General features: G+C 72.2%; 104 protein-coding genes and 6 pseudogenes (1 of these 110 only partly in view). 48 read left to right on the top strand and 62 right to left on the bottom strand.

All coding sequences use genetic code 11. The annotated features are described in order from the left end of the window. Both ACKUB9_RS15970 and ACKUB9_RS15965 read left to right on the top strand, forming a co-directional pair. Positions 1-125 (top strand): annotated as a pseudogene (locus tag ACKUB9_RS15970) (electron transfer flavoprotein subunit alpha/FixB family protein); the annotation flags it as partial. A 168-nt stretch (positions 126-293) separates the two neighbouring features. After that, positions 294-1,175 (top strand): 3-hydroxybutyryl-CoA dehydrogenase, encoded by an 882-nt coding sequence (locus ACKUB9_RS15965; RefSeq protein ID WP_407523524.1) that lies wholly within the window; start codon positions 294-296, stop codon positions 1,173-1,175. Positions 1,176-1,221: 46 nt separating this feature from the next. Here ACKUB9_RS15965 and ACKUB9_RS15960 read toward each other — a convergent pair whose 3' ends face one another. The 8 genes and pseudogenes from ACKUB9_RS15960 to ACKUB9_RS15925 all read right to left on the bottom strand — a co-directional run bounded on the left by ACKUB9_RS15960 (position 1,222) and on the right by ACKUB9_RS15925 (position 7,376). Beyond that, entirely contained in the window at positions 1,222-1,545 is a 324-nt protein-coding gene (locus ACKUB9_RS15960; protein WP_407523148.1) for a hypothetical protein, read from the bottom strand. 98 nt (positions 1,546-1,643) lie between these two features. Next, on the bottom strand, positions 1,644-2,651 hold the full coding sequence (locus ACKUB9_RS15955; protein WP_407523151.1) for an NAD(P)H-quinone oxidoreductase: 1,008 nt from the start codon (positions 2,649-2,651) through the stop codon (positions 1,644-1,646). 177 nt (positions 2,652-2,828) lie between these two features. Further along, a complete protein-coding gene (locus tag ACKUB9_RS15950; RefSeq protein WP_407523154.1) occupies positions 2,829-3,149 on the bottom strand; it encodes a HigA family addiction module antitoxin in 321 nt (106 codons plus the stop codon). A gap of 27 nt (positions 3,150-3,176) precedes the next feature. Continuing rightward, a pseudogene (locus tag ACKUB9_RS15945) lies at positions 3,177-3,457 on the bottom strand (type II toxin-antitoxin system RelE/ParE family toxin). A gap of 125 nt (positions 3,458-3,582) precedes the next feature. Next, positions 3,583-4,245, bottom strand: coding sequence for a uracil phosphoribosyltransferase (upp, locus tag ACKUB9_RS15940; protein ID WP_407523157.1), 663 nt, complete (start codon positions 4,243-4,245; stop codon positions 3,583-3,585). Positions 4,246-4,297: 52 nt separating this feature from the next. Continuing rightward, positions 4,298-5,545: a URC4/urg3 family protein gene (locus ACKUB9_RS15935; protein ID WP_407523159.1), complete on the bottom strand. Its 1,248-nt coding sequence runs from the start codon at positions 5,543-5,545 to the stop codon at positions 4,298-4,300. Between the two features lie 11 nt (positions 5,546-5,556). Further along, positions 5,557-6,813 (bottom strand): GTP cyclohydrolase II, encoded by a 1,257-nt coding sequence (locus ACKUB9_RS15930; protein WP_407523162.1) that lies wholly within the window; start codon positions 6,811-6,813, stop codon positions 5,557-5,559. Between the two features lie 128 nt (positions 6,814-6,941). Then, positions 6,942-7,376: a DUF2852 domain-containing protein gene (locus tag ACKUB9_RS15925; RefSeq protein ID WP_407523165.1), complete on the bottom strand. Its 435-nt coding sequence runs from the start codon at positions 7,374-7,376 to the stop codon at positions 6,942-6,944. A 177-nt stretch (positions 7,377-7,553) separates the two neighbouring features. Between ACKUB9_RS15925 and ACKUB9_RS15920 the strand changes: the two genes are divergently transcribed. After that, positions 7,554-7,730 (top strand): hypothetical protein, encoded by a 177-nt coding sequence (locus ACKUB9_RS15920; RefSeq protein WP_407523168.1) that lies wholly within the window; start codon positions 7,554-7,556, stop codon positions 7,728-7,730. A 175-nt stretch (positions 7,731-7,905) separates the two neighbouring features. Here ACKUB9_RS15920 and ACKUB9_RS15915 read toward each other — a convergent pair whose 3' ends face one another. Both ACKUB9_RS15915 and ACKUB9_RS15910 read right to left on the bottom strand, forming a co-directional pair. Continuing rightward, positions 7,906-9,000: a zinc metalloprotease gene (locus ACKUB9_RS15915; RefSeq protein ID WP_407523170.1), complete on the bottom strand. Its 1,095-nt coding sequence runs from the start codon at positions 8,998-9,000 to the stop codon at positions 7,906-7,908. A 416-nt stretch (positions 9,001-9,416) separates the two neighbouring features. Beyond that, positions 9,417-9,668, bottom strand: coding sequence for a DUF3297 family protein (locus tag ACKUB9_RS15910; RefSeq protein ID WP_407523173.1), 252 nt, complete (start codon positions 9,666-9,668; stop codon positions 9,417-9,419). Between the two features lie 268 nt (positions 9,669-9,936). Here ACKUB9_RS15910 and ACKUB9_RS15905 point away from each other — a divergent pair, with 268 nt between their 5' ends. The 3 genes from ACKUB9_RS15905 to ACKUB9_RS15895 all read left to right on the top strand — a co-directional run bounded on the left by ACKUB9_RS15905 (position 9,937) and on the right by ACKUB9_RS15895 (position 11,293). Continuing rightward, positions 9,937-10,062, top strand: coding sequence for a hypothetical protein (locus ACKUB9_RS15905; protein ID WP_407523176.1), 126 nt, complete (start codon positions 9,937-9,939; stop codon positions 10,060-10,062). Then, positions 10,059-10,385, top strand: a complete 327-nt coding sequence (locus tag ACKUB9_RS15900; protein WP_407523178.1) for a hypothetical protein — start codon at positions 10,059-10,061, stop codon at positions 10,383-10,385. Before ACKUB9_RS15905 ends, ACKUB9_RS15900 begins: the two co-directional genes overlap by 4 nt. A 512-nt stretch (positions 10,386-10,897) precedes the next feature. Continuing rightward, complete coding sequence (locus ACKUB9_RS15895) at positions 10,898-11,293, top strand: hypothetical protein (RefSeq protein WP_410825838.1); 396 nt, start codon at positions 10,898-10,900, stop codon at positions 11,291-11,293. A 33-nt stretch (positions 11,294-11,326) separates the two neighbouring features. Here the strand turns inward: ACKUB9_RS15895 and ACKUB9_RS15890 are convergent, their stop codons facing one another. Continuing rightward, entirely contained in the window at positions 11,327-12,244 is a 918-nt protein-coding gene (locus ACKUB9_RS15890; protein ID WP_407523183.1) for a lytic transglycosylase domain-containing protein, read from the bottom strand. A gap of 125 nt (positions 12,245-12,369) precedes the next feature. Between ACKUB9_RS15890 and ACKUB9_RS15885 the strand changes: the two genes are divergently transcribed. After that, positions 12,370-13,467 carry an SPL family radical SAM protein gene (locus tag ACKUB9_RS15885; protein ID WP_407523186.1) on the top strand — a complete coding sequence of 366 codons (1,098 nt, stop codon included), beginning with the start codon at positions 12,370-12,372 and terminating at the stop codon, positions 13,465-13,467. A 3-nt stretch (positions 13,468-13,470) separates the two neighbouring features. Here ACKUB9_RS15885 and ACKUB9_RS15880 read toward each other — a convergent pair whose 3' ends face one another. Further along, complete coding sequence (locus tag ACKUB9_RS15880; protein WP_407523189.1) at positions 13,471-14,388, bottom strand: LysR family transcriptional regulator; 918 nt, start codon at positions 14,386-14,388, stop codon at positions 13,471-13,473. Between the two features lie 123 nt (positions 14,389-14,511). Here ACKUB9_RS15880 and ACKUB9_RS15875 point away from each other — a divergent pair, with 123 nt between their 5' ends. From ACKUB9_RS15875 to ACKUB9_RS15855, 5 genes are read left to right on the top strand one after another with little or no spacing between them, the layout of a single operon-like run. Further along, the gene (locus ACKUB9_RS15875) at positions 14,512-15,459 is read left to right on the top strand and encodes an ABC transporter substrate-binding protein (RefSeq protein ID WP_407523191.1); all 948 of its coding nucleotides are present in this window, start codon (positions 14,512-14,514) and stop codon (positions 15,457-15,459) included. Next, the gene (locus ACKUB9_RS15870) at positions 15,456-16,310 is read left to right on the top strand and encodes an ABC transporter permease (RefSeq protein WP_407523194.1); all 855 of its coding nucleotides are present in this window, start codon (positions 15,456-15,458) and stop codon (positions 16,308-16,310) included. Before ACKUB9_RS15875 ends, ACKUB9_RS15870 begins: the two co-directional genes overlap by 4 nt. Next, positions 16,303-17,082 (top strand): ABC transporter ATP-binding protein, encoded by a 780-nt coding sequence (locus ACKUB9_RS15865; protein WP_407523196.1) that lies wholly within the window; start codon positions 16,303-16,305, stop codon positions 17,080-17,082. Before ACKUB9_RS15870 ends, ACKUB9_RS15865 begins: the two co-directional genes overlap by 8 nt. Continuing rightward, complete coding sequence (locus ACKUB9_RS15860; RefSeq protein WP_407523199.1) at positions 17,079-17,984, top strand: polysaccharide deacetylase family protein; 906 nt, start codon at positions 17,079-17,081, stop codon at positions 17,982-17,984. The genes ACKUB9_RS15865 and ACKUB9_RS15860 overlap by 4 nt, the downstream gene beginning before the upstream one ends. Then, positions 17,977-18,807, top strand: a complete 831-nt coding sequence (locus tag ACKUB9_RS15855; RefSeq protein ID WP_407523202.1) for an alpha/beta hydrolase — start codon at positions 17,977-17,979, stop codon at positions 18,805-18,807. The genes ACKUB9_RS15860 and ACKUB9_RS15855 overlap by 8 nt, the downstream gene beginning before the upstream one ends. A gap of 166 nt (positions 18,808-18,973) precedes the next feature. Here ACKUB9_RS15855 and ACKUB9_RS15850 read toward each other — a convergent pair whose 3' ends face one another. Next, positions 18,974-20,050, bottom strand: a complete 1,077-nt coding sequence (locus ACKUB9_RS15850) for a malate/lactate/ureidoglycolate dehydrogenase (RefSeq protein ID WP_407523205.1) — start codon at positions 20,048-20,050, stop codon at positions 18,974-18,976. Between the two features lie 215 nt (positions 20,051-20,265). Between ACKUB9_RS15850 and ACKUB9_RS15845 the strand changes: the two genes are divergently transcribed. The 7 genes from ACKUB9_RS15845 to ACKUB9_RS15815 all read left to right on the top strand — a co-directional run bounded on the left by ACKUB9_RS15845 (position 20,266) and on the right by ACKUB9_RS15815 (position 28,923). Continuing rightward, positions 20,266-21,432: an ABC transporter substrate-binding protein gene (locus ACKUB9_RS15845; RefSeq protein ID WP_407523207.1), complete on the top strand. Its 1,167-nt coding sequence runs from the start codon at positions 20,266-20,268 to the stop codon at positions 21,430-21,432. A gap of 66 nt (positions 21,433-21,498) precedes the next feature. Further along, entirely contained in the window at positions 21,499-22,374 is an 876-nt protein-coding gene (locus ACKUB9_RS15840) for a branched-chain amino acid ABC transporter permease (RefSeq protein WP_238236122.1), read from the top strand. Further along, complete coding sequence (locus ACKUB9_RS15835) at positions 22,371-24,215, top strand: branched-chain amino acid ABC transporter ATP-binding protein/permease (RefSeq protein ID WP_407523211.1); 1,845 nt, start codon at positions 22,371-22,373, stop codon at positions 24,213-24,215. Before ACKUB9_RS15840 ends, ACKUB9_RS15835 begins: the two co-directional genes overlap by 4 nt. Before the next feature lie 9 nt (positions 24,216-24,224). Further along, a complete protein-coding gene (locus ACKUB9_RS15830; protein WP_407523214.1) occupies positions 24,225-24,956 on the top strand; it encodes an ABC transporter ATP-binding protein in 732 nt (243 codons plus the stop codon). Positions 24,957-25,006: 50 nt separating this feature from the next. Further along, positions 25,007-26,560 carry a UxaA family hydrolase gene (locus ACKUB9_RS15825; RefSeq protein ID WP_407523216.1) on the top strand — a complete coding sequence of 518 codons (1,554 nt, stop codon included), beginning with the start codon at positions 25,007-25,009 and terminating at the stop codon, positions 26,558-26,560. A 71-nt stretch (positions 26,561-26,631) separates the two neighbouring features. After that, positions 26,632-27,933, top strand: coding sequence for an MFS transporter (locus ACKUB9_RS15820; RefSeq protein WP_407523218.1), 1,302 nt, complete (start codon positions 26,632-26,634; stop codon positions 27,931-27,933). Positions 27,934-28,032: 99 nt separating this feature from the next. Further along, positions 28,033-28,923, top strand: a complete 891-nt coding sequence (locus ACKUB9_RS15815; protein ID WP_407523220.1) for a 3'-5' exonuclease — start codon at positions 28,033-28,035, stop codon at positions 28,921-28,923. Positions 28,924-28,966: 43 nt separating this feature from the next. On the opposite strand, the gene ACKUB9_RS15810 is transcribed toward ACKUB9_RS15815, so the two are convergent. Beyond that, complete coding sequence (locus ACKUB9_RS15810) at positions 28,967-29,278, bottom strand: GCG_CRPN prefix-to-repeats domain-containing protein (RefSeq protein ID WP_407523223.1); 312 nt, start codon at positions 29,276-29,278, stop codon at positions 28,967-28,969. A 161-nt stretch (positions 29,279-29,439) separates the two neighbouring features. Then, on the bottom strand, positions 29,440-29,955 hold the full coding sequence (locus tag ACKUB9_RS15805) for a Ros/MucR family transcriptional regulator (RefSeq protein WP_407523226.1): 516 nt from the start codon (positions 29,953-29,955) through the stop codon (positions 29,440-29,442). 136 nt (positions 29,956-30,091) lie between these two features. Between ACKUB9_RS15805 and ACKUB9_RS15800 the strand changes: the two genes are divergently transcribed. Beyond that, entirely contained in the window at positions 30,092-30,235 is a 144-nt protein-coding gene (locus ACKUB9_RS15800) for a hypothetical protein (RefSeq protein ID WP_407523229.1), read from the top strand. A gap of 2 nt (positions 30,236-30,237) precedes the next feature. Beyond that, complete coding sequence (locus ACKUB9_RS15795; RefSeq protein WP_407523232.1) at positions 30,238-31,056, top strand: L,D-transpeptidase; 819 nt, start codon at positions 30,238-30,240, stop codon at positions 31,054-31,056. Positions 31,057-31,122: 66 nt separating this feature from the next. On the opposite strand, the gene ACKUB9_RS15790 is transcribed toward ACKUB9_RS15795, so the two are convergent. The 10 genes and pseudogenes from ACKUB9_RS15790 to ACKUB9_RS15745 all read right to left on the bottom strand — a co-directional run bounded on the left by ACKUB9_RS15790 (position 31,123) and on the right by ACKUB9_RS15745 (position 40,155). Next, the gene (locus ACKUB9_RS15790; protein WP_407523235.1) at positions 31,123-31,704 is read right to left on the bottom strand and encodes a lysozyme; all 582 of its coding nucleotides are present in this window, start codon (positions 31,702-31,704) and stop codon (positions 31,123-31,125) included. Between the two features lie 93 nt (positions 31,705-31,797). Then, positions 31,798-32,682 (bottom strand): DUF2793 domain-containing protein, encoded by an 885-nt coding sequence (locus tag ACKUB9_RS15785; protein ID WP_407523238.1) that lies wholly within the window; start codon positions 32,680-32,682, stop codon positions 31,798-31,800. A 25-nt stretch (positions 32,683-32,707) separates the two neighbouring features. Further along, positions 32,708-34,101, bottom strand: a pseudogene (locus ACKUB9_RS15780) (phage tail protein); the annotation flags it as partial. Positions 34,102-34,202: 101 nt separating this feature from the next. Beyond that, complete coding sequence (locus tag ACKUB9_RS15775) at positions 34,203-34,640, bottom strand: structural cement protein Gp24 (protein WP_407523244.1); 438 nt, start codon at positions 34,638-34,640, stop codon at positions 34,203-34,205. Continuing rightward, positions 34,640-35,656: a DUF2213 domain-containing protein gene (locus tag ACKUB9_RS15770; RefSeq protein ID WP_407523247.1), complete on the bottom strand. Its 1,017-nt coding sequence runs from the start codon at positions 35,654-35,656 to the stop codon at positions 34,640-34,642. Before ACKUB9_RS15770 ends, ACKUB9_RS15775 begins: the two co-directional genes overlap by 1 nt. A 111-nt stretch (positions 35,657-35,767) precedes the next feature. After that, entirely contained in the window at positions 35,768-37,030 is a 1,263-nt protein-coding gene (locus tag ACKUB9_RS15765; RefSeq protein ID WP_407523250.1) for a DUF1073 domain-containing protein, read from the bottom strand. After that, positions 37,030-38,499 carry a phage terminase large subunit gene (gene terL / locus ACKUB9_RS15760; protein WP_407523253.1) on the bottom strand — a complete coding sequence of 490 codons (1,470 nt, stop codon included), beginning with the start codon at positions 38,497-38,499 and terminating at the stop codon, positions 37,030-37,032. The genes ACKUB9_RS15765 and terL overlap by 1 nt, the downstream gene beginning before the upstream one ends. Further along, the gene (locus ACKUB9_RS15755) at positions 38,432-39,043 is read right to left on the bottom strand and encodes a hypothetical protein (RefSeq protein WP_407523255.1); all 612 of its coding nucleotides are present in this window, start codon (positions 39,041-39,043) and stop codon (positions 38,432-38,434) included. Before ACKUB9_RS15755 ends, terL begins: the two co-directional genes overlap by 68 nt. Positions 39,044-39,224: 181 nt before the next feature. Continuing rightward, on the bottom strand, positions 39,225-39,908 hold the full coding sequence (nusG, locus tag ACKUB9_RS15750) for a transcription termination/antitermination protein NusG (RefSeq protein ID WP_407523257.1): 684 nt from the start codon (positions 39,906-39,908) through the stop codon (positions 39,225-39,227). Between the two features lie 70 nt (positions 39,909-39,978). Then, a complete protein-coding gene (locus ACKUB9_RS15745) occupies positions 39,979-40,155 on the bottom strand; it encodes a hypothetical protein (RefSeq protein ID WP_407523260.1) in 177 nt (58 codons plus the stop codon). 250 nt (positions 40,156-40,405) lie between these two features. Here ACKUB9_RS15745 and ACKUB9_RS15740 point away from each other — a divergent pair, with 250 nt between their 5' ends. Beyond that, positions 40,406-41,098, top strand: coding sequence for a LexA family transcriptional regulator (locus tag ACKUB9_RS15740; protein ID WP_407523263.1), 693 nt, complete (start codon positions 40,406-40,408; stop codon positions 41,096-41,098). 161 nt (positions 41,099-41,259) lie between these two features. Here the strand turns inward: ACKUB9_RS15740 and ACKUB9_RS15735 are convergent, their stop codons facing one another. The 4 genes from ACKUB9_RS15735 to ACKUB9_RS15720 form a co-directional block, all read right to left on the bottom strand. After that, positions 41,260-41,661 (bottom strand): hypothetical protein, encoded by a 402-nt coding sequence (locus ACKUB9_RS15735; protein ID WP_407523266.1) that lies wholly within the window; start codon positions 41,659-41,661, stop codon positions 41,260-41,262. A gap of 109 nt (positions 41,662-41,770) precedes the next feature. Continuing rightward, positions 41,771-41,908, bottom strand: coding sequence for a hypothetical protein (locus ACKUB9_RS15730; protein ID WP_407523269.1), 138 nt, complete (start codon positions 41,906-41,908; stop codon positions 41,771-41,773). Further along, complete coding sequence (locus tag ACKUB9_RS15725; RefSeq protein ID WP_407523272.1) at positions 41,909-42,820, bottom strand: aldo/keto reductase; 912 nt, start codon at positions 42,818-42,820, stop codon at positions 41,909-41,911. It lies immediately after the preceding gene. Then, positions 42,817-43,728, bottom strand: coding sequence for a helix-turn-helix domain-containing protein (locus ACKUB9_RS15720; RefSeq protein ID WP_407523275.1), 912 nt, complete (start codon positions 43,726-43,728; stop codon positions 42,817-42,819). Before ACKUB9_RS15720 ends, ACKUB9_RS15725 begins: the two co-directional genes overlap by 4 nt. Before the next feature lie 158 nt (positions 43,729-43,886). Between ACKUB9_RS15720 and pobA the strand changes: the two genes are divergently transcribed. Further along, positions 43,887-45,062 carry a 4-hydroxybenzoate 3-monooxygenase gene (gene pobA / locus ACKUB9_RS15715; protein ID WP_407523278.1) on the top strand — a complete coding sequence of 392 codons (1,176 nt, stop codon included), beginning with the start codon at positions 43,887-43,889 and terminating at the stop codon, positions 45,060-45,062. A gap of 51 nt (positions 45,063-45,113) precedes the next feature. Further along, positions 45,114-45,404: a HigA family addiction module antitoxin gene (locus ACKUB9_RS15710; protein ID WP_407523281.1), complete on the top strand. Its 291-nt coding sequence runs from the start codon at positions 45,114-45,116 to the stop codon at positions 45,402-45,404. 100 nt (positions 45,405-45,504) lie between these two features. Here ACKUB9_RS15710 and ACKUB9_RS15705 read toward each other — a convergent pair whose 3' ends face one another. From ACKUB9_RS15705 to ACKUB9_RS15685, 5 genes are all read right to left on the bottom strand, one after another. Continuing rightward, positions 45,505-45,774 (bottom strand): hypothetical protein, encoded by a 270-nt coding sequence (locus ACKUB9_RS15705; protein WP_407523283.1) that lies wholly within the window; start codon positions 45,772-45,774, stop codon positions 45,505-45,507. Between the two features lie 21 nt (positions 45,775-45,795). Continuing rightward, on the bottom strand, positions 45,796-46,875 hold the full coding sequence (locus ACKUB9_RS15700) for a chymotrypsin family serine protease (protein WP_407523286.1): 1,080 nt from the start codon (positions 46,873-46,875) through the stop codon (positions 45,796-45,798). Positions 46,876-47,135: 260 nt separating this feature from the next. Next, positions 47,136-48,146 (bottom strand): YcjF family protein, encoded by a 1,011-nt coding sequence (locus tag ACKUB9_RS15695; RefSeq protein WP_407523289.1) that lies wholly within the window; start codon positions 48,144-48,146, stop codon positions 47,136-47,138. Positions 48,147-48,156: 10 nt separating this feature from the next. Then, positions 48,157-49,602 (bottom strand): YcjX family GTP-binding protein, encoded by a 1,446-nt coding sequence (locus tag ACKUB9_RS15690; RefSeq protein WP_407523292.1) that lies wholly within the window; start codon positions 49,600-49,602, stop codon positions 48,157-48,159. 87 nt (positions 49,603-49,689) lie between these two features. Beyond that, a complete protein-coding gene (locus tag ACKUB9_RS15685; RefSeq protein ID WP_407523295.1) occupies positions 49,690-50,958 on the bottom strand; it encodes a hypothetical protein in 1,269 nt (422 codons plus the stop codon). 254 nt (positions 50,959-51,212) lie between these two features. Here ACKUB9_RS15685 and ACKUB9_RS15680 point away from each other — a divergent pair, with 254 nt between their 5' ends. From ACKUB9_RS15680 to cysG, 10 genes are all read left to right on the top strand, one after another. Continuing rightward, on the top strand, positions 51,213-51,800 hold the full coding sequence (locus ACKUB9_RS15680) for an ANTAR domain-containing response regulator (RefSeq protein ID WP_407523527.1): 588 nt from the start codon (positions 51,213-51,215) through the stop codon (positions 51,798-51,800). Next, positions 51,797-52,801, top strand: a complete 1,005-nt coding sequence (locus tag ACKUB9_RS15675; protein ID WP_407523298.1) for a CmpA/NrtA family ABC transporter substrate-binding protein — start codon at positions 51,797-51,799, stop codon at positions 52,799-52,801. Before ACKUB9_RS15680 ends, ACKUB9_RS15675 begins: the two co-directional genes overlap by 4 nt. A 325-nt stretch (positions 52,802-53,126) precedes the next feature. Beyond that, positions 53,127-54,446 (top strand): CmpA/NrtA family ABC transporter substrate-binding protein, encoded by a 1,320-nt coding sequence (locus ACKUB9_RS15670; RefSeq protein WP_407523530.1) that lies wholly within the window; start codon positions 53,127-53,129, stop codon positions 54,444-54,446. After that, positions 54,446-55,312 carry a nitrate ABC transporter permease gene (gene ntrB, locus ACKUB9_RS15665; RefSeq protein WP_407523301.1) on the top strand — a complete coding sequence of 289 codons (867 nt, stop codon included), beginning with the start codon at positions 54,446-54,448 and terminating at the stop codon, positions 55,310-55,312. The genes ACKUB9_RS15670 and ntrB overlap by 1 nt, the downstream gene beginning before the upstream one ends. 12 nt (positions 55,313-55,324) lie before the next feature. Beyond that, positions 55,325-56,119, top strand: coding sequence for an ABC transporter ATP-binding protein (locus ACKUB9_RS15660; protein WP_407523303.1), 795 nt, complete (start codon positions 55,325-55,327; stop codon positions 56,117-56,119). Between the two features lie 11 nt (positions 56,120-56,130). Beyond that, positions 56,131-57,360, top strand: a complete 1,230-nt coding sequence (locus ACKUB9_RS15655) for an NAD(P)/FAD-dependent oxidoreductase (protein WP_407523306.1) — start codon at positions 56,131-56,133, stop codon at positions 57,358-57,360. Between the two features lie 11 nt (positions 57,361-57,371). Continuing rightward, positions 57,372-59,162 (top strand): NirA family protein, encoded by a 1,791-nt coding sequence (locus tag ACKUB9_RS15650; RefSeq protein WP_407523309.1) that lies wholly within the window; start codon positions 57,372-57,374, stop codon positions 59,160-59,162. 118 nt (positions 59,163-59,280) lie between these two features. Next, positions 59,281-60,891 carry a sulfite reductase subunit alpha gene (locus ACKUB9_RS15645; protein WP_407523312.1) on the top strand — a complete coding sequence of 537 codons (1,611 nt, stop codon included), beginning with the start codon at positions 59,281-59,283 and terminating at the stop codon, positions 60,889-60,891. 115 nt (positions 60,892-61,006) lie between these two features. Then, positions 61,007-63,691 (top strand): molybdopterin-dependent oxidoreductase, encoded by a 2,685-nt coding sequence (locus tag ACKUB9_RS15640; protein ID WP_407523315.1) that lies wholly within the window; start codon positions 61,007-61,009, stop codon positions 63,689-63,691. Positions 63,692-63,729: 38 nt separating this feature from the next. Beyond that, positions 63,730-65,181 (top strand): siroheme synthase CysG, encoded by a 1,452-nt coding sequence (gene cysG / locus ACKUB9_RS15635; protein ID WP_407523533.1) that lies wholly within the window; start codon positions 63,730-63,732, stop codon positions 65,179-65,181. Between the two features lie 219 nt (positions 65,182-65,400). Here cysG and ACKUB9_RS15630 read toward each other — a convergent pair. From ACKUB9_RS15630 to ispH, 4 genes and pseudogenes are all read right to left on the bottom strand, one after another. Next, positions 65,401-65,739 (bottom strand): annotated as a pseudogene (locus tag ACKUB9_RS15630) (type II toxin-antitoxin system PemK/MazF family toxin); the annotation flags it as partial. Beyond that, entirely contained in the window at positions 65,693-65,938 is a 246-nt protein-coding gene (locus tag ACKUB9_RS15625; protein WP_407523318.1) for an AbrB/MazE/SpoVT family DNA-binding domain-containing protein, read from the bottom strand. The pseudogene ACKUB9_RS15630 and the gene ACKUB9_RS15625, both read right to left, overlap by 47 nt. A 79-nt stretch (positions 65,939-66,017) precedes the next feature. Then, positions 66,018-66,983, bottom strand: a complete 966-nt coding sequence (locus tag ACKUB9_RS15620) for a homoserine kinase (RefSeq protein ID WP_407523321.1) — start codon at positions 66,981-66,983, stop codon at positions 66,018-66,020. A 118-nt stretch (positions 66,984-67,101) separates the two neighbouring features. Further along, positions 67,102-68,103, bottom strand: coding sequence for a 4-hydroxy-3-methylbut-2-enyl diphosphate reductase (gene ispH / locus ACKUB9_RS15615; protein WP_407523323.1), 1,002 nt, complete (start codon positions 68,101-68,103; stop codon positions 67,102-67,104). 211 nt (positions 68,104-68,314) lie between these two features. On the opposite strand from ispH, the gene ACKUB9_RS15610 reads away from it, so the two are divergent. The 3 genes and pseudogenes from ACKUB9_RS15610 (at position 68,315) to ACKUB9_RS15595 (ending at position 72,921) form a co-directional block, all read left to right on the top strand. Then, positions 68,315-70,249 (top strand): monovalent cation:proton antiporter-2 (CPA2) family protein, encoded by a 1,935-nt coding sequence (locus ACKUB9_RS15610; protein ID WP_407523326.1) that lies wholly within the window; start codon positions 68,315-68,317, stop codon positions 70,247-70,249. After that, positions 70,242-71,651 (top strand): annotated as a pseudogene (locus ACKUB9_RS15605) (MATE family efflux transporter); the annotation flags it as partial. The gene ACKUB9_RS15610 and the pseudogene ACKUB9_RS15605, both read left to right, overlap by 8 nt. A 394-nt stretch (positions 71,652-72,045) precedes the next feature. Continuing rightward, positions 72,046-72,921, top strand: a complete 876-nt coding sequence (locus ACKUB9_RS15595) for a LysR substrate-binding domain-containing protein (RefSeq protein WP_407523329.1) — start codon at positions 72,046-72,048, stop codon at positions 72,919-72,921. Between the two features lie 15 nt (positions 72,922-72,936). On the opposite strand, the gene ACKUB9_RS15590 is transcribed toward ACKUB9_RS15595, so the two are convergent. The 3 genes from ACKUB9_RS15590 to ACKUB9_RS15580 form a co-directional block, all read right to left on the bottom strand. Then, a complete protein-coding gene (locus ACKUB9_RS15590; protein WP_407523332.1) occupies positions 72,937-73,137 on the bottom strand; it encodes a Flp family type IVb pilin in 201 nt (66 codons plus the stop codon). A gap of 167 nt (positions 73,138-73,304) precedes the next feature. After that, on the bottom strand, positions 73,305-73,547 hold the full coding sequence (locus tag ACKUB9_RS15585) for a DUF3072 domain-containing protein (protein WP_407523335.1): 243 nt from the start codon (positions 73,545-73,547) through the stop codon (positions 73,305-73,307). A 102-nt stretch (positions 73,548-73,649) separates the two neighbouring features. Beyond that, on the bottom strand, positions 73,650-74,537 hold the full coding sequence (locus ACKUB9_RS15580; protein WP_407523338.1) for a branched-chain amino acid aminotransferase: 888 nt from the start codon (positions 74,535-74,537) through the stop codon (positions 73,650-73,652). Positions 74,538-74,685: 148 nt separating this feature from the next. Here ACKUB9_RS15580 and ACKUB9_RS15575 point away from each other — a divergent pair, with 148 nt between their 5' ends. The 3 genes from ACKUB9_RS15575 to ACKUB9_RS15565 all read left to right on the top strand — a co-directional run bounded on the left by ACKUB9_RS15575 (position 74,686) and on the right by ACKUB9_RS15565 (position 77,447). Beyond that, positions 74,686-75,294 carry a MarR family winged helix-turn-helix transcriptional regulator gene (locus tag ACKUB9_RS15575; protein ID WP_407523341.1) on the top strand — a complete coding sequence of 203 codons (609 nt, stop codon included), beginning with the start codon at positions 74,686-74,688 and terminating at the stop codon, positions 75,292-75,294. Positions 75,295-75,298: 4 nt separating this feature from the next. Then, positions 75,299-76,024 carry a response regulator gene (locus ACKUB9_RS15570; protein ID WP_407523344.1) on the top strand — a complete coding sequence of 242 codons (726 nt, stop codon included), beginning with the start codon at positions 75,299-75,301 and terminating at the stop codon, positions 76,022-76,024. 97 nt (positions 76,025-76,121) lie between these two features. Continuing rightward, the gene (locus ACKUB9_RS15565) at positions 76,122-77,447 is read left to right on the top strand and encodes an ATP-binding protein (RefSeq protein WP_407523538.1); all 1,326 of its coding nucleotides are present in this window, start codon (positions 76,122-76,124) and stop codon (positions 77,445-77,447) included. A 34-nt stretch (positions 77,448-77,481) separates the two neighbouring features. Here the strand turns inward: ACKUB9_RS15565 and ACKUB9_RS15560 are convergent, their stop codons facing one another. The 17 genes and pseudogenes from ACKUB9_RS15560 to gap form a co-directional block, all read right to left on the bottom strand. Then, positions 77,482-77,631 (bottom strand): hypothetical protein, encoded by a 150-nt coding sequence (locus ACKUB9_RS15560; RefSeq protein ID WP_407523544.1) that lies wholly within the window; start codon positions 77,629-77,631, stop codon positions 77,482-77,484. 142 nt (positions 77,632-77,773) lie between these two features. Further along, positions 77,774-78,289 (bottom strand): annotated as a pseudogene (locus tag ACKUB9_RS15555) (class I SAM-dependent methyltransferase); the annotation flags it as partial. A 74-nt stretch (positions 78,290-78,363) separates the two neighbouring features. After that, entirely contained in the window at positions 78,364-79,176 is an 813-nt protein-coding gene (locus tag ACKUB9_RS15550) for an AraC family transcriptional regulator (RefSeq protein WP_407523346.1), read from the bottom strand. 23 nt (positions 79,177-79,199) lie between these two features. Next, positions 79,200-80,408, bottom strand: a complete 1,209-nt coding sequence (locus ACKUB9_RS15545; RefSeq protein ID WP_407523349.1) for an NAD(P)/FAD-dependent oxidoreductase — start codon at positions 80,406-80,408, stop codon at positions 79,200-79,202. 180 nt (positions 80,409-80,588) lie between these two features. Continuing rightward, positions 80,589-81,569 (bottom strand): D-erythronate dehydrogenase, encoded by a 981-nt coding sequence (gene denD / locus ACKUB9_RS15540; protein WP_407523351.1) that lies wholly within the window; start codon positions 81,567-81,569, stop codon positions 80,589-80,591. Positions 81,570-81,591: 22 nt separating this feature from the next. Continuing rightward, a complete protein-coding gene (locus tag ACKUB9_RS15535) occupies positions 81,592-82,338 on the bottom strand; it encodes an SDR family oxidoreductase (protein WP_407523354.1) in 747 nt (248 codons plus the stop codon). A gap of 24 nt (positions 82,339-82,362) precedes the next feature. Then, on the bottom strand, positions 82,363-83,529 hold the full coding sequence (locus ACKUB9_RS15530) for a GNAT family N-acetyltransferase (protein WP_407523357.1): 1,167 nt from the start codon (positions 83,527-83,529) through the stop codon (positions 82,363-82,365). Then, complete coding sequence (locus ACKUB9_RS15525) at positions 83,526-84,398, bottom strand: isocitrate lyase/PEP mutase family protein (protein WP_407523360.1); 873 nt, start codon at positions 84,396-84,398, stop codon at positions 83,526-83,528. The genes ACKUB9_RS15530 and ACKUB9_RS15525 overlap by 4 nt, the downstream gene beginning before the upstream one ends. A 46-nt stretch (positions 84,399-84,444) precedes the next feature. Then, positions 84,445-84,990: an adenine phosphoribosyltransferase gene (locus ACKUB9_RS15520; protein WP_407523363.1), complete on the bottom strand. Its 546-nt coding sequence runs from the start codon at positions 84,988-84,990 to the stop codon at positions 84,445-84,447. A 177-nt stretch (positions 84,991-85,167) separates the two neighbouring features. Then, complete coding sequence (locus ACKUB9_RS15515; RefSeq protein WP_407523365.1) at positions 85,168-85,962, bottom strand: inositol monophosphatase family protein; 795 nt, start codon at positions 85,960-85,962, stop codon at positions 85,168-85,170. Positions 85,963-86,055: 93 nt separating this feature from the next. Then, positions 86,056-87,033: a tetratricopeptide repeat protein gene (locus tag ACKUB9_RS15510; protein WP_407523368.1), complete on the bottom strand. Its 978-nt coding sequence runs from the start codon at positions 87,031-87,033 to the stop codon at positions 86,056-86,058. Next, positions 87,030-87,713 carry a class I SAM-dependent methyltransferase gene (locus ACKUB9_RS15505; protein ID WP_407523370.1) on the bottom strand — a complete coding sequence of 228 codons (684 nt, stop codon included), beginning with the start codon at positions 87,711-87,713 and terminating at the stop codon, positions 87,030-87,032. The genes ACKUB9_RS15510 and ACKUB9_RS15505 overlap by 4 nt, the downstream gene beginning before the upstream one ends. 13 nt (positions 87,714-87,726) lie before the next feature. Beyond that, positions 87,727-88,359, bottom strand: a complete 633-nt coding sequence (locus ACKUB9_RS15500; RefSeq protein WP_407523373.1) for a thiamine phosphate synthase — start codon at positions 88,357-88,359, stop codon at positions 87,727-87,729. A gap of 121 nt (positions 88,360-88,480) precedes the next feature. Continuing rightward, positions 88,481-89,566 carry a class II fructose-bisphosphate aldolase gene (fba, locus tag ACKUB9_RS15495; RefSeq protein ID WP_407523375.1) on the bottom strand — a complete coding sequence of 362 codons (1,086 nt, stop codon included), beginning with the start codon at positions 89,564-89,566 and terminating at the stop codon, positions 88,481-88,483. Between the two features lie 75 nt (positions 89,567-89,641). Further along, complete coding sequence (locus ACKUB9_RS15490) at positions 89,642-90,844, bottom strand: phosphoglycerate kinase (RefSeq protein ID WP_407523378.1); 1,203 nt, start codon at positions 90,842-90,844, stop codon at positions 89,642-89,644. Positions 90,845-90,869: 25 nt separating this feature from the next. Next, positions 90,870-91,355, bottom strand: coding sequence for a hypothetical protein (locus ACKUB9_RS15485; protein ID WP_407523381.1), 486 nt, complete (start codon positions 91,353-91,355; stop codon positions 90,870-90,872). 118 nt (positions 91,356-91,473) lie between these two features. Beyond that, positions 91,474-92,481 (bottom strand): type I glyceraldehyde-3-phosphate dehydrogenase, encoded by a 1,008-nt coding sequence (gap, locus tag ACKUB9_RS15480; RefSeq protein ID WP_407523384.1) that lies wholly within the window; start codon positions 92,479-92,481, stop codon positions 91,474-91,476. 357 nt (positions 92,482-92,838) lie between these two features. Between gap and ACKUB9_RS15475 the strand changes: the two genes are divergently transcribed. The 3 genes from ACKUB9_RS15475 to ACKUB9_RS15465 all read left to right on the top strand — a co-directional run bounded on the left by ACKUB9_RS15475 (position 92,839) and on the right by ACKUB9_RS15465 (position 94,469). Continuing rightward, on the top strand, positions 92,839-93,132 hold the full coding sequence (locus ACKUB9_RS15475) for a DUF4164 family protein (protein ID WP_407523387.1): 294 nt from the start codon (positions 92,839-92,841) through the stop codon (positions 93,130-93,132). Between the two features lie 133 nt (positions 93,133-93,265). After that, positions 93,266-93,640, top strand: coding sequence for a cell division protein ZapA (locus ACKUB9_RS15470; protein WP_407523389.1), 375 nt, complete (start codon positions 93,266-93,268; stop codon positions 93,638-93,640). Positions 93,641-93,839: 199 nt separating this feature from the next. After that, positions 93,840-94,469 (top strand): L,D-transpeptidase, encoded by a 630-nt coding sequence (locus ACKUB9_RS15465; RefSeq protein ID WP_407523392.1) that lies wholly within the window; start codon positions 93,840-93,842, stop codon positions 94,467-94,469. A gap of 89 nt (positions 94,470-94,558) precedes the next feature. Here the strand turns inward: ACKUB9_RS15465 and ACKUB9_RS15460 are convergent, their stop codons facing one another. Next, on the bottom strand, positions 94,559-94,930 hold the full coding sequence (locus ACKUB9_RS15460) for a gamma-butyrobetaine hydroxylase family protein (RefSeq protein ID WP_407523395.1): 372 nt from the start codon (positions 94,928-94,930) through the stop codon (positions 94,559-94,561). 139 nt (positions 94,931-95,069) lie between these two features. Here ACKUB9_RS15460 and moaA point away from each other — a divergent pair, with 139 nt between their 5' ends. Both moaA and ACKUB9_RS15450 read left to right on the top strand, forming a co-directional pair. Then, positions 95,070-96,110 carry a GTP 3',8-cyclase MoaA gene (gene moaA, locus ACKUB9_RS15455; RefSeq protein ID WP_407523398.1) on the top strand — a complete coding sequence of 347 codons (1,041 nt, stop codon included), beginning with the start codon at positions 95,070-95,072 and terminating at the stop codon, positions 96,108-96,110. Between the two features lie 164 nt (positions 96,111-96,274). Next, positions 96,275-96,928 carry a transglutaminase-like cysteine peptidase gene (locus tag ACKUB9_RS15450; protein ID WP_407523401.1) on the top strand — a complete coding sequence of 218 codons (654 nt, stop codon included), beginning with the start codon at positions 96,275-96,277 and terminating at the stop codon, positions 96,926-96,928. Here the strand turns inward: ACKUB9_RS15450 and ACKUB9_RS15445 are convergent. Both ACKUB9_RS15445 and arfB read right to left on the bottom strand, forming a co-directional pair. Then, a complete protein-coding gene (locus ACKUB9_RS15445) occupies positions 96,912-97,208 on the bottom strand; it encodes a hypothetical protein (protein ID WP_407523403.1) in 297 nt (98 codons plus the stop codon). The genes ACKUB9_RS15450 and ACKUB9_RS15445 overlap by 17 nt on opposite strands. A 171-nt stretch (positions 97,209-97,379) precedes the next feature. Continuing rightward, positions 97,380-97,805, bottom strand: coding sequence for an alternative ribosome rescue aminoacyl-tRNA hydrolase ArfB (arfB, locus tag ACKUB9_RS15440; protein ID WP_407523406.1), 426 nt, complete (start codon positions 97,803-97,805; stop codon positions 97,380-97,382). Positions 97,806-97,958: 153 nt separating this feature from the next. Here arfB and ACKUB9_RS15435 point away from each other — a divergent pair, with 153 nt between their 5' ends. Further along, complete coding sequence (locus ACKUB9_RS15435) at positions 97,959-100,460, top strand: ligase-associated DNA damage response DEXH box helicase (RefSeq protein ID WP_407523409.1); 2,502 nt, start codon at positions 97,959-97,961, stop codon at positions 100,458-100,460. Between the two features lie 46 nt (positions 100,461-100,506). Next, entirely contained in the window at positions 100,507-101,220 is a 714-nt protein-coding gene (gene pdeM / locus ACKUB9_RS15430; protein WP_407523411.1) for a ligase-associated DNA damage response endonuclease PdeM, read from the top strand. Here the strand turns inward: pdeM and nth are convergent. Further along, positions 101,217-101,972: an endonuclease III gene (gene nth, locus ACKUB9_RS15425; protein WP_407523413.1), complete on the bottom strand. Its 756-nt coding sequence runs from the start codon at positions 101,970-101,972 to the stop codon at positions 101,217-101,219. The two genes, pdeM and nth, sit on opposite strands and share 4 nt — an antisense overlap. A 20-nt stretch (positions 101,973-101,992) precedes the next feature. Here nth and ACKUB9_RS15420 point away from each other — a divergent pair, with 20 nt between their 5' ends. Then, a protein-coding gene (locus ACKUB9_RS15420) for a DUF2244 domain-containing protein (RefSeq protein WP_407523416.1) crosses the window boundary here: on the top strand, positions 101,993-102,128 show its 5' portion. 401 nt of this gene lie beyond the right edge of the window; the window shows 136 of its 537 coding nt (coding positions 1-136); the start codon lies at positions 101,993-101,995; its stop codon lies beyond the right edge, outside the window.

Here is a 102,128-nt window from a genome sequence, read left to right as displayed (position 1 = left end):
TGATCGTGGCGATCAACAAGGACGAGGAGGCGCCGATCTTCCAGGTGGCCGATTACGGCCTCGTCGGCGACCTGTTTCAGATCGTGCCGGAGCTGCAGGCCGAGATCACCAAGGCCAAGGGCTGAGGCAAGGGCTGAGGCCGAGCCGCATCCGGCCCGTCATCGGGCATTCGGGGCCGCCCTGCGTCTCTTCTGAGACGGTGCGGCCCCCGCGATGCGGTATAGACTGGTGGAACGACGAGAGGGACCCCGCGGCGGGCCGGGTCCGAGTGCGAGGTGCGGGGCGACAGCGGCATGGGCATCGAGATCAAGACCATCGGGATCATCGGCGCCGGCCAGATGGGCAGTGGCATCGCGCATGTCTGCGCCGTGGCGGGGCTCGACGTCCGGCTCAACGACCGTGACGCGGACCGGCTGAAGAACGGCCTCGCCACCGTCAACGGCAACCTGCAGCGCCAGGTCGCCAAGGGGACCCTCTCCGAGGACGCCCGGCGGGCTGCCATCGCCCACATCGTGCCGGTCGAGAGCTTCGACGATTTCGGCCCCTGCGACCTCGTCATCGAGGCGGCCACCGAGGACGAGGCGATCAAGCGCGACATCTTCGCGGCTTTGTGCCCGTCCCTGCGCCCCGAGACGATGGTGGCGACCAACACCTCGTCGATCTCGATCACGCGCCTTGCCTCCTCGACCGACCGGCCGGAGCGGTTCATCGGCATCCACTTCATGAACCCGGTGCCGGTGATGCAGCTCGTCGAGCTGATCCGCGGCATCGCCACCGAGGATCCGACCTACGAATCCGCCCGCGCCTTCGTGAGCCGGCTCGGCAAGACCGTGACGGTGTCGGAGGATTTCCCGGCCTTCATCGTCAACCGCATCCTGCTGCCGATGATCAACGAGGCGATCTACACGCTCTACGAGGGCGTGGGCTCGGTCGATTCGATCGACACCGCCATGCGGCTCGGCGCCAACCACCCGATGGGACCGCTCCAGCTCGCCGACTTCATCGGCCTCGACACCTGCCTGTCGATCATGCAGGTGCTCTACGAGGGCCTGGCGGATTCGAAGTACCGCCCCTGCCCGCTCCTCGTGAAGTACGTCGAGGCGGGCTGGCTCGGCCGCAAGAGCAAGCGCGGCTTCTACGATTACCGCGGGCCGGAGCCGGTCCCGACCCGGTGACGCCCGACTCCCCTCCCGGGCGGGAGAGGAGCCTGCTGCGGGTCGGTCAGCGCTGGTTCGTCGAACCGGTGGTGGCCGGCGAAGAGGGCTGCGGATAGGCCGGGTTGCCGGCCGGGACGCCGCCGCTGTTGGTCGACGGGTTGCTGCCATTGCCCTTGCCGTCGGCCGAGCCGGTAATCTGGCTGCGCGAGGCGTCCTGGCTCTGGCTGGCGTAGTCCTTCGGCGCGTTGGCGCCGTTCCAACTCAGCAGCGCCACCATCGCGATGGCGAGCAGGGCGAGGCTGCCGAGCAGCACGTACAGGACGGGCTTGCCCTTGGCCCCCTGGCGGGCTTCGGTCGGGGTCTCGATCGGGGCGCGGTGGTCGGCCATGCGGGTTCCTCCGAGTGGGTCCGGCGGCGTCCGCCGCCCGGGTCGTCTGCCCGGGCAACGGCCGCCGGCCGGCTACGGTTCCTCCGCGGAGCCCCCGCCTACCGGCCCGTCACCAGCATGATCTTGCCGAGATGCGCGCTCGACTCCATCAGCGCGTGGGCCTCCCGCGCCTCCTCCAGCGGGAAGGTCGCGTGGATCACGGTCTTGAGCGTGCCGGATTCGAGCAGCGGCCAGACCTCCCGGCGCAGGCCCTCGGCGATGGCCGCCTTCTGCGCCACGGTACGCGGGCGCAGGGTCGACCCGGTGAGGGTGAGCCGCCGGATCATCACCGGGGTCATGTTGAAGGATTCGGCCTTGAAGCCCTGCATGAAGGCGATGACCACGAGCCGGCCTTCGAGCGCCAGGGAGGCGAGGTTGCGCTCCAGATAGGGCGCCCCGACCATGTCGAGGACCACATCGACACCCGCCCCGTCGGTCAGCCGCTTCACTTCCGCGGAAAAATCCGCCTCGCGATAGTTGATGGCCGCGTCCGCCCCCATCTTCTCGCAGAAGGCGCACTTTTCCGCCGAGCCCGCGGTGGCGTAGACGGTGGCGCCGAACTGCTTGGCGAGCTGGATCGCCGTGTAGCCGATGCCGCTCGATCCCCCGTGTATCAGGATGCGCTCACCCTGGCGCAGGCGCCCGCGCTCGAACACGTTGGTCCACACGGTGTAATAGTTCTCGGGCAGCCCCGCGGCCTCGACGAGGGAGAGGGGCTTGGGCTTGGGCAGGCAGAGCGCCGCGTCGGCGACGCTGTACTCGGCGTAGCCGCCGCTGATCACCAGGGCGCAGACCTCGTCGCCCACGGACAATCCGGTGACGCCCTCGCCGAGCGCCGCGATGCGGCCGGCCACTTCGAGACCGGGCACCTCGGTGGCGCCGGGCGGCGGCGGGTACTTGCCGGCGCGCTGCTGGCAGTCGGGCCGGTTCACGCCCGCGGCCACGACCTCGATCAGCACCTGCCCCGGCCCGGGCGTCGGCACGGGCGCGGTCTCGATCCCGATCACCTCCGGACCGCCGGCCCCGTTGAAGCGAACCTGACGCATGGTGGTGGGGATCGACGGCATGGGCTCGGCTCCTGTGGCGTGTCGCGGGCTCTACCTGACGTGTTCCGCCGGCTTTGCAAGTCCCGAGGCGGCCCGGCGGTGGTCCATATCGATGGTGTCCGTCCGCGGCTCGCGCGATCCGGGTTAAAGTCGCCGCCGCGGTGCCGGACTGGCCGGGCTCGGCTTCCCGTGGCAGCGCTAGGCGGCCTCTCGCTCCAAGGGCTTGATGCGCTCGACCTCGGCGCCGATCGCCCGTTGCGCGATCAGCATATCGTACCGGGTCTGCAAGTTGAGCCATACCTGTGGATCGATACCGAAATAGCGCCCGAGCCGCAGCGCCGTGTCCGCCGAGATGCCCATCTCCTCACGCGCGATGCGCTCGATCCGGGTGCGGGGCACGCGGCATTCGCGTGCGATCACGTAGGCGCTCAGGCCGAGCGGCACCATGAACTCCTCCCGCAGGATCTCGCCCGGGTGCACGGGCGGCAGCACGTCGTCCGTCTCTGGTTCGACCGCCACGGCTGACCTCCTCGTCCGCGCCATCCGTCAGTGATAATCGGTGATCTCGACGTCCTCCGGTCCAGCCGCCGTCCAGCGAAAGCAGATGCGCCATTGGTCGTTGATCCGGATCGCGTGCTGCCCGGCCCGATCCTTCAGCAGCGCGTGCAGCTTGTTACCGGGTGGCACCGCCGCGCGTTCAACGAGGTCGCAGCATCCAAGAAACCCAGCTTGCGCTGAGCGACCCTGACGATCTCCGCGGGCAGCCCTTTGGGGCGGCGGCCCTCGAACACGGCCCGGGTCCGCTCGTCAGCGAATGATCGAATCACGGCTGTCCCGGATTGCTTGTTCGGTATCTCTGGATGATACGTTCATGTCAAGTTCGCGTATCGCCCAGGGATATGTGCCGTCGATCGTGGCTGGGCATGAACGGGCCCGAACCGGCAGCCGACCCCTACCGCGTGCCGTACATCCGGTCGCCCGCGTCGCCCAGCCCCGGCACGATGTAGCCGTGGTCGTTGAGGTGGCTGTCGATCGAAGCGGTCCAGACCGGCACGTCGGGATGCGCGCCCTGGAACTTGGCGAGGCCCTCGGGGGCGGCGAGCAGGCAGACGAAGCGCAGGTCGCGCGCGCCGCGCTCCTTCAGCCGGTCCACCGCCGCGATGGCCGAGTTCGCGGTGGCGAGCATGGGATCGAGGATCAGCACCGTGCGGTCGGCGAGGTCGGACGGCGCCTTGAAGTAGTATTCCACCGCTTCGAGCGAGTCCGGGTCGCGGTAGAGGCCGACATGCGCGACGCGGGCCGAGGGCAGCAGCGACAGCATCCCGTCGAGGAAGCCGATGCCGGCCCGCAGGATCGGCGCGAGCACCAGCTTCTTGCCGGCGATCTGCACCCCCTGCATGGTCACGAGCGGCGTCTCGATCTCGACGGGCTCCAGCGGCAGGTCGCGCGTCACCTCGTAGGCGAGCAGCGTGCCGATCTCGTTCAGGAGCTGCCGGAAGCCCTTGGTGGAGCGGGCCTTGTCGCGCATCAGCGTCAGCTTGTGCTGCACCAGCGGGTGATCCACCACCGTGACCGCCGCGGTCCCGACCCCGTCCCGCGTGCTCGCCGCCTGCATGCCGTCCCCCCATCCCCGTATGGCCCGCCCGCATCGTAGCCCGGACCGGTCCTCAGAACACCGTGCCGTCGCTCTCGATCGTCAGGGGCGGCGTGCCGTCCGGGCGCAGACCCTTCGCGAGACGCCGGCCCGTCGCCCAGGTCCCGCCCTCCAGCACCTTGGCGAGCGGCAGCGCGGCCGGGTCCCGCAGGCCGAGGCGCTCGCGCACCAGCGGTGCCAGCCGGTCGAGGAGCGCCACGGTGAGCGCCCGCCACTCGACCACCAGTTCCGAGCCAACCGCGTGCGGCCGGCCCGCCTCCTCCGGGCGCTTGAGCGCCAGCACGCCGGTGTCGAGGAAGAGCCCGCCGTTGCGGTATTCCGGCAGGCCGGTGAGCGCGTCGAGCCCGGTGACCGTCAGGCCGGCCTCCTCCAGCGGCTCCAGGAGCGAGTAGGCGAGCCATTGCGAGAGCTTGTGGAAGGGCACGAGGCTGGCCGTCTCGCCCTCCCCGCCCGCCCGCGGATGGCGCCACGTGTCGCCGAGGTCGATCCCGTCGAGGGCGATGCGTCCCGGCCAGATCGGCCCGAGATGGGTCAGCAGGGCGGCGAGGATCGCGGTCGCCGGCAGCGCGCCGTCCCGCGCCTGCCCGGCGAGGCGGTCGTAGAGGCCGCCCGGGCGCACCTGCGGCCCGAACCCGTCCGGATCCGCGGCGACCACCCGGCCCAGCCGGTTGAGGAGGGCCGTGCGCCCGGCAAGCCCCACCAGCGGGTTGGTGGGCGAGACCTGGAAGCCCTGCGCGAGGTCGGCCTCGGTGAGGCTCGCCAGCGCCCGCGCGTCGACCCGGAACGGATCCTCCGGCACCTCCGAGAAGAGGCCGGAGACGAACAGGTCGAAGCTCGCGACCGCCAGCCCCTCCGAGCGCGCGTAGGTCTCGCCGGTGCGGCCCTCCTCGTAGCGCCAGGTCGGCCCGGCGCCGGCATCGAGCAGAACGCTGACGATGACGAGGTCGAAGGCCGCCCGCGCCCGTGCACCGACGTCCTCCCAGGGGGCGGCGTGCACCAGCGAGCCCCAGCGCTCGAACCCGCCCACGGCGAAGTGGCGCCAGCGCGCATGGTACGGGATGGCGAGGTCCGGATAGGCCTCGCGGATCGTCTCCACCACGGCGTCGGCGCAGGCCCCGAGCCGGTCCGGCTCGACCGTGAAGTGATCGAGCCCGCCGTCCAGGCCGAGGGCGAGCAGCCCCGCGGCCCGCTCGCGCACCGCCTCCGTGGTGAGGAGCCAGCGCGCGTCCCGCGTCCCGGCCCCGCTCGTGCCCTGCGCCACCCGCGCCTCCCTCAGAACCGTTCGAGGTCGCGGCCCTTGACGGCGTCGAGATCCGCCGCATCCGGCGCCTCGCCCGGGGCGTAGTAGCCCGCCGCCTTCTTGGCCTCGATCTCCACCGCCGCGTCGGGCGGGATCAGTTCGGGCGGGATCGGCACGCGCTCGCCGACCTCGATGCCGGACCCCACGATCGCGTCGTACTTCATGTTGGACATCGACATCAGCCGGTCGATGCGCCGGATGCCGAGCCAGTGCAGCACGTCGGGCATGAGCTGCTGGAAGCGCGCGTCCTGCACCCCCGCCACGCACTCGGTGCGCTCGAAGTAGGTGGCGGCGGAATCGCCCCCCTCCTGGCGCTTGCGGGCGTTGTAGACGAGGAACTTCGTCACCTCGCCGAGCGCCCGCCCCTCCTTGCGGTTGTACACGATCACGCCGACGCCCCCTCCTTGAGCCTCGCGCACGCATTCCTCGATGCCGTGGGTGAGGTAGGGCCGGCAGGTGCAGATGTCGGAGCCGAACACGTCCGAGCCGTTGCACTCGTCGTGGACGCGGCAGGCGATGCGAGTGCCGGGCGCGCCGATGCGGGCGGCCTCGCCCATGATGTAGACCGTGCAGCCGCCGATCGGCGGCAGGAAGACCTGGAGATCGGGCCGGGTAACGAGTTCCGGGAACATGCCGCCGGTCTGCTCGAACAGCGTGCGGCGCAGGGCGGTCTCGCTGGTGCCGAAACGGGCCGCCACGCCCGGCAGGTGCCAGACCGGATCGACCGCGATCTTGGTGACCGAGATGTCGCCGCTGTGGTGCAGGATGGTGCCGTCCGCCGCGAGGCGGTGCGCGCCGATCGCCGCCAGGATCTCCGGCAGGCCGAGCCGCGCCTTGGTGATCGCGATGGTCGGGCGGATGTCGGTGCCCGTCGCGATCTCGGGCGCGAAGACCTCGCCCGGCACGTGGCCCCAGGGGTCGAGGGAGACGATGCGGTCCGGTTCGCCCCATTGCGGGTGCGGGCCGATCGGCACCACCGGATGGGTGTTGGTGAGGTCCGGCCGGGCCAGGGGGTTGAGGGCGCGCCCCGCGATGGCGAGCGCCCGGTAGAGCGAGTAGGCGCCGCCATTCGCCCCGATCACGTTGCGGTCGGCCGGGTTCGTCACCGTGCCGATCACCGGGCCGCGCTCGCGCGGGTCGGCGGCACCCCAGCGGATCGGCCACCGGGCCGCACCCGGGGTCGGGTGCGAGGTCAGCCGGATATGCGTCGAGCGGTTGGACGTGGTCATGGCTCGGCCTTCTCCGAACGGAGAAGGCTCCCCGGATTGTCCGTCCGGGGAGCCTCGTTGGCTTGACCTTGGCGACGATGGCCGAACCCGGCCGGAGCGTCAAGTTCCCGGCGAGGTTCCTCCGGCCCTCAGAAGTTCGTGCCGGCGCGGCGCTTGGCCATGAAGGCGTCGAACTGCTCGCGGTCGCGGGCGCGCTTCAGCTCCTCCACGAACTCCGTGAAGGCCCGGCTCTCCTCTTCGAGACGGCGGCGCTCCTGCTCCAGGCGCTCGATCTCGCCGCGGCGGTATTCTTCGAAGGCCCAGTTGCCGGTGCCCTGCCGGAAGCCGGCCGCGGTGGCGCCGAACCCGCCGCGCAGGCCCCGCTCGGCGAAGGATTTCAGTTCGTTGAGGGCCGGGTATCCCATGAGCTTCCACACCACGTAGGCGGCCGCCAGCGGCCAGACATAGATGAAACCGAGGACGATCGCGCCGATCTCCAGGGACCGGCGCGGGAACGGGCCGGCACCGCGGCACGTCTGTCCGCTCGTGCGTCCGCTCGACCAGGGGGCAGAAGAGAAGGTCACGTCGTGTCTCCCAGGGAGATGTGAATGTGAACGACATTTACATGCGGGGTCGCCACGACGCTTTCAAGGGGGGCCGAGCGCGATCGTGCGTGTGCGCTGCCGCACACGGATCGGACGGGCTCGCGGCACTCATGGACCATGGCGGCGGGCACCGGCCCGGCCGCGAAGGAGGTTCCGATGACCGCACTGACCCATTCGTCCGGCCAGCCCGTCTCCGGCCTTGCCGGTATCGCGACCGGCAGTCTCGCGCTCCTGGCGCTCTCGCTGCTCCTCGGCCGCTCGCCCCATGGCGTCCTCGCGGCGCTCCCGGGCGGCCCGGGGCAGGCCGATCTCGGTTTCGGGCTCGGCCGCTGAATGAATTAAGCATGACATCATATCAGATCTAAATCTTGCAAGCGCATCTGCTTGTTGGGGTGATTCTTGAGGCCGTTCCAAAATTCCATAAATGTGTAAATTTCGGCAGGGCCTGGCTTATGTTGTTGCATATCAAATAGAGGATGATACAACGTATTATTTCTGAGCATTTCTCTCACGTTATCAAAAGACTAATGCCATCTGGAGCAGAGGAGAAATTTGTGCGAACCCCTATAATATAGGTTCTGCCAGAAATGAGCTTGGTTTCAATTAGATTATTGTGCTCAAAGCCGGAGTCGTCCGACGACTTGTGATGGCGAGGCTCATTGTTGCGTTCTTCAAAGATAACGAGCCTGGTGTCAGATAGGCCCACTGTTTGAATTTTGAATTTGCGCGTTGATTTCGGTGAAAATGTAAAACTTGTCTGTGAGCCGGGCTCTGTTGGGAGAGGCTCCAACTGCATCACGGCGATCGCCCTCCGGCCAGTCTCCGGTGGATAATCTTCGAGGATGGTTAGTTTGTCCAAGCGTGACAAGCCATAATTTTCACCAATTCCGTCTAAATCATACGGCTTTGGAGAAACTATCAGCCCAGGACGTACCGGATAATGCATGTTCGACTCGGCGTCCCATTTTGAACCGCGAACTCGTGAAGATGGAATCTTGCTAAGAACGTTGTGCCTAATATCATCATCCTCCCAGTAGTTTGGGTGTCCGCGGTAGTATTCGAATACAGCAGGCTCATTCCAGATGATGCCGGAATTTGGATTTTGATGTTCATGCTCAAGACCGAGCGCATGGCCGATCTCGTGAAGTGCTGTTGCGTGTCCCCAGGGTGTCCGCAGATCCCAACCAAAGTTCATGGTCCTGCCAAGGTCATCATATTCGAGACAATCGGTACCGACATATGACCAGCTTCGATTGTTTTGCTCACATCCTATCTTGATCTCGGCCTCGCTTACATCGTCAACTTCCGTGAATTGTAGGCCGATGCCGACGTCTTTCCATATCTGAAAGGCATCGCGCACGACCTTCTTCTGTTCATCTGTCCAGAACCAAGAGGGATCCGAAATTCGATCAATAAAGCAATAATGTAGCACTGTCACACTGAGCCACTTTTTATGATTTTGCCAGATTGCTAAGGCGCGATCACGACTGATTGTCGGTGGCAGGACAACCAGTGACGTTCGGGGTTGCGAGCACATCGCGAATTGGTGATCAGCTTTTTTACCTTCTTTTGGGGATTTTTCAGAATTTTTGCTGTTTGCCATTTCTTGGCTCCACCTGACGAATAAACAGCGAGCGAATCACCCTGATGCTCGATTATATCAATATAATATTCGTGGGAGTATTGATATATATTAATAGCGCACGACGGCTGGAGGATTTGACTGTTTATAGATGATTATGAATAGAATGATGCAAGCGCGCCTTTGTTGTGCGCCTGAGAAAATATAATTCCAGTATATTTCTTTAGTCATAACATACCTTCAGATTAAATTCTTAATTTTATTAAGAATATGAAGGCGCAAATCTTTCTGCGTGTGCGTGGTAAGTTCGAATTGATTTTGGAAATCTGCCAGAATAGAACCTGCCCGCCTAGGCTGGCAGGTCGAAAAAGTGGGTGAATCTACGAGGCGATCGGTTCGAAGGCGATGAGCTTCGGACGACCCTTGAGGCTGATGCTTCAGCCCTCTTTCGCGGGACCGCGGAAATAGGGCTCGACCGGCCCCTTCAGCTTGATCGTCATCGGGTTGCCGGCCCGGTCGCGGGCGTTGCCCGCCACGAGCCGCACCCAGCCCTCGCTCACGCAGTACTCCTCGACGTTCGTCTTCTCGGCGCCCTTGAAGCGGACGCCGACCCCGCGCTCCAGCGCCGCGGCATCGTGAAAGGGGCTGTTCGGGTCGGTGCAGAGGCGGTCGGGAGGGGTGTCGCTCATCGGAATCCTGCCGGTTCATCGCGGTCGGGCGCTCCCCTACCCGCTCGGAAGGGTCCTGCCAATCGTGCCGCGCGGCTCCGGCCGTCGCGGTGCCGATTGGAATCATCATAATGAACGATAAGAACAGTCGTGGCACTGTATAGTATTGAACTGCTCCAATCTTCACGACGACACTTGCACTGTTGCGAGAATCCTTGCATTCGTCAGGATGACGGAGCGCTCGGGCCTCGGGCGCTCCTGAGATGTCCGATTTGCGATGGAGCCCGCGATGGCGCGTGCCTTGACCCTGATCCACGGCTGCGTGGGCCTCCTCGGCGAGGGATGGCCAGTGCGGGGCCTGAGCGTCGCCCGCCTCGAAAAACTGCTCGGCGGCGTCGGGAGGGGGCGGCGGTGAGCGGGCATCGCGAGGCGCGCCTGCGCGCGGAAGCCGAGGCCCGGGCGCAGGCCGCCCTCGGCCACGCCCTGACCCTGGCGTTCTGGCAGGCGCTGGAGCGCTGCCCGATGGCGCCGATGGCGGCCCTCGAAGCGGCGGCCCGCGCGGTCGGCGACCTCTACCGGCAGGCTGCGTCTCTGCACGGCGACAACCCGCAATGCGCCTGCGGCTGGCAGCCGGACCCCGAGGACGACCTCCTGCGCCTGGAGGCCATGATGGCCGCGGCGCTCGCCGAGACGCCGGCGCAGGGCCTCGCCGCGATGCCGGCGGCCGGCACGGCCTGAGAAGCCTGACCGGAGGACTCGCCGCCGCCGCGAAACCCTGTAAGCTTCCGGTCGAGCATCCGGAGGCCCCATGCGCGGTGCGTTCGATCACATCCTGAACTGGCGGCTGCTGCCGGGCTCCCACCCGTTTCCGGGTCCGGACGGCGGCACCTGCATCAACGAGGCGGCGGTGGTGGCGGCCGGCCTGCCCTACCGCGCGATCCGCTCCTCGGCGGATTGCCCGCCCTGCTTCTCGCCCCCGCTCGCGGCCTACGCGCTCGGCCTCAACGACGCGATGCCGGATGCCGAGCGCCCGCGCCTGATGGCCTTCGTGCTGCGCCTCTCGGGCTCGGCCGACGGCACCGAGGTCGAGGCGACGCGCACCGCCTACCTGACGCTCCAGACCGTGCGCCGCATCCTGCCGCCGGTGCTCGACGGCATCGGCCTCTCCGGCGAGGCCGAGGCCTGCCGGCAGGCCGAAACGCCGGCGGACGCGATGGCGGCGGCACGCCGGGCNCCTGACGCTCCAGACCGTGCGCCGCATCCTGCCGCCGGTGCTCGACGGCATCGGCCTCTCCGGCGAGGCCGAGGCCTGCCGGCAGGCCGAAACGCCGGCGGACGCGATGGCGGCGGCACGCCGGGCCGCCTGGGCGGCGGGCACGGTGGCGGATGCGGCCGCCCGCGGCGCGGTCTGGGTGAGGGGCGCACGGGCCGCGGCGGCGGCCCGCGCCGCCACCTTCGCGGCCGAACCCGACGCCCGCACGGCCGCGGACGCCGCGGAGGCCGCGTCCCTGTTCTCGCCCGCCGCGTGGCGCGAGGCGGCGGCGATCCTCGACGAGGCCCTGGACCTCGGCCGGCAGGCGCCGCCGCTCACCCCGGAGGCGGCCGGCGCCCGCCTGGCGGCGGCCCGGACGGGCGCGACGGCCTGACCGCGGCTCACCGGCCCGCGGCGCCGCGGGCCGTCAGGTCTTCAGCACGAGGCAGGCCCCGCCCACGCCGCGGATGCGGTTGCACAGGGTCTCGGCGGCGCCGCGGGTCTCGGCCGGCACGCGGATGCGGTAGAAGGCGCGGGTGCCGCGGCTGCGGAACCGGGTGCCGATGACCATCGGCCGCACGTCGCCGAGCACGGCCGCGTAGCGGTCGCGGGCGCGCCCGAAGGCGGCGAGGGCCGCCGCCTTGGAAAAATTGCCCGCGAGCTGGATGCCCCAGGGCGCCAGCGAAGGCGTGCTGTCGGCGAAGTAGGTCTCGTTGCGGCCCCGCACGCGCAGCGCCGCCGTGACCTGCAGGCAGCGGGTGCCGGGGGGCTCGGTGAGGTCGCCGCGCTCGCCCTTGGCCTCGGCCGCCCAATCCTCGGCGCTGCGCCCGGTGATCGCCGTCACGTAGGCCCGCGTCTCGCCCGGCAGGCCGCCGGTGCCGGCGAGCCAGGCCGAGACCCGCCCCGGACCGCCGTTATAGGCCGCCGCCGCGAGGCCGAGATTGCCGAAGCGCTTGCGCAGGTCCGTGAGCAGCCGCGCAGCGTGCGGGATCGCCTGCTCGGGATCGAAGGGATCGGCGAGGCCCCGTTCGGCCGCCGTGCCGGGCATGAACTGCGCCACGCCCTGGGCGCCCGCCGGGCTCACCACACCGGGCCGGAAGCTGCTCTCGCGCCAGATCAGGCGCGTCAGGAAGGCCACCGGCAGGGATTGCCCCTGCGCGGCGCCCTCGATCAGGCGGCAGAGCGCCTGCTCGATGGTCTCGGTGGCGCCGGCCGCCGGGCCGGCCGGCGCGGCTGCGGCGGCAGGAGGCGCCGCGGCGGCCGGGCGGGGAGGCGCCGCGAGCACGAGGAGCGCGAGGCAGGGCGCGAGCCAGGGCGAGAGAAAGGGAAGGAGCGTTCGGATCACGCCATGCCTATAGCGCGCTGCACGCATTGCGCGCGAGCCCGGTTAAGATCCCGCGGCCGGGTTGTGGCGCCCGGCCCCGGTGCGGCCCGGATGAGAACCGGCTAGGTCGCCGCGCGTTCACCGGCATGAACGTCCACGCCCCCGTCCCGCTCGCCGCGCCCCGGCCCGCTCGCCTGTGGCGCCCGCGCCAGGTGCTGGTGACGCCCGCCTCCCTCGACCACGCGCATGGCCGCGCCATGGTGGCGCGGGTCGAGGCGCTGGGCCTGCCCGTCGAGCGCCTCGCCGGCAACCGGCTCACCGGCCTGCGCCATGCCGATCCGCGCCGGGCTTACGCCGAGGCCAAGAACACCCTGGCGATCGTCGTCGCGCCGCCGACCAAGCTGAAGCTCCAGCCGATCCCGCCGAGCGCCGACTGGCGCGTCGACCTCGCCGAGGGCTGCCCCGCCCATTGCCAGTACTGCTACCTCGCGGGCTCGCTCTCGGGACCGCCGGTGACGCGCGCCTACGCCAATCTCGACGAGATCCTGGACACTCTCGCCTCCTACGCGGGCTCCGGGCAGATCACCTCGGTGCAGGAGGCGCGGGCGCAGGAGGGCACCACCTTCGAGGCCTCCTGCTACACCGACCCGCTCGGCATCGAGCACCTGACCGGCTCGCTCTCCGCCGCGATCCGCCATTTCGGCGCGTGGTCCGCCCCCGTCTCGCTGCGCTTCACCACCAAGTTCGCGGCGGTCGAGCCGCTGCTCGCCCTGCCGCACGGACGGCGCACGCGCATCCGGTTCTCGCTCAACGCCCGCGCGGCGGCGCGCTACGAGGGCGGCACCGCATCGCTCTCCGCCCGCCTGGAGGCCCTGCGGGCGGTGGCACGCGCCGGCTACCCGGTCGGGCTGACCGTCGCCCCGATCCTGCCGGTGCCGGGCTGGGCCGAGGCCTATGACGGTCTCCTGGCCGAGGCCGCACAAGCGCTCGACGGCGTGCCCGCCCTCGATCTGACCGCCGAACTCATCACCCACCGCTTCACGCCCGGCTCCAAGACGGTGCTGGAGGGCTGGTATCCGGGTTCGGACCTGCCGATGCGGGAGGAGGAGCGCAGCCGCAAGCTCACCAAGTTCGGCTCGGTGAAGTACGTTTTCCCGAAGGACCTGATGGCCGAGATGCGCGGCCGGCTCACCGCGTCGCTCGCCGCGCGGCTGCCGGCGGCGCGCCTGCTCTACTGGACCTGATCTCTACTGGACCTGATCCTGCGCCTGCCCGTAGCGGCGGTTGAGGCTGCTGGCGAGCTGGTCGGCGAACTTGGCGGCGGCGACGGGCAGCATCCGGCCGCGCAACTGGCCGAGGATCATCGCCATCGTGTCGAGGTCGCGGGCATCGATCGGGCGCGCGCACAGGTCCGGATCGTCCGGGATGCCGCTCGGCACCTGGAAGGTGATCAGTTCCTCCCGCAGCACGAGGTTGCGCAGGAGTTCGAGCGAGCCGGATTCCACCGCCGGGCGCGCGGGCGGACCGGAGCGCACGAGGGCCCGGTCGATGTGCTGGCGCAGGGCCAGCGAGCGGTCGGGCAGCGCCAGCGCGTGCCCGAGGCAGTCGCGCAGCCGCACCGGGCCGGGCTCGCGCGCCAGCGGGTGCGCCCGCCGCATCAGGGCGCAGACCGGCTGGCGGCAGGCGAACAGCACCTGCAGGTCGCCCGAGGGCGGCGGCTGCAGCACCAGCGCGATGTCGGCCTCGAAGGCGGTGACGGCCGCCACCGCCTGGGCGTGGTCGCGCACCTGCACGGTGAAGGAGACTTGCGGGAAGCGCCTCCGGTAGGCCTCCACCTCGTCGGGCACGACGTGGTTCACGAAGGCCTGGCTGCAGGCGACCGCCACGTGGCCGCGCCGCACGCCCGAGAGATCGGCGATCTGCGAGCGCACCCGTTCGAGGTCGGCGAACTGATCGCGGATGTGGCGCACCAGCAATTCGCCCGCCGCGTTGAGGCGCATGCCCTGTGCGATCCGCTCGAAGATCGGCGTGCCCAGTTCGTATTCGAGGTCCTGCACCTGCCGGGTGAGGGCCGAGGGCGTGATGTTGAGCGCCTCCGCGGCGCGCCGGATCGACCCGCTGCGGGCGATCTCGGCCACGTAGGAGAGCGTGCGCAGGTGCTTCATCGATGAGGTTCCCCGCCCCGCAAGGTGTTGCTTTTCGGGCAACGGGGCAATCGAAAACGAGCACTCGCCTGCAACACGTGCGGTGCGTAGCGTGCGATCGTTCTTCCTCGTCGGGACGCCGCCATGATCCGCCGCCGTGACCTCCTGACCGGCCTGGGTGCCGGCCTCGCGCTGGGCCCGCTGCCGGTGCGCGCCCAGTCGCCCACCGTCATCCGCATGGGCTCGCTCAAGCTCATCCACTCGATCGCGCCGCACTTCTACGACCAGTTCACGCCGGCCGGCGTCCGGGTCGAGGTCGTGCCCTTCGAGAGCCCCACCGAGTGCAAGAACGCCGTCGTCACGAAGTCGGTCGATTTCGGCACCTTCGGCATCGCGGCAGCCACGCTGGGCGCGGCGGCGGGCGAGCCGATCGTGGTCATCGCCACCACCTGCAACCGCGGCATGGCGGTGATCGCCAAGAAGGATGCGGGGATCGCCAGCCTCAAGGACCTCAAGGGCCGGCGCGTCGCCATCTGGCCGGGCTCGACCCAGGAGGTGTTCGTGCTCGAACGCCTGCGGATGGAGGGGCTGAGCGTGAAGGACATCACGCCCGTGCGGGTGTCCTTCAGCGAGATGCACATCGCGCTCGCGCGCGGCGACGTCGACGCCTACGTGGGCGCCGAGCCCGGGCCGGGCGTGAGCCTGTCGACCGGCATCGGCAGCCTCGTCGAGTATCCCTACGGCACCGAGATGGGCGCGCTCAACATGGTGTTCGGCGCCCACCGCGACACGCTGGCCGAGAAGCCGGAGCTGGTGCGCACCATGCTCGACATCCACCGCAAGGGCACCGAGCACGCGGCGAAGAACCGCGACGCGATGGTGGCGATGGCGGTGGCCAAGCTCGGGCAGAAGCGCGAGGCGATCGAGATGTCGGCCCCGAACGTGGAGCTGACCTGGCGCCTCGGCGAGACCGAGATCAGGCAGGCCAAGGCCTACGCGGACCACATGCTGGCGCTGCGGCAGATCAAGCGCGTGCCCGACTTCGCGAGCTTCATCGACACCCGCTTCGTCGACGCGATGAGGGCGGCGTGAGCGGCACCAGCCTCTCCCCCGCGGTGGCGGCTGTCTCGGCCGCGCCCGCCCCGAGGCGGCCCGGCCTCGCGCTCGGGCGCCTGCGCGAGATCCTGCTCGCGCTCGCCTTCCCGCTCGCGCTCTGCGTGGTCTGGCACCTCGCCACGGTGGACCGGCCCTACAGCCTGATCCCGCCGCCGGCCGAGGTCTGGACGGCGTTGCGCGACCTCGCGGTGGGGGGCATCAACGACGACGCCTTCAGCGCGACGCTGCTCACGCATCTCGGCGCCTCGCTCGCCCGCGTCTTCGGCGGCTTCGGCCTCGCGGTCGCCGCCGCCCTGCCGCTCGGCCTCCTGATCGGCCGGGTGCCGCTGGTGCGCCAGCTCCTCGACCCGACCTTCCAGATCCTGCGCCCGGTGCCCGTCACCGCGTGGCTGCCGCTGGCCATGATCCTGTTCGGCCTCGGGCCGCGCTCGGCCTACTTCCTGGTCTTCCTCGGCGCCTTCTACCCGATCCTCGTCAACACGGTGTTCGGCGTGCGCTCGGTGGAGCCGCGGCTGTTCGAGGCAGCCTCGATGCTCGGCTGCCGCGGCTCGGCGCAGTTCGCCCGCGTCGTGCTGCCGGCCGCCCTGCCGTCGATCTTCACCGGGCTGCGGCTGGGCCTCGGCTTCGCCTGGGTGGTGATCGTGGTGGGCGAGATGACGGGCGTGCCCACGGGGCTGGGCGCCATGATCATGGAGGCCCGCCAGCTCTCGCGCACCGAGATCGTGATCTGCGGCATGGTGGTGATCGGGCTCGCCGGATTCGTCTCCGACCGGATCGTCACCCTGATCGGCCGCCGCCTGCTGGCCTGGAGCCCCACTCATGTCTGAGCCGACCTTGCCGATCCTCGACATCCGGGGCGTCTCGAAGACCTTTGCGGTGAACGGCGCCCGGATCGATGCCCTGCGCGGCGCGAACCTCACGGTGCGCCGGGGCGAGTTCATCTGCCTGCTCGGCGCCTCGGGCTGCGGCAAGTCCACGCTGCTTCGCATCGTGGCGGGGTTCGAATCCGCCAGCGAGGGCGAGACGCTGATGTGGGGCAAGCCCATCGCCGGCCCGGACCCGAGCCGCGGCATGGTCTTCCAGGATTACGGCCTGTTTCCCTGGCTCACCGTGCGCGACAACATCGGCTTCGGGCCGAAATCCCGCGGCCGGCCGGCCGCGGAGGTGCGCGAGACCGCCGCGCGCTACATCGACGTCGTCGGCCTCCAGCGCTTCGCCGACGCCTACCCGCACCAGCTCTCGGGCGGCATGAAGCAGCGCGTCGCCATCGCGCGGGTGCTCGCCAACGACGCCGAGGTGGTGCTGATGGACGAGCCGTTCGGGGCGCTCGACGCCATGACCCGCGAGCGGCTGCAGGACGAGCTCCTGGACCTGTGGCGCCGCACCGGCCTCACCGTGCTGTTCGTGACCCATGCCATCGAGGAGGCGGTCTTCCTCGCCGACCGGGTGGTGGTGATGTCGCCGAGCCCCGGGCGGATCGAGGCGGTGCACGACATCACCCTGCCGCGCCGCCGGGACGTGTCGAGCCCCGCCTTCAACGACGTGCGCCGCATGCTCGCGGGCCAACTCCACAGCCACCACGCCCGCAAGGCCGCATGATTTCCGATCCCCGCCGCCCCGAGCACCGCCTCCCCTACCGGGCGGCGGTCGACCGTCCGCGCCTGAGCCTGCCCGGCGGCAAGGCCGTGGCGATCTGGCCGGTCGTCAACGTCGAGCACTGGCTGATCGACAACCCGATGCCCCGGCAGGTGCTGGTGGCGCCCACCGCCGCCGTGCTGCTGCCGGACGTGCCGAACTGGGCCTGGCACGAGTACGGCATGCGCGTCGGCTTCTGGCGCTTCCTCGACGCCTTTGCGCGCCGCGGCATCCGCCCGACCCTGTCGATCAACGGCTCGGTCTGCGAGGCCTATCCGCGGGTCGCCGCGGCGGCGCGCGACGCGGGCTGGGAGTTCATGGGCCACGGCTTCCATCAGGTGCCGACGCACCGGATCGAGGACGAGCCCGCGATGATCGCCCGCACGGTCGAGACGATCGCGCGCTTCACCGGAGCGGCCCCCCTCGGCTGGCTCGGTCCCGGGCTCACCGAGACGCTCGACACCCCCGACCACCTCGCGGCGGCCGGCCTGCGCTACGTCGGCGACTGGGTGATGGACGATCGCCCCTCCCGGCTTGCCACGCGGCACGGCCCGCTCGTCACCCTGCCCTACTCGGTGGAACTCAACGACATCCCGATCCTGGCGATCCAGCATCACCGGGCGGACGAGTTCGTGGAGCGGGCGCTCGCCCAGGTCGAGCGCCTCGCCGCCGAGGCGAGGAGCGAGGGACCGCTCGGCGGCGCCAAGGTGATGGGTTTCGCGATCCATCCCTACATCACCGGCGTGCCCCACCGGATCGGCGTGGTAGAGCGGCTCCTCGACGCCTTGCAGGCGCGCACGGACGTGCTCTTCTGGCAGGGAGGCGACCTTCTCGACTGGTATCTCGGAACGGGTGACGATGGCTGAGGCTGACTGGCGGGCGATGGACCGGGCTACCTTAAGCGCGGCCTACGACAATTCGGGCGCGGTCGCGGGCAGCGCCGCCATCGTCGCGGGCTGGCGCGAGCGCAGCGCCGGATTCCGGGCCGCCCATCCGGGCGAACTCGACCTGCCCTACGGGCCGCAGGCGCGCCAGCGCATCGACATCTTCCGCTGCGGCACGGCCGACGCGCCGATGCTGGCCTTCCTGCACGGCGGCTACTGGCAGCGGAACGCCAAGGAGGGGTTCGCCTGCATGGCCGAGGGGCCGCTCGCCCGCGGGCTCGACGTGGCGCTGATCGGCTACACGCTCGCTCCCGACGCCACGATGACGGCGATCGGCGGGGAGGTGCGGACCGCGCTCTCCTTCCTGCGCTCCTACGAGGGAGAGCGCGGACGAAAACCCCGCCTCGTCGTGGCCGGCTGGTCGGCGGGCGGGCACCTCGCGGCCCTGGCGCTCTCCGCGGGGGCGGCCGATGCGGGTCTGGCCGTGAGCGGCATCTTCGACCTCGCGCCGATCCGCGGCACGGTCCTCAACGACGCGCTGCACCTCACCGAGGCCGAGACCGACACGCTCTCGCCGATTCGCCACCTCCCGCAGACGTCCGGTCCGCTGACCGTCGCGTACGGCGCCGGCGAATTGCCGGAACTGCGTCGCCAATCCTGCGCCTACCACACCGCGTGGCGCGCGGCGGGCCTGCCCGGCGACCTCCTTGCGCTCGCGGGCCACGACCACTTCTCGGTCCTCGACGAGATCATCCGCCCGGACGGCGCGCTGACGGACGTGGCGGTGGGGCTGGCGCGGGGATAGCGCCTTTCGTCCCACTCCGCTCGCTCGGGCGGTGTCTCACGGTGCCGAACGGAGCGCGGGAACCCCTTCCCGTGCGGGAGAGGGGATCCCCGCGCTGCCCGCGCTTTACTCGGAGAGGGGTTCCCCGCGATTCACGCGGATGGGTGCCGTGAGACCCGTGCACGCCTCAGCCCCGGTAGGTCTCCCCGTCGAGGCCGTGCGGCCGGCCCGCCGCGATCAGCGTCGCCCAGACCGGGTCGGGGAGCGGCACCCCCTCGGACAGGCGCTGCGCGCGGGTGCGCCGCTCGGGCTCGCCCGGCAGCAGAACCTCGCCGTCCGGCGTCGCCGCACGGGCGCCCTTGAAGAAGTCGAGGTAGGTGCGGGTCTCGGCCGCCACCGCGTCCTGCGAGCCGAACGCCTCGGGCGTGAGATAGACCGACAGCATCCCGTTGCAGAACCGCTTCGGCCCCGGGCCGGAGGTGCCCGAACCCGTGAGCGCGCCCGCGAGCAATTCGCACATCAGGGCGAGCCCCGAGCCCTTGTGCTCGCCGAAGGCCCGGATCGCGCCCGCGCCCTTCCGGCTGTCGCGCTCGGGCGTGCCCGCGATCGGGCCGAACAGGGTCGCCGGGTCCCGGCTCAGGCGCCCGTCGGGCTCGATCAGCACGCCCTCCGGCAGCGGCTTGCCGCCCTGCGAGGCCACCAGCACTTTGCCCTCCGCCACCGCCGAGGTCGCGAAGTCGAGGATGATCGGCTCGGCCCCCGCGACCGGGAAGCCCGCCGCGAAGGGCGCGGTGGAGAAGCGGCGGTCGACCGAGCCGTAGGGGGCGACGAGGAGGCTGCCCGCCACGTTGACGAAGTGCACCGAGACGAGGCCCTCGGCGGCGGCCTGCTCGGCCCACTCGCCGATCCGCCCGAGATGCCCGGCATGGCGCAGGGCCACGATCGCCACGCCGTTCGCCCGCGCCTTGGCGATGCCGAGCTGCGTCGCGAAGGGGCCGGCGGTCTGGCCGAAGCCGTAATGCGCGTCGATGAGCGCGAAGGACGGGCTGTCGCTCACCACCTCCGGAGACTGCCCGGCCACCACCTCGCCCTCGCGCAGCCACGCCACGTAGCGCGGCACCCGGATCACCCCGTGGCTGTCGTGGCCGGTGAGGTTGGCGGCCACGAGATAGCGTCCGATCCGCTCCGCCTCCTCGGGCGTGCAGCCCTCCCCGACGAAGATGTCCCGGACGAAGGCCGTGAGCGAGGCTGCGGCGATCTGCATGGATTCCTCCCGATTCTTCTGGCGCATGGCGAATAGCGAATGGCGATGGGCGATCCAAGCCGTGCCGACGCGCCCGCCCCTTGCGCGCAGCGAGGCCTGCTCTCGCCATTCGCCACTCCCGACTCGTCTCCGGGGGGTAGACATGGCAGCGCTGCCGGTGTCCTATTCGCCCCAACAACCGGGCCTCGACACCGGACGATGGGAGGAAGGACCTCATGAGGACGACGCGTCGCGTTTTCCTGGGCGGAGCTGCATCCGCGGTGATCGGCGGCATCGCGGCCCCGGGCGTGATCCGCTCCGCCCGCGCGCAGGGCGCGGGCTCCACCGTGCGGATCGGCATGGTGCTGCCCGTCACCGGGCCGGGCGCGGATGCCGGGCGCTTCGCCCTCAACGGCGCCAAGCTCGCGCTGGAGCAGGTCAACAAGGCCGGCGGCGTGCTCGGCAAGCCCCTGGAGATCGTCACCGAGGACGACCTGACCACCAATCCGGGCGCGGTGCTCGCCTTCTCGAAGCTCGCCTCGCAGAGCGACCTCGTGGGATTCTTAGGCTCGATCCGCTCGACCCAGAACCACGCCATGGCCCCCGACATCCTCAAGACGGGCAAGCCCGTCTGCTTCGGCGGCACCGATCCGGTGCTGACGCAGATGGGCAATCCCTGGATGTTCCGCTTCCGCCCGAACGACAGCTACTCGGCCCGGGTCATCGCGGATTTCGGCGTCACCACGCTCGCCAAGAAGAAGTGGGCGATCATCCACTCCACCGACGCCTTCGGCACCAGCGGCGCCAAGGCGCTCACCGAGGCGCTCGGCAAGGCCGGCGCCACCATCGCCCTCGACCAGGGCTACACGAACCAGAGCCAGGACTTCACGCCGGTGGTGCTGGCGATCCGCCAGTCGGGCGCGGACGTGATCGGCTCCTACTTCACCTTCGAGAACGACCTCGGCATCTTCGCGCGGCAACTGCGCCAGCTCGGCGTCACGGTGCCGTGGGTGGGCTCGCCCTCGATCGTCAACGTGACGGCGCTCAAGCTCGCCGGTCCCTCGCTCTTCGGCACCTACGGGGTCGCGGACTACGCCGAGGAATCGAGCGACGCGGCGCGGAACTTCGGCAAGGCCTACCGGGCCGCCACCAAGATCGCGCCCGACAACCAGTCCTCCTGGACCTTCGATGCCGTCACCGTGCTGGCGCTCGCCATCAACAAGGCCGGCAAGACCGACCCGCAGGCGATCCGCGAGGCGCTGCTCGCCGTGCGCGGCCACGAGGGGGCCGAGGGCACCTACAACTTCGACAAGAACGGCGACGGCCTGCACGGCTACAACGTCGTGAAGAACGACAAGGGCAACATCGTCTTCGACAAGCGCATCGACTTCTACCAGGGCTGATCCCCGCCGAATCCGGTCCGCCCCGCCGGGGCGGGCCCCTCCTCCAGGCCAGCCGGGGCGGACAGCATGGATCTCGTGCTCCAACTCCTCTTCACCGGGATCGGCATCGGCGCCGTCTACGCGCTCGTGGCGCTCGGCTTCGTGCTGATCTTCCGCGCCACCAACGTGGTGAACTTCGCCCAGGGCGAGTTCTCGATGGTGGCGGCGTTCCTGATGGTCGTCTTCGCGGTCGACCTCGAATGGCCCTACTGGCTGTCGTTCCTGATCGCCATCGGCGGCATGGCGCTGCTCGGCGCCCTGTTCAACCTCGGCGTCTACTACCCCCTGCGCCACCGCACCTACCTGCCGGTGATCATCTCGACCATCGGCGCCTCGATCTTCCTCGCCAACTCGACGCTCGCGCTCTACGGGCCGCAGCCGCAGGTGCTCTCGCCGGTCTTCGAGACGCAGGGGTTCCTCGTCGGGCCGGTCTTCCTCGACAGCCAGTACCTCCTGATCATCGCCGTGACGGCGGTGCTCGTCGCCTTCCAGTACTGGTTCTTCGAGCACACCTTGATCGGCAAGAAGCTGCAGGCCACCTCGCAGGACAAGGAGATGGCCGCGCTGCTGGGCATTCCGGTCGCCGGGATGATCATGCTGACCTTCGTGTACAGCGCCGTGCTGGGCGGCATCGCCGGCATCCTGGTGGCGCCGGTGCTGTTCGTGTCGATCCAGATGGGCGCCACGATCGCGCTCAAGGCCTTCGCGGCCACCATCATCGGCGGCTTCGGCGACGTCACGGGGGCGATCATCGGCGGGCTCGCGCTCGGCATCATCGAGACCTTCGGGGCGGCCTACGTGTCGGTGCCCTACAAGGACGCCTTCGCGTTCATCGTGCTCGTCGCCTTCCTGGTCCTGCGGCCCCAGGGGCTGTTCGGCGAACGCATCGCGGAGAAGGCATGACCGGCTCCCCCCTTCCTCAGGCCGGCGTGGCGGCGCCCGCCTCCCCCGCCCCTCGCCGCCTGCCGGTGGGATCCCTGATCTACGCGGTGCTGGTGGCCGGCGTGGTGTTCGTCGCGGTGTCGACGCCGCTCAACGGCTACCTCCTCAACATCCTGATGCAGGCCGCGACCTACGCGATCGCGGTGATCGGGCTCACCGTCGTGCTGGGGCTGTGCGGGCAGATCAACCTCGCGCAGGCGGCCTTCTTCGGCATCGGCGCCTACGCGGTGGGCCTCGGCACGGTCGATCTCGGGGTCAATTTCTGGATCTGCCTCGTCGCCGGCCTCGCGGCGGCGCTCGTGATGGGCGCCTTCCTGGGCGCCTCGACGCTGCGGCTCGGCGGCCACTACCTCGCCATGGTGACGATCAGCTTCCAGCAGATCCTCACCCTCGTGCTCGTCAACTGGATCCCGGTCACGCACGGGCCGGACGGGGTGCCGCGCATCCAGCGCCCCGCCCTGTTCACGGACGGGCAGGTCTATCTGGGTCTGTGCCTCGCGGTGCTGGCGGTGGTGGCCTGGGTGGTCTGGCACATGCCCCGCACCCGGCTCGGCCGCGCCATGCGGGCGGTGCGCGACAACGAGCTCGCGGCCGGCGTCACCGGCATCGACGTCTACCGCACCAAGGTCACGGCCTTCGCCATCGGGGCGCTGCTGGCCGGGCTCGGCGGCGGGCTGTTCGCGGGCGGCTTCACCTATGTCAGCCCCGACCAGTTCGCCTTCGCGGAATCGATCGTCTTCCTGACGATGGCGCTGCTCGGCGGCGTCGGCTCGCCCGCGGGCGCGGTGATCGGCACCGGCCTCCTCATCCTGATCCCCGAGTGGCTGCGCTTCCTCAAGGAGATCCCGGGCCTCTACCTCGCGATCTACGGGCTCGCGGTGATCCTGATCGTGGTGTTCATGCCCGAGGGCATCTGGGGCTTCCTCGGCGATCAGGTGAAGCGCCTGCGCCCCCGCCGCCCGGCCCCGCCGCGCGCCGGGGACCTCGTGCTGACGCAGGGACCCGCCAGCGAGGCGCCGGTGCTGGAGGTCGAGGCGCTCTCGAAGCACTTCGGCGGCCTCAAGGCCGTGGACGAGGTGTCCTTCACGGTGACGCGCGGGGGCATCCACGCGCTCATCGGCCCCAACGGCTCGGGCAAGACCACGACCCTCAACGTGCTCTCGGGCCTCTACAAGCCGACCGCGGGCCGGGTGCGGCTCGACGGGCGCGACATCACCCACCTGCCGCCCCACGCCCGGGCGGCGGCGGGCCTGGGGCGCACCTTCCAGAACATCCGGCTCTTCCGCTCCATGAGCGCGCTGGAGAACGTGGTGATCGGCGCCGAGCGGCCGGGCAACGAGTATGCGGGAGCCGACCGCGCCACGCTCCAGGCCCGCGCCCAGGCGGCGCTCGCCTTCGTGGGGCTGGAGGCACGGGCCGAGGAGCCGGTCTCGGCCTTCTCCTACGGCCACCAGCGCCTGATCGAGATCGCCCGGGCGCTCGCCGGCAACCCGGTGCTGCTGCTCCTCGACGAGCCGGCGGCGGGCCTCAACACCAGCGAGAAGAATGCGCTCACCGGCCTCCTGCGCCGGGTGGCCGCCAAGGGGGTGACGATCCTCATCATCGACCACGACATGACGCTGGTGAGCGACGTCGCCAACCACATCACGGTGCTCAATTTCGGCCGGCGCATCGCCGACGGCGTGACCGCCACGGTGCTGCGCGAGCCCGCCGTGATCGAGGCCTATCTCGGCCAGGACAGCGCGGAGCCGGGCGCGGGCCGCCGCGACCCGGGCCTGCGCACCGACCTCCACCCGACCTGAGGCGGGATCATGGCGCTCCTCGAGATCCGCGACCTGACCGTGCGCTACGGCGAGATCGAGGCCGTGCGCGGCGTCTCCTTCTCGGTGGAGGCCGGCGAGGTCGTGACGCTGCTCGGCTCCAACGGGGCGGGCAAATCCACCACGCTGAAGACCATCTCGGGTCTGGTGAAGCCGGCCGGCGGCGAGATCCTGTTCGAGGGGGAGTCGCTCGTCGGCCTCAAGGCCGAGGAGATCGTGCGCCGGGGCGTCGCCCATGTGCCGGAGGGGCGCCGGGTCTTCCCCGGGCTGACCGTGCGCGAGAACATCATGCTCGGCGCCTCGAACCGCACCGGGCTGTCTTCGCGCCAGATCCGCGACGAGGCGGACGCGATGTTCGACCTCTTCCCCGACATCCGCCGCTTCGCCGACGCGCTCGGCTGGACGCTCTCGGGCGGCCAGCTCCAGATGGTGGCGCTCGCCCGCGGCCTGATGGCCAAGCCCCGCATCCTCCTCCTCGACGAGCCCTCGCTCGGCCTCGCCCCGGTGATCGTCCAGGCGGTTTTTTCCATCATCGCCGAGGTGCGCCGCCGCGGCACCACCGTGCTCCTCGTCGAGCAGAACGCCCGCATGGGCCTCTCGGTCGCCGATCGCGGCTACGTGCTGGAGACCGGCCAGCTCGTGCTCAGCGGCTCGCCGGAATCGCTCTGGGCCAACGACGACATCCGGGCGGCGTATCTCGGCGGGCGCAAGGCGGCGGTGTGAGGCAACGCCGCGGTGCCGGCGCGTTACCCTGGAGATCAGTGGAGTCGATCATGTCCGCCGCAACAATCCTGCCCCAGGCCGCCCCCCGCACCGTGCGCCTCAGCCCCGACGACAACGTCGTGGTGGCGGTGGACGCGATCATGCCGGGCGCCGCGGTCGAGGGCGTGGCGGCCGCAGCCCGCGTGCCCAAGGGACACAAGATCGCGACGGCGGCGATTCCCGAGGGCACCCCGATCCGCAAGTTCGGGCAGATCATCGGCTTCGCGAGCCGGGCCATCGCGCCGGGCGAGTGGGTGCACGAGCACAATGTGGGCCTGGGCGAAGCCAAGGGTGACTTCGCCCGCGACTACCGCTTCGCCGAGGAGGCCCGCGAGACGGCCATGATCCCGGAGGCCGAGCGCGCGACCTTCCAGGGCTACCGCCGGGCGGACGGGCGGGTCGGCACCCGCAACTACATCGGGGTGCTCACCTCGGTGAACTGCTCGGCCTCCGCGGCGCGCTTCATCGCCGAGGCGGTGCGGGGCTCCCGAATGCTCGACGACTATCCCGGCATCGACGGCATCATCCCGCTCGTCCACGGCACGGGCTGCGGCTACGACATCCAGGGCGAGGGCAGCGAGATCCTCAAGCGTACCCAGTGGGGCTACGCGGCCAACCCCAACATGGGCGGCGTCATCATGGTGGGCCTCGGCTGCGAGGGCTTCCAGATCGACCGCTGGAAGCGCGCCTACGGGATCGCTGAGAGCGACACCTTCCGCAGCTTCACCATCCAGGAGACCGGCGGTACCCGGCGCAGCGTCGAGGCGGGCGTGGCGGCGATCCGCGAGATGCTGCCGGCCGTCGCGAAGGTGCGGCGCGAGACCGTTTCGGCCTCCGAACTGATGCTCGCGCTCCAGTGCGGCGGCTCGGACGGGTATTCGGGCATCACCGCCAACCCGGCGCTGGGCGCCGCCGTCGACCGGCTGGTCGCCGAGGGCGGCACCGCCATCCTGTCCGAGACGCCCGAGATCTACGGGGCCGAGCACCTGCTCACCCGCCGCGCGGTCGACCGCGCCACCGGCGAGGCCCTCGTGGAGATGATCCGCTGGTGGGAGGGCTACACCGCCCGCAACGGCGGCGAGATGAACAACAACCCCTCCCCCGGCAACAAGGCGGGCGGGCTCACCACCATCCTGGAAAAGTCGCTCGGGGCGGCGGCCAAGGGCGGCACGACGCGGCTCAACGGCGTCTTCCGCTACGCCGAGCCCGTCACCGCCAGGGGCTTCGTCTACATGGACACGCCCGGCTTCGATCCGGTCTCGGCCACCGGCCAGGTGGCGGGCGGGGCCAACATCCTGTGCTTCACGACGGGACGCGGCTCGGCCTACGGCTGCAAGCCCACGCCCTCGATCAAGCTCGCGACCAACAGCGAGATCTACCGCCGGATGGAAGAGGACATGGACATCGATTGCGGCGATGTCCTCGACGGCGTCTCGATCCGCGCCAAGGGCGACGAGATCTTCGCCAAGATCCTCGCCGTGGCCTCGGGCGAGCGCTCGAAGTCGGAGGCGCTCGGCTACGGCGACGCCGAGTTCGTGCCCTGGCAGATCGGCGCCGTGATGTAGGCGGGCGGCCCGATCCGGGGTAAGGGCGCGGCCGGAGCCGGATCGAGGGCTCCGGACGCGGACACCTGATCATGACAGCCGATGCAGCCGGCGCCCCCGACCTGACCCGCCGCCAATGGACCATGACGGTGCTGGCGAGCCTCGGCGGCGGGCTCGAATACTATGACTTCATCGTCTACGGCATCTTCGCCCAGTACATCGCCGCGGCGTTCTTCCCGGCGAGCGATCCGGTGGCCGCCCTCACGCTGTCGCTCGCGGTCTTCGCGGTGGGCTACCTCGCGCGGCCCCTCGGCGGCGTGGTCCTGAGCCATTTCGGCGACCGCTACGGGCGCAAGACGGTGTTCGTGGTCACGGTCTTCACCATGTCGGCCTGCACGCTCGGCATGGGGCTGGTCCCGTCCTACGCCTCCTGGGGCGTGGCGGCGACGCTCCTGCTCGTCGCCCTGCGCTTCGTGCAGGGCCTGTGCATCGGCGGCGAGTTGCCCGGCGCCATCACCTTCGTGGTCGAGACCGCCTCGCGCCGGCCGGGCTTCGCCTGCGGCATCGTCTTCTGCTTCGTCAACAGCGGCGTGATCCTGGCGGCCCTGGTCTACCTCGCCCTGCAGACGTGGCTGCCGCCCGCGGCCATGGCCGAGTACGGCTGGCGCATCGCCTTCCTGTTCGGCGGCGTGCTCGGCCTCGTGAGTTTCTGGCTGCGCCGCTCGCTGGAGGAGACGCCGGAATTCCTGCGCCTGCAGCACGCGGCCTCGCGCAGCCCGGTCGGCGAGGTGCTGCGCCACCACCGCCGGGCCGTCGTCACCGGCATCGGCATCGTCGCACTCACGGCCGCCTTCAACGGCATCCTGTTCGCGCACATGCCCGCCTATCTGAGCCAGGTGCTCCGCTACGACCGGCAGACGGTCGCGCTCGCCATCAACGTGGCGCTCCTGGCGATGTCGGTCGCGCTGCTCGCCGCCTCGTGGTTCGCGGACCGCATCCCGCCCCGGCGGCTCCTCCAGGCCTCGACGCTGCTCCTCCTCGTCGGTGCCGTGCCGGCCTACAGCGTGCTGGCGCGCGGCGACGCGAACCTCTTCGTGGTCCTGCCGCTCCTCACCGTGGCAATGGCGGGAGCGAACGGCAGCTTCGCCTACCTGCTGGCGATCCTCTTCCCGACCCGCGTGCGCTTCAGCGGGGTGGCGCTGTCGCTCAACCTCGGCTTCACGCTGCTCAGCGGCCTCGGGCCGCTCGCCGCCAACGCGCTGATCGGCGCCACCGGCTGGCCCGCCGCGCCGGGCCTGATCATCGCGGGCGTCGCCCTGATCGGCCTTCTCACGGCCCTGCGCCTCGGCGATGGCCGGCTGCGGGTCGGCGAGGTGGCGCGGGCGTCGGGTTGAAATCAGCGGTGGACGTCGCCCGGCCCGCCCTGGTGCCGTCGTCCGGCCCGGGCTATCGAGAGCGTGGCCGAACAGGGATGCGCTCAGGCTGGGTGACGCGTGACGGACGCGCTCGACGACATCGCCGGAATCCTCGAACGGACCGGGGAGTACAGGGTGCTTCGGCGCCTCAGGCCCTTCGCGGCGTCCGAGGAGCCGGCGGGTGAACCGACCTATCTCGGGCTGATCCTCGACACCGAGACCACCGGCCTCGACCCCGCGACCGACGAGGTGATCGAACTCGGGATCATCGCCTTCTCGTACGGGGCGAGCGGGCGCATCTACCGGGTGCGCCAGCGCTTCAACCAGCTCCACGAGCCCGGCCGGCCGATCCCCGAGACGGTGACGCGCCTCACCGGCATCACCGACGCGGACGTGGCCGGGCAGCGCATCGACGACGCGGCCGTGGAGGCGCTGGCGAGTCGTGCCCGGGTGATCATCGCCCACAACGCGCGGTTCGACCGCCGGATGTGCGAGACGCGCTGGCCGGTCTTCGCCACGCGCAACTGGGCCTGTTCCTGCCACCAGATTCCCTGGCGCGAGGAGGGGCACGAGGCGGCCCGGCTCGGCGGGCTGCTCGCCGATCACGGCTATTTCCACAACGGCCACCGGGCGATCGACGATTGCGAGGCGCTGCTCGCCCTGCTGGCGTGGCCGCTGCGGCGCTCCGGCCGCCTCGGGCTCGCCGCGCTGCTCGAGGCGGCGCGCCGGCCCACCGTGCGCCTCTGGGCCTCGGACGCGCCCTTCGCGCTCAAGGACCGGCTGAAGGACCGCAACTACCGTTGGTCGAGCCGGCGGCGCTGCTGGTACATCGACCTCGACGAGGAGCAGATCGAGATCGAGCGCTCGTTCCTGTCGCGCGAGATCTACGGTGGAGCCCTGCCCGGCCTGCCCTCGGACCGCTTCACGGCCCGCGACCGCTTCTCGGCGCGCAGCGACCCCGAGACATGAAAAACCCGGCGCCGGGGCGCCGGGCCGGGTGGATCAGTGTCGATCAATAGCCGTAGTAGAACCGGCGTCCGTAATAGGGACGCGGGCCGTAGAACGGGCGCGGCCCGTAGAAGCGCCGCGGGCCGTAATAGTAGGGGCGAGGACCGTAGAAGGGGCGCGGGCCGTAGAACGGCCGGCAGATGCCGAACCGGTTGGGGAAGAAGCCGGGGCCGCAGCCGCCCGCGACGGGCGTCGCCGCCGCGCCCGCGAGGGGGGTGGCCGCGCCGAGGCCGATCGGTGCGGCGCTCGCCGCCGAGGCGAGTCCGAGGCTGCCCGCCACCAGGGCCGCGAGCCCCAGCACCTTGACGTGCGTCATCGTGCGATCTCTCCTGACGTTGGCCGGACGGCCTCACGGCCGCCGGGTCGGCGGAGAGATAAGCGCCCGTGACCTGAACGCCCGATGAGCGCGGGGCCGCGCTCCGGCGCGCGCCGGCATCGCTCGGCCGGTGGCTCCACCGTCGGGCGGATGCCCTTGCGTCAGGCCGACGCCTTGCCCGCCCGGCCCTTGCCCGCCCGGGCCTTGGGCTCGCCCGCATCGGGACCCGACACCACGGCGTCGGGCGTCGCGCTGCGGGCGGCGGTGCGGCTGCGGCGGCTCTGGCCGAGCCCGCTCGTCTTGGCGAGTTCGGAGCGCTGGGCGGCGTAGTTGGCCGCCACCATCGGGTAGTCGGACGGCAGGCCCCACTTCTGGCGGTACTGGTCGGGCGTCAGGCCGCGCCCCGACAGGTGCCGCTTGAGGGTCTTGTAGGGTTTGCCGTCCTCCAGGCTGATGATGTGGTCCGGCGTCACCGTTCTCTTGATCGGGACGGGCGGCGTCAGCTTCTCCGGCTCGGGCGCCGACGGCGTGCCGAGCTGGGTCAGGGAGGAGTGGATGGCTCCGATCAGTCCCGGCACTTCCGACGCCGGAACCGAATTGTTCGAGACATAGGCCGACACGATGTCGGCAGCGAGACCGATGAGGTCGGCTGGAAGGTTCGGATCGTCGTTCGTCATGCTGCACCAATGCGGCTTGGTGCAGCAGCATGGGCACGTATTTGAAGAGACGTCAACTTACATAGTCATAAAGTCACTCGACAACATCGGTACAGTGGGGAACAAGCGGATGCATCGTGCACGATTGTCTTCCGGGATGAACGAAGTCGCCCATGCACGCGACCGGAGGGCCGATCGGATGGGGACGGCGGCCCCCGATCGTCTCATTTCGGCCGCCAAGCCGTTGCAGATCCTTGAGGAAGGGGCCAAGTTCGCCCTCCTGTCGCGTTTTCACGATTGACCATGACCGATCTGCACCGCCGCTTTCTCGTCAACGGCGCCCTCGCGGGCTTGGCTGCGGCAGCTCTGCCCGGCTCCGCGCGGGCCTGGACCGCGCGCGCCCCGGCTCCGCGCTACCGCCAGGAGGAGAGCGAGGACTGGCTCTTCGGCCCGCGCCGTCCTGAGGTCGAGCCGGAGGAGGAATCCTTCTGGGGCGGGCCCGTCCGGCGCCAGCCCGCACCGCCCGCGGAGGCCCCGGCCGTCGCCGTCGACGACGGCCCGATCGACTACGCGCGCGCCTATGCGGCGCTCGGGGGCGAGCCCTTCCCGATCCCGGCCTTCCGCTGGCAGCGGGCGAACCCGACCTTCCTGCGCCAGGAGGTCGCCTATGGCGGCCGCTACGAGCCCGGCACGGTGGTGATCGATCCGCGGGCGCGCCTGCTCTACCTCGTCGAGGGCGGCGGCCGGGCGCGGCGCTACGGCGTCGGTGTCGGGCGTCAGGGCTTCGCGTGGTCGGGCGTCGCCACGATCAACTCCAAGCAGGCCTGGCCGGACTGGTACCCGCCCAAGGAGATGATCGCCCGCCAGCCCGACCTCGCCCGGCAGGTGAGCCAGCTCCAGAGCGGGCTGGGCGTCCCGGGCGGCCCGCGCAACCCGCTGGGCGCCCGGGCCCTCTACCTGTGGCAGAACAACAAGGACACGCTCTACCGCATCCACGGCACGACCGAGCCGGAGAGCATCGGACGCAGCGTTTCCTCGGGCTGCATCCGGATGATCAATCAAGACGTGATCGATCTCTACGCCCGCGTGGCGGTGGGCGCGCAGGTGGTGGTGCTGAGCTGACGCGCCGCTGCTCCTGCCGGGGGCATCGCGCGACGGCATCGCGCCCCTCGCCGCCGCCGAAGCGGGTCAGGTAGCGAGCCATCCGAGCGCGCGGCGCCACCACGGTGCGGGTGCCCGCGCGTCCGGCGAACGGCTGCCTGAGGCCGGCGCGCGCGTGGCGTCGCGCGGCACGCGGATCGGCTTGGCGTCGGTGCTGCGCGCCTTCGGCAGGGCCACCGCGTAGGGCGTGAGGAACTGCTCGCGCTCGGCCCGCCGCCGCGGCAGGAGCTCCGCCGGCCTGTTCCAGGCCAGGATCGCCTCGGCGCAACCGGCCACGTCGCCCGCGTTGAACCGGCGCAGGAAGGTCGACCGCGCGAACGCCGCCGGGCCGATGTTGAAGCAGATCGACACCAGGGCGTCGAACTGCTCCTGCGTGCAGGGGCGGGTGAGCGCCCGCCGCACCGCCGCCGCGTAGCACTCCACCGCCCGGGCGAACAGCGCGTCGGATTGCGCCGCCGTGATCGTCAGTCCGGGCGTGACGGCGATCAGGCCCGAGGCGCTGGTGAGGCCGACCCCGATGGTCCAGATGCCGGCCGAGTCCTGGTAGGCGCTCAGCCGTTCGCCTTCGCGCGCCCGGAGGGCCGCGCGGCCGATGGGGGACAGGTCCATGGTGCTCTCCCGGGAAGCGGGCAGGAAAAAGCCGCCCGGAGGCGGCGGACGGAACACGCGAAGGTGAGGCTGCGACGGGGCGGTCGAGACGCCTCACGCCACGATCGGAGTGTCATCCAGCCGGCGCCAGCGGCCGTTGCTGTAGCAGGCCAGCGCTCCCGTTCCGGCCCCCGCCGCCTCGCCGGACTTGCGGGCGTTGCTGACGTAGATGACCAGGCCATCCGCGCCGGCCGGCAGGGTCGCCACCGTGCAGATCCCCAGCCGCAGGCCGGCGCCGAGCGTCACCGGTCCGGCCACCGCCACGCTGCCGCCGATGGCAAGGGCGCCGCTGGCGCGCGCCACCCGCAGCGCCTCGCGCCACGTCCCGCCGTCGGCCGAGACCTTGAGGCTGAGGTCGTCGTCGCCGATCAGGCCGAGCTCGGCCCGGCCCGACCAGCCGGATTGCAGCAGCAGCGAGAGGACGCGGCCGGGGCCTTCCTTGTTGAGGGTGTAGCGCAGGTCGCCGCTGCCGCCCTCGCCGGTGCCGCGGGCGGTCCAGAGGGCGGCGTTGAGCTTGGCGGCGAAGGGATTGGCGGCATCCGCCGTGGTGCCGATGCCGAGCCGGGCGAGGTTCTGCAGGGCCGTGAGGGTGGCGCGGAAGCCCATCCAGCCGCCCGCGCCCGTGTAGGTGTAGAGGTCGGCCTCGTCGGCGACGAAGGCGAACCAGCCGGGCTGGGGGACGAAGGAGCGCCACGCGCCGTCCTGGTAGCGCACGACGCGCCCGGCCCATCCGGCCCAGGCGCCGGAGGGGGCGGCCGCCGCGATGAGGTAGCGGTCGCCCTCGGCGGGGCTGGCCGGGGGCGCGGCGAGATCCTTGTCGAGGACGGCGAGCTGGACGAGGGAGTCCAGGGCGATGAGGGCCTCGTTGTGGGTGACGTGCTTCTGGGCCTGGGCGGCGGCGAGCAGCGGCAGGGCGAGGAGCGGGGTTGCGTCAGGCATGGCGGGCCTCGGACATGGGTGATCTTCAGAGCTGGAGCGTGGTCCGCAGGGCGGGGCCGCGGCCGTAGGCGGCGGAGAGCTGGTGGATGGCGACCGACAGGCGGGTGACCGGCGCGCCGAAGTCGGTGGCCTGTTCGGCTGCCGTGTAGGTGAGGCGCGGCTCGGTGACCTCGCGGCTGCGCTGGAGGGCGCTGCCGTTCAGGATCTCGACCGCGTAGGCCTCGCGCTCCTCGGCGAGCGGCACCTCGTCCTGCTCCCAGGCGTCGCCGTTGAGGCGGGTGCGCCGGATCCAGGTGAGCAGGAGGTCGCCGTTGTCCTGCCGGAGCAGGCGGGCCTGCACCGGCGCGTAGGGCCGCAGGCCCACGCCCCGAACCACGAGATCGGCGCCCGTGTAGGACGGGGCGTCCGGCGGCTCCCCGAGCGGCCCCCACCGGAACGACACGGGCAGGCCGCGCTCGGCCAGCGGCAGCCGGGACTGCACCAGCGCCTCGGTGAGCACCACGAACGGCGCGCCCGCAGGCGTCGGGCTGCCGCGGGCGAACTCCGTGCCGAGCTGGCCGCGCAGGAGGCCCGTCAGCCGGTAGCGTCCGGGCGCCAGCAGGGCGGCGCTCGCCCATTGCAGCACCTCCCACTCCCCCGAGGGCGTCAGCACCGCCGCGGCGTTGGCGCCGTCGAGCACCGCGCGCTCCGGCGCCGACGCCAGTTCGGCCCCCGGCGGCACCTCGACGTGGAGCGCGGTCACGCGGTCCCAGCGCCCGCAGGGGCCGCTGTGGAGATCGGCGGCGAGGCGGCCGATCACCGAGCGGGCGCCCAGCACCGCGTCCTCCTCGACCGGGCCGCCCGCCCGCCCGCGCAGCACCGCCACCGGCGACCAGGGCTGCGTGTAGGCCGCGAGATAGGGCGCGTGCGCGGTGGCCTCGGGCGCCAGCAGCGGCAGGTCGAGGATCTGGAGCAGTCCCACGCCCGCGGTCGTCGGCGGCGAGGGCGCCCGCGCGCTCCCGGCGCCGTCCCGGTAGGCGAACACGCCGCTGTCGGCGCGCAGGCCGCTCGCCGGCCGGCCCGCCTCCAGGCCGAGCCGGGTCAGCCGGTAGTCGGTGGCGCGCCCGTCGAGCGACAGGCTGATCACGTCGCCGGGATCGAGGGCGAGCGCCGAGGGCGGCAGCACCATCGCGACCTGCTCGCGTTCGGCCACCGCCTGGTACAGCAGCGCCTGGGCGAGGCCGCGCGCCGCCCCCTCGTCCAGGCACAGCGGCAGCGACACGCGGCTGACCGCCCCTGGGCACGTCGTCGGCGGCGCCGTGCACCCAGGCCGCCTGACCGACGCGGTCGGAGGAAAAATAGGTGACGGTGGGCACCCAGTCGGGGGCGTCGGTGTCGACGGGCACGAGCCGCGGATAGCGGATCGCCGGGTACTGCGTGCGGTAGACGGTGGGCTCGATGTAGGCCTGCTGGCTCACCAGGAAGGCGAGCGCGCGCGGCGCGTCGGTGACGAGCGTGCGGGTGGTCATGGCGGATGGTCCCTAGTTGAGGCGCAGGCGCGCGAGCCCGCCGGCGGAGGCGGAGGTGTCGAAGAGGGCGTTGGGAAGGGCGGTGGTGCCGGCGCCCGCGGCCGAAAAGCCGCCGGAGGCGGTCAGGTGGGCGGGCGCGCCGGCCGTGACGGCCCCCGCGACCGCGACCCAGACGACGCCCTTGACCAGCACCGGGGCGGTGTCGCCCTTGGCGAAGAGGTCGCCGCCGGTCTCCGGGCGGGCGCCGCGGTCCGCCAGGACGACGCCCCGGAAGATCGACCCCGTCGCGGCGATGCCGTCGTCGCGCGTGCCCTGGAAGGCGGGCTTGCCGAAGGCGATCCCGGCGGGCGTCTCGACGGTGCGGCTGAGGGTGAGGCTCGGCTCCTCGGCGGCGACCATGCCCTCGTAGGCGGGCGCGGCGCGGCCGGCATAGGTGTTCTGGGTCGGCATCAGCGGGCTCCTTGGGGTTGGGCCTTCCAGGCGGTGCGGAGGGACTCGACCATCGCGGCATGGGCCGCGTCGGGGGTGAGGGCATCGGGCGTGAGGGCGTCCGGCGGGCGGCGCAGGGCGGCGCGCAGCGGGTCGGCGGCGGCCGCGAGCGCTCGGAAGGCGCCCTCGATCCCGGCCGCGTCGAGGCCGGCGGCGGCCTCGCCCAGCGCGTGGGCGACGGCGGCGCGTCGGATCGCGCCGGCCTCAAGGCCAGCCGGGTCGAACGCGTCGCCGAGGATGCGTCGCGCCCCCGCCACCAGCTCGGCCCGGGTCGCCGCCAGGGCGTCGAGGGCGCCCGGCGCGCGCAGGGCCGCGATCTCGCGCTCGCGCTCCGCCAGCGCGGCGGCGTGCTCGGTGCGGAGCCGGGTGGCCTCGGCCTCCGCCGTGAGCGCGCGGGCGACCGCGTCCGCGAGGTCGCGGCGCAGGGCGGTCGCGTCGTCGATCCGGCATTCCGGCCCGGCGCGGCCCTGCTCGACGATGGCGACGTGGTCGACGACCACGGCGGTCTGGCGGGCGTCGTAGGGCGTGCCGTCCGGGGCGGTGCCGGGGGTCCAGTCGAGGTCGCAGGTGTAGCCGACCGAGATCTCGCGCCGCCCGGCGCGCACCGCCGCGATCGCCTCCGCGTCGGCGAGCAGCAGCGGGATGCGCACGAACTCGCCGTCCCGCAGCACCTCGTCGCCGACATGGCCCCGGGCGACGCCGCGCCACGTCTCGGGCGTGACCGCCTCGGGCGGATGGTCGAGGGTGACGGGCTTGTGGCCGAAGCTCGCCAGGGATTCCGCCCGAAACACCTCTTCCGGGTCGCGGTAGACCCGGATGGCCGCCCGGTCGGGCCGCGCCAGTTCCGCGCCGCCATACACCTGGACGTTGCCGGCGCGGGCCGCCCGGGCCTGCACCACCAGCGCCCCGCCGCGCAGCGGGCGCGCGTCCGCGATCTCGGCCGGGGGGCCGAGGCTGAGCCTGTCGAAGATCTGCATGGGTCTCTCTCTGCCGGGGTCTGTCCGGGGTCCGGGGCCTTGAGGCCCCGGCGGGTCGCGGGCGGCGCCCGCGTGGGTGTCAGGGCGAAGCCTCGCCGGGCCTGGCCCCGATCAGCGCGTTCGCTGGTAGGCGGCCTCGATGCCGGGGAAGAGGTCGGCGTTGACGAGCCAGCCCTCGACGCCCGCGGCCAGCACCTCGCGGGGGCTCAGGGCCTCGCGCGCGAGGGTGGCGGCGGTCTCGGCGCGCAGCCGGCCGATCTCGGCCTTGTCGCGCTCGGAGGTCTGCAGGAGCGGGCGCCACGCGTACCAGATCTCGGGCGCCGGGCGGCCCAGCGCGTGGCGGACGAGAAGCGCGTCGAGGCGGGCGAGCGCGGGGGTGAGTTCCACCGCCTGGCGGGCGGCGATGTGGTCGTAGTAGTTGCGCAGGTCGGCATCGCCCGTGGCGTTGAGGCCGGCGGGCGACTGGCCGAGGAGGCGCGTCACCGGGATGTCGGCGGCGCCCGCCGCGGTCTGGAGGAAGAGGCGCGCCACCTCGGGCAGCCCCGAGAAATCAAGCTGCTTCTGCTGGTAGCGCTCGCCCTCGGGGGAGCGGCCGTCGCCTTCGAGGAGCAGCATCCCGAACATCGACTTCATCCGCGCCGCGTAGCCGAAGCGCTCGGTGAGGCGGCGCGTGCCCTCCTCCGTGGAGAGGGCCTGGGAGAGGCCCGGCACCGAGATCACGTCCTGCTTGGCCTCTGGCAGCATCGCGGCGATGTGGGCGGCGGCCGCGGTGGCGTGATCGATGGCTTCGAGCAGCGCCTGCAGCACGCTGTCGCCGAAGGCGTCGCCCCCGGCCTCCTCGGGCACCGGGGCGCCGACGAGGCGCAGGATCCGCGACGGGTGCACCGGCTGGCCGCCCGCGATCACGTAGGAGGTCGGCTCCCCGAACCAGGGCGAGAGCGGGTCGCGCTCGATCTCGCCGGCCTGGATGGCGTGGCGGCCCAGCACGTGGAGGTAGCGCAGGCCCCCCTGCCCGACGGTCTCGGGGCGCAGCGGTGCGGCCGGATCGGGGCTGGCGTCGCCGATCAGGATCGCCGCCCCGCCGTGGAGCCGTGCGAGGCGCAGGGCGCGCAGCAGCACCTCGCGCAGGCGCAGGGCCGTCTCGGCGGCCTCGATCGCCGCCACCTCGGCGGGGGGCGCCTGCCAGCCGCGCCACTCGCGCAGCATGTCGAAGGGCACGACGTCCACGATCTTGCGGGCGAGCCAGTTGTCCCGGTAGGCGGCGTCGAGTTCCGCCTTGGCGCGCGGCACGTGGACGTGGAGGGCGCCGGCGCTCTTGTCGCGCGGCCCGCCAAGGCCGGTAACGAGGTTGGCGAGGCGGTCGGCGAGCCACATCAGAGAACTCCCAGCATGCCGTAGCGCGCCTCGCTCAAGGTGCCGAAGGCGCGCGAGAGGGCGTCGACTTGGTCGAGGAAGGCGCCGTTGGGGAAGGACGCGACCTCGTCGAGGAAGGCCTCGTTCCAGGGGCCTTCGAGGAGGTGCAGGTTGCCGGCCTCGGCCTGAGCCGAGACCGGCGCGGCGCGGGTGGCCTTGTCGCCGCTCTCGGGCGTCGCGCGGGCGTCGTAGCCGGCCAGCCGCCGGATCAGGTCCTGGGCCTGGGCCTTGCCGGCCTGTCCGGGATCCTGCGGCAGGGCGATGCGGCAATCGGGGCCGTCCTCGGCGGCGGTGGCGAGGATCATCCGCACCACGCCGCCCGGGGAGAGCCGGTCGCGCCGGACATCGGCCACGTAGAGGTGCCCATCTGGGGCGCGGCCGAGCTTGAGGCCTGCCGTGTAGGCGGGCGCCCTGCCGGCCCGCTCGACGCTGGCCGCGAGGTCCCAGGCGCGGACGAAGCGGCAGCCGGCGGGCAGCGCGCGGACCACGCCGAACCAGTGGCGCTTGAACAGCCCGCCCTCGCGCGGGGCCGGGCGCTGCTGGAACTGGCCGGCCGCCGCGTAGGCGCCCATCACGGCCTTGTCGCGCTCCACCACCGCGCGGGGGAAGCGGGCCGGAAACAGGAGGTCGCCCTCCCGGCGCCGGGGATCGGAAAAGCCGATGCCGGTGACGCAGCGCCGGGCGGGCTCGAACTCCATCGGCAGCATCAGGTGCTCGTAGCCGAGGTCGCGCGCCAGGATCAGGCCGGAGACGTCGCGGGCGTGCAGGCGCTGCATGATCACCACGATGGCCGAGCGGGCGGGGTCGTTGAGGCGGGTGGGCACGGCTTCGAGAAACCAGCGGTTGACCGTCTCGCGCACCCGCTCGGAATTCGCGCCGTCGACCGAGAGCGGGTCGTCGAGGATCACCCGGTCGCCGCGCGCCCCGGTGATCGAGCCCGCGGCGAGCGCCTCGCGCAGGCCGGTCGGGGTGGTCTCGAAGCGCTGCCGGCGGTTCTGGTCGCGGGCGAGGCGCACGCGCGTGCCCCAGAGGGCGCGGTACCAGTCCGAGGTGACGAGGCGGCGGGTGCGCAGGTTGTCGCGGATGGCGAGCGCCCGGGTGTGGGAGACCGCGATGGTGCGCAGGTCGGGGCGGTCGCGTGGCCCCCATTCCCAGGCCGGCCAGAAGACGCCGGCGAGGAGGCTCTTCATACTGCCTGGGGGGACATTGATCAGGAGCCTGGTGATCCGCCCGGCGGTGATCGCCTCCAAGTGCTCGGCCACCGCGTCGATGTGCCAGCCGTGGATGTAGGGGGCGCCCGGCTCCACCGTCGGCCAGGCCCGCCGCACGAAGCCTGCGAGGCTCTGCTCGCTCTCGACCCGGTCAAGCGCCCGCAGCAGGATCGCGGGCGCCGACAGCCAGGACCTCGGCGATGCGGCGCAGTTGCTCACGCTGCTCGGGGTCGAGGAGCCGGAGGGCGGCGTCGAGGTCGAAGCCCGGCCTGCCCGCGTCCGTATCGGCATCGCGCCCCTTGCCATCGAGACCCCAGGCCTGCCGTTCGAGAGCGATCCAGAGCCGCGCCGCGGTGGCGAGGTCGCGCAGGGCCGCGCTGCGCTTCGGGAGCGAGGCCAGCCGTTCCAGGGCGCTTCTGCGCTCCGGGTCATCGTTCGATGCTTCGGCGAGCAGGGCCTCAGCGGCACCGGCCTGCCCGGAGGCGGCGAGCGCCTCGCCGAGGAGGCGCAGGGTCAGCGCCTGTCCCTGCTCGATGACGGTCCGGTGCCCGTCGACCACCCGGCCGCCCCCGGCACGCGGCTGCGGCGGCGTGGGCGCGAGCCGGCGCGCGGCGTCGGGCACCGCCCGCTCCCAGCGCCCGGCCCCGGCGCGCCTTCGCACCGTGCCGGGATGAAGGCCGAAGGTTCGGGCGAGCTCCGCCGCGGAGCGGCCCTCCCGCCACGCGGCCTCGATCGCCGCCCAGTCGATGTTCGTACGCGCCATGCCGTGCCTGGAGATCCGTCCCGGCCGGCCGGGAGGCACGAGCCCCCCGTCGCCTCGGTGATGCCGTGGGCCGGGTCCAGGGACACATCCCCCGAGGGGGCAGTCGCGCGGCCACGTCCGTGAGTGGCAGGCCGCAGACCTGGATAACCTGCCCCTTTGATACGCGATCCCGTTTTGTTCGTCAAATGTTCTTTTTCGGGGAAGGCTCCGGATCGGCCTCGATCTGCTCCTCGCCGAGGTCCACCGGGGTCGCGCGGCCGAACATCTCCACGGCGACGCGGTAGCGGCGGCGCGCCGGATCGACGGCCTCGACGATCCCTGCGGCCTGCACGAGCGGCCCCTGCGTCACCCGCACGGCATCCCCGAGGGCGAACAGCACGGCCGAGACCGCCTCCCCTTCCCCCTCCGTGCCGTGGCCGGTGAGCGCGTCCGCGAAGACCTGCAGCACGGATGCCGGGATCACCACCGCGCGGTGATCGCGAAACAGCACCCGGTCGACGCCCGGATGGGCCTCGGCTTTTCGCAATTCGCCGTCGTCGCGCAGGCCCACGAAGACGAGGCGGCGCAGGAGCGGCTCCCGCACGAGGCGGCGGCGCCCGTTCTCCTCGACCCGCTCCACCTCCTCGCGCGCCTCGAAGGTGGCGAGACCGGCCTCCTCCAGCTCGCGGGCGACGCGGGCCGACCAGCGCGGGCGCGTGCGCACCACGAGCCAGACCCGATCGGGCGCCACCACGATGCGCGGTGGTCGCTGCCGCCGCCTGCGGCGCCGGATCGCCCCGGTCAGCGCGGCGGACGGCCGGTCATGGGCGAGGGCCTCGCGGCGGCGGCGCGCGATGCGCCGCATCTTCTGCTTGCGGTCCGTCATGGCGCCCTCGCGGTGCAAACCCGTGAGGGTGTCGCGCGGGCGATCCGCGGCCCCTCCGGCCGATGGAGGCTCAGGGCGCCGGGCCGCGATCCTCCGGCGATCCACGCGGCGGATCGCCGGACCCGCGCGGCGGGTCGCCGGCGTCGCGCGCGATGTCGCGGAGCGCCTGGGTGATGCGCTTGCGCACGATCAGGAACAGCAGGATCCCCGCCGCCAGGGTCCAGAGCACGATCAGGGCCGTCTTCATGCGGCCTGTCTAGCCGGGAAGCGGCCGGCCGCGCCATGGGTCCCGGCGGCAACCGGGACCGTCGCGGGGGGCGAGCGAGGCCGCGCGCGCAGGCGCGCGGCGCACCGGGGCGCCGGAACATGAGGCGACTCCTGCCGTTGGGGAAGAGAAAGCGGCCGTTCAGGCTGCTTGCGACCGGAATAGCTACATGATGTAATGACTCTGATCAACACGCTAGGTGGTGATTTCGTCGCTGAAGGTTGTGGACGGGATGGTTGCCGATCAAGGGCGCGAGGGCCGGATCCGGGTGGAGCAGGGCGAGCGGCTGCGGCTGGCACGGCTCGCCGCGGGCTACCGGTCCGCGCGCGACGCGGCGCTCCGCAACGCGTGGCCGGAGAGCACCTACCGGGCGCACGAGGCCGGGACGCGGACGATCGGCCGCGACGACGCCGAGCGGTACGCCGAGCGCTTCCGCCGGGACGGCGTGCTGGTGAGCGCCAAGGGCCTGCTGTTCGGGGACGACGAGGCGGCGGAGCCGCCGGGCGACGGCAGTCAGGTCGTGGCGGTGAAGGGGGTGATCAGCGCGGGCGGGCTGATCGAGACCGGCGACGAGCAGCCCGAGCCGCACGGCACGCTGTTCGAGGTCGCGGTGCCGTTCCCCGTCCCCCACGGCACGATCGCGTTCCGGGTCGCCGGGGCATCGATGTACCCGAAATACGAGCCGGACGACATCGTGCTGTGCGCGCGCGCCGGCGAGAGTCCCGAACGGCTGATCGGCCGCTACGCCGCGGTCGCGACCCGGGACGGGCACCGCTACCTCAAGAAGCTCCTGCGGGGCTCGCGGCGCGGGGTCTTCCACTTGGAGAGCCACAACGCGCCCCTGATGCCCGACCGGCACCTCGTCTGGGCCTCGGGCATCATCAGCACGGTCCACGCCCAGCACTGGGCGCGGTTCCTGGGATAGGCCCGCGGAGCGGGCTCGGGCTGGGAGTGAGCCCGCGCGGCGGGCTCGGGCCGGGATCATACGAAATCCGATTGATCGCTTCGCGATGCGGATTTCGGCTTCGCTCAGGCGCCGCGCGGGCTGCCTGATACGAGATCCGGACTGATCGTCCGGATCTCGTATCAGTCGGCCTGGGCGACCCGGGTCGAGCGGCGCTGGGCGGTCCAGCGGCCGGAGCACAGGGAGGAGACGCTCCACGTGCCCGAACCCGAATTGGCCTGGAGGCGCCCGGAGGCCGCGCCGCTCGTGCCGCTGCGCCGCACGCTCAGGCCGACATTGCCGTCCCCGGAAATGCGGCCGCTGACCGAGGCGCCCTCCGCCGTCGAGGCGAGGCGGATGTCGCCATCGCGCACCGCGAGCGAGAAGCTGTAGCGGCTGTCGCACAGACCCGATTCGGTGACGAGCTGGACGTTCCAGGTGCCGTTGTAGTCGCTGCCGCCTCCGCGCGAATCCGCCGAGACCGCCTGCAGCGACGCGACCAGCCCTGCACTGACTCCGAGCGCGGCGACGACAGACTTGAGCATGAGACCCCCTCTTCGAGATGTGGCCGGGCAACAGCCCGGCCTGGGCGCGACCCGGGCAGCAGCCCCGGCGCGCTCGCCGATGCGATGGCGTGAATGAGGGGTGATTAACTCAGAAGAACCGGCAGAAATAGGGCGGACGCGAGAGGTTCCGCGCAAACGACGCCGCCGTGCGCGGACTTTTCGTCGCGCCGTCGTCACGGCCGAGCTTGGCCAGATCCTGCGAAGCGCCGGATGAACTGTCGTTCATCTATGCGGCCTGCATGCGGCGGCGTAGCGCTTGGTCGGGCAACGGGCCGGTGCCGGCGCGCAGGTTCATGACCATGTGGTGCGGCTGCCCGGTGCCGGGGATCGCGCAGGTGACGGCCGGGTGGGCGATCACGAACTTGAGCAGGATCTCGGCCCAGCTCTCGCATCCGATCTCGGCCGCGTAGGCCGGCAGCGGCCGGTCGCGCAGGCGCCGCAGCAGCCCGCCGCCGCCGAAGGGGCGGTTCACGAGCACAGCCACGCCCCGGTCGGCGGCGAGCGGCAGCAAGCGCTCCTCGGCGGCGCGGTCGTCGAGCGCGTAGTTGATCTGCAAAAAGTCGAGTGGCTCGGACCGCAGCACCGCCTCGACCTCGTCGTAGGCGCTCTCGGTGTAGTGCGAGATGCCGAGGTAGCGGATCCGCCCCTCCTGCTTCCAGGCGCGCAGCACCGGGAGATGCGTGCGCCAGTCGAGGAGGTTGTGGATCTGCATCAGGTCGAGCCGGTCCGTGCGCAGCCGCGCCATCGACTGGCGCATCTGCGCGATCCCGGCCTCGCGCCCGCGGGTCCAGACCTTGGTGGCCAGGAAGGTGCGCTCGCGTGCGCCGGCTGCCGCGACGAGATCCCCCGCCACCGCCTCGGCGCGGCCGTACATCGGCGAGGAATCGATCACCCGCCCGCCGCCGTCGAGCAGGGCCGCGACGACGCCCCGCAGCCGCTCGCGCTCCGCCTCCGCCGCGCCGACGTTGAAGCCGATCCAGGTGCCGAGCCCGATTACCGGCAGGTTCTCGCCGCTCGACGGGATCGCGCGCCGGTGCAGGGGCGTTTCCGCGCCCGCCGGCCACGCCGCCCCGAGCGCCGCGCCGAGCGCCCCCCGCATCACGCCCTGTCGCGTCAGGCCCGGCTTGTCGGTCGTCATGCGGCTCCTCCGGTCGCGCCCGCCTGGGCGCCTCTCCGCTCCCGGAACGCACGCGGGGCCTCCCCGGTGCCCTTGGCGAAGAAGCGCGAGAAATAGGCCGGATCGGTGAAGCCGAGATCGTAGGCCACCTCGGCCACCGCGAGGTCCGAGTAGAGCAGCATGCGCTTGGCCTCGATGAGGCGCCGGTCGCGGATCAGGCGGCCGGGACTGAGGCCGGTGACGCCCCGGCAGGCGGTGCGCAGGCGGGCCTGCGTCACGCCGAGGTCGCGGGCGTAGTCGTCGAGGGGGCGCTCGCGGCGGTGATGCGCCTCCACCGCCTCCCGGAAGCGCGCCACCAGCACCGCCTGCGGGCCGGGCTGCGCCGCGGCTCCCTGCGCGACCTCCCGCTGCCGCAGCGCCGCCACGAGCAGGATCATCAGGTGCCCCTCGATCGCCGCCCGCCGGCCCGGGGCCGCCCAGGCGAGTTCGCGGGCGAGTTCGGCGATGCTTTCCCCGAATGGCTCCCCCTCCCCGGCCGGCAGCGCCGCGGGCGCCCCGAACAGCCCCGCGAGGTCGGGCTCGCGGCGGGCGAGGTCGCGCCAGTAGCGGTCCGACAGGGTGAGCACGGTCCCCTGCGTCTCGTCGTCGAAGCGGAAGCCGTGCGCGGTGCCGGCCGGCACGAGGACGAGGCAGGGCGCGGCGAGGCGCAGCGACTCGGCCTCCGCCCGCATCACCCCGCCGCCGGCCGAGAGGTGAAGCACCTGATGCAGGGCGGCATGCACGTGGGGGCGGATGCTCCAGCGGTTGGGGCGGCTGCGATCGTCCAAGGCCTCGACGTGCAGGAAGCGGTCGTCGACGTCCCGCGGCGTCTCCCCGTAGAGGAAGAAGTGCGGCACGACAGGCAGTTGCGCGGGGTCGGCGGATCTCACACTCCTCACTCCCGGTCCTCTCGCGGGAGTGAAAAAGTCCAACACTTTCGCCGCGCCGTCCATCGCCGGACGGCCCGCCGAGGGGCAAAGTCGTGCCATCGCCGCCGCGGGCCTCGACGCCGCGCGGGCGGCCGGAGCGAAACACCCGGAGGATCTCCATGCGCACGCAGGTCGCGATCATCGGGGCCGGACCGGCCGGCCTCATCCTCGCCCATCTCCTCGCCCGGGCCGGGATCGACGCGGTGGTGCTGGAGCGGCGCACCCGCGACTACGTCGAGGGCCGGGTGCGGGCCGGCGTGCTGGAGCAGGGCACCGTCGCGCTCCTCGCCGATCTCGGGCTCGATGAACGCCTGCGCGCCGAGGGGCTGGTCCATACCGGCACCAACATCGCCTATGACGGGCGCCTCTTCCGCATCGACATGGCGGCGCTCACCGGCGGCTCCGCCGTCACGGTCTACGGCCAGCAGGAGGTGATGCGCGACCTCTTCGATGCCGCCGAGGCGCGCGGGGTGCGGATCCTGTTCGAGGCCGAGGACCTCGTGCTGGAGGGGGTCGAGACCGACAGCCCGAGCGTCCGGTTCCGCCGCGACGGCGCCGGACACACCCTCGCCTGCGACTGGATCGCGGGTTGCGACGGCTTCCACGGAGCGAGCCGCGCGGCGATGCCGGCCGACGTGCTCAAGGTCTTCGAGCGGGTCTATCCGTTCGGCTGGCTCGGCATCCTGGCGGAGGTGGCCCCGGTCAACCACGAACTCATCTACGCCAACCACGAGAACGGCTTCGCGCTCGCCAGCATGCGCTCGCCGACGCGCAGCCGCTACTACGTGCAGGTCGGCCTCGACGAGCGCATCGAGGACTGGTCCGACGTGCGGTTCTGGGACGAGCTGGCGCTGCGCCTCGGGCCGGAGGCGGCGGCCGGGCTGGAGCGCGGCCCCTCCTTCGAGAAGAGCGTCGCGCCCCTGCGCAGCTTCGTCGCCGAGCCGATGCGGCACGGCCGCCTCTTCCTGGCGGGCGACGCGGCCCACATCGTGCCGCCCACCGGCGCCAAGGGCATGAACCTCGCGGTCTCGGACGTCGCCATGCTGGCCGAAGGGCTGGTGCGCCACTACCGCGACCGCGACCCCTCCGGCCTCGACGGCTACTCGCAGCGGGCGCTGGCCCGGGTCTGGAAGGCGGAGCGGTTCAGCTGGTGGTTCACCGGCCTCACCCACCGCTTCCCCGACATGGACCCGTTCGCGCGCCGCATGCAGGTGGCCGAACTCGCCTACATCCGCGAGTCGCGCGCGGCGCAGACGGTGCTGGCGGAGAACTACGTGGGGCTGCCGCTGGTCTAGCGCGGGTGGGCTGGTCGGCGTCGAGATCGTTGACCATCACTGAGGTTCGCTATGCCCCGCATCCGCACCCATCCCGGCGAGATCCTGCTCGAAGAGTTTCTGAAGCCGTTCGGCATCTCGGCCCGGCAGCTCGCGGAGGCGATCGACGTGCTCCCGAACCGCGTCAGCGAGATCGTGCGGGAGCGTCGCGGCATCACGGCTGATACGGCCCTGCGACTGGGACGCTACTTCGACACCTCGGCGCAGTTCTGGATCAATCTCCAGGCCGCGCACGACGTCTCGAAGGCGCAGGCCACGACGGATTACGCGACGATCCGGCCGCGCGAATCCGCCAGCCTCTGACGACAAGGCCCGTTCGCCGACGTGGTCGCCGGTGCGGCGACACGAATGCAGGCTCGAGCGTCTGCAACGGAGGTGCCGCAGGCCGTCCCGCTCCGGGCGGTCAGGCCGGCAGGATGTCGATCTCGCCGGTCACTTCCGGCACCACGGCCCGCCCTTCGAGGCGGGCCGGGAGCTGCGCGGCGACCGAACGGTCGGAGACGTAGGCGACCCAGGCCGGATCCCCGATGGCATCACGCCCCTCCCCCATCCCCTGGACGCCGGGGATCCGGGTGAGCGTCGCCTCCGCGCTGGCCCGGCCCGCGGCGGGCGCCGTGTCGGCGGGCGTGTAGGCGGTGGGGCCGCTGTACGGGAACGGGTTCTGCGTGGACATCGTCTCCCCCTCCGGCTCCCGTCACGTGACGAGCGTGACGTCGAGCGCCTTGAGGACATGGTCGATCTTGTTGGCGAAGGTAAGCTCGCCCCCGCCGGCGAACAAGAGACCGACCGGCCGGCGGGCTGCGTCCCAGGTCCAGACCAGAGAGCCCGAATCGCCCCCTTGGCTGAAGCGGGTCTGGTTGCCCCGAATCGTGATCTGATCGCGGAAGTTGGCCACCTGACCCTGGCCGTAATTCACCCGGATCGACGCGCTCACGTCGATGACGCGGCCCGAGGTGAGCTGCGTGGTACGGCCGGACTTGCCGACCATCAGCCCGACCCGCGCGGGCACCGGCTGTGCGCCGCAGGAGAAGTAGTGCATGGCCGAGCCGACCCGATACATGAACTGCTTGCGCACCCGGTCCGGCCAGCACCACGCGGACGCGCAATCGACCACGTTCGGCTGGCCGGCGAAGGTGATCGGCACCCATTGCTCCAGGACGGCGATCCGGTCCGCCGGATCCCGTCCACCGTCCGCGGGACCCGGCTGAAGGATGGGATCGCCGGCCCGCGCGTCGTTGGAATTGGCGATCACGTGGTTGTTGCTGATCAGAAGCAGGCGATTGGCGCGCGGCCCCGACCGCCCGCGGGCGAGCACGCCCTGGGTGCCGGCGGTGACCTTCGGGTGGGCGACCGACACGCCGCAGGGCGAGAGACGCACTCGCAGCCGGTTCGCCAGTGCGTCGATCGGGCCTGTGTGGATCACGTTGATGGGCAGGGTGTCCGACGACAGGGCCCGAACGCCGAAACTGTCGACGCAGGCCGCCTTGACCTCGTCCATCGACATCCGCTCGGTCACGTAGACGTTGAGGACCGGCGCCCCGGGACCCGCCGGTCCGACCGACTCGAAATCGCGATGCGCCGGGCCGATGCCGACGCCGGCGATCAGGTCGGCCTTCTCGGTGGGGCCATCGCCGAAGGCGCTCGCGACGGCGGCCGGCCGGTCGAAGATGAGTTTTTCGAGTTGCTGCTGCATCGCCCGCAGGGTGGCGTCGACGCGATGCTCGCCCGCCGCGAAGCCTGAATCGTCGTGCTGGTCCGGCGGTGAATCGAACACGCCATCGTGGTCGTGATCGGTTGACGAGCGCGAGCCGGAATCGTCCGGCGGAGTATCCCACGGTTCATCGTCCGCGATTCCGGAGATCGGAGCGCCGGCCATGCTGTCCTCCTACGATGTGAGACATCGCGACTGCTCTTGCAGTCGAGGACATATATTGCTTGATTGTCAGAGATTATTAAGACCGAATATCGGAAAACAGATTTCCTTCGATAGAAGGATTGTATTGTGGAATATTGTCGTCCGGCCCGCGGCCGGGCTCATTGTCCCTCCTGTCCGCGGATCAGCTCTCCCGCCACGTCGCCGAGCCGGGGTACCGTCTCGCGCACGAAGGGCAGCGGGCGGCAGACCGCCAGGGCCGCGAGGCCGAAGCGGGCGGTCATGAGGCCGTTGAGCACGCCCTCGCCGAGCTTCGCCGAGACGCGGGCGGCGAGCCCCAGCCCCAGCACCTGCTGCACGAGGCTGTCGCCCACCGCGACGCCGCCCGTGACGGCGAGATGCCCCAGCGCCGCGCGCGCGAGGCGCAGGAACCCGAACAGGCCCGGCCGCCCGCCGTAGATCGTCGCGATGCGGCGCAGGAGCCGGACCGCCGCGAAGATCACGAAGCCGACATCGACGATCGCCCGCGGGCTCAGCGCCGTCACGGCCGAGACCTGCTTGGCGGCATCCGCCACCGCGCCCTTCGCCATCCGGTCGAGGGGGCCGAGCAGCTCGTGCTCGGCGATGCCGAGGCGGTCCTCCACGTCGAGGATCGCGTCCGCCACCGCGTCGAGCCGCCCGCGGCCGGCCGCGAGGCCCGGACGGTCGGCGTAGAGGGCCGCCACGTCCCGCACCACGGCCTTGGCGGCCGTATGGTCGCGGGCGGCCAGGGCCTCCAGGGCGGCCTCGCGGATCGCCTCGATGCGCCGCTCGCGCAGCACGCCCGCGACTTCGCGCCAGACCAGGGCGAGGAGCGCCACCGCGGCGACGCCGAGGAGCGCGAGCGCCGCCGCGCCGAGCCAGGGCGCGGCGGTAAAAAGGTCCGCGATCAGCCGCTCGACCGCGAGCCCGATCCCGAGGGCCGCCAAGCCGCCGAGGGCCGAGAGCAGCAGGCTGCCCCAGGGCGGGCCGGAGCGAGGCGCCACCGGCACCGGCACGCCGTCGGCCGCCTCCACGATCTCGAACGATTCCTCCACCACCCGCACGCCCTCGGCGAGCGGCGTCTCGCTGCCGGGCGGGGGCGGCGGATCGGCGGGCAGGCGGAAGGCCCGGGGCTTCGGGGGCTGGCTCATCACGCGGTCCTCAGGCCAGACGGTCGCCGATCAGGAATTCCAGGGCGCGGTCGAGGCGGATCTGCGGCAGCCGTCCCGGACGGCCGAGCGCGTCGAGGGGCACCCGCGGCGGCCGAAAGCGCGGGAAGCGCAGCGAGCCCGGCGCCACCGCCCCCTCCAGCACCGCCTCCGGGCGCTCCGGCAACTCGCCCGGGAAAATCGCGGCCTCGGTCTCTCCGTCGAAGGTCTCGCCGTCGATCGCCTCGCCGGCCTCGGGCGTGCCGGCCACCGTGCGCAGGGCGAGCCCGCCCTCCTCAACCGTCACCTCGCGGGTGGCGCGCACCGAGGCGAGCGCCACGGTGCCGACCCGGGCGCCCGCGGCCTCGGTGCGCCGCATCGCGCGCGCCACGAGGAGGCGCAGCAGCGCGTCGAGCCGGTCGTGGCTGGCGTGGTGGAGGTGGTCGGCCTTGGTGGCGGCGAACATGATCCGGTCGGTGCGCGGCGCGAACAGGCGCGACAGCAGGGTGTTGCGCCCGATGTTCAGGCTCATCAGCACCCGGTCGAGGGCATCCTCCAGTTCGGCGAGCGCGGCCGCGCCGGCATCCACCGCCGCCAGCACGTCGACCAGCACGATCTGCCGGTCGATGCGCTGGAAGTGGTCGCGGAAGAACGGCGTCACCACGCGGTTCTTGTAGGCCTCGAAGCGGCGCTCCATCAGGCCGCCCAGGCTGTCGGGCGCGGTGGGCCCGGCGAGCGCCAGCGGCGCAAAGGTGAGCGCGGGCGAGCCCGCGAGGTCGCCCGGCATCAGGAAGCGGCCGGGCGGTGTGGTGGCGACAGCCTCCGGCCCCGCCCGGACCGCGGCGAGGTAGGTCTTGAAGGCGTCGCTCGCCCGCTCGGCCACCACCTCGTCGAGGGGCTGGTTCGGGTCGAGGCCCCGCAGGACGTCGAGCCAGGGCGCGGCGACGGCGGCGCGCCCGGAGCGCTGCGCGGCCGCGATGGTCTCCCGCGACCAGCCCTCGTAGGTCTGCTCGATCAGCGCGAGGTCGAGCAGCCACTCGCCCGGATAGTCCACGATGTCGACCATCAGGTTCGCCGGACCGGCGCGCCAGCCGGCCTTGCGCTCGTAATCGACCGCGAGCCGCAGCTGGCTGATGCGGTCGGTCGAGCGCGGCCAGCGCCGCTCCTGGGTGAGCGCGGCGAAATGCTCCTCGTAGGGGAAGCGCGGCACGTCGTCGTCGGGCTGCGGCACGAGGCGGGCGCGGCGCAGGCGGCCCTCCTGCGAGGCCCTGAGGGCCGGCAGCGGATGGAGGCCGGTGAGATGGTGCACGAGCGCCGCCGTGAACACGGTCTTGCCCGAGCGGGCGAGCCCGGTGACGCCGAGGCGCACGGTCGGCTGGACGAGGAGATCGCTCGACGCTTCGGCGAGCGCCCGGGCGGCGGAGCCGGCGCGCGCGACGAAGCTGGGGAGGGCAAGCACGAGGGGGTCTGGCTCTCGCTGGGGGTCGGGTGTGGAGGTGGCGCCCGCCCACGCTTTCCGCAAGGGCGTGCTCAAGGTGGGGCGCGCTCAGGGCGCGGCGGCGGCCTGCCCCGGTGCGGCGGGCCCGGGCCGGGCCGCCTCGGCCCGGGCGATGGCCTGCGCCACCAGGGCCGGGCTCGCCTGGAGGCTGCCGAGTTCCACCGCCGACATCGCGAGCAGCACGGGCGCGAGCCGCGCGGTGGCGTGCCCGTCCGCATCGAACAGGCCGAGATCGTCCCCGGCCTTGAGGCCGACGCTGGCGGCGATGCGGCCGGCGTAGTTCTGGATCCGAGTCTCGTCCGAGCTGCAGAGCGGCGGCGGCGGGCGCAGGGCCGGCGGCAGCGCCGCCACGGAGGTGAGCGAGGTGAGCGAGGGCAGCGCTGCGGCCTCCGCGGCGAGCCGCTCGCCGTCGAGGACCCGCCCGGGCGTCACGGCGGCGGAGATCGCCCGGGGCTCGGCGGTGCCCAGCCCGGTGGCGATCGACGGCGTCGCCATCAGCGGCAGCGGCCGGGCGGCCCGGCGCGGGCGCCCGGACAGGCGCGCGAGGGCCGACCAGGGCTGCACGCGCAACGCCGAGTTTGCGGCGGGCCTGGGCCGGGTGGGCCTGGCTTGGGTGGATTCGGCCTGAACGGTCTTGGCCGGGACGGGCGGGGCCGTCGGTGGTTTCGCTGGCGTGGGGCGGGCGGCTCCGGGCTTGGCCGCGAGGCGTCGGGCCGGCATCCCCCGCCCGCGCCCGGCCAGGAAGCGCGCCCGGACCGTGCGCCCGATGCCCTGCGGTGCGAGGGCCGCCAGGGCGGGCGAGGCCGGTGCGGTGACGGGCGTGCCGCGCGGGCGCGCCGCGACCGGCGCGCCGCACTCGGCCGGCGCCCAGCGCCGCACGATCGCCAGGGCGGAGCGGCGGCCGAGCACCGTGTAGTAGCGCCGCAGGAGAGAGACCGCCGCGTCGGCGCCGTGCCCGGCCGAGGCGAACCCGGTGTGGCCCTCCGCATCGGCGCCGATCTCGCCGTCCCAGTTCGCCCGCTTGATGCACCAGTAATTGTTGAGCTTGACGCAGCGGGCCACGAAGGCGGGATCGGCCGGCGATGCGAAGGCCACCAGGGCGAGCGAGACCGGCCGCAGCGCCTCGCGCGTCTCCTCGCGCCAGTTCGACACCGCCCGCGCCTCGGCACGGTAGAGGGCCGGCGCCGCGGGCTGCAGGCGGACGATGCTCTGGGCGAGGTCCTGCCCGGCCCGCGCGGCGCCCTCGCGCAGCAGGCTGGCCGCCCGGTCGGCGCCGGGCGCCAGCAACGTGGTGAGGACGAGAAGTGCGGCGATCACGGCATGGCCTCAGGCGGATCGGCGGGGCGGGTCGAGGGGCATGCCGCGGCGGTTCTCCTCTGTGACGGGCGCTGCTGCCGATATAGAGCGCGGCAGGACGGTCTTGGTTGCGCGAAGTGCCCTTCTGCACGCGCCGCGCGACGGGGTCTCGTGCGGCGGCCATCCTGCCCGAAGGTGCAGGGGCGCGACGTGCGGCCCGACATTTGCCTCGGGTGGTCCGCATGCCCGAACTCGCGTCGCCTCCTCCCGTGCCCCTGCCTGAGCAGAACCTCACCATCGCCGTCGTCGATCCGAGCCGGGCCCGCGCGGCGGTGCTGGAGGAGGGCCTGCGCACGGTCGAGGGCGCCCGCGTCGTGGTCATCCCCGACACGGTGGACCTCCTCGACCGGCTCTCGGCGCTCTCGCCGGACGTGGTGGTGATCCATCTGGAGAGCCCCAGCCGCGACCTCCTGGAGCAGATGTTCGGCGTCTCGCGCCTCGTCGAGCGGCCGGTGGCGATGTTCGTGGACCGCAGCGACGCGCCGATGATGCAGGCCGCCGTCGATGCCGGCATCTCCGCCTACGTGGTGGACGGGCTCAAGGCGGAGCGGATCAAGCCGATCATCGACATCGCCATCCTGCGCTTCAATGCCTTCGCGCGGCTGCAGCGCGAACTCACGGAGGCCCGCAGCGAACTCGCCGACCGCAAGCTGATCGACCGGGCCAAGGGCATCCTGATGAGCGCCAAGGGGCTCTCGGAGGACGAGGCCTACCGGCAGATGCGCCGCAAGGCCATGAACGAGAAGCGCAAGATCGTCGACATCGCCCGGGCGATCGTCACCGCCGCGGACCTGCTCGGATGAGGCTGCAGCTCGGCTATGTCCCGCTGACCGATGCCGCCGCGGTGATCGCGATGGTGGAAGGCGGCTTCGCGGCGCGCGAGGGGTTGAGCGTCGACCTCGTGGCCGAGCCCTCCTGGGCGACGCTGCGCGACAAGCTGGCGCTCGGCCTCCTCGACGGGGCGCACCTGCTCGCCCCCCTGGCGCTGGCGAGCCATATCGGCCTCAGCGGACCGCCGGCCCGGCTGATCGCGCCGGCGGCGCTGGCGCGCAACGGCAACGCCGTCACCGTGTCGCTGCCGCTCTGGGAGGCGATGGCGCCGGCCTCCGACGCGCTGCCGGACGTGGCGCGGGCGCTCGCGGCGCTGGCCGAAACCCGCTTCGCCGCGGGCCGGCCGCTGTGCTTCGCGACCGTGCACCCCTTCTCCAGCCACACCTACCAGCTCGGCCGGTTGCTCGCCCTCGGCGGCGGCCGGCTCGACCTCCTGCGCCTCGTCGTCGTGCCGCCGCCACGCACGGTGGAATCCCTGCGGCGCGGCCTGATCGACGGCTTCTGCGTCGGCGCCCCCTGGAGCAGCGTCGCGGTGGCTGCAGGCGTCGGCCGCGTCGCCGCGCTCGGCGTCGCCATCGCGCCCGGCTGCCCCGAGAAGGTGCTGGCCCTGCCCGCCGAGATGGCGGACCGCGCCGCCCCGCTCCTGCGGGCGCTCAAGGCGGCGGCCCGCTGGTGCGGCACGCCGGAGCACTGGCCTGATCTCGCGCGCCTGCTCGGCGCCCGGCGCCATCTCGACGTCGATCCCGACCTGATCCTGCGCGGGTTGCGGGGCGAGTTGCTGGTCGCGCCCGGCGGCCACCTCCGTCAAGCCCCCGATTATCTTGTCCTCGGCGAGGAGGCGCTCACGCCCGCGCCCGACGCCGTGGCCTGGATGCTGGAGGAGATGGCGGCGGCCGGCCAGCCCGTCGATGCGGCGCAGGCAGAGCGCGCCGCCGGCTTCCTCCGGCCCGACCTCCTCGCTGCCTGCGATTGAGGCAGCCGACGCAGCTGCCCGGACGGCGATCAGCCCGCCCACGTTTTGTGCAGCGCAGCAGAGCGTGGCCGTCGCGGCCCGGGCGATCGCCGCCCCTTCGAACACCTCCAGATTCAGGGCACGGGGCATCGTCCGAGAGTTGGCACAGAACCTGCTGGGGATGGGCCGATCCGCCAGCGCCGACGGATCGATGCCGTCAGCAGAGCCGCTGACCCGAGTCCCCGCAAGGCCCGCATGCGCGCGGCCGCGGTCGAGCTTGGGCAGCGGTTTTTTCGTTCGAGCCGGGCGGGATCGTCCGGCGGCCAGAGGAGCAGCCAGGGTGTCGATCACCAAGAGTGAGCAGGCCAAGGGTGAGCGGAATGCGCGGGCCCACACCACGCGGCGCGGGATCCTGAAGGGCGCCGCGGGCGCCTTCTCGCTCGCCGCGGCGGCCAGGGCCGCGTTGCCGGGCGGGGCCTTCGCGCAGGGGGCCGGGCCGGAGGTGAAGGGCGCCAAGCTCGGCTTCATCGCGCTCACCGACGCGGGGCCCCTGTTCGTCGCCAGGGAGAAGGGCTTTTTCGCCAAGCACGGCATGCCGGATGTCGAGGTGCTGAAACAGGCCTCCTGGGGCACCACCCGCGACAACCTCGTGCTCGGCTCAGGGGGCAACGGCATCGACGGCGCGCACATCCTCTCGCCGATGCCCTACCTGATCAGCGCCGGCCGCGTGACGCAGAACAACGTCCCGGTGCCGATGCAGATCCTCGCCCGGCTCAACACCAACGGCCAGTGCATCTCGGTCGCCAAGGAGTACCTCGACCACAAGGTCGCCCTCGACGCCAAGGTCTTCCGCGCCGCCACCGAGAAGAAGAAGGCCGCCGGCAAGTCCGTGAAGGCCGCCATGACCTTCCCGGGCGGCACCCACGACCTCTGGCTCCGCTACTGGCTGGCCGCCGGCGGGATCGACCCGGACAGGGACATCGAGACGATCGTGGTGCCGCCGCCCCAGATGGTGGCGAACATGAAGGTCGGCACGATGGATTGCTTCTGCGTCGGCGAGCCGTGGAACGCACAGCTCGTCCAGCAGGGCCTCGGCTACACCGCGCTCACCACCGGCGAGTTGTGGAAGGACCATCCCGAAAAAGCCTTCGCGATGCGGGCCGACTGGGTCGAGAAGCACCCGAACGCCACCCGCGCGCTGCTGATGGCGGTGATCGAGGCGCAGCAATGGTGCGACAGGCCCGAGAATCGGGACGAGTTCGCCGCCATCGTGGCCAAGCGCCAGTGGATCAACATCCCGGTCGGCGACGTCGCCGGGCGCATGAAGGGCACGATCGACTACGGCGACGGCCGCGTCGTCCAAGACAGCCCCTTCGTGATGAAGTTCTTCCGCGATCACGCCTCCTATCCGTTCGCCTCGCACGACCTCTGGTTCCTCACCGAGGACATCCGCTGGGGCAAGTTCGACCCGCAGACCGACATCAAGGCGCTGGTCGCCAAGGTGAACCGCGAGGATCTCTGGCGCGAGGCCGCCAAGGCGCTGGGCGTCACCGAGATCCCGGCCTCGACCTCGCGCGGCAAGGAGACCTTCTTCGACGGCAAGGTCTTCGATCCGGCGGATCCGGCCGCCTACCTCGCCAACCTCGCGATCAAGAAGGTGGCGTGATGGCCCTCGGCTTCTCGCTGGGCGGGTTCGCCGCCGTTCGTCCCCGGGGCGAGGCCGCGCGCCGCCCCCTGATCACCGCCGCGATGCTGCGGGGCGCGGCGTCGCGCATCGTGCCGCCCCTCGTGGTGCTCGGCCTCTTCCTGCTCCTGTGGGAGGTGCTCTGCGCCCGGCCCGGCGCCGGCCTGCCGTCGCCCTCCCGGGTGCTCGCCGAGGCGTGGCCGATCATCGTCGACCCGTTCTTCGACAACGGCGGCACCGACAAGGGGCTCTTCTGGCACATCGCCGCGAGCCTGCAGCGGGTCGCGCTCGGCTTCGCCCTCGCGGCCGTCGCCGGCATCCTGCTCGGCACGCTGGTCGGCCAGTCCGCATGGGCGATGCGCGGGCTCGATCCGATCTTCCAAGTGCTGCGCACCATCCCGCCGCTCGCGTGGCTCCCGCTCTCGCTCGCGGCCTTCCGGGACGGGCAGCCCTCGGCGATCTTCGTGATCTTCATCACCTCGATCTGGCCGATCATCATCAACACGGCGGTCGGAATCCGCAACATCCCGCAGGATTACCGCAACGTCGCGGCGGTGCTGCGCCTCAACGCTTTCGAGTTCTTCGCCAAGGTGATGCTGCCCTCGGCCGCCCCCTACATCTTCACGGGGCTGCGCATCGGCGTCGGCCTGTCGTGGCTCGCCATCGTGGCGGCCGAGATGCTGATCGGCGGCGTCGGCATCGGCTTCTTCATCTGGGACGCGTGGAACTCCTCGCACATCAGCGAGATCATCGTGGCCCTCGTCTATGTCGGCGTGATCGGCTTCGTCCTCGACCGCGTGGTCGCCGGGATCGGCGCGCTCGTCACCCGCGGCACCGCGGCCGCCTGAGGAGCCTCGCCCATGTCCCACCTCGTCCTCTCGAACGTCGGCATCAGCTTCACCCGGGGCGGGCGCACCACCGAGGTGCTGCGCGACGTCGACCTCACCATCGCCAAGGGGGAGTTCGTCTCCCTGATCGGGCATTCGGGCTGCGGCAAGTCCACGGTGCTGAATATCGTGGCGGGCCTGCTGCGCGCCTCCACCGGGGGAATCCTGCTCGACGACCGCGAGGTCAACAGCCCCGGCCCCGAGCGGGCCGTGGTCTTCCAGAACCACTCGCTCCTGCCCTGGCTCACGGTCCGCGAGAACGTGGCGCTCGCCGTCGACAAGGTGCTGAAGGCCAAGAAGAGCCGGGCCGAGCGCCGTGACTGGATCGCGCACAACCTCGCCCTCGTGAACATGACCCACGCGGCCGAGAAGCGCCCGCACGAGATCTCGGGCGGCATGAAGCAGCGCGTCGGCATCGCCCGGGCGCTCGCCATGGAGCCGAAGGTGCTGCTGATGGACGAGCCGTTCGGCGCGCTCGACGCCCTCACCCGCGCCCATCTGCAGGACCAGCTCATGGAGATCCACCTGCGGCTGAAGAACACCGTCATCATGATCACCCACGACGTGGACGAGGCGGTGCTGCTCTCCGACCGCATCGTGATGATGACGAACGGCCCGGCGGCGACGATCGGCGAGATCCTGACGGTGCCGCTCGCCCGGCCGCGCCGGCGCCTCGACCTCGTCGAGGACCCGACCTACACGCATGCCCGGGCCGAGGTGCTGGAGTTCCTCTACGCCCGCCACGCCAAGCCGGCGCTCGCCGCGTGAGGAGCGGGGCGATGCGGGACGATTCCGCCGAACGCCTCGTCGTGGTGGGCAACGGCATGGCCTCGCTGCGCTTCCTCGAGCGGCTGACCGAGGCGGCGCCGGGCCGCTACGCGGTGACGGTCGTCGGGGCCGAGCCGGTGGCGGCCTACAACCGCGTGCTGCTCTCCTCGCTGCTGGGCGGGGAGGTCGACGAGGCCGCCTGCACCTTCCGCGGCCTCGACTGGTATGCCGGGCACGGCATCACACTGGTGACGGGGGCGCCCGTCACCGCCATCGACCGGGCCGCCCGCACCGTCGCGGTGGGAGGCGACCTGACGCTGCCCTACGACAGGCTCGTCCTGGCGGTGGGCTCGGTGCCGATCCGGCTGCCGAAGCCCGGCATGGACCTGCCCGGCGTCATCACCTTCCGCGACCTCGCCGACGTGGCGGCGATCCGCCGGGCCGCCGTGGCGGGCGCGCGCGCGGTCGTCATCGGCGGCGGATTGCTGGGCGTGGAGGCCGCCATCGGGCTCGCCCGGCTCGGCGTCGACACGACGCTCCTGCACGTCATGGACCGGCTGATGGAGCGCCAGCTCGATCACGCGGCTGCCGAACTTGTGAAGAGTGCCATGGAGGCGCGCGGGGTGCGGGTGCGCCTGCTGGCGGACACCGCCTGCGTCGAGGGCGACGGCCGGGTCGAGGCTTTGCGCCTCGCCGACGGCACGGTGCTGCCCGCCGACCTCGTCGTTCTGTCGGTCGGCGTGCGCCCCTCCGTCGCGCTGGCGCAAGGGGCGGGCCTCGATGTCGGCCGCGGCATCCGGGTGGATGATCGCCTCGCCACCTCCGACCCGGCCGTCTTCGCCCTCGGCGAGTGCGCCGAGCACCGCGGCCAGACCTACGGCCTCGTCGAGCCCGCCTACGAGCAGGCCGAGGTGCTGGCCCGCCACCTCGCCGGCGAAGCGGCCGCCTACGTGGGCACGGCGCTCGCCACCAGCCTCAAGGTCTCGGGCCTGCCGGTCTTTTCCGCGGGCGTGGTCGACGTGCCGGAGGGCGCCGAGGCCGTGATCTGGAGCGACCCGGGCGCGGGCCTCTACCGCAAGCTCGTTATCGCGGAGAACCGGCTCCTCGGGGCCGTCTTCGTCGGCGACGTCGCCGAGCAGGGCTGGTGCAAGGCCCTGATCCGCTCCGGCGCCCCCCTCGCCCGCACCGACCGGGACGACCTGATGTTCGGGCGCCCCGACCCCCGACCCCTCGCAGCGTGAAGGAGCGCGCAATGGCCGACGACTTCGACGCCGAGCAGAAACGGTACCTCGAAGGATTCGCGGGCGGCATCCAGGCCGTCCGGATGACCGGCGGGCTCGGCCTCGGCGGAGCCGCCGCCGCGGCCCCGGCGTCCGAGCCGAACGGGCCGGACGCGATCCACATCAAGGCCCAGGACAAGGTCACGAAGGCGGGCGGCAAGCTCTGCGATCAGGAGAAGTGGAAGCGCGCCGAAAACCCCTTCGACGGCCACAACCGCCTGATCACCGAAGCGGAGACCGGCAAGGCGCCCAAGCCCGAGGACAATTTCCGCTGGCGCTACCACGGCCTGTTCTGGGTCGCGCCCACCCAGACCTCCTACATGTGCCGCCTGCGCATCCCCAACGGCATCCTGCAGCACTGGCAGTTCGCCGGGATCGCCGATCTCGCGGACGCGCATGGCGGCGGCTACGCCCACGTGACCACGCGGGCCAACCTGCAGGTGCGCGAGATCGCGCCCGAGCACGGCCAGCCCTTCCTCGACGGGCTGGTGGATCTCGGCCTCACCGCGCGGGGCGCGGGCGCGGACAACATCCGCAACGTCACGGGCTCGCCCACCGCCGGTATCGACGCGCAGGAGATCCTCGACACGCGTCCGCTCGCCAGATCCTGGCACAACTGGATCCTCAACGACCGCTCGCTCTACGGCCTGCCGCGCAAGTTCAACGTCGCCTTCGACGGCGGCGGCGTGCTGCCGGTGCTGGAGGAGACGAACGACATCGGCTTCCAGGCGGTCGAGGTGATGGAGGGCGCGGGCGTCGCGCCCGGCCTCTGGATGCGGCTCGTGCTCGGCGGCATCTCCGGTCACCGCGACCTCGCCCGCGACACCGGCGTGGTGCTGCGCCCGCAGGAGTGCAACCGCGTCGCGGACGCGATCCTGCGCGTCTTCATCGAGAACGGCGACCGCACCAACCGCAACAAGGCGCGGATGAAGTACGTCCTCGATGCCTGGGGCTTCGACAAGTACCTCGCCGCCGTCGAGGACAAACTCGGGCGCAAGCTCGACCGGGTCGATCCCGCCCACATCAAGCCCCGCGGCGGCTTCGACCGCTTCGCCCATGTGGGCGTGCACGCCCAGAAGCAGGCGGGCCTGAACTGGATCGGCGTCGTGCTGCCGGTCGGCCGGATGACCACAGACCAGATGCGGGCGCTCGCCGCGATCGCGCAGGAATGCGGCGACGGGCAGATCCGCCTGACCGTCTGGCAGAACTTCCTGTTCTCCGGCGTGCCGGACGCGAAGGTGGCGGAGGTGGAGGCGCGGGTGGCATCCCTTGGCCTGACCACCCGGGCGTCGAGCATCCGCGCAGGCCTCGTCGCCTGCACGGGCAGCCGCGGCTGCAAGTTCGCCGCCGCCGACACCAAGGGCCATGCCCTGATGATCGCCGACCACGTCGAGGCCCGGGTGACGGATCTCGACGTGCCGGTGAACCTGCACCTGACCGGCTGCCACCATTCCTGCGCCCAGCACTACATCGGCGACATCGGCCTGATCGGCGCCAAGGTGCCGGTGAACGAGGAGGGCGACACCGTCGAGGGCTACGACATCGTGGTCGGCGGCGGCTTCGCCGACAACCCGAAGATCGGCACCGAGATCTGGAAGGCCGTGCGGGCCGAGGATTGCCCCGCGCGGGTGGAACTGCTGCTGCGCGACTACCTCGCCCACCGCACCGGCCCGCAGGAGAGCTTCCAGGCCTTCACGGCCCGCCGCGGCCCCGAGGCCCTGAAGGGCCTGACCGAGGCGCGGATGCTGGAGGCGGCGGAGTGAACGGCGCCTCTCACGCCCCCGAGCTAGGCGCAGGCAGCACCCCCTCTTCCGTGCGGGAGATGGGTTCCCGCGCTCCTCGCGGCACCGCGGTCTTCACGGAATCTGCACGGCACCGCTCATGACCCAGCACGTCACCCCTCCCCTGGTCCTGATCCCCGAGAGCGCCCCCTTCAATCCCGACCAGCGGGCGTGGCTCTCGGGCTATTTCGCGGCCCTGCTCGGGCCGGCGATGACGGGCGCGACCGCGCTCGGCGGGGCGGAGGTCCCGACCGGCCCGGCCCTGGCGGACAACGGCGACGCGCCCTGGCACGATCCGTCGCTGCCCCTCGACGAGCGCATGGGCATGGCCCAGGACCGCTCCGCGCCGCAGAAGCTGATGGCGGCGATGGCCCAGCAGGATTGCGGCCAGTGCGGCTACAACTGCGCCGACTATGCCAATGCGATCTTCCTCAAGACGGAGGAGCGCCTGAACCTCTGCCAGCCCGGCGGCAAGGACACGCTCCGGATGCTGAAGAAGCTGGAGGCGGAGCTGGGCACCGCCGCCCCCGCGGGGGCTGCCGCGCCGGCGGCGGAGGCCCCCACGGCGGAGGCGCCGCTCGGTCCCTACGGCCTGTGCCGCGAGAACCCGGCCGAGGCCGTCTTCCTCTCGCGGCGGCGCCTCAACGCTCCGGGCGGCGAGAAGGAGACGTGGCACGTCGAGATCGACCTCAAGGGCACCGGCATCGACTACGTGGTCGGCGACTCGCTCGGCCTGTTCCCGGCCAATGCCCCGGCCCTCGTCGACACGGTGATCGCGGAGCTGGGCGCCCGTCCCGAGCGGGTAATCGCCACCAAGTTCGGCGAGAAGACGCTGCGCGAGCACCTGCTCACCGCCTACGCGCTCGGCGCCGCGCCCGACAGCCTGTTCCAGCTCCTGTCGCTGCTCACCTCGGGGGCGCAGCGCCGCAAGGCGCAGAGCCTCGCGGCGGGCGAGGATCCGGACGGCGACCTCGCCTACCTCGACGTGCTCGCCGCCCTGCACAAGTTTCCGGGCGCGCGGCCCGACGCGGAGGTCTTCCTGGAAGCCCTCGACGAGCTGCAGCCGCGCCTCTACTCGATCTCGTCCTCGCCCAAGGCCGATCCGGGCCGGGTCTCGCTCACGGTGGACGCGGTGCGCTACAGCCACCGCTCGCGCCTGCGCCTCGGCGTCGCCTCGACCCATCTCGGCGAGCGGCTGGCCGAGACCGCGACCGTGCGGATCTACCTGCAGAAGGCGCACGGCTTCGGCCTGCCCGCCTCGCCCGAGACGCCGATCATCATGTGCGGCCCCGGCACCGGCATCGCGCCCTTCCGCGCCTTCCTCCGCGAGCGCGCCGCCACCGGAGCCCCGGGCCGCAACTGGCTCTTCTTCGGCCACCAGCGGCAGGCGTCCGACTTCTTCTACCGGGAGGAGCTGAACGCCCTGAAGGACCAGGGCGTGCTCACCCGCCTGTCGCTCGCGTGGTCGCGCGACGGCTCGGAAAAGACCTACGTCCAGGACCGGATGCGCGAGAACGGCCGCGAGCTGTGGCGCTGGCTCGAAGAGGGCGCGCATTTCTACGTCTGCGGCGATGCCAAGCGCATGGCCAAGGACGTCGAGCGCGCGATCATCGACGTCGCCGCCAAGGAGGGCGGGCGCAGCCCGGAGGACGCGGTCGCCTACTTGGCCGCCCTCAAGAAGGCCGGCCGGTATCAGGCCGACGTGTACTGACACGCGCGGGGTTTCCCCTCTCCCGGATGGGAGAGGGGGATCCCGCGCGCTTCCGGCAGCCGCCGGCCCGCCTCTTGCGTCACCGAGATTCCATCCCGTTCGGAGCGGGTTTTCCATGAACCTCCACGTCCCGGACCTCGCCCCCCTTCCCGAGCCGGTGCGCACCACCTGCCCCTATTGCGGCGTCGGTTGCGGCGTGCTCGCGCGGCCGGACGGGGCCGGGGGCGCCGCCATCGCGGGTGATCCCGAGCATCCGGCGAATTTCGGCCGGCTCTGCTCCAAGGGCTCGGCGCTCGGCGAGACGCTCGGCCTCGACGACCGGGTGCTGCACCCGACGATCGCGGGCGCGCGCGTCACCTGGGACCACGCCCTCGACACGGTGGCGGAGCGGTTCCGGCGCGTCGCGGAGGAGCACGGGCCGGAATCTGTGGCCTTCTACCTGTCGGGCCAGATCCTCACCGAGGATTACTACGTCGCCAACAAACTCGCGAAGGGCTTCATCGGCACGCCGCACGTCGACACCAACTCGCGCCTGTGCATGTCCTCCTCGGTGGCGGCGCACCGGCGCGCCTTCGGGTCGGACACGGTGCCGGGCTGCTACGAGGATCTCGACCAAGCCGACCTCCTCGTGCTGGTCGGCTCCAACGCCGCGTGGTGCCACCCGGTCCTGTTTCGCCGCATGCTCGACGCGCGGGGCAAGCGCGGCACGAGGATCGTGGCGATCGATCCCCGGCGCACAGAGACCGGCGAGGAGGCCGACCTCTTCCTCGGGCTCAGGCCCGGGTCCGACGCGGCCCTGTTCTCCGGCCTCCTCGTCCACCTCGCCGAGACCGGCGCCGTCGATGAGCGCTACGTCGCCGCCCACACCGCCGGGTTCGAGGCCGCGCTGGACCGCGCCCGCGCGATCGCGCCCGACATCGCCGCCACCGCCGCCCTCACGGGGCTCGCGGAGGCCGACGTGCGGCGCTTCTTCGAGCTGGTGCGCACGACGCCGCGCGTGGTCACGGCCTTCTCGCAGGGGGTCAATCAATCCGCGCAGGGGACCGACAAGGCGAACGCGATCATCAACTGCCACCTCGCCACCGGCCGCATCGGCAAGCCCGGCATGGGGCCGTTCTCGCTCACCGGCCAGCCCAACGCGATGGGCGGGCGGGAGGTCGGCGGGCTCGCCAACATGCTGGCCGCCCACATGCACTTCACCCCCGAGGAGGTGGACCTCGTCCGCCGCTTCTGGGGGGCGCCGCGCATCATCACGGGCGAGGGGCTGAAGGCGGTCTCGCTGTTCGAGGCGATCGAGCGCGGCCGGATCAAGGCCCTGTGGGTGATGGGCACCAACCCGGCCGTGTCGATGCCCCGCGCCGACCGCGTGCGGGCGGCGATGCGGAGCCTCGACACCCTGGTGATCTCCGAGGCGGTCGCCTCCACCGACACGGTGCAGGTGCGCGCGGACGCGATCGTGCTGCCGGCGCTCGCCTGGGGCGAGAAGGACGGGACGGTCACCAACTCCGAGCGGCGCATCTCGCGCCAGCGCGCCTTCCTCAAAGCTCCGGGCGAGGCGCGGGCCGATTGGTGGATGCTGGCCCAGGTCGGGCGGCGCCTCGGCTACCCTCGTCAGTTCGCGTGGCCGAACGCGGCGGCGGTCTTCCGCGAGCACGCGGCGCTCTCGGGCTTCGAGAATGCGGGCAGCCGCGACTTCGATCTGTCCGGCCTCGCCGACATCACGGATGCCGCCTACGCGGCGCAGCGCCCGGTGCAATGGCCCCTGACCCGCAAGTCCCGCACCGGTGAGGCGCGGCTGTTCGGAAACGGCGGCTTCTTCACCCGCGACCGGCGCGCCCGCTTCGTCGCGGTGCAGAAGCCCGCGCTGGCCGACCCGACGAGCGCGGAATTTCCCTTCCGCCTGAACACCGGCCGGGTGCGCGACCACTGGCACACGCTCACCCGCACGGGGAAGAGCCCGCGCCTCTCGGCCCACCGCGCCGTGCCCTTCGTGGAGGTCCATCCCGACGATGCGGACCGGCTGGGCCTCGCGGAGGGCGACCTCGCCCGGGTGCGCACGCCCCACGGTGCGGCGGTGCTGGAGGTGATGGTGACGCCCGGCGTGCAGCCCGGCGCGCTGTTCGCCCCGATGCACTGGAGTGCGGCGACCGCGTCGGCCGGCCGCGTCGGCGCGCTGGCCCAGGGGGCGGTCGACCCGGTTTCGGGCCAGCCCGAACTGAAGGCGACGCCGGCCAGCATCGCGCCGGAGCCGATGCGCTCGCGCGGCTTCCTCATCACCCGCGCGCCCGCCTCCGCGCCGGAGGGCTGGTGGTGGGCGCGGGCGGCCATCGAGGGCGGCTCGGGGCTGATCGTGGCGACGGACGACGGGCCGGCCGAGGCCGCCGCCCTGATGCGGGCGCGCTTTCCCGGCGCAATCCTCAGCGAGTACGCGGATCCGGCCTGCGGCATCTACCGCGCGGCGGCCTTCGCGGAGGGGCGCCTCGTCGGGGCGCTCGCGCTGGCGCCCGCGGCCGAGCGTCCGTCCTTCGAGGCCGCCAAGGCCTTCTTCCGCACTCAGGAACTGCTGGAGCCGACGGCCCGCCGCGCCCTGATCTCGGGCCGGGCCGAGAGCGGCGGCAGCGGTCCGCTGGTCTGTGCCTGCCACACGGTCGGCCGCGACGCCATCGCGGAGGCGATCGAGGCCGGCGCGGGGAGCGTCGAGGCGGTGGGCGCGGCCTGCCGGGCCGGCACGAATTGCGGCTCGTGCATCCCTGAGATCCGCAAGCTGCTGGGGGCGGCGCTTGCGCCGAGCCCGGCGTGAGCGCATCGTCCGCGCAACTCCCCCACCTGTCGATGATCATGCGTAGCCCCCGCTCCCCGCGCGAGACGCGCTCCCCCGGCCTCGAACCCCTCGCGGTCCTGCCGGTCTTCGTGACCCTCCAGGGCAAGCGCGCGGTGCTGGCCGGCGCCAACGGCGGCGCGGCCTGGAAGGTGAAGCTCCTGGCGGCGGCCGGGGCAGAGGTCGACGTCTACGCCCCCGAGCCCACCGAGGAGATGCGGCTCGCCCCCGCCGAGGCGGTGGCCGGGCGCGTCACCCTGCACGAGCGCGACTGGAGCCCGGCCGATCTGGAGGGCGCCGCCTTCGCGATCGCCGCGCACGAGGACGAGGGCGAATGCGCCTGCTTCGTCGCGGCGGCGCGCCGAGCCGGCGCCATCGTCAACGCCATCGACCGGCCGCATCTCTGCGACGTGTCCTTCGGGGCGATCGTCAACCGCTCGCCCCTCGTGGTCGGCATCTCGACCGAGGGCGCCGCCCCGGTCTTCGGCCAGACCGTGCGGGCGCGGATCGAGGCCCTGCTGCCCGCCGGCTTCAAGGCCTGGGTGGCGGCGGCCCGCGACTGGCGCGCGGCGGTGGGCGCGCGCTACCACGCCTTCGCGGAGCGGCGCGCCTTCTGGGAGCGCTTCACCGACAGGGCTTTCGCGGAGCCAGACCGCGCGCCGGTGCAGGCCGACCTCGACGCCCTGATCGCCGAGACCGATGCCGGCCCGCGCGGCGGCGCCGTCACCCTGGTGGGCGCCGGCCCGGGCGATGCCGAACTCCTGACCCTCAAGGCCCTGCGGGCGCTGCGCGGCGCCGACGTGATCCTGTACGACGACCTCGTGGCGCCGGAGATCCTCGACTACGCCCGGCGCGAGGCCCGCACGATGCTCGTCGGCAAGACCGGCCACGGGCCGTCGTGCCGCCAGGACGACATCAACGCCCTGATGGTGAGCCTCGCCAGGTCCGGCAAGCAGGTGGTGCGGCTGAAATCCGGCGATCCCCTGGTCTTCGGCCGCGCCGGCGAAGAGATCGATGCCTGCCGGGCCGCCGGCATCCCGGTGACGGTGGTGCCGGGCGTCACGGCGGCGCAGGGCGCGGCGGCCTCGCTCGGCCTGTCGCTGACCCACCGGGACGCGGCGCGCCGCCTGCAATACGTCACCGGCCACGACCGCCGCGGCGCCCTGCCGGACGACCTCAACTGGGCCGCGCTCGGCGACGCCTCGGTCACGACCGTGGTCTACATGCCCAAGCGCACCCTGCCCGCGCTCCTCGACCGGGCGGTGGCCGAGGGCCTGCACCCCGACACCCCGGCGCTGGCGGTGTTCAACGCCACCCGCGCCGATCAGGCGGTAGTGCGCGGCACCGCCACGACGCTGCCCGGGCTCGTCTCCGCGGCGGGCCTCGACGGCCCGGCGATCGTCATGGTGGGCGACGCGCTCGGGCGCGGCGCGCAGACCGCCGCGGCGGATCTGGAGCGGGCGGCGGTCTAGAGCATTTTCCGACGAAGTGGATGCCGGTTCGTCGCAGAAAATGCATCGAATCAAAGACCTATAGCAGCGCCCGGTCGCAAAGCGATTGGGCGCTGCTATAGGGGTGAGATCAGGCCAGCTGGAGCAGCGCACCGAGCTTGGCGCCGACCTCATCCAGGAGTTCTTGCAGCGGCTCTTGCGGGGCTCGGCAGAGGAGCACCGCGCCGCGCGCGTGCACGACACGCTCTTGGCCTGATCGGCCAGAACCACGCCGCGCAAGGCGCCGTCGCGGGCGGCCTCGGCGTCCACGAGGGCGAGACCACCCGGGAGCGCGAGCCCGCCCGGCACCGCGACCTCGAACGGATAGCCCTTCACCCGGCTGCTGATCGGGCAGAGGATGCACAGGCGCGTGGCCTGGTTGTAGCGGCGCGGGGTGAGGACCAGGGCCGGCCGCTGGCCCGCCTGCTCGTGCCCGGCCTGCGGGTCGAAATCGACCGCGACCACCTCGCCGCGATCCGGGCAGTAGGGCGGATCAGAGGAGTTCCGGGCCGCGCGGAGAATCCGCGAGATCGTCGTCATGGCGGTTCTCGTCGGTGATGCCGGCCAGGAGATCGTCGAGCGCGTAGCGCGGCCGATCCACGACCGGCGTCACCACCAACCGGCCGGCCTCGACGCTCAGCTCCGCGGAGGTTCCTTCCGCCGCGCCGAGTTCACGCAGCGCTCCGCTCGGAATGCGGAGGGCGACGCTGTTGCCCCATCTGGCGAACTGAACCCGCATGCGCGGCCTCGCTTCCTCTCGCGCATCCTCTGTAGATACAAAGTGTATCCGTCCGTTCGTGGAGCGGCAAGTCGCTGCCTCACCGGCTCCAGCCGTACTCCGCCGCCGCGTGCACCCGGCGGTGGAAGGCGAGCTTGCGGTCGTATTCCAGCGGGTCCTTGGGCTTCACCAGCGCGCCGGGAGGCACGTTGAGCCAGTCGACGAGGCGCGTGAGCATGAAGCGCAGGGCCGCGCCGCGGCACAGCACCGGCAGGGCCTCGACCTCGGCCGGCTCCAGCGGGCGCAGCGCCTCGTAGGCGGCGATCATCGCCTGCCCCTTGGTGCGGTTGAACGACCCGTCCGCCTCGAAGCACCACGCGTTGAGGCAGATCGCGAGGTCGTACGCGAAGGCGTCCGTGCAGGCGAAGTAGAAGTCGATGAGGCCGGAGACCCGCTCGCCGATGAAGAAGACGTTGTCAGTGAACAGGTCGGCGTGGATGACGCCGCCCGGCAGCCCGCGGGGCCACGCCTCCTCCAGACCGGCGAGGTCCCGGCGAGTGCGCTCGGCGAGGTTCGGGGCGACGCGGTCCGCCTCGGCCTCGGCGGCGGAGAAGAGCGGGCGCCACGCCTCCACCGAGAGCGCGTTCGGCCGCCGCAGGGCGAAGTCGGCCCCGGCCGCGTGCAGGCCGGCGAGCGCGCTGCCCAGCGCCCGGCAGTGGCGCACGCCGGGGCGGCGCACCGAGACCCCGTCGAGGAAGGAGACGATCACCGCCGGACGGCCGCAGAGCCGGCCGAGCGCCGTGCCCGCCCGGGTGCGGATCGGCTGCGGGCAGGCGAGCCCGCGCGAGGCCAGATGCTCCATCAGCCCGAGGAAGAACGGCAGGTCGGCCTCCGCCACCCGCTTCTCGTAGAGCGTGAGGATGAAGTTGCCGGTCGTGGTGTGCAGGAAGAAGTTGGTGTTCTCGACGCCCTCGGCGATGCCCTTGTAGGAGAGCAGATCGCCGATCTCGTACTCGGCCAGGAAGGCGCCGAGCGCCTCGTCGGGAACCTCGGTGTAGACCGCCACGGTCCGGTGTCCGTCTTGCGTGGGAGGAAGGCGCCGGAATGCGAGAGGCGCCGCCCCGGTTGATGGAGCGGCGCCTCGCGCTTGTCAAAGCCGTCGGGCGGTGGCTGCGTTCGCCGGGCTACTCGGCGGCCTCGCTGCGCAACTCGCGCGGCAGCGGGAAGACCATGTCCTCGGTGGTGGTCGAGACCGTGTCCACCGTGACCGTGTAGCGGGTCGCGAAGGCGTCGATGATCTCCTCGACCAGCACCTCCGGGGCCGAGGCGCCGGCGGTGAGGCCGAGCCGGCGGATGTTCGCGAAGGCGTCCCAATCCACGTCCCCGGCCCGGTTGACGAGCCGGGTGATCGGGCAGCCGGCGCGCTCGGCGACCTCGCGCAGGCGCTGCGAGTTCGAGGAGTTGGACGAGCCCACGACGATCAGCGCGTCGACCAGCGGCGCCACCTGCTTGACCGCCTCCTGGCGGTTGGTGGTGGCGTAGCAGATGTCGTCCTTGTGCGGGCCGACGATCGCCGGAAATTTTTTCTTGAGCGCCTCGACGATGTGGTGCGTGTCGTCCACCGAGAGGGTGGTCTGCGTCACCCAGGCGAGATTGTCGCGGTTGGCGGGCTCCAGCGCCGCGATCTGCTCCAGATCCTCCACGAGGGTGATCGAGCCCGTGGGCAATTGCCCCATCGTGCCGACCACCTCCGGGTGCCCGGAATGGCCGACGAGGAGCACGTGGCGCCCGCGCTTGTGGTGGATCTCCGCCTCGCGGTGGACCTTGGTGACCAGCGGACAGGTCGCGTCGATCGTGGTCAGGCCGCGGCTCGCCGCGGTCTGGGGCACGGTCTTGGCGACGCCGTGCGCCGAGAAGATCACCGGCTTGCCGCCGTCCGGCACCTCGTCGAGCTCGGCGACGAACACCGCCCCTTTGCGCTTCAGGCTCTCGACCACGTACTTGTTGTGGACGATCTCGTGCCGGACGTAGACCGGCGGTCCGTAGATCGCGAGCGCCCGTTCCACCACGTCGATGGCGCGCACCACGCCCGCGCAGAACCCGCGGGGGGCGCAGAGCAGGATCTCGAGCGGGGGTTTTTCGGGCGCGGGGGCGCCGGGTTCGTTCTGATTCACGGGAGCGGTCATGATAGCCGGGATGTGGCGAGGCGGGGCGGCCTCTGTCAACCTATCATGGCATCGAATCGCCGTGATCAACAGTGCGCTGACGCAGATCACCTCTGCCTGCTCACCTCCGCCCGTGCGGCCCGGCCGGCGTCTCGCTTGCGCCACGTCCCCGGGGTAAGGAGGCCGATCCTCTTGCCCAACGATCCTCTTGCCCACCGGGAGCCCGTCCGCGATGGCGAGTGCCGCCGACCACGCCAGCTTCCTGCCGCCGGTCCTGACCTTCCTGTCGGCGGCGGTGATCGGCGTGCCGATCTTCCGCCTGCTCGGGCAGAGCGCAGTGCTCGGCTACCTCGTCGCCGGCGTGGTGATCGGCCCGTCCGGGCTCTCGCTCATCACCGAGGCCGAGACGGCCCGCAGCGTCTCCGAACTCGGGGTCGTCCTGCTCCTGTTCATCGTCGGGCTCGAACTCGAATTGTCGCGCCTGATCTCGATGCGGCGGGACATCCTCGGGTTGGGCACGCTGCAGCTCACCCTGTGCGCCGTCGCGCTCGGGGGGCTGGCCATGCTGGGCGGCCTGTCGGCGGCGGCCGCCACGGTGGTGGGCATCGCGCTCGCCCTGTCGGCGACCGCGGTGGCGCTGCAGCTCCTCGAAGAGCGGCGCGACCTCGGCACGCCCTACGGCCAGCGCGCCTTCGCGATCCTGCTGTTCCAGGACCTGTCGATCGTCGCGATCCTGGCGCTCCTGCCGCTGCTCGCCTCCACGGGCACGACCTCGGGCGGCAACTGGCTCGGGGAGGCGCTGCACGCGACCGGCTCGGCGGTGGCCGCCGTGGTGGCCGCCGTGCTGGTGGGGCGCTACGGCCTCAACCCGTTCTTCCGGATGCTGGCCGCGAGCGGCGCGCGCGAGGTGATGACGGCCGCCGCCCTCCTGGTGGTGCTCGGCACCGCGCTGATCATGGAGCATGTCGGGCTCTCGATGGCGATGGGGGCGTTCCTGGCCGGGCTGCTGCTCGCCGAATCGAACTTCCGCCACCAGCTGGAGGCCGACATCGAGCCCTTCCGCGGCATGCTGCTCGGCCTGTTCTTCATGAGCGTGGGCATGTCGATCGACCTCGCGCTGGTGCGCGAGCACTGGCTCGGGCTGTCCGTCGCCACCGTCCTGGCGATCCTGCTCAAGACCGCGATCGTGGTCGGGCTCTTCCGCCTGTTCGGCTCGCCCTGGATCGATTCCCTGCGCGGCGCGGCGGTTCTGGCGCCCGCGGGCGAGTTCGCCTTCGTGCTCCTGCCCGTCGGCGGCGAACTCGGGATCGTGGACGGGAATGCCGGGCGCCTCGCCATCGCGCTCGCGGCGCTCACCATGCTGATCGGCCCGGTCGCCGCCAAGGGCCTCGACGCCCTGCTGGCCGCCCGCCGCACCGGCGCCCTCGAACCGGCCTACGACGTGATCGAATCCGCCGAGGCGCGGGTGCTGGTGATCGGCTTCGGCCGCTTCGGCCAGATCCTCAACCAAGTGCTGCTGGCGCAGGGCGTCAGCGTGACGGTGATCGACAAGGACGTGGAGCAGATCCGCAGCGCCGCCCGCTTCGGCTTCCGGGTCTATTACGGCGACGGCACCCGTCTCGACGTGCTGCGGGCGGCGGGCGGCGGGCGGGCCGAACTCGTCTGCATCTGCATCGACGACCCCGAGGAGACGCTCAAGATCATCGACCTCGTCCATGCGGAGTTCCCCTCCGCGCGCACCTACGTGCGGGTGTTCGACCGGGTGCAGGCGATCGAGGCGATGAACCGCGACGTGGACTATCTCATGCGCGAGACGGTGGAATCCGCCCTCGCCTTCGGCCGCGCCACCCTGGAGGCGCTCGGCGTGCCGGCCGCGGAGGCCGCGGGCGTGGCCGACGACGTGCGCAAGCGCGACGTCGCGCGGCTGGTGCTGCAGCAGGCGGGCGAGCCCGTCGACCGGGCCGATCCCGTGCGCGGCCTCGTGCGCATCAAGCCCGAGCCGCTGACCACGCCGGTGCGCTCCTCCCGGGCGCTCACCGCCGAGACCCAGGACATCATCGCCAAGGAGCGGCCGGCGGCGCCCGACGCCGCCCGCCCGGATGGCCTGCCTCCGGACACGCTCCGCCCGGACGACGTCCGCCCCGAGCCCGTGTCCGACGATGCCTGACGCGCCCGCCGCCTTCGTCACCGGGTCGACCCTGCGGCACGTGGTCGTGATGGGCGCGACCGGCTCGGTCGGCCTGATGGCGATCTTCGCGGTCGACCTCCTGTCGCTCCTCTACGTCTCCTGGCTCGGCGACCCGAACCTGACCGCGGCGGTAGGCTTCGCCACCATCGTCCAGGTCTTCGCCATCGCCATCAACATCGGCATGATGATCGCGGTCGGCGCGCTCGTGGCGCGCGCCCTCGGGGCCGGCGACCGGGAGGCGGCCCGGCGCATCGCCGCCTCCGCGATGGTGCTGACGGTGGCGGCGGCGATCGCGGTGACGGGGCTCCTCCTCCCCCTCCTCGACCGGGTCCTGGCACTCATCGGCGCCGCGCCCGAGACGGTGCCGGTCGCCCGGCGCTTCCTCCACATCTCCCTGCCGTCGATCGCCGCGATGGCGCTCGGCATGGGCTTCTCGGGAGTGTTGCGGGCGGTCGGCGATGCGCGCCGCGCCATGATCGTCACGGTCGGAGGCGCCCTCGTGACGGCGGCGCTCGACCCGCTCCTGATCTTCGGCCTCGGCCTCGGCGTCGACGGGGCGGCCTGGAGCGTGGTGGCGGCCCGCCTCGCCTTCGCGGCCATCGGCTGGCACGGGGCCGTGATGGTCCACCGCATGGTGGCCCGGCCCGCGCCCGCTTCCGTGCGGGCCGACGCGCCCGAGGTGCTGGGCATCGCCCTGCCGGCGGTGGCGACGAACCTCGCCCCGCCGGTGGTGAGCGCTTTTCTGGCCCACGTCGTGGCCGGGTTCGGCACGACGGCCATCGCCGCCAATGCGGTGATCGAGCGCCTGATCCCGGTCGCCTTCGGCGGCCTCTTCGCCCTCTCGGGCGCGATCGGCCCGATCCTCGGCCAGAACTGGGGCGCGGGCCGCTTCGACCGCATGCGGCGGATCCTGCGCGACGCCGCCCTGGTGACCGCCTTCTACGTGATCGTGGTCTGGCTCGCGCTGGTGCTCGGGCGCGGCGCCATCGTCCAGGCCTTCGCGCTCCGCGGGGAGGCCGCCGACCTCGTGGCGTTCTTCTGCCTCGTGGCGGGGGTGGCGTGGTTCTTCAACGGGCTCCTGTTTCTGGCGAACGCCTCGTTCAACAACCTCGGCTTCCCGCTCCTCTCCACCGCCTTCAACTGGGGCCGGGCGACCCTCGGCACGATGCCGTTCGCGCTCGTGGGCGCGCGGTGGGGCGGGCCGGAGGGCGTGCTCGTCGCCATCGCGCTCGGCTCCGCCCTGTTCGGGACGGCGGCCCTGCTCGCGGCCTTCCGGGTCGTCGGGATCCTGGAAGGCCGCGCTGCCGCCGCCGTCAGGGCCATCGCCTCAGCAGGCGAGGCCGCGCTCCACGCGCCGGCCGTCGCGGGCCACGACCCTCACCACCCGATGCGCGGATCCCCGCCAAGCCTTGACCCCTCGTCGACCCGCCAGGTGCACGGTCGGGTCGTCCCGCCACGAGAGCGCGAGGGCGCCGACCACCTCGGTGCGCGTGAGGCCGAGATCCTTCAGCATCCGGTCGTCGAGGTGAGCCAGGCGGTGGGCGGCACGCCGGTGCTGCCACAGGCGGATGGCCTGCGCCACGATCCGGCCGCCCACGCGACCGGCCCGCAGGACCAGCGAGAGAACACCGAAGGGAGCAAAGCCGATCGTCATCGTGACCTCCAGCGGCGCCCGTCGAAGGGAGCGGCCGCACCGCCGTCATAGCCCCGCTCGACCGATCCGTTGAGCGAATGATTGAGATGTGTCACATCACGAAGGCTGATGAGAGGCCGCCGTGGTCCACCCCCTCGACATCGACCAGCTGCGCACCCTGGTGGCGATCGCCGACAGCGGCTCCTTCACGCGGGCGGCGGACCTCGTCCACAAGACCCAGTCGGCGGTGTCGATGCAGATGCGGCGGCTGGAGGAGCGCGTCGGCCGCGAGGTTTTTTCGCGGGCGGGACGGGGCGTGCGGCTCACCGACGACGGCGAGCGGCTGCTCGACTACGCGCGCCGGATCGTGCGGCTCCAGACCGAGTGCCTCGCCACCTTCGACGAGGGCGACCTCGCCGGCCGGGTGCGGCTCGGCCTGCCGGACGATTACGCCGAGCGCTACCTGCCGGAGATCCTGGCCCGCTTCTCCCGCGTCCATCCGCGGGCCGAGGTGACGGTGGTGTGCGAGCCCACCGACATGCTGGTCTCGCGCATCGCGCAGGGGGATATCGACCTCGCCATCGTCACCGAGACCCGCCAGCACGGCGCCATCGAGACCATCCGCACCGAGGCGCTGCTCTGGGTCGCGTCGAGCCGCCACCGGGTCCACGCGCAGACGCCGCTTCCCCTCGCGCTCGGCCGCCCGCACTGCGTCTGGCGCAGCGCCGCGACCGCCGCGCTGGAGCGCGCCGGCCGGGCGAGCCGCGTCCTGTTCGTGAGCTGGAGTTCGACGGCGGTCGGGGCCGCGGTCCTGGCGGGCCTTGCCGTCTCGGTCCTGCCCGAGAGCGCGCTCCGCCCGGGCATGCGCACGCTCAGCCCCGCCGAGGGCTTTCCCGCCCTGCCCGCCTGCCGCATCGGGCTGATGCGCCACCGCGCGGCCGAGCCGCTGCCGCTCGCCGACGCGCTCGCCACCCAGATCCGGCAGAGCCTGAGCAATCTCGGCGCCGCGGCCGAGTAGAGGAAAGCCCTGGCGTCAGGATCCGCTGAGGACGGCCACGACCTTCGTGCTGAGGTTCGTGTAGAGGTTCCGGGCGGAATCGCCGTAGAGCCCGATGCCGACGATGATCACCAGGAAGATCAGCGCGACGATGAGGCTGTACTCGAGCGCCGTCGCTCCCGATTCGTCGTTCAGGAAGCGGCGTGGCGAAAGGGCGCTCCGCCAAAAGCTGACCACGACGCTCTCCTGCTCCGACCAGCGGTAATCTACGGCGCAACCTCCTCACCATCCGTTAAGACGATGGCCGAAACGACCGGGTGCGCAGGCCCGGGGACATGCCAGATCCGCCCGATCCCCAAAGGGAGGGCGGATCTGGTCTTGGCTCACGTGTGCGCAGCCTCGGCTCAGCCCTTGCCGGTTGCTTTGCGCAGGGCGTCGATGCGCTCGGACGCCTCGGCCTTGTCGAGATCCGGGTCGAACGCCTTCCCGTCCCCCGCCTCTTCCGAAAGCGTCTTGAGGTAGGAGGCCTGGGCGCCGGTCATCGGCTCGTCGCCCGTGGTCCAGTCCTTCGGATCCTTGATGCGGTTCGACGCGTCGGTGCCCTTCGGGTCCGCATGATCGTGGCGTTCGGTCTTCCTGGCCGACATGACGGCTCCTCTGTGTTCACGCATTGTTCTCGATGCGGTCAACGCCGGAGACGCGCCACGGGTTCCGGAACGCGGGGGCGGGGCCCCGCGCTCCGGTGTCGCTCAGGCCGCCCGGGCCCGGGGCTGCACCTCGGCGCTGTAATCGTCCATCAGCGTGCGGGTCATGGCGGCGGGCTGGAACCGGTAGGGGCCGATCTCCGACACCGGCGTCACCTCGGCGGCGGAGCCGGTGATGAAGCACTCGGAGAACTCCGCCATCTCCTCGGGCCGGATGCGGCGCTCGATGACCTCGTAGCCGCGGCGGCGGGCGAGTTCGATCACCGTCTGCCGGGTGATGCCGTTGAGGAACCGGTCGGCGAGCGGCGTGTGGATCGCCCCGTCGCGGATGAAGAACACGTTCGCACCGGTGCACTCGGCGACGTTGTCCTCCCAGTCGAGCATCAGGGCGTCGGCGTAGCCCTTGTTCTCGGCCCGGTGCTTCGAGATGGTGCAGATCATATAGAGCCCCGCCGCCTTCGAGGAGGCGGGCGCGGTGCGCGGATCGGGCCGGCGATACTCGGCGAGGTCCAGGCGGATGCCCTTCATCTTGGTGGCCGGGTCGAAGTAGCTCGGCCATTCCCAGGCCGCGATGGCGAGGTGGATGGTGTTGGCCTGAGCCGAGACGCCCATCATCTCCGAACCGCGCCACGCCACCGGGCGCAGATAGGCGTCCGCGAGCCCGCTCTCCTTGAGCACGAGCTTCTTGGCGGCGTCGATCTCGGCCACCGAGAAGGGGATCTCGAAATCGAGCAGTTCGGCCGAGCGGCGCAGGCGCGCGGAATGCTCCGTGCACTTGAAGATCTCGCCGCCATAGGCGCGCTCGCCCTCGAACACGCAGGAGCCGTAGTGCAGCCCGTGGCTGAGTACGTGAATCTTCGCGTCCGCCCACGGCACCATGCGGCCGTCGAACCAGATGTGACCCTCACGCTGGTCGAAGGGGATGACGGACATGACGATGATCCTCGTATGCGGTTCGTTTCCGCTCAGGCGGCCGGCTCGCAACCTTCGGTCTTCGCAGCCGCGACAGACGTTCATTCGTTGCGTCGGCGGGGTTGACGCGTATCAACGGGGCTGAGATATGTCAACAAGGCTGACGTAAATGCGAGGGCCGTGCGCGGCTCTCGTCGGACCAGAGGGGACGACGGTGAAGCAGGCTGCCCGGACGCGACCCATCTCGCCTGAGCCACCCGACGCCGCCAACGAGGACACGCCGAACGAGACCCTGCCCGAGACCGGGCAAGCCCACGACCTGATCGAACTCCTGTTCTTCGCCTACCGCGACTTCGTTTCCGATCCCGACCGCATCCTGGAGGAGTACGGCTTCGGCCGCGCCCATCACCGCGTCCTGCACTTCGTGGAGCGCAACCCCGGCCTCACGATCGCCGAACTCCTCGATATCCTGCGCATCACGAAGCAGAGCCTGAACCGCGTGCTCAAGGAATTGATCGAGACCGGCTACATCGAGCAGCGCGCGGGCACGAGCGACCGTCGCCACCGCCTCCTGACCTGCACGCCCCGTGGGCGCCGACTCGCCGAGCAGCTCGCCGGGGTGCAGGGCGAGCGGGTCCGCCGGGCCCTGGCCGAGGCCGGCCCGGCCGCCCGCGACCCGGCGAGCCGCTTCCTCCTGGCGATGATCGATGCCGCGGACCGCCCCGGGGTGAGCCGGCTCATCGCCGCCGCGCCGCCGCGCGCGGCGGACGAGGCCTGAGCCGATGGCGGCGCTCGCCGCGCAGGCGGACCTGCCCGACCACGCTCCCCACATCCTCGTCGTCGACGACGACCGCCGGCTGCGCGACCTGCTCTCGCGCTTCCTCTTTGAGCACGGCTACCGGGTGACGTCGGCGGCGAGCGCCGCCGAGGCCCGGGCCAAGGGCGCCAACCTCGTGTTCGACGCCCTCGTCCTCGACGTGATGATGCCGGGCGAGACCGGGTTCGACTACGCCCGCCAGATCCGCCTGACCTCCCAGGTGCCGATCCTGATGCTCACCGCCCGCTCCAACCCGAGCGACCGGGTGACCGGGCTGGAGATCGGCGCGGACGACTACCTGCCCAAGCCCTTCGAGCCGCGCGAGCTGATCCTGCGGCTCGCCAACATCCTGCGGCGGCGCCACGGCGGCGGCGCGTCCGCCGAGCCCTCCGCGCCGCTCGATGCGGTGCGCTTCGGGCCGTTCCTGTTCCGGGTCGAGCGGGGGGAGCTCACCCGCGACGACGAGCTGATCCGCCTGAGCGAACGCGAGCGCGAGATCCTCACCATCCTGGCGCTCGCCAAGGGCGGCAACGTCGCGCGCGAGGCGCTCGCGGGCGGCAGCGAGGCCGGCAACGAGCGCACCATCGACGTGCAGATGAACCGCCTGCGCCGCAAGGTCGAGGACGACCCGGCCAATCCCCGCTACGTCCAGACCGTGCGCGGCGTGGGCTACCGCCTCGTGCTGGACTAGGCCCGTGGCGGCGTCGCCCGGGCCGATCGCGGGGGCGCGGGAGCCGCCCGGGCTCGACGCCCGTCCGCCCGTCGCGGCCCGCCTCGATCCGCGGCGGCTGTGGCGCCGCATCGGCCGGGTGCTGGCCGACCGGCTGCCGAAGGGCCTCTACGCCCGCTCGCTCATCATCATCATCGCCCCGGTGGTGCTGCTGCAATCGGTGATCGCCTACACGTTCATGGAGCGCCACTGGCAGCTCGTGACGAAGCGGCTCTCGGCGGCGGTGACGGCGGACGTCGCGGCCCTGATCGACATCTACGAGAGCTACCCGCAGGACCGGGACGCGGCCACGCTGCAGCGGATCGCGGGCGAGCGCCTGAACCTCGACATCGACATCCTGGAGGGCGCCAAGGTGCCGTCGGCGGGGCCGCGGCCGTTCTTCTCGCTCCTCGACGAGGCCCTCTCGGACGAGATCCGCCGCCAGATCAACCGGCCCTTCTGGATCGACACCGTCGGACGCTCCAGCCTGATCGAGATCCGGGTCGAGATCCCGGGCGGGGTGATGCGGGTGATCGCCCGGCGCAGCCAGGCCTACGCGTCGAACTCGCACATCTTCCTGCTCTGGATGGGCGGCACCTCGCTGGTGCTGCTCGGCGTCGCGATCCTTTTCCTGCGCAACCAGATCCGCCCGATCCTGCGGCTGGCCGACGTGGCCGAGAGCTTCGGCAAGGGCCGCGAGGTCGAGTTCCGCCCCCGAGGCGCCCGCGAGGTGCGCAAGGCCGGCCACGCCTTCATCGAGATGAAGCGGCGCATCGAAAAGGCGATGGAGCAGCGCACCACGATGCTGAACGGGGTCAGCCACGACCTGCGCACCATCATCACCCGCTTCCGCCTCTCGCTCGCGCTGCTCGAACAGACCGCCGAGATCGACGACCTGCGCCGGGACGTCGACGAGATGAGCCGGATGCTGGAGGCCTACCTGGCCTTCGCGCGGGGCGATTCCGGGGAGCAGGCCTCCCCGGTCGACCTCCGGGCGCTGCTGGAGGACCTGCGCACCGACGTCGAGCGGCTCGGCGGCCACGTCAGCGAGGTCGCGGTGGCGGCCCCCCCGACCGTGACGGTGCGGCCGGACGCCTTCCGCCGCTGCCTGTTCAACCTCGCGGCCAATGCCGCCCGCTACGGCGAGACCATCGCGATCACCGCCCGGCAGGAGCGCAGCTGGCTCGCCGTCTCGATCGACGACGACGGCCCGGGCATCCCGCCCGAGCAGCGCGAGGAGGTGTTCAAGCCCTTCGTGCGCCTGGACGACGCCCGCCAGGACGCGGGCGGCTCCGGCCTCGGTCTCGCCATCGCCCTCGACATCGCCCGCACCCACGGCGGCGACGTCTCGCTGCACGACAGCCCGCTCGGGGGCCTGAGGGCCACGGTGCGGATTCCGGCGTGAGCGATGCGGGCCGGCCCCGCGCCCGTCGGGCGCCTCATCGTTTGACGGCCGTCGCCTTGAAGAACGTGTAGCAGAACACCCCGTCCGGCTCCGCCGTGCGCAGCAGCGCCCGGATGCCCGCGTCGAAGGCGCCGGCATCGCTCAGCCCGGCCCGGATCGCATCGCTCCGCACGCCGGCCACCATGGCGGTGAAGGTCCGGCGGATGAAGCCGATCCGCCAGATCGGGCCGGCCGGCATCCACGTAGACCTGACGGGGCGAGACGCGCAGGTTCCGGAAGCCCGCCGCGGCGAGCAGCGGATGGAGGCGGCGCCCGATCTCCGCATCTCCGCCGGCCGCCCGCTGCAGGGCCACCTGACAGCGGATGGCGTGGCGGGCGGCCGGATCCTCGGGATGGAACAGGGCGGAGCCGTGGTCGCCCTCGATGACGGTCAGGCTCCCGCCCGGCCGCAGCACCCGCAGCAACTCCTCCAGGACCGCCGCCGGATCGCGCACGTGCTCCAGCACGAAGCAGACGAAGACGTGGTCGAAGCTGGCCTGCGGGAAGGGCAAGGCCCCGACATCGCCGTGCCGTAACTCCGGCAGGGGCAGGCCCTCCGCCCGCAGGCGGGCTTCGGCGCCGGCCAGCGAGGCCGGCGCGATGTCCAGGCAGGTGATCCGCGCCCCGGGGCTGTTGCGGACCAGGGGCACCGTCTGCGCGCCGACCCCGCATCCCGCCTCCAGGACCGCACTGCCGGCCGGATAGGCGGTGTCGTGGTGAAGCAGGGCCTCCAACGACAGGGCCTGGTGGTTCAGACGCGCGCGCTCCGCGTCCTCGTAGCCGTGGATGTAGCCCGACCGCATGGATGCTTCCCTCCGTGAGATGGCCGCCATCCTGGCGCCGTTCCGGGGGAGCGGTCTTGAACGCGATTGCGGCGCTATCCGCGGGCTACGGCGGCGCGGTAGCGGGCCGGCGTGACGCCGAACTGGCGAACGAAGGCCCGGGTGAGGTGACTCTGATCCGCGAAGCCGGCCTCGGCCGCCGCCTCGGCGGGGCGCCGGCCGGCGGCGAGCAGCCGCCGGGCCGCGCGCACCCTCTGCTGAAGCAGGTAGGCGTGCGGCGTGACGCCGACGGTCCGGGCGAAGCCCCGCAGGAGCTGGAAGCGGCTCACCCCCGAGAGGGCGGCGAGGTCCGCGAGCGTGATCGGCTGCTCGGGGGCTTCGGTCAGGCGCCGCAGGGCGCGGGTCACCGAGGGCGGCGGGCCGGGGTTCGGCAGTGGGCGGCCGCCGTAGCGGGCCAGGAGATGGGACAGCGTCCGCACGAGGCCCTCCTCCACGCCGAGGGCATCGGGCCTCGGCGCGGTCAGAGCGGCGAAGAGCTGCGCGAAGCGGTCCGCCAGGACGGAATCGCTCAGGACCGGGCGGGTGATCGCCACCTCGCCCCGCAGGTCCTCGCGCGCGGCCTGATCGACGACGGCGGGGTCGAGGTAGAGCATCCGCCAGGACCGCGCGCGGCCCCGGATGGGATCGCCGTCGTGCATCTCGCCGGGATTGACCGTGATGACGTCGCCTGGGCCAGCCTCGACGTGGCCGATCCCGCTCCACGAGCGATGGGCGCCGCCGATCAGGAGGCCGATGCCGAACTGGTCGTGGGCGTGCCGAGGAAACGACCGGTCGGAGATGATCGAGACGATCTCGATGCCGGGCATGGCGGAGCGGTGCTGCGCTGCCCGGTGCTGCCTGTCCGCCACGTCTCCCCTCCCTCCCGATCCCGTCACGACGGCCGCAGGATCGGGCGGGCCTGGAGCACCGGCGCCGCGGCGGCGAGGATCGCGGCGCGGTCGCCCCGCGGGGGGACGATCCGCGCCCGGTTGATGGTGCGCTTGGTCGCCTTCGCCTCCGGGCCGGAGGCCACCAGCGTGTCCCGGTCCCACCCCGCCGTGTAGGCCGCGCCCCAATCCCCGAGATCGAGGACCGTGACGTAGTCCGGCGCCGTGAAGGCGACGCGCGCCTCGGGGCAGCCGAGGAGGTCGCAGGCGGCGTTGTGCCCGGCGAGCCGGCCCATCGGACGCGCGTGCTGGCAGGACATCACGGTGGCGTGGCCGGCCTCGTCCGCCGTCGCCCACGCCACGTCCCCGGCGGCGTAGAGGCCGGCCAGACCCTCGACCTGCAGGAAGGCGTCGACCGGAACCCGGCCGAGGGCGTCGTGTGCGACCGGCAGCGCCGCGGCGAGCCGGCTCGCCCGCTGGCCCGTCGCGCACAGGACCGTGGCGGCGGCGATCCGGGACCCGTCCGCGAGACGCACGCCGTCGGGCTCCACGGCGGCCACGGCGGCGTGCGGGCGCACCTCCACGCCCGCCGCAGCGAGCGCTTGCCCGATCGCCGGCCGGGCCGCGCCCATGTCGGCGCCGGGCTCCGCGCCGCGCTCGATGAGCACGACCCGCACGGGGTCGCCGGGCGAGGCGAGATTCCGCAGCCGGGCGGGCAACTCGCAGGCGGCCTCGATCCCGACGAGACCCGCTCCGATCACCAGTGCGGTGGCGCGGCCGGGCCGCGGCTCGCTTGCGGCGAGGTCGCGCAGGTGCCGGTCGAGCCGCGCGGCGCCCTCGAAGGTGTCGACGTCGAGCATCGTCTCGGCGCTGGGGCATTGCGGCCGGGCGAGCGCGCTCCCAGTCGCCAGCACGAGGCGGTCGTAGGGAAGATCGTCGGCGCCGGCGAGCGCGACCGTGCGGCGGGCCGGATCGATGTCTTCCGCCCGCGCCTGCACCCGTGCAACGCCGATCGGCCCGAGCACGTCGTCGAGCGGGACGCGCAGGCCGTCGAGGTCCGGCTCGTAGCAGCGCACCCGGATGGTGTGGAACGGATCGGGTGCCACGAGGGTGATCGCGAGGCTGCCGCCTCGCTCGTCCGCCAAGCGCGCGGCAGCGGCGGCGGCCCACAGGCCCGCGAAGCCGCCGCCCAGGACCACGAGCCGTCCCGCCATCGTGCCCTCCCCTGTCGCGCCGGCCCGGCCGGGCGCGCCCAAGGGTCACCCGGATCGCGCCGCATCGCAACCTCGGCGTGAGCCCGGCAGGGCGGTCGCCCAAAAGGGAAGTGAGCCCGGCAGGGCGGTCGCCCAAAAGGGAAGTGAGCCCGGCAGGGTGGTCACCCGAGGTCGCGGGCGTCAGGCGGCGATGCGCCCGCCCAGCTCGTCCTCGATATGGGCCTGGATGATGCTCTCGAAATCGGGCTCCGCCGTGAAGCCGAGTTCGGTGGCCCGGCGCGCATCGAAGGCGCGGGGCCAGCCGGCCACGATGCGCTCGATGGTCGGGTCCGGCTCGCGGCGGATGCGGGCGACCACGGCCTCGCCCGCGATGCGGCGCAGGGCCTCGATCTGCTCGGCCACCGTCACGGCGACGCCCGGCATGGTGAGGTTGCGCCGGTCGCCCAGGCGCGCGCCGTCGATCGTCGCGGCGTGGATGAGGAAGCCCACCGCGGCGCGCGGCGAGGCGTGCCAGTGGCGGACCGTATCGGAGACCGGCAGCACCGCCTCCTGCCCGGCCAGGGGCTCGCGGATGATGCCGGAGAAGAAGCCCGACGCCGCCTTGTTGGGCTTGCCCGGCCGCACGCAGATCGTCGGCAGGCGGATGCCGACGCCGTCGAAGATGCCCCGGCGGGTGTAGTCCGACAGCAGCAGTTCGCCGATCGCCTTCTGGGTGCCGTAGCTGGTGAGCGGCGCCGTCAGGTACTCGTCGCCGATGGGCTCGGGCATGGGTGCGCCGAACACCGCGATCGAGGAGGTGAAGACGAGGCGCGGCCGGTAGCCGTCGCCGATCGCCCGCACGGCGTCGTAGAGCCGGCGGGTGCCGTCGAGGTTGATGCGGTAGCCCTTGTCGAAATCGGCCTCCGCCTCGCCCGACACGATGGCGGCGAGGTGGAAGATCACGTCCGGCCGCCCGGCCACCAGCCGCTCCGCCTCGCCGGGGAGCGAGAAATCCGAGGCCGAGAGCGAGACCGGCACGCGCACCGGCGGGGCCTCGGGAGGCACGACGTCGTGGAGCGTCAGGCGGGTGATCGCCGTGCCGCCGAGCTGTCCGTCCTGCGCCAGCCGGGCCAGGAGCTTGCGGCCGACCATGCCGGCCGCACCGAGAATCAGGATGTGCATCGAAGTCTCCCGAGGGGGCCGCTCAGAGCGCGAAGCCGCCGTCGACGAGGTGGGTGTGGCCGGTGGTGAAGCGCGACTCGTCCGAGGCGAGGTAGACCGCGAGCGCGGCCACCTCCTCGACGGTGCCGAGGCGCCCCATCGGCTGGCGGTCGACGAAGGCTTGGCGCGCCGCCGCCTCGGTCGTGCCGGTGGAGGCGGCGAGCGCCGCGATCCGCTCGTCGAGGGAGGGCGACTGGATCGTGCCGGGGCAGATCGCGTTGGCGCGGATTCCCTGGCGGATGAAGTCGCGCGCCACGGCCATCGTCAGGCCGATCACCGCCGCCTTGGTGGCCCCGTAGACGTAGCGGTTGGGCGCGGTCCCGAGCGTGGAGACCGCCGAGGCGATGTTGACGATCGAGCCGCTGCCGCGCTCCAGCATCCCGGGCAGGGCGTGGCGGATCGTGCGGTGCATCGACTTCACGTTGAGGTCGAAGGCGAAGTCCCAGTCGGCATCCGAGCAGTCGAGCACGGTGTTGTGGTGCACGAAGCCCGCGGCGTTGACGAGGATGTCGACCGCGCCCGCGGCGCGCAGGCAGGCGGCCACGGCCTCGTCCGAGCGCACGTCGAGGGCGGCCGTCTCGGCGCCCGCGAGCCCGTCGAGCTTGGCCCGGTCGAGGTCGGTGGCCAGCACCCGGGCGCCCTCGGCGAGAAAAGCCTCCGCGATCGCGCGCCCGATCCCCTGTCCCGCCGCCGTCACGACGGCGCTCTTGCCCGCGAGACGTCCCACCATGCGCTCACCCTCCCGGTTGGCCCGTCACGCGACGCGCTTGGTCATGTGCACCAGGCGGCGGTCCGGCCGGGCCTCGACCCGCTCCGTCGTCCAGCCGTGGCGCGCATACCAGCCGATGGTGCGCGCGAGCTTCTCCCCCGTGTAGAGGCGCAGATCGGCGAGGTCGAGATGCTTCGCGCGCTCCTCGACCGCGGCGAGCAGGCGGGCGCCGAGCCCCTGCCCCTGCCGGTCCGGCGCCACCGCGATGCTCCAGAGCAGCAGGTGGTCCGGCTCGGGATCGAGGACCAGCGCCCCGGCGAGGCCGCCCCCCTCCTCCAGGAGCCAGACCTCGTGCGCGTCGATCAGGTCCTCGGGGCGCGTGAGGAGCGGCAGCGGCTCGACGCCGAGCAGCGCCCGGTTCGGCGTGTAGGCGGTCTCCTGCAGGGCGCCGAGGACCTTCGCGTCCGCGCGCGTCGCCCGGCGCAGGGTCTCGCCGGGGATGCGCGGCGCGGTGAGGGCGGAGAGGCGCAGGCGCTGGCCGCCATCCGGGCCGTGGTTGCCGGGCGCGAGCCAGCGGTCGTAGGCCTGCCGCACCTGCGGCCATTCCGTATCGAGGAGCGAGAACCACGCGGTGTCGCGGTTGCGCCCCTTCACGATCATCGCCTGCCGGAAGATGCCTTCGAAGGCGAAGCCAAGGCGGCCGGCGGCGATGCGCGAGGGCGTGTTCAGCGCGTTGCACTTCCACTCGTAGCGCCGGTAGCCGAGGGTGTCGAAGACGTAGCCCGCCAGGAGCCGCATCGCCTCCGTGGCCCCGGGGCTGCGCTGGAGCGCCGGCGTGTAGAGGATGTTGCCGACCTCGATCACCCGGTTGGCCGGGTCGATCCGCATGAGGGCCGCGTGCCCGAGCGCGGCGCCCGACTGGGCATCGAGGATGGCGTAGAACAGCGGGTCGGGCGAGGCCGCGCAGGTGTCGAGGTAGGCCGCGAAGGCGGCCGCATCCGGAAAAGGCCCGCGCGGCATGTACTGCCACAGGGCCTCGCTGCCGGGCCCGACGGCGCCGTCCGCGAGGGCGGCATGGGCCGCCGCGTCGAGGGGCGCCAGGGTGACGTGCCGGCCCGCGAGCGCGATGCGCTCCGGTCGCGGCGCCGGATCCGCCGGCACGACGGGGGCGCCGATGGGCAGCCCGGTGGCGGGATCGATCGCCTGGCTCACGGGGTGCCCGCGCCGCCGTCGCGCGCCTCCCTGGCCTCCAGATCCTTGCGGAAGAACCCGTTGAGTTCGGCGAAGCTCACCGAGCCGTCGAACCCCCCGAAGCTGCCCTCCTCGCCGATGCGCTTGGCCGCCCGGATGAAGCCGGTCCAGGCGGCGCGGGCGAGCGAGGAGCCGACGCTGATGCGGCGCACGCCGAGTTCCGCCAGATCCGCGACGCGCAGGCCCGGATTGGTGCTCATCAGGATGTTGACCGGGCGCGGGCTCAAGGCCGCCACGAGGTCGCGGATCTCCTCGCGGCGCTTCGGCCCGGGGGCGTAGAGCACGTCGGCGCCCGCCTCCGCGTAGGCCTGGAGGCGATGGATCGCCTCGCGCAGCGGCTCGGGATGGCCGGTGAGATAAGCCTCGCAGCGCCCGGTGAGCAGCACCTCCGCCCCCGAGGCGTCGATGGCCTGCCGCGCCGCCCGCATGCGCGCCACCGCCTGGTCGAGGTCGTAGAGCGGCCGGTCCTTCGAGCCGGTCGCGTCCTCGATCGACAGGCCGGCGACGCCCGTCCCGACGCACAGGGCGACGTTCTCGGCGACGCCCTCCGGGTCGTGCGCGTAGCCGGACTCGAAGTCGGCGTTGACCGGCAGGTCCGTGGCCGCCGCGATCTCGGCGATGTGGCCCAGCATCGCGTCGCGCGGCACCGCCCAATCGGTGTCCGGCAGCGCACGCGAGAAGGCGAAACCCGAACTCGTGGTGGCGAGCGCCGGGAAGCCCAGGGCGGCGAGGTAGCGGGAGGTGCCGAGGTCCCAGGGATTCGGCATCACGAAGCAGCCCGCGTCGTGCAGCGCCCGGAAGGCGGCCCGGCGGGTGGCGAGATCGGTCATCGGCGTCCTCCTCCCCTGAACCGGTCGCCCCTATGGGCCGGCCGGTTCAGTGTCCCTCGAACTCCAGCAGCGTCCAGACCGGCACGTCGAGGGCGCGCAGCTTGGCGGCGCCGCCGAGGTCGGGCAGGTCGATCACGAAGCAGGCGGCCACCACCTCGGCGCCGATCCGGCGCAGCAGCTCGACCGCCGCCGTGGCGGTGCCGCCCGTGGCGATCAGGTCGTCCACCAGCACCACCCGGTCGCCCGGCTTCACCGCGTCGGAGTGGATCTCCATCTCGTCGGTGCCGTATTCGAGCGCGTAGGCGATCGAGACCGTGCTGTGGGGCAGCTTGCCCTTCTTGCGGATCGGCACGAAGCCCGAGGAGAGCTGGTGGGCCACGGCGCCGCCCAGGATGAAGCCGCGCGCCTCGATCCCCGCCACCTGGTCGATGCGCCCGCCCGCGAAGGGATGCACCAGGGCGTCCACGGCGCGCCGGAAGGCGCGCGCGTCCCCGAGCAGGGTGGTGATGTCCCGGAAGACGATGCCGGGCTTCGGGTAGTCGGGAATCGAGCGGATCGACTCCTTCAGCGCCGTGAGGGTGCGCGGATCCATGCGGTGCCTTCTTCCGTCGCTGCGCGGGCCAAGCGGAGGCGTTAGACCAGATCGCACGCCCCCTTGCCAGAGCCCCCCTTGCCAGAGCCCCCCTTGCCAGAGCCCCCCTTGCCAGAGCCTCCTTGCCAGAGCCTCCTTGCCAGGGCCCCCTTGCAGAGCCCCTTGGCCGGAGCCCGCCTACTGGTTGGCCTTGCGCAGCAGCGCGATGAGGTCGCGGTGCAGCCCCTCGTTGCCGCAGGCGACCGAGCGGGCGGCGAGCGCGTCCGGGCCGCCGTCGGCGCTGCTCGCGAAGCCCCCGGCCTCGCGCACGAGGATCAGGCCCGCCGCGAGGTCCCAGGTCTGGAGGTCGCGCTCCCAGTAGAGGTCGACGCGTCCGCAGGCCACGTAGGCGAGGTCGAGGGCGGCCGAGCCCTGGCGGCGCACGCCCCCCGTCACGGCCATCACGGTGCCGAGTTCCTTGAGGAGGCGCGGATGGTTGCCGCGCCCGAGGTAGGGCGAGCCGTAGGCCACCAGCGCGTCCGCGAGGTCGCTGCGGCCCGAGACCCGCAGGCGGCGGTTGTTCAGGAAGGCGCCCTTGCCGCGCTCGGCGATGAACAGCTCGTCCTTGATCGGGTCGTAGATCACCCCGGCCACGATGTGGCCCTCGCGCTCCAGCCCCACCGAGATGCAGAAGTGCGGGATGCCGTGCAGGAAGTTGGTGGTGCCGTCGAGGGGGTCGACGTGCCAGGTGTGGGTCTTGTCCGGCCCCTCGATGGCGCCGCCCTCCTCCATGACCAAGCTGTAGCCGGGCCGGGCCTTCATCAGCGCCTCGCGCAGCACCGCCTCCGCCCGCTTGTCGGCGGCCGAGACGAAGTTGCCGGGCCCCTTGCGCGAGACCTGAAGGTTCTCGACTTCGCCGAAATCGCGCTTGAGGCCGCGCGCGGCCTTGCGCACGGCGTCGACCATCACGGTCATCAGGGGAGAGTTGATCATGCGGCGCGCCCGGGTTCGGCGGCCGCACGCGACGCGGGCGCGGGAGCGCGCCGTCGCCGGGAAAGGACCGCCCTCTGAAGGTCGTGAGCGGCCTTAAGGCGTCATCCGGTCGGCGGCAAGGCGTTCGGCGCGGGCGCGTTCCTCGGGCGTCAGCCCCGAGAGCGCCTGGGTGAGCCACGCGTCGCTCAGGCCCTGGGCCGCCGCCGCCATGTCCCAGGCCGCCGCCTCGACGAGGTTCTTGGGGACTCCCCGCCCGGCCGCGTAGAGGCGGGCGATGCGGTTCTGCGCCACCGCGTTGCCCCGGCCCGCGGCGTGCCGGAAGTAGCGGGCGGCCCGCGCCTCGTCCCGTGGCACGCCCTCCCCGTTGAAGAGCAGGATCGAGAATTCGACCTCCCCCGCCACGTCGCCGTTGTCGGCCGCGCGCCGGAACAGCTGAGCGGCCTGGGCCGGATCCTTCGGCACGCCCCGCCCCTTGAGGTAGAGGATGCCGAGCGCGTGCTGGGCCGCCGCCAACTCTTGGTCCGCCGCCCGCCGCAGCAGGCCGGTGGCGCGCTTGAGGTCGTCGGGCACGCCGGTCGCGAGCAGGATCAGGGCGAGGTTGTAGCTCGCCCCCGCCTCCCCCTTCGCGGCGGCCTTCTCCAGCCAGGCCCGGCCCGCCGCCGGGTCCTTGGCCATGCCGCGGCCCTCGATCGCCATCATGCCGAGGATCGCGGCGGCGTGCGGGTCGCCGAGATTCGCCGCCAGCCGATACCATTCCGCCGCCTTGGCGGGATCCTGGCGCACGCCGAGGCCCTGGTTGTAGAGCTCGCCGAGCAGCGTCATGGCGGCGGCGTCGGTCTTGGCGCGCTCCAGCCGCTTCGTCGCCTCCCGGAACGCCGTCACGTAGTAGCCGCGCTGATAGGCGCCGTAGGCGATGTCGGCCTTCGGATCGGTGGAGCCGGTGGCGGGCGGCAGCGTCGAGGAGCCCGGTAGCATCCTGGGCTGTTCGGTCTGCGCGGTCGCCGGGGCGAGGCTCCCGGCCAGCGCCGCGGCCAGGAGGGCCAACCCGGCACCCGGATGCGGTCTGGTCATGCGCGGCCCCCGAACGGCAGGAACGACAGGAGGCCCCGCGGGGTGGTGTCGCGCACGAGGGCGTCCAGCGGCGCCACCGGCAGGGGCAGGCTCAGGAACCGCTCGTAGGGGCAGGCCGCGATGGCGGCCTCGTCGGGCAGCCAGCGGGTGCTGCGGCGGCGCCGGCCCGGCCAGACCACCACGATGCCGTCGCGCATAGGCTCGACGAAGGAGAAGGAATGCGCCGTGCAATCGTGCAGCCAGATCACTGTCCGGTAGACGTCGCCCATCCACGTCAGGTCGTTCGGCGCGCCGCGCTCCCGGCGCCCCGCCAGGCAGGCGTCGAGGTCGGGCAGCGCCGCGAGGTCGTCGGCCGGGAAGCAATCGTCGAGGATCACCGTGCCGCCCCGCTTCAGGCAGGACCACGCGTTCCTGAAGTCGCGCCGGGACTGCGCGTAGGTATGCAGCCCGTCGATGAACACGCAGTCGAAGCGGCGGGTGTTGGTGCGGAAGAAGTCGTCGCTGGTGGTCGAGACGGTCTCGCCGAGGATCTGCTCCTGCGGCACCTTGAAGTGCGGGTCGATCCCGAGCTTGTGCGGGATCGCGACCCGATTGAAGGTGGTGCCGTGATCGACGCCGATCTCCAGGTAATCCCGGTAGCGCCCGCCCGAGAGGGCGTTGATGACCTCGTGCCGTTCCATGTTGCGCCGCCGCTCAGACGCCGTCGGTGAGACGCGCCTGCGCCGCCGCCACCGTTGCGGCGCCGTCCGGCCCGTCCCACAGGGCCGCGTCCAGGGCCACGAACTCCGCTCCGGTCGCGGCGAGATCCGCCACCGCGTCGAGGCTGCGCGCCAGCGCCACGCAGGGCGTCTCGAAGATCTCGGCCCACCACTCGGCGCGCTCCTGTACTGTCCTGGGCGCGGTGTCGGGCAGGTCCCCGAACAGCACGTAGTCGACGCCGGCCTCGCCGGCCTCCATCGCGTCGTGGCGGGCGGCGAGGCCGCCCGTGCCGAGGATGCGGCCGTCGCGCAGGCGCTCGCGCAACGCGGCGAGGTCGCCGCCCTCGGCGTGGATGCCGTCCGCCCCGCCCCGGGCGGCGACCGAGACGAGATCGATCCCCTCCCCCGCACAGGCGACCACCACCGCGGCGCCGACAGCCTGGGCAGCGGGGGCGAGCGCCTTGACCCGGTTGACGAGGCTGCGCTCGTCGGCCGGGGCGAAGTGCAGGATCACCGCCGCGACGTCGCCGGCCGCGCAGGCCGCCGCGAGGCGCGGCGCGAGGTCGGGCGCCGCATCGGGCCCGGAGACGAGGATCAGGCGGGTCGGCGGGGCTTTGGACTCTGCCATGCGGGCGCTGAGGTCTGCTCTCGAACGAAGACGGACGGGCGGTCGCCGGACCGTCCGCCCCGTGGGACGCTCAGGCGGCGCCGCGATTGGCGAGGCCGGGGCGGCGCCCCGGCCGCAGCCCTTACTCCGCCGCCTGCTTGGTGGCGCCGAAGGACGGGTCGAGCTTGCCGGCGGCGTAGCGCTTGGCCATCTCGGACAGCGCGACCGGCCGGACCTTGCCGGCATTGCCCGCGGTCCCGAACTCCTCGAAGCGCTGCTTGCACAGCTTCGTCATCGCCTCCATGGCGGGCTTGAGGTACTTGCGCGGGTCGAACTCGGCCTTGTTCTCGGTCAGGATCTTGCGGATCTGGCCGGTCATCGCCATCCGGTTGTCGGTGTCGATGTTGATCTTGCGCACGCCGTGCTTGATGCCGCGCTGAATCTCTTCGACGGGCACGCCCCAGGTCGGCTTCATCTCGCCGCCGTACTGGTTGATGATGTCCTGCAGGTCCTGCGGCACCGAGGACGAGCCGTGCATCACGAGGTGCGTGTTCGGCAGGCGGCGGTGGATCTCCTCGATCACGTTCATCGCCAGCACGGCGCCGTCGGGCTTGCGGGTGAACTTGTAGGCGCCGTGCGAGGTGCCCATCGCCACCGCGAGCGCGTCGACCTTGGTGGCCGCGACGAACTTTTCCGCCTCGGCCGGGTCGGTGAGGAGCTGGTCGTGGGACAGAGTCCCCTCCGCGCCATGGCCGTCCTCGGCCTCGCCCTGCCCGCTCTCCAGCGAGCCGAGCACCCCGAGCTCGCCCTCCACCGACACGCCGGCCCAGTGCGCCATCTCGGTCACCTTGCGGGTGATCTCGACGTTGTAGGCGTAGTCCGCCGGGGTCTTGCCGTCGGCCTTGAGCGAGCCGTCCATCATCACCGAGGTGAAGCCGTACTGGATCGCCGTGGCGCAGGTCGCCTCGTTGTTCCCGTGGTCGAGATGCATGCAGACCGGGATGTGGGGATAGATCTCCACCAGCCCGTCGATCAGCTTGGCCAGCACGACGTCGTTGGCGTAGGCGCGCGCGCCGCGGCTGGCCTGCAGGATGACGGGCGCGTCGCAGGCGTCCGCCGCCGCCATGATGGCGAGGCCCTGCTCCATGTTGTTGATGTTGAAGGCCGGCACGCCGTAGCCGTGCTCGGCGGCGTGATCCAGAAGCTGCCTCAGCGTGATGCGCGCCATCTTACCCTCCGACGAACTCGTGTGGTTGCGATTATAGGCGAACGGGGCGGCGCCGTCCTGCGCCGCCGGGACGCCTCACGCTTTGATGCGCAGCGCGTCGACGCCCGGCAGCGGCTTGCCTTCCAGCCATTCGAGGAAGGCGCCGCCCGCCGTCGACACGTAGGTGAAGTCGCCCGCGACCCCGGCATGGTTGAGCGCCGCCACCGTGTCGCCGCCGCCCGCCACCGAGACGAGCGTGCCGGCCCGGGTGCGCTCGGCCGCGTGGCGGGCCGCCGCCACCGTGCCCTGGTCGAAGGGCGGGTACTCGAAGGCGCCGACCGGGCCGTTCCAGACCAGCGTCCTGGCGTCGTTGAGCGCCGCGGCGATCCGCTCCACCGACTGGCTGCCGATGTCGAGGATCATCCCGGCCTCGGGGATCGCGTCGATGCCGTAGGTGTGGTGGGGCGCGCCCGCCTTGAACTCCTCCGCCACCACGGCGTCCACCGGCAGGATGATCGCGCAGTTCGTCTCGCGCGCCGCCTCGATGATCCGCAGCGCCGTCCCGGCGAGGTCCTTCTCGCAGAGCGACTTGCCGACCCCGAGCCCGGTGGCGTGCACGAAGGTGTTGGCCATGCCGCCGCCGATCACCAGCGCGTCGACCTTGGCCACGAGGTTCAGCAGCAGGTCGATCTTGGTCGAGACCTTGGAGCCGCCCACGATGGCGAGCACCGGCCGGGCCGGCGCCTCCAGCCCCTTCGAGAGCGCCTCGATCTCCGCCTGCATCAGGCGCCCCGCATAGGCCGGCAGGACGTGGGCGAGACCCTCGGTCGAGGCGTGCGCCCGGTGCGAGGCCGAGAAGGCCTCGTTCACGTAGACGTCGCCGTTGGCGGCGAGCGCCCGCACGAAGTCCGGGTCGTTCTTCTCCTCGCCCGCGTGGAAGCGGGTGTTTTCCAGCATCACCACCTCGCCGTCGCGCAGCCGCGCGACGGCCGCGGCGGCGGTCTCGCCGATGCAGTCCGTCGCGAAGGCGACCGGGCGGCCGAGTTCCCGCTGCACCGCCTCGGCGACCGGGCGCAGCGATTCCGCGTCGTTCGGCTTGCCCTTCGGGCGGCCGAAATGCGCGAGCAGCACCACGCGCCCGCCGGCCTCGGCGACCTCGCGGATCGTCGGCAGCACGCGGGTGATGCGGGTCGCGTCGGTGACGCGGCCGTTGTCCATCGGAACGTTGAGGTCGACGCGCACGAGCACGCGCTTGCCCTGGAGCGCGCCGGCATCGTCGAGGGTGCGGAAACGGGTCATCGGCATCGGCCTTCTGGTCGGGAGGTCAGCGCGGCGGCAGCAGGGAGAGCAGGTTCAGGTGCTGGGCCGCGAGGGTGAGCGCCACCGTCAGCACCGCGGTGATGAGAGCGGTGAGGAGCAGCACGCCGAAGCCGGGCAGGCGCCGGGTGCGCTCGGAGACGGCCCGCACCTCGCTGCGGAGCGCCGCGAGGTCGGATTGCCGCGCCGCCTCGTTCATGCGGGTGCCGGCCTCCTCGACCCGGTCCTCGACGCGGGCGAGCAGCGACTCCGAGCGGGCGTACTTGTCCTCGATGCGCGAGGCCTTGTCCTCGATGCGCGCGAGCTGGTCGATCACGGTCTGGGGCAGGCCCGGAGCGGCGGTCGCGGCGCTCGCCGCCGGGCGGGCCGGCTCGGCGGGGGTCGGCAGCGGAGGCGGGCCCGCGGGCACCGGCATGGTGCCGGAGGTCGTGCCCGTGAGCGAGCCCGCATTGGTGCCCTGCGGGGAGCGGTTGGCGTCCGTCGCGTCGATCATGGCGGCTCCTCGGCCTCGCGCCACGAGCCGGCGCGGGTGTCTGGTGATGGGGGCGCGATCCGTCGGTCGCGGCCGCGGACTCCCTCCCGGGCAGGAGGGGCCGCGGCCGGAAACCGCCTCAGATCAGCTTCGCCATGGCCACCGCCGTGTCGGCCATGCGGTTCGAGAAGCCCCACTCGTTGTCGTACCAGGACAGCACCCGCACGAAGGTCCCGTCCAACACCTTGGTCTGGTCGATGTGGAAGGTCGAGGAATGCGGGTCGTGGTTGAAGTCGATCGAGACGTTGGGGGCCTCGGTGTAGCCGAGCACGCCCTTGAGCGGCCCGTTCGCCGCCGCCTTGATCGCCTCGTTGATCTCGGAGACCGAGGTCGCGCGCTTGGCCACGAACTTGAAGTCCACCACCGAGACGTTCGGGGTCGGCACCCGGATCGCCGTGCCGTCGAGCTTGCCGTTCAGCTCCGGCAGCACGAGGCCCACCGCCTTGGCGGCGCCCGTCGAGGTCGGGATCATCGAGAGCGCGGCGGCGCGCGCCCGGTAGAGATCCTTGTGCATCTGGTCCAGCGACGGCTGGTCGTTGGTGTAGGAGTGGATCGTGGTCATGAAGCCGCGCTCGATGCCGACCGCGTCGTTGAGCACCTTGGCCACCGGCGCGAGGCAGTTGGTGGTGCAGGAGGCGTTCGAGATCACGAGGTGGTCGGCGGTCAGCTTGTCGTGGTTGACGCCGTACACCACCGTGAGGTCGGCCCCGTCGGCCGGCGCCGAGACGATGACGCGCTTGGCGCCCGCGTCGAGATGGGCCTTGGCCTTGTCGCGCGCCGTGAAGATGCCGGTGCATTCCAGCGCGATGTCGACGCCGAGCTCGCGATGGGGCAGTTCCGCCGGGTTCCGGACCGCGGTGACGCGGATGCGCTGGCCGTCGACCACGATGGCGTCGCCCTCGATCGTGACCTCACCGGGGAAGCGGCCGTGCACGGAATCGAAGCGCAGCAGGTGGGCGTTGGTCTCGACCGGGCCGAGATCGTTGATGGCCACCACCTCGATGTCCGTGCGGCCGGCTTCCTTGATGGCCCGCAGCACGTTGCGGCCGATGCGTCCGAAGCCGTTGATGGCGACCTTGACCGTCATGACGATGACTCCCGAGAGGAAGCGGGAGCATCGAACCCCCGGTTCCGGCTGAGGGACGCGCGCGCCGCCGCACGGGCGTGCGCCGTCCTGGATGAAGGATGAGGGGTGATATGAGGCGCCGGGCCCGGGTCGGCCATCCCGCACGCGCCGGTCGGCCCTGACGGGACGGCGCGGGCGAAGGAGGCGGGAGACGTCACGGCAACCCGGGTTCTGCGGCGTGGCGCGGGCCGACATGGCCCGGCGCGAGCGCGGGCTTCCTAAACATGACGGTCTAGCCTGTCAAACCCGCGGGGCGATTGCGGGAGCGGACGGCTGCGGCTACGATTCGGGTTGGCGTATCCGGCGTGGGGGTGGACGATGACGGCAGCGGTGGAGGATGCGCTGCGCCGGCTCGAAGCGACTGTCGCCCTGCTCGAAGCCGCGGTGGCCCGGCGGCTCGATGCCGAGCGCAGCCGCGGCGACCTCGAAGCCGAACTCGACCTGATGCAGCAGGACCGTGCCCGGCTGGCGGCCGAACTCGACGGCACCCGCGTGCGGCTCTCGGAGGCGGAGGCGACGGTCGAGGAGGTCGAGCGGCGGCTGGGCCAGGCCATCGGCACCGTCGAGGGTGTGCTGACCCGCGGCGAACCCGCCGGCCGGGCCGGAGAGTGATCGGCGGACCGTCCGCGGTCCGAGCCGGATCGCCTCGGGCGAGTCGGCTCGGGATCTTGTTCTCGCATCGTTTTCGCCGCCGAGCCGGTCACCACGTCGGCGAATGATGGTGATGTTGCGTCGGGAGTTGGACATGCCTCAGGTGACGGTGAGCATCGCCGGCAAGAGCTATCGGATGGCCTGCGGCGAGGGCGAGGAGCGCCATCTCGAGGATCTGGCGCGCGGCTTCGACGCCCGCATCGACGAGATGCGCAAGGCCTTCGGCGAGATCGGCGACATGCGCCTGCACGTGATGGCGGCGCTCACCCTCTCGGACGAACTCGCCGAGACCCGGCGTCGGATCGAGGCGCTGGAGCGCGAGATCGCGGCGCAGCGCGAGGCCGCGGACGGCGCCGCGCAGGCCCGCCTCGCCGCCGAGAGCCGCCTCGCCGAAGGGCTCGGCCGCGCCGCCGAGCGGGTGGAGCAGATCGCCCGCCGCCTCTCGGGCGCCGCGCCGGGCGAGGGCTGAGTCCGGCGCTCGCCCGTCACCCGCCCGCATCAGTGTGACCCTCGGACAACGGCTCTTCGCAACCGCACAAGCTCGGCCGTTTTAAGCTTGGCTTTGCGACGGTGGCGTTTACGGCTTGGCCATTGGTTCCGCCGCACGATGCGCGGCAGTGCTTCACGCATCGATTCCCACCCCACCGACCGTCTCCCAAGAGGCCTTCATGCGCCGCTTCGCTCCCGCACTCGTCGGGCTCGTCAGCGCCGTCGCAGCGTGGGCGGCTCCCGCCGCCGCCTACGAGATCGACCCGCTCACCCGCCAGCCGCTCTCCCAGGGGCTCACCATGACGGTGCGCCCCTCCTCCGCCGCCACGGCCGCCGATCCGCTCGACGCCACCGTGCCGAAGCTCAGCCCGATCGCCCGCGAGACCGTGGCGTATGCCGGCCCCTACGGCCCCGGCACCATCGTGGTCTCCACGAGCGAGCGGCGGCTCTACTACGTGATGGGCGGCGGCCAGGCGCTGCGCTACGGCATCGGCGTCGGCCGGCCGGGCTTCACCTGGGGCGGCCAGCAGAGCATCACCATGAAGCGCGAGTGGCCGGATTGGCGCCCGCCGTCGCAGATGCTGCGCCGCCGGCCCGACCTGCCGCGCTACATGAAGGGCGGCCCCGAGAACCCGCTCGGCGCCCGCGCCATGTATCTCGGCGGCACGCTCTACCGCATCCACGGCTCGAACGAACCGGAGACGATCGGCACCGCCGTGTCGTCGGGCTGCATCCGCATGACCAACGACGACGTCATCGACCTCTACGCCCGCGCGAAGGTCGGCACCCGGGTGGTGGTGCAGCGCTGAGGCGCCGCGCCATCGCCTGACGGATCCCGGAAGGGCCGGCGCGAGCCGGCCCTTCTCGATTCCGGGCACCCGCGATCGGGGGCGGCTGCTCAGGTGCGGCGCTTGGGATCGCGAGAAAGGCCGCGCTTGGCCAGTTCGTCCTCGTAGCGCGCGAAGCGCTCGGCCTGTTCCGCGCCGAGCTCGCGCAGCAGCTGCCAGGAAAAGATCCCGGTATCGTGCATGTCGTCGAACGCCAGCCGGACCGCGTAGTTGCCGACCGGCTGGACCGACAGGATCTGCACCTCGCGCTTGCCGCCGATCCATTTGCGCTCGGAGGGCGCGTGGCCCTGCACCTCCGCCGACGGGCTCTCCACCCGCAGGTACTCGGCCGGGAGCGCGTGGGCCGCGCCGCTCGCGAAGCTCACGTGCAGAATGCGCTTGTCCTTCGACAGCCGGATCTCGGTCGGCCAGTCCTCGTCCATCTCGGTTCCTCGCCTTGAACGGCCCCGGCCTGAGAGCAACCCGGCACCACGGGCGGCGCGGCTTGCTCGCGGGCCGGCTAACCCTCATATGCAGAACGCGATGCGGCCGCGAGACGCCGCCCCGAGGAATCGATCCGCCATGTGGGGTCCCCCCGACGCTCCGATGCGCCCGGCGCCCGTCCGGCCCGCGCCGCTGATCGACCCGTTCCAGCGGGCGATCACGTATCTGCGCGTCTCGGTGACGGATCGCTGTGACCTGCGCTGCGTCTACTGCATGGCCGAGGACATGGCCTTCCTGCCCAAGCGCGACCTGCTCACGCTGGAGGAGCTGGACCGGGTCTGCACCGTGTTCGTGGAGCGCGGGGTGCGCAAGCTGCGCATCACCGGGGGCGAGCCGCTGGTGCGGCGCGACATCATGCACCTTTTTCGCGGCCTCTCGCGCCACCTCGCGAGCGGCGCGCTCGACGAATTGACCCTCACTACGAACGGCACCCGGCTCAAGCACTACGCCGCCGAGCTGGCCGATCTCGGGGTGCGCCGCATCAACGTCTCCCTCGACACCCTCGATCCGGACAAGTTCCGGGCCATCACCCGGCGGGGCGACCTGCCGGTGGTCCTCGACGGGATCGCGGCGGCGCGGGCGGCGGGCCTCAAGGTCAAGATCAACGCCGTGGCCCTCAAGGGCGTGAACGAGGACGAGATCGCCCCGATGCTCGCCTGGGCGCACGGCGAGGGCATGGACCTGACGCTGATCGAGGTCATGCCGCTCGGCGAGGTCGAGCCCGACCGCACCGACCAGTTCCTGCCCCTCTCGGTGGTGCGCGAGCGGCTGGAGGCGAACCACACGCTCACCCCCCTGCCCGACCGCACCGGCGGGCCGGCGCGCTACGTGCGCGTCGAGGAGACCGGCGGGCGCCTCGGCTTCATCACGCCGCTCACCCACAATTTCTGCGAGAGCTGCAACCGCGTGCGCCTCACCTGCACGGGCCGGCTCTACCTATGCCTGGGCCAGGAGGATGCGGCGGATCTGCGCGCGCCCTTGCGCGCCTCGCCCGACAACGCCCTGGTGGCCGACGCCATCGCGGAGGCGATCACCCGCAAGCCCAAGGGCCACGACTTCGTCATCGAGCGCGCCGCCCGCCCGGCCGTGCCGCGCCACATGAGCACGACGGGCGGCTGAGCCGCCCCGCGCGGCACGGCGACGGATTCGCCGGCCGCGATCCGGCGCCGGGCCGGCCATCCACCGCCCTCTGCGACCCCCGTTAACCGATTATTTACTCCCGCGTTGCTGCGGCCCCGCTTCCGTGTCACGACTTCTTAACGGAAGCTTAACGGGGCGGGCAGATGCGGCAGGGCAGCGGGATCCGGAGGCTCGTTCAGTCGGGCATCGCGGTGCTGGCGCTCGGGGCCGGTGCCCTCCTGCCGGCGGCCGGCCAGGCCGTCGCCCAGACCCTGGCCTCCCTCGGCACCGTGGCCCAGCCGGCGGCGATCACCGGCGAGGCCAAGCCCGTCATCGCCTGGACCGAGTTCTGCCGCCGCTACCCGGCCGAATGCGCGGTGGACGCCTCCGAGCCGGAAGTGGTCACGCTGACGCCCCGCCTCTGGCAGACGGTCGTCTCGGTCAACCGCGCGGTGAACGGCAGCAAGCGCCCGGTCACCGACCAGGAGCATTGGGGCGTGCCGGACCGCTGGGACCTCGCGGAGGACGGCTCGGGCGATTGCGAGGACTTCCAGCTGCTCAAGCGCAAGCTGCTGGCCCAGAGCGGGCTGCCGCGACGGGCGATGCGCATGACGGTGGTGATCGACGAGAAGGGCGAGGGCCACGCCGTGCTGATGCTGCGCACCGACCGCGGCGACCTGATCCTCGACAACAAGACCTCGGCCGTCCTGCCCTGGCAGCGCACCGGCTACGTCTTTATCAAGCGTGAGGCGCAGGATGCCGGCCCCTGGGTGTCGCTCGGCCGCGCGATCGGCCCCGCCGTCACCGCCAACCGCTGAACCCGGCACCGCCGGTCACGGCCGCGGCCCGCGTTGCGGCCTCCCTGGCCGCCTCGTCGGCGAGCGTCCGGCTGGCGTGGGTCCAGGGGGTGTCGAGGATCACCCGCACCGCCGGACGCGCCGGCGGCGGCGGCTCTTCCGGCCCCTCGGCGGCCGGTTCGAGGCCGGGGCGCAGCACCACCGCGTCCGCCGGGCGCCCGCCCGCCACGATCATCACGCCCACGCAGCCGGCCGCCAGCGCGCCGCCGCGCACGGCCGCCCTCCACCACGCCCACTTCATCGCTCGCACGTCCCTGTCGGCGGCCCCGGTCTGATGCCGGGGCTCGCGTGAGGTCGAGCATCGCCGCGCCCGCTTAACGGCCCGCGCGCATCGCCCGGCCGCGCGCGGCCGAGCCGCCGGATTCCTCCGCCGTGCTGAATCGATCGTCAGCGCCGTGCGGGGCGCCCTCGCTCAGTCCGAGTCCCCGTGGCGCACGCGCAGGCGCTTGACCGCGCCGCGGTTCTTCTTGGCATCGAGGCGGCGGGTCTTGGAGGCGAGCGTCGGGCGCGTCGGGCGCCGGACCTTCGGCGGCACCGCCGCCTCGCGCACGAGGTCGGCCAGACGCTCGCGCGCCTCCGCCCGGTTGCGCTCCTGGGTGCGGTGGGCCTGGGCCGTGATGACGAGGACGCCGTCGGCCGTGAGCCGCCGCCCGGCGAGCGCCATCAGCCGGATGGCGACGGCGTTCGGCAGCGAGGGCGAGCGGCGCACGTCGAAGCGCAGCTGCACCGCCGTCGCGACCTTGTTGACGTTCTGGCCGCCCGGCCCCGAGGCGCGCACGAAGCTCTCCTCCAGCTCCGCATCGTCGATCGTGATGGATGGCGTGCATTCGAGGGCCACGGGACGCGTCTCCTCGCCGGTCGGGCGGTCCGACAAGTCGGCCCGAGTGTGATGACGTCTCGCCGCGCGGCGCACAACCGGTAAGGGCCCGTCGGCGCACAGCGAGGGCGGACCGGCGTCCTCTTCCCGGCCGAGCGCGCTAAGTAGGGGACCGTGCCCGCGTCCTCCCCCGCCTTGCCGCCCACCTTGCCGCCCGCCTTCCTCGACTGGTTCGCCTCGCGCGGCTGGGAGCCCCGCCGGCACCAACTCGACCTGCTCGGTGCCGCGCAGGCGGGGCGCTCGGCGCTCCTCGTGGCGCCCACCGGCGCCGGCAAGACCCTGGCGGGCTTCCTGCCGACCCTGGTCGACCTGGCCGGCCGGAAGACATCCGCCAAGGGCGGCCTGCACACGCTCTACATCTCGCCCCTGAAGGCGCTCGCGGTCGACATCGCCCGCAACCTCGACGCGCCGGTGAGCGGCCTCGGGCTGCCCATCCGCATCGAGACCCGCACCGGCGACACCCCGGCGCACAAGCGCAGCCGCCAGATCGAGCGCCCGCCGGACATCCTGCTCACCACCCCCGAGCAATTGGCCCTGCTGCTCGCGCATCGCGAGGCCGAGACCGTCTTCGCCGGGCTCCGGCGCGTGGTGCTGGACGAACTCCACGCCCTCGTCACCTCGAAGCGCGGCGATCTCCTGGCGCTCGGTCTCGCCCGGCTGCACCGGCTGGCCCCGGGGCTCGCCGCCACCGGCCTCTCGGCCACGGTGCGCGAGCCCGAGGCCCTGCTGCGCTATCTCGTCCCGGGCGCGGCCTCGAAGGCGGATCTGATCGTCGCGGCGGGCGGGGCCAGGCCGGATCTGCGCCTCCTCGAAGCGAGCCGGCGCCTGCCGCTCGCGGGCCACACGGCGTGGCAGGCGATGCCGGCGATCTACGACCTGATCCGGCAGCACCGCACGGTGCTGGTCTTCGTCAACACCCGGCTCCAGGCCGAGTACACTTTTCAGGAATTGTGGAAGCTCAACGAGGACGCGCTGCCGATCGCGCTCCATCACGGCTCGCTCGACGCCACCCAGCGCCGTCGGGTCGAGGCCGCGATGGCGGAAGGGCGGCTGCGGGCGGTGGTCTGCACCGCCACCCTCGATCTCGGCATCGACTGGGGCGACGTCGACCTCGTGGTGAATGTCGGGGCGCCCAAGGGCGCGAGCCGGATCATGCAGCGCATCGGCCGCGCCAACCACCGCATGGACGAGCCGTCCAAGGCCTACCTCGTCCCGGCCAACCGCTTCGAGATCCTCGAATGCCGCGCGGCCCTCGACGCCGTCGAGGAGGCCGCGCAGGACACGCCGGATGCGCGCCTGGGCGCGCCCGATGTCCTCGCCCAGCACGTGCTCGGCATGGCCTGCGCGGGCGGCTTCGCGCTGGAGGATCTCTACGACGAGGTGCGCACCGCCGCGCCCTACGCGGATCTGCCCTACGAGGAGTTCGAGCAGGTCGTGGATTTCGTCGCGACCGGTGGCTACGCGCTGCGCGCCTACGAGCGCTTCGCCAAGATCCTGCGCGGGCCGGACGGGCTCTGGCGCGTGCGCGACGCCCGCACCGCCCAGCAGTACCGGATGAACATCGGCACCATCATCGAGGCGACCAAGGTCAAGGTGCGGCTCGCCCGCTCCGTGCGGGGCAAGCCCGGCACGATCCTGCCCGCGGGCGGGCGGGTGCTGGGCGAGATCGAGGAGGATTTCGCCGAGACGCTGACGGCCGGCGACACCTTCCTGTTCGCCGGCGAGGTGCTGCGCTTCGAAGGGCTGCACGAGGACGAGGCCCTGGTCACCCGCGGGCCGCCCGGCACCGACCCGGCGATCCCGAGCTATGCCGGCTCGAAATTTCCGCTCTCGACCTTCCTGGCCGCCCGCGTGCGCGACCTGATCGCCGATCCGTTCGCGTGGGACCGGCTGCCCGCGCAGGTCTCCGACTACCTGCTGCAGCAGCGCCGCCGCTCGATCCTGCCCGGCCCGCGCGACCTCCTGGTCGAAACGTTTCCGCGGGCCAAGCGCCACTACCTCACCTGCTTCCCGTTCGAGGGCCGGCTCGCCCACCAGACGCTCGGCATGCTGCTCACCCGCCGCCTGGAGCGGGCGGGCCTGCGCCCGCTCGGCTTCGCGGCGAACGATTACGGGCTCGCGATCTTCGGCACCCGCGACGTGGCCGAGCGGATCGGTCGGGAGCCGGCCTTCCTCGACCGGCTCTTCGCCGAGGACATGCTGGGCGACGATCTGGAGGCGTGGCTCGACGAATCCGCCATGATGAAGCGCACCTTCCGGCAATGCGCGGTGATCGCCGGACTGATCGAGCGCCGTCATCCGGGGCTGCGCAAGACCGGGCGGCAGGTCACGATCTCCACCGACCTGATCTACGACGTGCTGCGCAAGCACCAGCCGGACCACATGCTGCTGCGCGCCGCGCGCCAGGATGCGGCAACCGGACTCCTCGACGTGCGCCGCCTCGGCATGATGCTGTCGCGCATTCAGGGGCGAATCATCCACAAGGCGCTCGACCGCGTCTCGCCGCTCTCCGTGAACGTCATGCTCGAGATCGGGCGTGAGCGCGTCTACGGCGAGGGCGCCGACGAGATTCTGGCCGAAGCCGAGGCGGCGCTGCTCGACGAGGCGCTCGCCTGACGAAACCAAGAGCCAGCGCGCCCGGGCTCGCGAGGACGACACCACCGTGACGCCGGCCCTGAAGCTCGACAAGACCCGGAAGACCCCCGCCCTGTTCCTCGCCGGCGAAGCCCTCACCCTCGACCTGAGCGGCGCGCTGTGGCTCGAGGCCCATCGCACCCTCGTGGTCTCGGACCTGCACTTGGAGAAGGGCTCCGCCTTCGCGGCCCGCTCGGGCCAGTTCCTGCCGCCCTACGACACCCGCGAGACCCTGGCCTGCATGCACGAGGCGGTGGCCCGCTTTGACCCGGCCTGCGTGGTGGCGCTCGGCGATTCCTTCCACGATGCCGGCGGACCCGACCGGATGGATCCGGGCGACCGCGCGCTGATCGCCGCCCTGCAGGAGGGGCGCGACTGGGTCTGGATCAGCGGCAACCACGACCGCGCGGTGCAGGACGGGGTCGGCGGGCGCTTCGCGGACACGCTCGCGGTCGGCGGGCTGACGCTGCGCCACGAGCCCTCGCCGGGCGCCGCCCCCGGCGAGGTCGCGGGCCACCTGCACCCGGTCGGCAAGGTGGCGATGCGCGGGCGCGCCGTGCGCCGCCGCTGCTTCGTCACGGACGGGAGCCGCCTCGTGATGCCGGCCTTCGGCGCCTATACGGGCGGCCTCAACGTGCGAAGCCCGGCCTTCGACGCGCTGTTTTCGGATGGGCTGACCGCCCATCTCCTCGGCGACGGCCGCCTGTTCGCCATCGGCCGGGCGATGCTGGCGCGGGATTAGGACGCACGTCCGGGCGCGGGCGTCTTGTCCGGGTAGCGGCACAGATCCGCGATCGCGCAGCGCCAGCACTCGGGCTTGCGCGCCTTGCAGACGTAGCGGCCGTGCAGGATCAGCCAGTGGTGGGCGTTGAGCCGGTAGGGCTCCGGCACGATCGCCTCCAGGCCCGCCTGCACCGCGTCGGTGGTGCGGCCGGGGGCGAGCGGGATGCGGTTCGAGACCCGGAAGATGTGGGTGTCGACCGCGATGGTCGGCTCGCCGAAGGCGACGTTGAGCACCACGCTCGCGGTCTTGCGGCCGACGCCGGGCAGCACCTCCAGGGCGGCGCGCTCGCGCGGCACTGCGCCGCCGTGGCGCTCGATCAGCAGGCGCGAGAGCGCGATGACGTTCTTCGCCTTGGTGTTGAACAGCCCGATGGTGCGGATGTGGGTCCGCACCGTCTCCTCGCCGAGCGCCAGCATCGCGGCCGGGTGGTCGGCCATCGCGAAAAGGTCGCGCGTGGCGAGGTTCACGCTGCGGTCGGTGGCCTGCGCGGACAGCACCACCGCGACGAGCAGCGTGTAGGGGTTGATGTAGTCGAGGTCCGAGCGCGGCGCCGGGTTGGCGGCGGCGAGCCGCGCGAAGATCTCGGCGAGCGTCGCCGCATCGACCGGATCGGGGATCGGCTGCACCGCGGTGGGGCGCAGGGGCGCGACGAGCTCGCCCCCGGCACGGGTGGTCACGTTCGCGGGAGCCGCCGGCTTTCGTCGCTTCATAGGCGCCTTATATTGTGCGCATGCAGAGCGACAAGGCACCGGACGATCCTCCCGCGCGCCATCCCTACGGGCGCGACCCGGATGCCATCGAGCGCCCGGTTTTTTCGGCGGTGATCCGGCCGCACTGCTCGCTCGGCCGCACCGGGTTCCGGGTGG

The organism is Methylobacterium oryzisoli (genome assembly GCF_046557895.1).
In the GTDB taxonomy this organism is placed as follows: Bacteria; Pseudomonadota; Alphaproteobacteria; order Rhizobiales; family Beijerinckiaceae; genus Methylobacterium; species Methylobacterium oryzisoli.
This window is presented reverse-complemented; position numbering and strand designations above follow the sequence as displayed.

What these genes read in the sequence shown, in the direction of transcription:
- ACKUB9_RS15965 (WP_407523524.1), top strand. Translation starts at nt 294, where the DNA reads ATGGGCATCGAGATCAAGACCATCGGGATCATCGGCGCCGGCCAGATG.
- ACKUB9_RS15960 (WP_407523148.1), bottom strand. Translation starts at nt 1,545, where the DNA reads ATGGCCGACCACCGCGCCCCGATCGAGACCCCGACCGAAGCCCGCCAG.
- ACKUB9_RS15955 (WP_407523151.1), bottom strand. Translation starts at nt 2,651, where the DNA reads ATGCCGTCGATCCCCACCACCATGCGTCAGGTTCGCTTCAACGGGGCC.
- upp (WP_407523157.1), bottom strand. Translation starts at nt 4,245, where the DNA reads ATGCAGGCGGCGAGCACGCGGGACGGGGTCGGGACCGCGGCGGTCACG.
- ACKUB9_RS15930 (WP_407523162.1), bottom strand. Translation starts at nt 6,813, where the DNA reads ATGACCACGTCCAACCGCTCGACGCATATCCGGCTGACCTCGCACCCG.
- ACKUB9_RS15920 (WP_407523168.1), top strand. Translation starts at nt 7,554, where the DNA reads ATGACCGCACTGACCCATTCGTCCGGCCAGCCCGTCTCCGGCCTTGCC.
- ACKUB9_RS15915 (WP_407523170.1), bottom strand. Translation starts at nt 9,000, where the DNA reads ATGGCAAACAGCAAAAATTCTGAAAAATCCCCAAAAGAAGGTAAAAAA.
- ACKUB9_RS15910 (WP_407523173.1), bottom strand. Translation starts at nt 9,668, where the DNA reads ATGAGCGACACCCCTCCCGACCGCCTCTGCACCGACCCGAACAGCCCC.
- ACKUB9_RS15905 (WP_407523176.1), top strand. Translation starts at nt 9,937, where the DNA reads ATGGCGCGTGCCTTGACCCTGATCCACGGCTGCGTGGGCCTCCTCGGC.
- ACKUB9_RS15885 (WP_407523186.1), top strand. Translation starts at nt 12,370, where the DNA reads ATGAACGTCCACGCCCCCGTCCCGCTCGCCGCGCCCCGGCCCGCTCGC.
- ACKUB9_RS15880 (WP_407523189.1), bottom strand. Translation starts at nt 14,388, where the DNA reads ATGAAGCACCTGCGCACGCTCTCCTACGTGGCCGAGATCGCCCGCAGC.
- ACKUB9_RS15875 (WP_407523191.1), top strand. Translation starts at nt 14,512, where the DNA reads ATGATCCGCCGCCGTGACCTCCTGACCGGCCTGGGTGCCGGCCTCGCG.
- ACKUB9_RS15865 (WP_407523196.1), top strand. Translation starts at nt 16,303, where the DNA reads ATGTCTGAGCCGACCTTGCCGATCCTCGACATCCGGGGCGTCTCGAAG.
- ACKUB9_RS15860 (WP_407523199.1), top strand. Translation starts at nt 17,079, where the DNA reads ATGATTTCCGATCCCCGCCGCCCCGAGCACCGCCTCCCCTACCGGGCG.
- ACKUB9_RS15855 (WP_407523202.1), top strand. Translation starts at nt 17,977, where the DNA reads ATGGCTGAGGCTGACTGGCGGGCGATGGACCGGGCTACCTTAAGCGCG.
- ACKUB9_RS15850 (WP_407523205.1), bottom strand. Translation starts at nt 20,050, where the DNA reads ATGCAGATCGCCGCAGCCTCGCTCACGGCCTTCGTCCGGGACATCTTC.
- ACKUB9_RS15845 (WP_407523207.1), top strand. Translation starts at nt 20,266, where the DNA reads ATGAGGACGACGCGTCGCGTTTTCCTGGGCGGAGCTGCATCCGCGGTG.
- ACKUB9_RS15840 (WP_238236122.1), top strand. Translation starts at nt 21,499, where the DNA reads ATGGATCTCGTGCTCCAACTCCTCTTCACCGGGATCGGCATCGGCGCC.
- ACKUB9_RS15835 (WP_407523211.1), top strand. Translation starts at nt 22,371, where the DNA reads ATGACCGGCTCCCCCCTTCCTCAGGCCGGCGTGGCGGCGCCCGCCTCC.
- ACKUB9_RS15830 (WP_407523214.1), top strand. Translation starts at nt 24,225, where the DNA reads ATGGCGCTCCTCGAGATCCGCGACCTGACCGTGCGCTACGGCGAGATC.
- ACKUB9_RS15825 (WP_407523216.1), top strand. Translation starts at nt 25,007, where the DNA reads ATGTCCGCCGCAACAATCCTGCCCCAGGCCGCCCCCCGCACCGTGCGC.
- ACKUB9_RS15820 (WP_407523218.1), top strand. Translation starts at nt 26,632, where the DNA reads ATGACAGCCGATGCAGCCGGCGCCCCCGACCTGACCCGCCGCCAATGG.
- ACKUB9_RS15810 (WP_407523223.1), bottom strand. Translation starts at nt 29,278, where the DNA reads ATGACGCACGTCAAGGTGCTGGGGCTCGCGGCCCTGGTGGCGGGCAGC.
- ACKUB9_RS15805 (WP_407523226.1), bottom strand. Translation starts at nt 29,955, where the DNA reads ATGACGAACGACGATCCGAACCTTCCAGCCGACCTCATCGGTCTCGCT.
- ACKUB9_RS15800 (WP_407523229.1), top strand. Translation starts at nt 30,092, where the DNA reads ATGAACGAAGTCGCCCATGCACGCGACCGGAGGGCCGATCGGATGGGG.
- ACKUB9_RS15795 (WP_407523232.1), top strand. Translation starts at nt 30,238, where the DNA reads ATGACCGATCTGCACCGCCGCTTTCTCGTCAACGGCGCCCTCGCGGGC.
- ACKUB9_RS15790 (WP_407523235.1), bottom strand. Translation starts at nt 31,704, where the DNA reads ATGGACCTGTCCCCCATCGGCCGCGCGGCCCTCCGGGCGCGCGAAGGC.
- ACKUB9_RS15785 (WP_407523238.1), bottom strand. Translation starts at nt 32,682, where the DNA reads ATGCCTGACGCAACCCCGCTCCTCGCCCTGCCGCTGCTCGCCGCCGCC.
- ACKUB9_RS15775 (WP_407523244.1), bottom strand. Translation starts at nt 34,640, where the DNA reads ATGCCGACCCAGAACACCTATGCCGGCCGCGCCGCGCCCGCCTACGAG.
- ACKUB9_RS15770 (WP_407523247.1), bottom strand. Translation starts at nt 35,656, where the DNA reads ATGCAGATCTTCGACAGGCTCAGCCTCGGCCCCCCGGCCGAGATCGCG.
- ACKUB9_RS15765 (WP_407523250.1), bottom strand. Translation starts at nt 37,030, where the DNA reads ATGTGGCTCGCCGACCGCCTCGCCAACCTCGTTACCGGCCTTGGCGGG.
- ACKUB9_RS15755 (WP_407523255.1), bottom strand. Translation starts at nt 39,043, where the DNA reads ATGGCGCGTACGAACATCGACTGGGCGGCGATCGAGGCCGCGTGGCGG.
- nusG (WP_407523257.1), bottom strand. Translation starts at nt 39,908, where the DNA reads ATGACGGACCGCAAGCAGAAGATGCGGCGCATCGCGCGCCGCCGCCGC.
- ACKUB9_RS15745 (WP_407523260.1), bottom strand. Translation starts at nt 40,155, where the DNA reads ATGAAGACGGCCCTGATCGTGCTCTGGACCCTGGCGGCGGGGATCCTG.
- ACKUB9_RS15740 (WP_407523263.1), top strand. Translation starts at nt 40,406, where the DNA reads ATGGTTGCCGATCAAGGGCGCGAGGGCCGGATCCGGGTGGAGCAGGGC.
- ACKUB9_RS15735 (WP_407523266.1), bottom strand. Translation starts at nt 41,661, where the DNA reads ATGCTCAAGTCTGTCGTCGCCGCGCTCGGAGTCAGTGCAGGGCTGGTC.
- ACKUB9_RS15730 (WP_407523269.1), bottom strand. Translation starts at nt 41,908, where the DNA reads ATGAACGACAGTTCATCCGGCGCTTCGCAGGATCTGGCCAAGCTCGGC.
- ACKUB9_RS15725 (WP_407523272.1), bottom strand. Translation starts at nt 42,820, where the DNA reads ATGACGACCGACAAGCCGGGCCTGACGCGACAGGGCGTGATGCGGGGG.
- pobA (WP_407523278.1), top strand. Translation starts at nt 43,887, where the DNA reads ATGCGCACGCAGGTCGCGATCATCGGGGCCGGACCGGCCGGCCTCATC.
- ACKUB9_RS15710 (WP_407523281.1), top strand. Translation starts at nt 45,114, where the DNA reads ATGCCCCGCATCCGCACCCATCCCGGCGAGATCCTGCTCGAAGAGTTT.
- ACKUB9_RS15705 (WP_407523283.1), bottom strand. Translation starts at nt 45,774, where the DNA reads ATGTCCACGCAGAACCCGTTCCCGTACAGCGGCCCCACCGCCTACACG.
- ACKUB9_RS15695 (WP_407523289.1), bottom strand. Translation starts at nt 48,146, where the DNA reads ATGAGCCAGCCCCCGAAGCCCCGGGCCTTCCGCCTGCCCGCCGATCCG.
- ACKUB9_RS15675 (WP_407523298.1), top strand. Translation starts at nt 51,797, where the DNA reads ATGAGGCTGCAGCTCGGCTATGTCCCGCTGACCGATGCCGCCGCGGTG.
- ntrB (WP_407523301.1), top strand. Translation starts at nt 54,446, where the DNA reads ATGGCCCTCGGCTTCTCGCTGGGCGGGTTCGCCGCCGTTCGTCCCCGG.
- ACKUB9_RS15660 (WP_407523303.1), top strand. Translation starts at nt 55,325, where the DNA reads ATGTCCCACCTCGTCCTCTCGAACGTCGGCATCAGCTTCACCCGGGGC.
- ACKUB9_RS15655 (WP_407523306.1), top strand. Translation starts at nt 56,131, where the DNA reads ATGCGGGACGATTCCGCCGAACGCCTCGTCGTGGTGGGCAACGGCATG.
- ACKUB9_RS15650 (WP_407523309.1), top strand. Translation starts at nt 57,372, where the DNA reads ATGGCCGACGACTTCGACGCCGAGCAGAAACGGTACCTCGAAGGATTC.
- ACKUB9_RS15645 (WP_407523312.1), top strand. Translation starts at nt 59,281, where the DNA reads ATGACCCAGCACGTCACCCCTCCCCTGGTCCTGATCCCCGAGAGCGCC.
- ACKUB9_RS15640 (WP_407523315.1), top strand. Translation starts at nt 61,007, where the DNA reads ATGAACCTCCACGTCCCGGACCTCGCCCCCCTTCCCGAGCCGGTGCGC.
- cysG (WP_407523533.1), top strand. Translation starts at nt 63,730, where the DNA reads ATGCGTAGCCCCCGCTCCCCGCGCGAGACGCGCTCCCCCGGCCTCGAA.
- ACKUB9_RS15625 (WP_407523318.1), bottom strand. Translation starts at nt 65,938, where the DNA reads ATGCGGGTTCAGTTCGCCAGATGGGGCAACAGCGTCGCCCTCCGCATT.
- ispH (WP_407523323.1), bottom strand. Translation starts at nt 68,103, where the DNA reads ATGACCGCTCCCGTGAATCAGAACGAACCCGGCGCCCCCGCGCCCGAA.
- ACKUB9_RS15610 (WP_407523326.1), top strand. Translation starts at nt 68,315, where the DNA reads ATGGCGAGTGCCGCCGACCACGCCAGCTTCCTGCCGCCGGTCCTGACC.
- ACKUB9_RS15585 (WP_407523335.1), bottom strand. Translation starts at nt 73,547, where the DNA reads ATGTCGGCCAGGAAGACCGAACGCCACGATCATGCGGACCCGAAGGGC.
- ACKUB9_RS15580 (WP_407523338.1), bottom strand. Translation starts at nt 74,537, where the DNA reads ATGTCCGTCATCCCCTTCGACCAGCGTGAGGGTCACATCTGGTTCGAC.
- ACKUB9_RS15575 (WP_407523341.1), top strand. Translation starts at nt 74,686, where the DNA reads ATGCGAGGGCCGTGCGCGGCTCTCGTCGGACCAGAGGGGACGACGGTG.
- ACKUB9_RS15570 (WP_407523344.1), top strand. Translation starts at nt 75,299, where the DNA reads ATGGCGGCGCTCGCCGCGCAGGCGGACCTGCCCGACCACGCTCCCCAC.
- ACKUB9_RS15560 (WP_407523544.1), bottom strand. Translation starts at nt 77,631, where the DNA reads ATGGTGGCCGGCGTGCGGAGCGATGCGATCCGGGCCGGGCTGAGCGAT.
- ACKUB9_RS15545 (WP_407523349.1), bottom strand. Translation starts at nt 80,408, where the DNA reads ATGGCGGGACGGCTCGTGGTCCTGGGCGGCGGCTTCGCGGGCCTGTGG.
- denD (WP_407523351.1), bottom strand. Translation starts at nt 81,569, where the DNA reads ATGCACATCCTGATTCTCGGTGCGGCCGGCATGGTCGGCCGCAAGCTC.
- ACKUB9_RS15535 (WP_407523354.1), bottom strand. Translation starts at nt 82,338, where the DNA reads ATGGTGGGACGTCTCGCGGGCAAGAGCGCCGTCGTGACGGCGGCGGGA.
- ACKUB9_RS15525 (WP_407523360.1), bottom strand. Translation starts at nt 84,398, where the DNA reads ATGACCGATCTCGCCACCCGCCGGGCCGCCTTCCGGGCGCTGCACGAC.
- ACKUB9_RS15520 (WP_407523363.1), bottom strand. Translation starts at nt 84,990, where the DNA reads ATGGATCCGCGCACCCTCACGGCGCTGAAGGAGTCGATCCGCTCGATT.
- ACKUB9_RS15515 (WP_407523365.1), bottom strand. Translation starts at nt 85,962, where the DNA reads ATGATCAACTCTCCCCTGATGACCGTGATGGTCGACGCCGTGCGCAAG.
- ACKUB9_RS15510 (WP_407523368.1), bottom strand. Translation starts at nt 87,033, where the DNA reads ATGACCAGACCGCATCCGGGTGCCGGGTTGGCCCTCCTGGCCGCGGCG.
- ACKUB9_RS15505 (WP_407523370.1), bottom strand. Translation starts at nt 87,713, where the DNA reads ATGGAACGGCACGAGGTCATCAACGCCCTCTCGGGCGGGCGCTACCGG.
- ACKUB9_RS15500 (WP_407523373.1), bottom strand. Translation starts at nt 88,359, where the DNA reads ATGGCAGAGTCCAAAGCCCCGCCGACCCGCCTGATCCTCGTCTCCGGG.
- fba (WP_407523375.1), bottom strand. Translation starts at nt 89,566, where the DNA reads ATGGCGCGCATCACGCTGAGGCAGCTTCTGGATCACGCCGCCGAGCAC.
- ACKUB9_RS15490 (WP_407523378.1), bottom strand. Translation starts at nt 90,844, where the DNA reads ATGACCCGTTTCCGCACCCTCGACGATGCCGGCGCGCTCCAGGGCAAG.
- ACKUB9_RS15485 (WP_407523381.1), bottom strand. Translation starts at nt 91,355, where the DNA reads ATGATCGACGCGACGGACGCCAACCGCTCCCCGCAGGGCACCAATGCG.
- gap (WP_407523384.1), bottom strand. Translation starts at nt 92,481, where the DNA reads ATGACGGTCAAGGTCGCCATCAACGGCTTCGGACGCATCGGCCGCAAC.
- ACKUB9_RS15475 (WP_407523387.1), top strand. Translation starts at nt 92,839, where the DNA reads ATGACGGCAGCGGTGGAGGATGCGCTGCGCCGGCTCGAAGCGACTGTC.
- ACKUB9_RS15470 (WP_407523389.1), top strand. Translation starts at nt 93,266, where the DNA reads ATGCCTCAGGTGACGGTGAGCATCGCCGGCAAGAGCTATCGGATGGCC.
- ACKUB9_RS15465 (WP_407523392.1), top strand. Translation starts at nt 93,840, where the DNA reads ATGCGCCGCTTCGCTCCCGCACTCGTCGGGCTCGTCAGCGCCGTCGCA.
- ACKUB9_RS15460 (WP_407523395.1), bottom strand. Translation starts at nt 94,930, where the DNA reads ATGGACGAGGACTGGCCGACCGAGATCCGGCTGTCGAAGGACAAGCGC.
- moaA (WP_407523398.1), top strand. Translation starts at nt 95,070, where the DNA reads ATGTGGGGTCCCCCCGACGCTCCGATGCGCCCGGCGCCCGTCCGGCCC.
- ACKUB9_RS15450 (WP_407523401.1), top strand. Translation starts at nt 96,275, where the DNA reads ATGCGGCAGGGCAGCGGGATCCGGAGGCTCGTTCAGTCGGGCATCGCG.
- ACKUB9_RS15445 (WP_407523403.1), bottom strand. Translation starts at nt 97,208, where the DNA reads ATGAAGTGGGCGTGGTGGAGGGCGGCCGTGCGCGGCGGCGCGCTGGCG.
- nth (WP_407523413.1), bottom strand. Translation starts at nt 101,972, where the DNA reads ATGAAGCGACGAAAGCCGGCGGCTCCCGCGAACGTGACCACCCGTGCC.